This is a genomic window from Spirosoma areae (assembly GCF_054781775.1).
Map to the genome: position 1 here is coordinate 171,123 of NZ_BAAGTT010000036.1, position 115,343 is coordinate 286,465.

Sequence of the window (115,343 nt, forward strand, 5' to 3'; positions counted from 1 at the left end):
GACAGGGCCGTGAGAATGAAAATAACAGCGAAAATCATCAGGCCAAACGTTGGCGTATCGACCGGCAATGTACCCGACGATTCAGGCACGTACTTTTTCCGGGCCAGCAAACCCGCAATGGCCACCGGGCCAATGATGGGAATGAACCGACCCAGGAGCAGCACGATACCCGTCGTGTAGTTCCAGAAGAAGTTGTTATCGCCCAGCCCCTCGAAGCCCGACCCGTTGTTGGCGTTGGCCGACGCGAATTCGTACAGCATCTCCGAGAACCCGTGAAAACCGGGGTTATTAAGCCAGGCCGACGGTTTTACCGCCCAGGCTGCGTCGCCGTAGTTAATGAACAGCCAGGCCGCCAGGGCCGTGCCACCCTTCACAAGCAGGGTGCTGAGCAGGGCCACAATCGACGCGATTTTGATCTCCCGTGCTTCCACTTTCCGACCGAAGAGTTCGGGCGTGCGGCCAACCATCAACCCCGAAATAAACACGGCGATGATGAGAAAGTAGTAGAAATTAAGCAAACCGGCACCCGCTCCGCCGTAGAAGGCATTCACCATCATACCCAGCAGTTGCATCATGCCCGACAGGGCCATCGAGGAGTCGTGCATGGAGTTGACCGACCCGGTTGAGATGATTGTTGTGACGATACTCCAGTAGGCGGAAGCCAGCGGCCCGAAGCGTACTTCTTTGCCTTCCATCGCCCCCGTTGGTTGGGTAACGCCCAGTTGGGCGATGGCCGGATTACCACCCAGTTCGCTGAAAATAGTGGGGATTAACAGCAGGAGCATCCCAACCGTCATAACGCCATAAATCACCCAGGCAAACCGTCGGCGGTTGATGAAAAAACCCAGCGCAAAAATCATGGCGATTGGCACCAGGGCCTGCGCGATCATCTCAACCATATTGGTCAGGTAGTTCGGGTTTTCGAGCGGGTGCGCCGAGTTGGCGCCAAACCAGCCTCCGCCGTTGGTGCCGAGGTGCTTAATGGCAATCATGGCAGCCGCCGGCCCGCGCGAAACATCCACCGTATCGCCTTGCAGGGTGATAATTGTATCCTTCCCGTCGAAACTGGCCGGGGTCCCATTAAACACCAGAACAAGGGCGATAACGAGCGATCCGGGCAACAGTAGGCGCGTGATTGAGCGGGTAAACAGGACGTAGAAGTTACCGACTGTTTCAGACATTTTGGGCATAAATGAGCGGAACAGCAGTACGGCTCCGGCAATGCCTGTTGCGGCCGATGTGAACATGAGAAACATCATGACGGCTAATTGCGTCAAATACGTGGCTCCCGACTCACCCGAGTAGTGTTGCAGGTCGCAGTTGACCATGAAACTGATGGCCGTATTGAAGGCCAGGTCGGCAGTTTGCGAGGGGTTGCCATCGGGGTTGAGCGGCAGGCTTCCCTGAACCAGCAGCAGCACGAACCCAAAGGCCAGCAAGACGGCGTTGAGCGTCAACAGGGCAACCAGGTTCTGTTTCCAGCTTAGGTCGGCGGTTTCGTCGATACCCCCCAATCGATAAATCAGCCGTTCGAGGGGCTTCATAAAGCCAAACGCCGATCCGTCATTAAATACGTTGGCAAGAAACTTGCCCAGCGGAATGGCCAGCAGGACCGTCAGGCCGTACATGACAACAACGCCCATCCATTCGGTAGTCATCGTGTGGTAAAGAATAGTTAGAATTTTTCCGGTTTAATCAGCACGTACAACATGTAGGCAAAAACCAGTAGCGCGATAATAAAGACGATGGTAATCATTGAGTAATGAGTGAAAGCGTGAATGGGCGAACGAGCGAATAGAAACGAGGGAATAGGAAAGAGCAGCTACAATCACTCCGCTCCGGCAGCCCGGTTTCCCTCATTCGCTCTTTCGCCTTTAAATATGTTCAAACCACTCGATGGCTTTGTAGAAGATGACAAAGCAAAGGAGTGCCGAACCGATTAGAAGCAGGAGAGTTCCCATAGTTTGTGAGCAATACTGTTTAGTTTGAACCAGCTATGCCAAAAAGCAGTCCAATCTTAGTACGCACAGCACGCTAATGACACACAAATCTGATTTACAGACAGTTATCTATAGAAGCAAAAAAAAAGTGGAGCCACACTAAGGAAGCCTACCCTACCAAAATGGAAAGGTCGATTCTCATTTTGGCAAGGCAGGCGGGGTAGGCGGTTTTTACTTTGGCAGGCTACCAGCGTAAGGTTCGCTTTTTTGAACAGCCTTAAAAACCTGGAATCAGGTTGGTCTTGAAGAGTTTAATGGCAATCGCCAGCAGAATAATTCCGAAGATTTTACGCAGCACGGCCAGTCCACCCGAGCCGAGCCGGGTTTCGAGCCAACCCGACGATCGCAGAACGGCATAAATCAGGATCAGGTTAAGAATGATCCCGATAATAATATTGAGTGTCTGATACTCAGCCCGGAGGGATATAATGGTTGTGAGGGTGCCCGCCCCGGCAATGAGCGGAAAGGCAATCGGCACAATGTGGGTTGCTCCGCCGGTATCCATCTCCGATTTAAAAATCGTCCGACCCAAAATCATTTCCAGACCAATCAGGAAAATAATCAATGCCCCGGCTACGGCAAACGAAGCTACATCGACCCCAAATAACTGCAGAATCCGCTCGCCCACAAACAAAAACGCAATCATCAGCACACCCGATGCAAACGTAGCCCGTTCGGATTCAATCTTACCCGACTTCCGGCGCAGGTCAATAATTATCGGCAACGACCCAATAACATCAATGACCGAAAAGAGAATCAGGGTAACGGAAACAACTTCTTTTAAGCTGAACATGAGAATGCATTTGTCATACTGACCGCAGAAACTGCATTAAGGTTCCAATCTCTTCGTCAGTAATGGCCGGAAAATTGGCAATCCGAAAGGCGGTGTTCTTCCAGTCGCCATACCCATTACCGAGTGTAATGCCAGCTTGTTGAGCGGCTGTTTTAATCGCTTTTATGGCTGATTCAGACCCCTCTACCGCTATAACCGTATCAGACCGAATAGCCGGATCATTGATGAGACAGTTGAAAGGCGTGGAGACCATTTCCTGCTCAAAAAACGCATACCAGTCTGCCGCCCTCTTTTTCGTGATGGCATTCACAACGGCAATGGGCGGCACCTGCTGCAACACGCGCATGAGCAGATAGATACCCAGGCCGTTAGGCGTGTAGGGCGTCTGGAATTTCGAGAAATTTTCGTGGATGAACAGCAGACTGTTGTAATGAGCATTCTCCCCAATTTCCTCCGCCCGCTTCAGCGCGGCTGGCGAATAGATCAGCACGGCCAGCCCCGCCGGAAGTCCAAAACATTTCTGGACCGACGCAAACCACACATCCGCTAAGGTCCAGTCGAGCCTGATACCGGCCATCGACGACACAGCATCGACGGCAATGATCGACGAAAAATCCCGGCGAAACCCGGCCAGTGTCTCCATGCTGACCTGCGTGCCATTCGATGTTTCATTCTGCACGATGCAGAGCACATCGGCCTCATTCAGGCTGGCAGGTGGGTTGATTCGGTAGGCGTATTCCGCCCATTTTTTGCCGAAAGCCCCACTGTGCGGATGCAAACTGGCCTGGTCCGTTAGCGACTGCGCGACAATTTCCCAGCATTCCGTTGCCGACGAAACCAGTGCGATATGGTAATTAGGTGGAATATCGAGTTTCTCCTGAAGCAACTCAATAACCTCCTTCACAACCTCCGTAAAACCTGTACTGCGGTGGTTCAGGCTTACAATGCCCTCACGCACAGCCTCGGCAGCATACTCAGCCACCTGCGGATACACTTTCGACGGACCAGGGTAGAACGTAATCATGAGTTAATGAATAATGGTTAATGTAAAATGACTAATGACAAAATCACACCGAACACCCATTATACATTGTTCATTAGTCATTTTACATTATCTACTAAATACCGCACCGCCAGTTCGTAGCCCGTCAGGCCCAGGCCAACAATAACGCCTTTGCATTTAGCCGACAGGTAGCTATGGTGCCGGAACGATTCGCGGGCATGAACATTGGAAATATGCACCTCCACCGCCGGGGCCGTCACCGCCGACAGGGCATCGGCAAGGGCAATGGAGGTATGGGTGAATGCACCGGCGTTAATGACGATGCCATCCACGTCGAAACCCAGTTCATGAATTTTATCGAGCAGTTCGCCTTCGTGATTCGACTGAAAATAGCGAAGTTGCACGTCGGGAAACTGCTCTTCCAGCGTTTTCAGGTAGTCGATGAACGAGCGATTACCGTAAATACCCGGTTCGCGCTTACCCAGCAGATTGAGGTTCGGGCCGTTTATGATGAGAATGCTTTTCATGAATGTATAATGGTCAATGAATAATGAATAATGAAACAGTATCGCTATAGAGCCCCCATCATACATTAATCATTATACATTATTCATTTATAGTCTATGTGGCAAAGTTATATAAATGCCTTTAAGAACTACCTTAAACTGGAACGGTCGCTGGCCGAAAATTCGGTGGAGGCTTACCTGCATGATGCCGAAAAACTGCATCAATACATCCTACTCACCGACCCCGCCCTGACGCCCATGCAGGTGACGGAAAAGCAATTGATGAATTTCCTGAAGTATCTGGGTGAGTTGGGCTTAACGGCGCACAGCCAGGCCCGGATACTGTCGGGTCTGAAGTCGTTTTTCAACTACCTGCTGTTCGAAAACCTGATTCAGCACAACCCAACGCAGTTACTCGAAGCGCCCAAACTGGGCCGCAAACTGCCCGACACGCTGAGTTTCCCCGAAATTGAGGCTATTCTCGATGCCATCGACCTGTCGACACCCGGTGGCACCCGCGACCGGGCCATGATTGAGGTCCTGTACAGTTCGGGCCTGCGCGTGTCGGAACTGCTCAACCTGCGCCTGACGAATTGTTATTTCACCGAAGGGTTTGTGCGCGTACTGGGCAAAGGCGATAAGGTTCGGTTGGTACCCATTGGTGAAGATGCCATGCACTACACCCGCATCTACGTTGAGCACGTGCGGAGCCAGTTGGCGGTGCAGAAAGGCGATGAAGATACCATTTTCCTGAACCTTCGCGGTAAGCAGCTCTCTCGCATCTCGGTGTTCACGACCATTAAAAAATTAGCGGCCGAGGTAGGCATCAAAAAAACGATTAGCCCGCACACCTTCCGGCATTCCTTCGCCACGCACCTCATCGAAGGCGGGGCCGACCTGCGGGCCATCCAGCAAATGCTTGGCCATGAGTCCATTACGACCACCGAAATCTACACCCACCTCGACCGCGACTATTTGCAGCAGACGTTACGGGAGTATCATCCGAGGGCAAATAGCAGGGGGCGCGGGGCAGGATAGTACGCCCTGCCCCGCGCCCCCTGCTCCACGCAATTAACAAAAAAGTCCCCGCTGTCGAAGCCGACGGCGGGGAGCCCCCAATCTAACTAACCCAAAACTATATGCAATGTATTAGACTTCCACGCCCGTTTTCTCGCCAACGAACTGCTGATGCGGGTGCCTAAACAGCAGATTGAAGGAGGTCAGGCTGCCGTAAATCCGGGTGATGTATTGCTGAATGTTAATTTTCTCTTCGTCGTCGAGCGGGCTGGCATTGATGCGTTGTTCGAGCACGCGCAAACGGTCGCGCACCAGCACGATTTTGTGAAAGAACGCGTCAATGGGCATTTCCTTCTGCGACAAATCGGCCCGGCCAGGTTTAAGCACTAACTTCCCTCCTTTCCACTTATCGCCCAGCGGCACCAGTTCGGTCTGGTCGACCCACCGCTGAAGCACCCGTGTCAGCGACTGCTCCACGTCGAACAGGCTCACCAGGTCGCCATCGGGTTCGAGGGCTTCGATGATGGTGAAGGGTGCGTCAAATTTGAGTATCTTCACGCCCTGCCCGATGAACGTGATGGTGTAGCCGCTGGCTTTCAGATTGATAACAACGCCTTCGCCGAACTCGTCGTGCCGGATACGCGAACCAATTCCCAATAGGGTAATCATAAAACGGGGATGTTTAAGGCTTTAGACTATCTTAAACAAACCCCGTGCCAGAATAAATTGACCGTTTCGTTTTTTCGTTAATATGCTCGCTGATACGACGCTCCTGCTTCCGCAAACCGACAAATTCACCCTGCCCGACGGCACACATTACCTCAACTGCGCGACCCGGTCGCCCCTGAGCCGGGCCGTTGAGCAAGCCGGTTATGAAGCAATTCGCCGGGATACAAACCCCTTCGGTTTGCGGCCCGATGACTTTTTCAGTGGGGCCATTCGGGTTCGGGCTTTGTTTTCCCAACTCATCAATAACGCCAACACCGACCGGATTGCCGTTATCCCATCGGTATCTTATGGCATGGCCATAGTGGCCCGAAACTTGCACCGCAAACCGGGGATTCGGGCCGGGCAACGGATTGTGCTGATTGGCGATGAATTTCCAAGCGATGTATATGCCTGGGGCCGCGTCTGCACCGACCTGGGGTTGAGCATAACGACCGTTGCAATGCCAGACGAATTCCCCAGAGGCCCCCTCTGGAATGAACGATTGCTGGAGGCTATCGGCCCTGGCACGGCCTTAGTGGTGGTGCCGCCGGTGCATTGGATGTACGGCATTCGATTCGATTTAGAAGCGATTGGGCAGCGGGCGCGGGCCGTTGGCGCGTGGCTGGCTGTTGATGGAACCCAGTCGATTGGGGCGTTACCGTTCGACCTGGCAACCGTTCAGCCCGATGCCGTCATTTGTGCGGGCTATAAGTGGCTGATGGGGCCGTATTCGATAGGGCTGGCGTATTATGGCCCGGCTTTCGACGAGGGCATTCCGCTCGAAGAGGGCTGGATGAACCGGCTCGACAGCAATCAGTTTCACCGGCTCATGGATTACCAGCCCGCCTATCGGCCCAAAGCGTATCGCTACAATGTTGGGGAGCATAGCCATTTTCTCCAGATGCCCATGCTCGAAGCCGCCCTGACGCAACTCCTCGACTGGCAACCGGCCCGCATTCAGGCGTATACGAAAAATCTTATGGCCGATGCCTGGCCCATATTAGAAAACCTCGGTTGCCGGGTTGAACCGAAGAACGGAAACCAGGGTCGAAGCCATCACCTGATTGGGCTGTGGCTGCCTGACCACGCCGACCCGATGGCTGTTCAGCAAGCGTTATTGGCCAAAAACGTTTCCGTATCCGTCCGGGCGCGGGCGTTACGCATCGCCCCACACATGTATAATACGCGTAAAGATGTCGAAGCGCTGGTTGATGTGTTGAGCGAAGTGATTTAAAGCAGGGGGTTGCTGACGCACGGAGGGCTGACGCGTCAGCAACCCCCTGCTCCGCGCTCCATGCTCCCTGCCCCTTCATACAACTCAAGCGGCAGATCATCAGGGTCGGCGAAGAAGGTGAACCGTCGGCCTGTGTGTTCATCGACACGGATGAGTTCGGTTACGACACCCTGTTCGTTCAAATGCGCGATGGCCGCATCGAGGTCGGCAACGGCGAAGGCCAGATGACGCAGCCCGGCAGCTTCGGGCCGGGACGGGCGCTTCGGCGGATTCGGGAACGAAAACAGTTCAATGATATACTGCCCGTTCAGGGCTAAATCTAACTTATAGGACTGCCGTTCGGCGCGGTACTGTTCGCTCAGCACCGAAAAACCCAGAATTTCGGTATAAAACCGCTTAGATGTCTCATAATCTGAGCAGATAATGGCAATATGATGAATAGCAGCCAATTGAAGCATAATTGATTAGGGAGTCAGTAGCGTGTCAGCCGCGAGGGTGTCAACGGCGGTTCCATCCCGTTCGGCGGGCAATGCCCGTTCGACCTCCCGGCGTTTATTCCAGGGGGCCGTTGTCCGGCGACCCATGTCGATAGCCAGTAAGGCAACAATGGTCGTGAAGACAATGAAAACGACGATAAAGATGCGACGGTTGCGGTTCATAGTTTCATCAATGAATAATGAGTAATAGAAGTCGGCTTGTGAACATTCTACATTCTACATTATTCATTAAAAATCTGTTTCGGTCCAATCTGAAACGATAGGTTGCCCGTTCGGCCCGAAACCTGCGCCCAGGTTAGGTTCTCAAACGTTACGGCTACCACGGCCCCTTTGCTCATCGACCCGATGGTTTCGTGCGTCAGAAACTCGGCTAAGTACGACACATCGGGGTTATGCCCCACAATCATTGCCGTTTGCGTGGTCTCAGGCAGGGCGTTGATCGCGGCCAGGTAGGCTTTCGGTCCACCATCGAACAGCCGGTCGTCTAACCGAATCTGTGCTAAGTCAAAGCCGATTTGTTCGGCAATTACCTTCGCCGTGTCTTTGGCACGCGGAGCGGTGCTGCTCATGATGGCATCAGGTAAAATAGCTTTCTGATGCAGATAGCGACCCATTCGGGCAGATGCAATAATGCCGTCGGGTGTGAGTTGGCGGTCGTGGTCAACCATAAACAAGGCCCGGTCTTCGGCTTTGGCATGACGAACGATGTAGAGGGTAATGGACATAATTTATCGTTTCAGGTTTCGGGTTCCAGATTCTCGGTTTGCCCTGCGAAACCTGGAACCTGAAACAAAAATAAGGTGCCGGTTGGTACATACCCGTTTTTAAAGATAAAAATTGGCTATCAGCCTTTCGCGGGACAATCCGTACTTTTGCGGGCAGAACCATTATTCGGTCGTCGATTCAGTATGAGTTATCAATCCATTCAGCAGCTATTAAAAACCAGGCCCGGCGTGGATTCGCCCGTTGGCACCACCGTGACCGTGAAGGGCTGGGTCCGCACCAAGCGCGAAAGCAAAAACGCCATTTTTATTGCCCTTAATGATGGCTCAACCATCAATAATATCCAGGCCGTTGCCGAAGCCGGTCAACTCCCCGACGAAACCCTGAAGCTGATCACGACAGGCGCGTGTCTGGCCGTTACGGGTCAGTTGGTCGAATCGCAGGGAGCCGGGCAGGCCGTTGAAGTGAAACTCACCGATGTAGTCATTTACGGTCCCGCCGACCCCGACAAATACCCATTGCAACCCAAGCGGCACTCGCTGGAGTTTCTGCGCGAGATAGCCCACCTGCGCCCGCGCACCAATACTTTCAGCGCGATTCTGAGGATTCGGCACGCGCTGGCCTTTGCCGTCCATAAGTACTTTAACGACAACGGCTTTTATTACTTAAACACGCCCATCATCACGGCATCGGATGCCGAAGGGGCGGGCGAAATGTTTCGCGTTACGACGCTCTCTGCCACCAAACCACCCCTGACCGACGAAGGCAAAGTCGATTACAGCCAGGATTTCTTTGGCAAGGAAACGAACCTGACCGTGTCGGGGCAGTTGGAAGGCGAACTGGGTGCATTGGCACTGGGCAAGATTTATACCTTCGGGCCAACCTTCCGTGCCGAAAACTCCAACACGACACGCCATCTCGCCGAATTCTGGATGATTGAGCCGGAAATGGCCTTCTACGAGTTGGAAGACAACATGAATCTGGCCGAAGATTTCGTAAAAACCGTCATCCGGTACGCTCTGCAACACTGCGCCGATGACCTGGCGTTTCTGGACAATCGGCTGAAGGAAGAAGAGAGGACAAAAAAGAAAGAAGAACAAAGCGAACTGAGTTTGCTCGAAAAGCTTCAGTTCGTCATCAGCAACGAGTTTGTCCGGCTCACCTACACCGACGCTATTGACATTCTGGTGAACTCGAAACCGGCCAGAAAAGGACAGTTCCAGTACGAAGTCAGTTGGGGTGTCGATTTGCAGTCGGAGCACGAGCGGTATTTAGTCGAGAAGCACTTCAAAAAACCGGTGATTCTGACCAATTACCCCCGCGACATCAAGGCGTTCTACATGAAGCAGGACGATGCACCCGCTATCAATTCCCGTGGTGAGGTTTTCGGCTCAACCGTCCGGGCAATGGACGTTTTGTTCCCCGGCATTGGCGAAATCATTGGCGGTTCGCAGCGCGAAGACGATTTGGACAAACTCACCGCCCGGATGCAGGAAGTTGGCATTGAACCGGAGGCCCTGTGGTGGTATTTAGACACGCGCCGGTTTGGGTCGGCTCCGCACGCGGGTTTTGGTCTGGGCTTTGAGCGACTTGTGCTGTTCGTAACGGGCATGGGCAACATCCGCGACGTCATTCCATTTCCAAGAGCACCGAAAACGGCGGAATTTTAACAGGAATGATGAATGATGAATTATTTTGCCTGTCATCATTTATCATTCTTCATTCATCATTCACATTATGCTCGCTTTACCCATCTTCCTGGCTTTGGCTTCCGGCTTCGTGGTTGTGGGCGTTTACACCGAACGCAAGGTGTCGGCGTTTATGCAGGACCGGCTTGGGCCAATGGAAACGGGTAAATGGGGATTGCTCCAACTCTTCGCCGATTTGCTGAAACTGCTTCAGAAAGAGGACATTGTACCCACTGCTGCCGACCGTACCCTGTTTTTGCTGGCTCCAGCGGTCATTTTTGTCTCGGTGTTTGCGGGCTTCGCCGTGCTGCCCCTCACCCCCGATTTGCAGGGATCGAACGCGGCTGTCGGTGTATTCTACCTCATGGCCATTGTCTCCTTCGACGTAGTTGGGATTCTGATGGCGGGCTGGGGGTCGAACAACAAATATTCGCTGTTTGGCGCCATGCGGTCGGTGGCGCAGATTATTTCTTACGAAATTCCGCTTGGGCTGACGATTTTGTGCGTGGTGATGATTTGCCAGACCCTCAACTTGCAGGCGATCAGTTTCCAGCAGGGCATTTTCTCTCCCGAAACCAATTACCTGTTTGGCCTGAAAGCGTTGGGTATCGACGTAACAACCTGGGGGGGCATCTTTTCCTGGAATATTTTCCGCAATCCGTTTCTGCTGATTGCTTACGTCATCTTTTTCATCTGCACCCTGGCCGAAAGCAACCGAGCGCCCTTCGATCTGCCCGAAGGCGAATCCGAAATCGTTGGCGGTTTTCATACCGAATATTCCGGAATGCGGTTCGCTCTGATCTACCTCTCCGAATACGCCATGATGCTGCTGGTGTCGTTCCTGGGCGCGGTGTTGTTTCTGGGCAGTTGGAACACGCCCCTGCCCAACCTCGGTCCCGTCCGGCTTGCCGACTGGACGAGTGGCGCCCCCGGCACCATCTGGGGGCATCTGACGGGTGGGTTCTGGCTGTTGTCGAAAGTATTTTTGGCCGTACTACTGCAAATGTGGGTGCGCTGGACATTGCCCCGCATTCGGGTTGACCAGATGATGCACCTGTGCTGGAAAGTGCTGACCCCAGCCGGTTTGCTGCTCCTGCTGATTTCAGGAATCTGGCGATTGCTGATGGTGTGAGCTTGAAATAGTCTTGGCTCATTTAAAAGCCCCTTCGTAACTTTGCGGTCTTTTAGCCTCCTCAATGTCTATCCTCACTCCTAATCCAACGGGCGATTTGGTCTGGCAGGTCGCCTGGCAATCGCCGGTGTTTCGCTGGAAATTCTTTATCGGCCTACTCGGCACCCTGGCGCTGCTGTTCACGTTTCCCTGGTTTTTTCAGACCATCGAGCAGCATTCCGGCCCCGTGCTGAACGACTGGGTGCTGGATCAACTCCCTCCGCAAAATGTGTCGCTCTGGATTTTTGTAGCGCTCTGGACTACGGCGCTGCTCCTGATTATCCGTGCCCGGCGCGGGCCTGCCGTTTTTATGATGTTTATGTATGGGTATATCCTCGTCAGCCTGTCGCGGATGCTGAGCATTAACCTTGTGCCGCTCGACCCACCCCCTGGGCTGATTCCCCTCATCGACCCCCTCAGTAACGCCTTCTATGGCAATACCTTCATTACCAAAGACTTGTTCTACTCAGGGCATACGTCGTCTATTTTTCTGATGTTCCTGTGCCTGCGTCGCTGGTGGGACCGCCTGTTTGCTTTTTTGGGTTCGCTGATTGTCGGAGGATTACTACTGGTGCAGCACGTTCATTACACAGTCGATGTGCTGGGGGCATTTGTCTTTACCTACCCGCTCTATTGGCTCGGCAAAAAAATTGCACTCAGCGGCTGGAACAATATCCAACGGGAACTGGAATGAGTCAGCCGATGTATGGCTGATAGATCCGCAGCGAATAAACCAGAACGGATGGACTGGCTGGCTGACCAGCCAGTCCATCCGTTTCAATAGAGCGGTCCACTACGGGTAGAATTAGGGTATTTCAGGTTTTTACTTACAACTTAAGTGCAAACTACGGTGAACATATTCTACCGTTAGATGGGGTCAGAGAGCGATTCGTTTATCTATTAAATGACTGATTAACAGCAAAATCGACCTGTTATCAAGTAAATCAGCCACCGCAACCGGAACAGCCGCTAATAAAATTCGCATTAATTAAATTGCCGTAAAGTAATCCTAAAATTGTAAATTTCGTAGATTTGAGCCATTAATAAACCGTGAAACCTGCGCCCGTCGGTCAGAGCGCGGTTGCTGGTTGGCATCAACGACGGAACTTCCGAATTGTAAACCACCGATATGAGCAAAATAGACTTGCCGCCCTATACGCTGGGCGAAACCATTACCCCCGAACAACGTCAGTTCTTCAACAAAAATGGCGTTATCGTTTTCCGTAACTTCATCAACCCAGAAACAGTCAAACTATTCATTAGTGAAGTTGACCGAATCGAAAAAGAGTGGCTGGCCGATGGCCGGGATAAAGTCAATGGTGTGCCCCTGAAATTTGGTCAGGATGATTCCGGAAACCCCATGATTCAGCGGATGTGCTTTCTGTCGCAGCACAGCACTGTCCTCCACGAATTTTTGCAGGACCCCCGCCTTCAGACTATTGTTGACCTGCTCCAGCCCTACGAAGGGCGCATTGGCGACATTGAAAAAGACGGGCTTATTCTCAACCATTACATCCGCACGCCTAACAGTAAATTTTCGCAGATGGGCTGGCATACCGATAGCCCGCGCGACCTGTTTCTGGGCCAGCGTATCATGCCAATGCTTAATGTGGGCATTCACCTCAACCCGACACCCTACGAGAACGGAGGGTTGCGCGTTATTCCCGGCACCCACAAGCAGGGCCTGCTGGGCATGATGTTCCGCAAAAAGTATTTCGTCGATAATGAACCCGATAAACACGAAATTGGCTTCGACATGAACGCAGGCGATTTATCGGTTCACGACGGTCGGCTCTGGCATCGGGCGCAGCAGTCGCCTTTTGTGGGTGAAGCCAGCCGTCGGCGGGTGATGTACGTGCCGGTCGTCACGGGCAAATACATGCCCAAGCACGAAAACAGCAAAACACCATTCTACCTCCGCTTCATCTCCAAAGTCAATATTTAAAATAGTAGTAAGTGGTAAGTTCGTACGTAATAAGTGGCTGACGCAAATTGTTATTGACGCGTCAGCCACTTATTACGTACGAACTTACCACTTACAAACTTAGCTACTTCATGGCCTACGCCCTCATTACAGGAGCCAGCCGGGGCATTGGTCTGGCCATCGCCCGCGAACTGGCCCGCCGAAAATTCGATCTGCTGCTGGTAGCCCGGTCGGGGTCAGTTTTAGAACAGGCCGCGAAGCAATTGGCGGCTGACCATGGGATCAAGACTGATTTTCTGGCGATTGATTTAGCCGAAGCCGGAGCGGCTCAGCAAGTTCTGGACTGGTGCACGCAAAAACAATATACCGTTCAGCTCCTGGTGAATAACGCAGGCTATGGGTTAAGTGGGCCTTTTGAGAAACATGATCTGGCCGAACATACCGCCATGATGCAGGTGAACATGACGGCCCTTATCGAACTGACCTACCTGTTCCTGCCGCAGCTTCGGCAACAAGCCAAAGCCTACATTCTCAACATTGGCAGTTCGGCGGCCTATCAGGCAGTACCGGGTTTAAGTCTGTATGCGGCCTCCAAATCCTTCGTACTTCAGTTTAGCCGGGGGCTGCATCAGGAGCTAAAACGCTCGCCGGTTTCGGTCACCTGCGTTTGCCCCGGCGCCACCGATACCAACTTCGTTGACCGGGCGCAGATTGGCGAGAAAGGCCGCAAAGCCGCCGAGAAGGTAAACATGACACCCGACGACGTTGCCAAACAAGCCGTTGAGGCCACACTGTCCGGGAAAACCGAAGTTGTCACGGGCCTGTTAAACAAAGCGGGGAAACTCATGGCGTGGCTGCTGCCCAAAGGGCTGGTGGAGCAAACCGCCGGCAGTATTTACGAGTGAAATTCACCTAATTTAGTTTGTTTGGCTTCTATTGATTCTGCCAAGTCACTGCCGCTAATCGCAGCAGTTTAGAAGCCAAAGAACCCATTTTGGAAAAGCGCTGGTTTTTATCCCCAACCCCATGCAAAAAGCTTTGTCCGCAGATGAGCAAAGTCCCCTTCAGGGGGCTGGGGGCTTAATTATAAATTGTATTCCGCTAATAGTTGGCACTTTATTTGTACTGCTGTGGTTGTACATATATAACTTTACAAAGACGTTGGATGCTGGACCAAACTTTATACCCTATTCCACTGCCTGCCGACGTCCAGCCAACACATGCAATTTTCCGATTTATCATTAATTGACCCTATCCTGAAGGCCGTTGCCGAAGAAGGATACACCACCCCAACCCCCATCCAGGAACAAGCCATACCGATTTTGTTGAGCCGCCGGGATTTGCTGGGTTGCGCCCAGACCGGCACTGGTAAAACAGCCGCTTTCGCTATTCCAATCCTGCAACTGCTGGCCGACGAGCGCAGCAAAAATCCGAGCGGTCCCCGACGCATTAAAACACTGGTACTGACCCCCACACGCGAATTAGCTATCCAGATTGCCGAAAGTTTCGGGGCCTACGGTCGCCATCTGCCCCTGCGCCATACCGTTATTTTTGGCGGTGTTTCGCAGCATTCGCAGGTCAATGCGCTTAAAGCCGGTGTCGATGTGCTCATTGCCACACCCGGTCGTCTGCTCGATTTAATGAATCAGCGATTTGTGTCACTTCACGATGTGCAGTTTTTTGTGCTCGACGAAGCCGACCGAATGCTCGACATGGGCTTTATTCACGACGTTAAAAAAGTCATTGCCAAGTTGCCCGAACGTCGGCAAACGCTGTTTTTCTCGGCGACGATGCCGCCCGACGTGGCGAAACTCGCTGATACGATTTTACATAATCCAGCCAAAGTTGAAGTAACGCCCGTTTCATCTACTGCCGATACGATTCAGCAGGCCATGTATTTTGTGGGTCGCGACGACAAGCGTAAACTGCTGGTCCACATCCTGAACGACACCAAAATCAAATCCGCTTTAGTGTTTGCCCGCACCAAGCACGGTGCCGACAAGGTGGTGAAAGACCTGCTGAAAGCAGGCATTGGCGCCGAAGCCATCCATGGCAACAAGTCGCAGAATGCCCGCCAGCGCGCGCTGTCGAATTTCAAAACCCGCGAAACACGCGTGCTTGTGGCTACCGATATTGCCGCACGGGGGATTGATGTCGATGAACTTTCGCACGTTATCAACTACGAACTCCCGAACATTCCCGAAACGTATGTTCACCGCATCGGGCGGACGGGCCGGGCTGGTCACGATGGAATTGCGCTGTCGTTTTGCGATGCCGAAGAAACTGATTTTCTACGGGATATTCACAAATTGATTGGTAAGCGCGTTCCGGTCATTGAAGATCACCCGTATGTGCTCGACATTGCCACCGCAGCCATTTCCCCCGCTCCGGCCCAACGCCAGGGACAGGGTCGCAATGGCGGCAACCGAAATGGTGGTCGCCCAAATGGGTCGTCCAGTCAGGGGTCGTTCCGGAGTAGTGGCACGACAAACAGCCGTCAGACCGACTCATCGCCCAGGGGTGGTCAGCCACGCAGCAACCCATCGCCCTTCCGTCGGGAGGGTGGCAACACCAGTCCAGGCCGGGATACCAATCGCCCTGAACGACCCAGCCGGGGGACCGGTAATAGTCGGTTCAGTGGTTCCGGTTCGGATAAGAATTATTAAAAACCAAACAGCCCCGGACGAAATCCGGGGCTGTTTGGCGTTAAATGCCGGTGTTTTGTTAAGTTTTTGAACCCAATCGTTCCAGTTTGATCGTGTCGGGGCTATTGACAATCAGCGGCACCTGCTCGACTTCAACGTTCTGATGGTCTAACCCATACGCGGCTATGTCGGCCAGGCTAAACTTTTTCAGGAAGAAATACGCATTCAAAACAAATTCATCGAAACTCGACAGTTCGTTTTCATACGATAGAAAGCGGTTGATAACGATGAATTTGAAATCTCCCGCCACCTTCTGCTCCCGCAACGACTTGTAGCGGCTTTCGATAGTGACCTCCTTATTGGCCACCATCTCTTCCACGACTTTTCTGAAGAGTAAATTCAGCCGGGGCTGCACCCGGAAGCCAAGCCTGAACGTCACCCAAACAACGTCTTCGGGCTGGAGTATATCGACCGAATACGCCATTGTGTACGGTTCATCGACCAATTCCACATGAACGAACCAGTAGAGGTCGGCCCGCTTGGGCTGCCGCTCGATAATCGACGTGATGATGTGTTCTTCTATCTTCGATGTCCGGTCAGAAGCCGTCAGAAAAACTAAGTTCGTCGCGTATTTTGCCACATCCATATCGTTGCTGAGCGCTTGTAGAACAGGAAGGTAATCAGGCAGTTGTAAATACGTTGTCAGCCGTCGTTTGATCTGACTTCCCGCATACCAGATCGCCATAATACTCATGATGGTGAGGCCAAGCGCCATGCTTATCCAGCCTCCGTTGGCAAACTTGCGTAGATTAGCCACTAAAAACGCCCCTTCGATGGACAGGTACACGACAAGAAGAAACAGGACGGCAACCACCGGCACCCGGCGGCTGTAGAGATAATACGCCAGCAGTACTGTCGTCATGAGCATGGTGAGGTTAACCGACAATCCGAAAGCAGCTTCCATATTTTTCGACTCGCGGAAGTACAGCACCACAATGAAACAACCGGCCATCAGCAGCCAGTTAGCTGCCGGAATGTATACTTGCCCGCGTATTTCCGACGGAAAAATAATCCGCAGTTTCGGCAGCAGGGTTAGCCGGAATGCTTCGCCGACGAGGGTAAACGTGCCGCTGATGAGCGCCTGACTGGCAATGATGGTGGCCATCGTAGCAAGACCAATGGCGGGTAACAGCAGATTTGGTGGGACCAAGCCAAAAAACGGACTCTGTTCCAGTCGTTCGCCAAGATGGTCCAGCAACCAGGCAGACTGCCCTAAGTAATTCAGAACTAAGCAAATTTTAACGTAGGCCCAGGCAATCTGAATATTACGCCGGCCACAGTGACCCATGTCGGAGTAGAGCGCTTCGGCACCCGTCGAGCACAGAAACACCCCACCCAGCAGCCAGAACCCTTCGGGATACTCGGTTAGCATCCGGTAGCCGTAGTACGGATTCAGCGCGCGAAACACGCCCGGATTTTGCGCCACTGCATACCCACCCAATAGGCCGATAACGGTAAACCAGACAACCATGATTGGCCCAAACGCTTTACCAATTACCTTCGTACCCGCCTGTTGCACGGCAAAAAGCAGAAACAGAATAGCCAGCACAATCGGAATAACGGGCAGATCAGGATAACGTGGCAATAAGCCCTCGATGGCCGAACTCACCGAAATTGGTGGGGTGATGATACTGTCGGCGATTAAAAAACTGCCGCCCGCGATGGCCGGGATAAGCAGCCAGCGGGCATACCGGCGGATGAGCGTATAGAGCGAGAAAATACCCCCTTCGCCATTGTTATCGGCCCGCAGGGTGAGCAGAACGTATTTGATGGTGGTTTGAAAGGTGAGCGTCCAGAACACGCAGGAGGCTCCCCCCAGGGCGAGTATCTCGTTGATGGGTCGTTCTTCAATAATGGCCCGGTACGTATAAAGCGGACTGGTGCCGATATCGCCAAACACAATACCAATGGCAATGAGTAATCCGGCGGAACTTAGCTGGTCAATGGAATTTTTATGAGCAGACACAGGTAATGACTGAATTTTGACCTGAATTACTTACTTTTCTCTCTCTTTTCCTTAACTCTTCCATGAAACGATTGCTTTTGCCGCTCAGCATTCTGTTTACGCTGGCCTTTGGCTGGTCTCAATTTCGCCAAAACCCAACCGATACCAACCCCAACGACTACACCAACTGGGGCGAATACCTCGGCGGCCCCGACCGTAGTCATTTTTCGGCCCTCACCCAGATTACCCCCCAAAACGTTACGAACCTACAAATCGCCTGGACGTATGCTGCGCCCGACAGCGGTCAGATTCAGGCCAACCCGATTATCATAGAGGGCGTGCTGTATGGTGTGACGCCCACCGTACAGGTTTTTGCCCTCGATGCGGCTACGGGCAAAGAGCTTTGGAAATTTGGCAACCCCACTGATTCCCGGCTCAGCACCAGCCGGGGCGTTACGTACTGGAGCCCATCCCCCAGTACGGATCGGGAAGCGCGTATTCTTTGCACTGTCGGGTCGCTGCTGTATGCGCTGGATGCTAAAACGGGAAAACCGATTCTTAGTTTTGGGCAAGCGGGGCACATTGATCTGCACGAGGGCTTAGGCGAGCAGGCGAAAGACAAATTTGTTATCTCCAACACGCCCGGCACCATCTTTGAAGACCTCATTATCATGCCCGTTCGCCTGTCGGAAGGGGCCGATGCCGCGCCGGGTCATGTGCGTGCGTTCAATGTCCGCACGGGCAAACTCGTCTGGACCTTCCATACCATTCCGCAACCCGGCGAATACGGCTACGATACGTGGCCAACGGCTACCTATAAAAATACGGACGTTGGCGGGGCCAATAACTGGTCGGGTATGGCCGTTGACCGTCCACGGGGCATCCTCTACGTACCAACCGGTTCGGCGGCTTTTGATTTTTACGGCGGTAACCGAAACGGGCAGAACCTGTTTGCCAATTGCCTGCTGGCCCTCGATGCCCGCACCGGAAAACGGCTCTGGCATTTTCAGGCCGTTCACCACGACATCTGGGATCGCGACTTTCCGGCTCCGCCCAACCTGCTGACCGTAACGAACAACGGCCCCGACGGTCGGCCCCGACGGATAGACGCGGTGGCGCAGGTAACCAAGTCGGGGCATGTGTTTGTGTTCGACCGGGTATCGGGCAAACCCCTCTTTCCTATTGTTGAAACACCCGTGCCCAAATCTGACGTGCCCGGCGAAGTGAGCTGGCCAACGCAGCCTTTTCCTACCCGACCGGCTCCGTTTGCCCGGCAGAATTTCGAAGAAGCCGATTTAAACCCGCATTCAACTGAACGCGATACCCTGCTGGCCCAGTTTCGGCGCAGTCGCCGGGGTACGTTTCAGCCGCTGAGCCGGCAGGGTACGTTCATTTTCCCCGGTCTCGATGGCGGGGCGGAGTGGGGTGGTGCCGCCACGGACCCTGACGGAATCATGTATGTCAACTCCAGCGAAGCCGCCTGGCTCATCGCCCTGAACGATGTCCCGAAGCAGGATGCACTGGCACACCTCACCCTCGGCAACCGGCTCTACACCGTCAACTGTTCCAACTGCCATGGCCCCGAACGTAAAGGCAGTGCCGCCAGTGGCTTTCCCTCGTTGGTAAACATTGGCAAACGGCGCGACCGGGATTATGTAAACAAGATCATCAGTCAGGGCAAAGGCATGATGCCGGGCTTCACCCAGTTGTCGGCTTCCGAGAAAGTGGCTTTAGTAGGCTTCCTGTTTGATGATGAAAAGATTGAGGCCGTTGCACCCGCCAGACCGGTTGCCAGTGGCGTCCGAAAACCGGCTGTGCCGTACAAGATTTCAGGTTACACGAAGTTCACCGACAGCAAGGGCATGTCGGGCATTGCGCCACCCTGGGGAACGCTCAACGCCATCGACCTCAATACGGGTGAATACCTCTGGAAAATACCGCTCGGCGAAGAACCCGAGTTAGTGAAAAAAGGAATTCGCAACACGGGTACCGAAAACTACGGTGGCCCGGTGGTAACGGCCAGCGGCCTGCTGTTTATTGCTGCCACGAAAGATGAGAAATTCCGGGCTTTCGACCGGAAAACCGGCAAACTGCTTTGGGAAACAGCCTTGCCAGCCGCTGGTTTCGCTACCCCGGCAACCTATCAGATTGGGGAAAAACAATATGTGGTAATTGCCTGTGGCGGGGCCAAACTGGGCGCAAAAAAAGGAAACCAGTATGTAGCTTTCGCACTGCCGTAGAGCCGACCAGCCAATACTGATTTTAAACGAATGAATGACCCATCGTGTTATGGGTGACTACTCGCTGTTTCCTCAATGATCGTCCGCTTAGCCTTCCTGATTGTTTTACTCCCGACTGCCGGATGGAGTCAGCAAAATCGCGTTATCGACCGAAACGCCATTGGGTGGTTTACGTACAACGGCGACCATAAACTGACCGAACGATGGGAGTTGCACACTGAATACCAGTGGCGCCGGGTTGAACTGATTCGCTGCTGGCAACAGTCATTGGCGCGGGTTGGCCTGACGTATAAACTGAGTGACCGGGTGAAACTGGGTGGTGGCTATACGTTTTTCACGACATTTCCCTATGGCGATTATCCCGTTGCCGATGCAGGCGTACCAACCATAGAAAACCGCTTGCATGTAGATAGTCAACTTAGCGACCAGTTTGGAATCCTGGCCTTAACGCAGCGCATCCGGCTTGAGCAGCGGTGGCTCGGCCAGGGTACCGATGCCAACCCGCGCCAAATTGAAGGCTGGGAATACCAGAACCGGATACGGTACCAGTTAGCAGGCAAAATACCGCTCAACGGCCCGTCGGTTGACGACGGCGAATGGTACGTCAACTTTTTCGATGAAGTATTTATTGGCTTTGGCCGAAACGTTGGCAACAATGTCTTTAACCAAAACAGGCTGTCGGGCGGGGTGGGCTACCAGATTCGGCGCGACCTTAAACTGGAACTCAACTACCTCAATCAAATCCTGCAACACGCTGATGCTGACCCGATAACGGGCAAACCCGTTTTTGAGTTGAACAACGGGTTTCGGTTCAACGTGAACTATGACCTTGATTTTAGCGGTCGGTAAACGATGGCCCGGCTAACCCGTTACTTTCCGCCTTCCATCAGCGCTTTTTGCATTTGCTCGGCCACAAACTGATTGCCAGCCTCGTTGAGGTGAACGCGGTCGGTGGTGAGAATGCCCCGGTCTTTGTTGTCAGGATTATTTTTGAGGTCGTACTCCTGAAATGCCTTACGCAGGTCAACCAGCGGCAGTTCCTGCCGTTTAGCGAGGTCACGAATAAACTGACTGTACTGATTCAGGTCGCCATCCTGCTGGTTGGTCATGTCGGTTTTCTCGCCGATGGCCGCCGGGGTGCAGAGTACAACGCGCATATTGGCCGCTTTGAGTTTCTTCACGACAGCTTCGTAGAACTTCACGAACTTGTCGGGGTCGGTACCTGTGCCCGACGTAGCTTTGTGCCAGACATCATTCACGCCCACCCAAATGACCACCACATCGGGCTGTTTGGCCAGCACATCATCGTCCATCCGCAGAAACAGGTCGTAGATTTTGTTCCCGCCGATACCCGCCCCTATGAATTCAAACTGGTCGGCGGGCATTAGTTTTTTCAGCCGGTCGATGTAGCCACCGGGATTAACCCCGGCCTGGGTAATGGAATCGCCAAAAAAGACAACGCGAGTGGGTTTGGCCGCACTCATGGCGAGCAAACCAGCGATAAACAGGCAAGACAGAAGTCGGGAGAGTAGCGTCATACCGACTAAAGCAGGAAGAGGTTGGGCGTTACTTATTGACGCCCCAATTGGCTTGCAGAGGTGTTACCTATACGTTAGGGCAACACCTTGTCAACTATTGCCCAAATTTAGCGGCTTCGGTAAACCCTTTCCAGCTATCGGTACGGAAAGGCACCGCCGGAAAACCCGCCCGGTTGTAGAGATTCACGTCGCCGTTATCGTCGGCCCAGCCGTAACGCACCGCTACCGGGGCCGCTACCGAATCCGACGCCACAACAACGGCATTCCCCTGCATCTCGGCCTTTGCATAATAGAATTTCTGGTCGGCTCCCGCTACTTCAAATCCTTTCACGTAGCCATACCGATCGTTCACCAGCAGCCCGTCGCCCACGTTGCGAAACGTTAGCGTAACCCGCTTTCCCTCGACCGTTAGTTTATCGAACATGGGGCCACGCGACACATCGCCACTACCCTCCGGCTTCGGATACGCCACCCGCAGGGCTTCGGCAGCTAAGCGTTTGCCCACATCCTGTTTGTTTTTTGGGTGAATATCCGTGGGTTCGCCAATATCCGACGTTACGGCCATACCGGTATTGGGCAGTTGAAGGGTCATGGTTTGGGCTTCGCGCAATTCGGCCCAGGGGCTCCCCCGCCGACTGTTGCCGTTGGACGCATTATAGTTGGCCAACTGCACAAACAGAAACGGGAACTCCTGCCCCCAGTGTTGCCGCCAGTCCTGAATCATCAGCGGAAAGGCTTTCCGGTATTGGTAGGCTCGTCCGGCGTTCGACTCGCCCTGATACCAGATGGCGCCTTCGATGGCATACGGAATCAAAGGATTCAGCATGGCATTGAACAGTTGGGTAGCGTAGGTGTTGGGGCCGGGTTTATACGACGACTCATTTACCGACGCCACCCGATACTGCCACTCACCCACTAACGGAATAGTAAGACTTCCGCCCGACAGCCGATAGTGCTCCGGCTCGCCCATCAGTCCGCCCGCGCCCCCATTGTCCTGCACCCGCACGACAATTGTGTTTCGACCCGGTTTTACCAATCCATCTGGCAGCGCGTAAGCTCTGGGTTTAAGGCCAATTGTGCTGCCTACCAACTGCCCATTCACGTAGGTTGAATCGTCGTCGTCGATTGATCCGAAATGGAGGGTCATTTTTTTAGGATCACTGCCTTCAGGAATCATCACCTCGCGCCGAAACCAGACCACCCCATCCAGCGTCGGCAGCCCTTTCCACTCCCAGTCGCCCAGCCCGTTCATGGTTTTCCACTGGCTGGTATTGAATGCCGGGTCTGGCCAGGAACGTGTTTCTGCCGCCGTTGGCAAGCCCCCCTGTTGCGCCTGAATCAGTGCGCGCGTGCGTTCGGCGCCGTTTTTAATCACATCTTCATACGTGGCGGGTATTGTGCTCACCGCTGTTTTTAGTTCATCGTTCTGGTTCAGGGCTTCCCGGCTGGTCCAGGTTTCGGAGTGCGTTCCACCCCATGAGGTGTTTATCAGCCCAATGGGTACGTTCAGTTCGTGCTGGAGTTGCCGGGCGAAAAAATACCCGACCGCCGTGAAGCCCGGCGCCGTTGTAGGGCTGCACACACTCCAGTCGCCTTCCATATCATCTTTGGGCGTGAGACTCATGGCTTTCTGAACCAGCAACTGCCGGATGGTGGGGTAATTGGCAGCCGCAATTTCGGCCGTAGCGTTGTTGGCTGACCGGAGTTGCCATTCCATATTCGACTGACCGGAGCAAATCCACACCTCACCCGCCAGCACGTCCTCAAACGTGATCGTGTTTTTCTTCCCCTGCACAACCATCTGGTACGGCCCGCCCGCTTCCATCGGGTCGAGGGTAACCCGCCACTTCCCGTCTTTGCCTGCTTTACTGGTTTTGACCTGGTTATTCAGCGTGACGGTTACTTTTTCATTCGCATCGGCCCACCCCCAAACGGGCACGGGTTTCCGGCGCTGAATAACCATATGCGACCCAAACACCTTCGGCAGGCGCACATCGGCAAAGACCGCCTGCACACCCAGAACGAACAGGCAGAGAAAACCCCATTTCAAACTTTTCATTCGTATTCCCGATTTAGTTAGAACGTTCAGGCAACGTAAACCGAACGAGTTCTTATAAAAGGCAAAATAGAGCTTTTATCCTCAGTTTATTCCAGAATTTTCATGGCAGATGCAGAACGGATATTGCTAACAGGAGCCAGCGGTAATGTTGGGGCCGAAACGCTGCGTGCCCTGATGATGCTCCCCATTCATGAACAGGTTGAGGTAATTGCCGGACTGCGCGACCCAAACGGTGCACTCCATAAGTTGCCGGTGCAGCCGACGGGCATTGTCGCCTTCGATTTTACCGATGCAACGACCTTCGATGCGGCCCTAAGCGGGGTTAGCCGGGTGTTGCTGGTTCGCCCGCCCCAAATAGCCGATGTGGATAAATTCATTAAACCCTTCGTCGACGCCATGAAACGGGCCGGTGTGCGTCAGGTCGTTTTTTTGTCGTTACAAGGCGTAGAAGACAGCCGAAACATCGGACCGTCCCTAACACCCCATCATAAAATCGAAAAACTCCTTGTTGAATCTGGGTTGCCGTTTACGTTCCTGCGACCCAGTTTCTTCATGCAGAATCTGAGCACAACCCACCAGGATGAAATTCGGTTTCGCAGCGAGATTTTCATCCCGGCGGGTCAGGGCCGCACCAGCTTTGTTGATGTTCGCGACATTGCCGCCGTGGCTACTCTGGCACTGACAAGCCAAACAAATGCCTATGTAAACCGGGGCTTTGAACTGACCGGCTCCGACGCCCTGACGTATACTGAAATCGCGGAAATACTGACGGAGGTACTGGGCCGTAAAATCACCTACCGAAATCCATCCATTGGGCGGTTCATCTGGCAGAAGTGGCAGAAAGAGCGTTTGCCGCTGGGTTTTACGATGATTATGGTAGCCCTCTACACGGTGTCGAAGCTGGGCAAAGCGGATAAAATTACCCGCGAAACCGAGCGACTGCTCAACCGCCCTCCGCTTACGTTCCGGCAGTTTGCTATGGACTATCGGGGAATCTGGATACCGTAGATAAACGACAATTTGCTGACTCAGTTGTCATGAGCAATTCGGAAGCCAACCCAGGAAAGGTCCTGAACGGCCGGGTCGACCGTTGACCGGGTTGTTGTTGATACGGTATAATACAATCCCTTCCAGGAGCCGCCCCGCGATGACCGGCATCCACCTGACCCGCAACCCCACTTATCAGCCCGATCAGGTCCTTTTGGGTTAATTGCAGGGCTAATCTTGTAATAGGCCTTGTTATACCAATCGCTGCAAAACTCCTCAACATTGCCACTCATGTCGTACAGGCCCAGCTCATTTGGCTTGAAGCTACCAACCGGCATCGTCTTTTCCCGATTTATGCCCCCGATGACAAAGCCGGGCTGAATGCTGGAAAATGTCTCGAAATTCACTTCACTGGCCCGTAAAGTATCTTCCCCGTTGCCAAATCGTACCGGTTTCCCCCGTTCGCGGGCGGCAAACTCCCACTCGGCTTCGGTGGGTAAGCGATACTTCATACCAGTATTTTTATTTAGTTTTTGCAGAAACGCCTGAGCGTCATTCCAGGAAACTTTTTCAATCGGGCAATCATCGCAGCCTTTAAAATGAGCCGGGTGAGTTCCCATCACCGATGCCCACTGCTGCTGCGTCACCTCATATTTCCCCAGCCAGAAACTACTGATTTGTACGGTATGTACCGGTAACTCATCTTCCAGGGCTGAAATTTCGGCGTCGGCCGTACCCATCGAAAAACTACCTCCGGCCACATACGCCATGTCGGCAAACGGTAAGTCCAGAAATTTCCGGGTAGCCGGTGCAGGCAAGGTCGATAGGGGCTTAGCCGGTGTGGTTCGGGTTACTTTTGTCGTGACTCCTGCCGAGGGAGCCTGCACCGATTCGGGTTTAGTGGCAGTTGCGATTACGCTAAAGTAGAAGTCATCTTCCAGTGAGGAGTTCTTGAATGGCACCTGCGCCCCGTTGCTTTGCTGCCGCACGTACTGATTTACCCGGTTAAACACCTGATCAATGGTCAGGTTGGGCTGCTTTATCGTCCGTAAAATAGCTTCGGTATAAAGGCCGTTCGCCCGGTTGCCATCAGCGGCTGTGCTGCCGGGCGAAGCCGCAAAGCCCACAAATGTGCCGGTGGGCGCGGTCATGTTGGCCAATCCGCCATCGGTCAGGCTACGGCTCCACGAGCGGCCAAACGGATTATTACGGCAGGCATCCAGCAGCACAATGTTGGTTGTCACACGGGCTTCTTCCATCCAGCCCATCACCAGGTCTACAGGGTGTGCCTGAAATTTCACCTGTGCCTGATTTTGCGGATTGACATCGGTCGGGAAGAGATAGTTTACGCCCCCTACTTCGGCTCCATGCCCGGCATAGTAAAACAGGGCCACGCTGTAGTTTGGTAACGTTTTACCCCAGGCATTAATGGCCCGCTCCATACTCTCCCGGTTGAGGTTGGCATACGGCACGACCGTAAACCCCAGGTCGCGCAGGGCAGCCGTCATGGCCTTCACATCATTGAGCGGGTTTCGCAGAGATCCGGCATTCTGGTAATCGGCATTACCAATGAGCAGGGCCGTTCGTTTACCATTGGCGGTTGAGTGGGTAACAGCCAGTTTCACCCCCCGGTTGGGTTGGGCAGTTGCCAGGTTTATACAGAGCAGAAACCAACCCAGCAGAGGAAGACGCTTCATAGGGCGGGATGGAAGAGCCAATCGTTACCTGACGGTCAACTACATGAGTTAATCTATGGCGGTGCGTGGCACCCCTTACCGAACGCGCTGTTTGCCCTGCACATCCAGTACATTGGGCAACTTACGCCGGATATCAAATGAGTACCGAAGAGTTAGTCCATAGCTCATGCCATTGCCCGTTCCCTGCAACTGTGCCTGTTGCGAGGGGGTGTGCGTAGGCGTGTATGACAGGTCGGTGGTGATTGAACTACCGAGTCCCCAGAATTTACGGACCGAAACCCCCAGTTCGAACGCGCTACCCAGCCGAACGTTGTATTCGGCGCCAACTTCGGCTAAAGTGGTCAGTTGGTTATTGATATGCGTCCGGCTGGTCAGTTGAAAATTTTCGGCGGCTTCCCAATAGCTTCGGCGGGTGCCGGAAAGCGAAAACGTGCCTTCCTGCTGACCATTATTCGGCACAACCCACGCACCCCCGCTGAGCCAGAACCCCGACCGCAGCCAGGGTTTACTGGTCGACAACACGAGTCGTTTGCCACGAAGCATGAATGAATTTCGATTGTTGGCGTAACGAAACTGCAATGGCGAACGCGTGTTACCAATCGACACCTGCGTATGAATGGGCATCCGGGCATAGCCTGCTTCTACAGCCCACCGCTCCCGATAGGCCCAGCCGATAACAGCGCCCCAGCCCGCTTTGCCAACCAAATCGCTTTCGATGAGGCCGTCGAAGGAATTATCGAGATGGGCACGGTCGGTTCTGATGAACCCATCGAGGGCGACATACCAGCGATTCTGAATTGCCGGACCGCCATACCGCGTCAGCAGTCGATTATAGTGTTGCCCTTTTTCGGGGAGCCGGTAATAGTCTGTAACACCCTGACCCCAGGCGGGTAGTACGACTAAGCCGAGCAGTACATACAGCAGGTAGCGTTTCATCATCAGGCATTCGTTAGGTGTTTACGCAAATAACGTGATAAACGTTTGTTTGTTAACTACTTACGGCAAATTAATTCATAAACGGTCAATAAAACCAGCAATCGGTACACACGCTAAATGAGATTTCGTTATAAGTCTACTCAGATCGTGGTTTACGATAGCAAAAAGGCAAGTGGTGCTGGCTTATTCATACCAAAACCCAGCCTATTATGGAGACTGGGTTTTGGCATCGGGTCACGACGGAAGGCGCGAAAATTGTTACCGACTGGCTTAGCCGCCGTGCTTCATCACCGGCACCGAAACGGTCATGTTATCCCAGGCAATCGTCAGGCTGCTGTTGGCGGGGGTAATGACGAGTTTTTCGATGGGCGTTTTATTCATCGAAACCGGCACTTTCACCTGAGCCACATCGGTGGATTTGGTTTTCTCATAATCATAAGCTCCCCACTGCCCCAAAGTACCATTCAGAATCACACTCCATTCTTTTTCGTTCGGAATTGTGAACAGCGTGTACGTACCGGCTTTTACCATTTTACCGCCAAACATCACGTCGTTTTTGAAGGTAATCTCGGTAGCATTGTTAGCGCCCGTGCGCCAGACTTTACCGTATTTTTCCAGACTGGTTGATCCGTCGGCTCCGAAGATGACCCGGCCTTTTTTGGAGGGCTGACCATACACGACCTGAATGGATTTGTCGGGGCTTACGGCGGTTATTTTCGGGCTTGCTACCGGCTTGTTATCCTGCGCCTGAACCAATGACACCATTGCGAACAGAAAAGCGGCTACTGCAACTATGTTTTTCATTTTTTAAAAAGTTGGTTTGATTGATTACCGTATTACTAACGATGCAAAGTAAACGATAGTTTTTTGAGCACTTTATAAACTTTAGGATAAAAGGTAGTATTTTTAGCCTGATAACCGTATGTAAGCATACTATTTCCCCAACCGAATCGCCCGTATGGCAACAACTTATTTCAGCAAACGCAACCTGCATTTTCTCCTGCACGAAGTCTTTAAAGCCGAGGAACTGACTAACTACGAATACTTTAGCGCCCACGACCGCGAAACGTTCAACCTCGTGCTCGACTCGGCCACCTACATTGCCGATACGATCATGCACCCCTACCTGAAGGAGGTCGATAAAAACCAGCCCGAACTCAAAAACGGGCAGGTGACGGTGCATCCGAAGGTCAAAGAGTACTTAAAAGCTATGGGAGATGCGGGTCTGATTGGGGCGGGCTTTTCGTTTGAGCATGGCGGTCAGCAACTGCCCGAAATGATTAATGCCTGCGTGGGCTTTATTCTGATGGCCGCCAATAACGGGATGATGTACACCGGCCTCACATCTGGATCGGCTCACCTCATCACGTCCTTTGGCACGCCCGAACTGAGCGAAACCTACGTGCCTAATATGCTGGCCGGAACCTGGCAGGGAACCATGGCCCTGACGGAACCCCAGGCGGGTTCGTCGCTCTCCGACGTGACGACCTCCGCCACGCCCCTACCCGACGGCAGCTACAAAATCAAGGGCCAAAAGGTGTTTATTTCGGCGGGCGACCATGATGCCGCCGAAAATATCATTCACCTCATGCTGGCCCGCATTGATGGCGCCCCAAAAGGCACAAAAGGCATTTCGCTGTTTGTGGTGCCCAAATACCGAACAGATGAAGCGGGAAATTTTGTCGATAACGACGTAACCTCAACGGGCGTTTACCATAAAATGGGGCAGAAAGGCGTCCCGGCCATGCACCTCACCATGGGGTCGAACGACAACACCGTTGGCTATATCGTTGGCGAACCGCACCAGGGACTCCCCTACATGTTCCAGATGATGAACGAAGCCCGCATTGGGGTCGGCATGACGGCAGCGGCCATTGCTACGGCCGCTTATTATGCAGCCCTGCAATACGCTAAAGAACGGCCGCAAAGTCGGCGTCTGAACGAGAAAAACCAGTTAGATGCTCCGCAAACGGCCATTATCAACCACCCCGATGTGCGCCGGATGCTGCTGTTTCAAAAATCCGTAACGGAAGGTTCGCTGTCGTTGCTGATTGAAGCGGCCCGTCTTTTCGACATTAGTCAGGTAGCCGAAGGCGAAACGAAAGAGAATGCCTTTCTGCTGCTCGATTTGCTGATGCCAGTGGCCAAATCGTACCCGTCTGAAATGGGTGTGCAGTCGGTGAGCCAAAGTGTGCAAACGTTTGGGGGGTATGGGTTTACGGAAGATTTTCCGGTGGAGCAGCTCTACCGCGACATTCGCATCACGCCCATTTATGAAGGCACAACGGGCATTCAGGCGCAGGACTTGCTGGGCCGCAAAATGACCATCAAAGGCGGGAAGGCTCCGCAGTTGCTCTTCGCCGAAATGGGCAAAACCATCGCCGAAGCGGGCACCTTCGCTGATCTGAAACCCTATGCCGACCAGCTAACCGCCGAGATTAAGCGCACGCAGGAGGTTTTGCAGAGCCTGATGCCCCACGCCCAGCAGGGCAACATCGAACGCTACCTATCCGACGCGACGCTTTTTCTGGAGTTGTTCGGCATTGTGGTGGTGGCCTGGCAGTGGCTGAAGCAGGCCATTGTGGCCCGGCAAACGCTGCTGACCCAAAACCCACAGGGCGATGATCTGGCGTTTTATGAAGGCAAGGTTCACACGATGAAATTCTTTTTCCACTACGAAGTTCCGAAAACGCTGGGGCTGGCCGTGCGGCTCAAAGACACCGAAGTGCTGACGATTGTGTCGGAGAAGGAACTGGCGTTGTAAGGGAATGACACCTACTTCGGGGACTACTACCGGGCTAACTGGTCAATCTGTTCAACTACGGATGAACCATCGCCACCCCAGATGGCACTGTACGTTTGATTTTGTGCAGTTTCCATCCGGGCAATGGTTAGTAGTACCCCGGCCACGTCGGCCCGGCTGATTTGGGTCGAAAGCCGAACCGAAATATCCGCCTGCATTAACTGAATCGGTTTTCGGCCAGCCGGTTTGTTTGTCAGTAAGCCCGCCCGGACAATTGTGTAGGTCAATCCGCTCTGCTGAATGGCTCGCTCAGCTTCGAGCCGCCAGTGAATGAGGTTGGGCTTAATGAGATTCAACAGCCGAATCCAAAACGTCCGGTGGTGCAGGCCAATGGTTGTCATATACACAAATCGACCCCGAAACCGGGCTTTTTGAGCAGCATCCAGAGCGGCCACTATGCCCCCGTAATCAACGGTTTGAATTTGTTTTTCGCGGGCGAACCCAGCCGGAACGCCCGCCGTAAATATGATTGTCCCGACACCCTCAAAAGCCCGGTAAAATGCTTCGTTGGGGGCCGTAAGGTCGCTGATGACAACCTCGGCGGGGGTTTGACCGAAGAGTTTCCGGGCTTTTTCCCGATTGCGGGCAATGATCCGGATGGGTTGTCTGGCCGTTAGCAGGCTGCGGGCTACTTCATAACCAGTGCCGGCTGTGGCTCCAATGAGCAGTGTGGGCGTATTCATGTCGTTTTTTACACAAACGTACCAGGTCGTCCGATGCTGTTCATTGATGTACATCAAGAAGCGCGTCGCTGTATCTCTCTGCGGATACGGCTCAGCGCTTCGGGTGTGATGCCTAAGTACGACGCAATCAGGTATTGGGGTACGCGCTGGATAAGCTGTGGCCGCTCACGCAGCAAGTCTTCATAGCGTTTGGTGGCCGCATCAACCAGCAGCGAAACACTCCGGCGAATGAGGTTGATGGCCGACTGATCCGCGAGTTTTTTGCCTAATTTCATAAAGTGAAATGACCCTTCGCACAACTCGTCCATGTCCGACTGGGAAAGCTGAAGAATCAGGCTGTCTTCGAGTGCCTCGATGTAAAACGGACTCGGGGTCTGCGTCAGGAAACTACCAATATCCACGGCAAAGCCGCCTTCAAACAGAAACTGCCGAACATGTTCTTTTCCATCTTTCAGCAAATAGCTTCGGAACAATCCCTGATTAACAAACGAAAGGTAGCGGCAAACCTGTCCTTCCTGGAGGATACGATCCCCCCTGGCAATCTCCACGGATCGGAATAGGGGGCAGGCCCGTTTCCAGTCGGCTTCAGGCAGAGGAACAATGCTGTCGAAAAATAGCCTGAGCTGATTAAGCTGTATATCAAGCATACCGGATTGCCTTCGTAGGCCAGGGTTGTACGGATTCGATTTACGGCCAGCAAAAGTAGTCTGTTTCCGCAGAGTAGGTGAACACCTGAATGCAGGCATACGTTTTTTCTGTTTTGTCAAGCTTCTAAGTAGCGGAACACTTACCTTTGCGGCTTCAATTGCCTTCGTTCGGTAATGCCGCTGATTGCCCCATCTACCTATGAACCACCTGCCCGTTTATGGAACGGGCACCTGCAAACCATCATTCCCTCGCTGTTTCGCAAGGTAACGGCTGCCTATGTCCGCGAACGCATCGACACGCCGGATGATGATTTTCTGGATTTGGATTGGGCGAAAGCAATGGATAATGAAGAATGGATAATGAAGAATGCCGAAAGCTCTACTCATCATTCTTCATTATCCATTCTTCATTGTCCATTAGTTATCCTCTCCCACGGGCTTGAGGGTAGTTCAACGAGTCCGTATTTAGTGGGCATGGTGCGGCACCTGACCCGACACGGCTTCGACTGCTTAGCCTGGCACTACCGCTCCTGTAGTGGCGAAATGAACCGTCAGCAACGTTTTTACCACGTTGGCGAAACCGGTGATCTCAATTTAGTTGTCCAGCACGCGCTCTCGAAAGGTTATCAGACAATTTACCTCATGGGCTTCAGTGCGGGCGGAAACGTCACGCTGAAATACCTCGGCGAGCACGGTCCGTCGCATGGGGGTAAGGAAATTAATCCGGCGATAAAAAAAGCCGTTGTGTTTTCGGTGCCGCTCAATTTGATGGGTTCAGCCCGGCGGCTCGAACAATGGGATAGTCTGGTGTATAACTATCGGTTTAGCCGGACGCTGAAACGGAAAGTACTGCAAAAAGCGGCCCTGATGCCAGGCGTTTTTCCAACCGAAGCCGTGATAAAGGCGCGTAGCGTTCGGGAATTCGATAACCTGTTTACCGCCCCCATGAACGGATTCATTGATGCGAAAGACTATTATACGCGCAGCAGTTCGCTGCAGTTTATCCCGAACATTACGGTTCCAGCGCTGATTGTGAATGCCCAAAACGACCCGTTTCTGTCGCCCGAATGTTTTCCTGCTGATTTAGGGCGGGAACTCCCCAACGTCTGGATGGAGTTTCCTGAGCAGGGCGGTCATTGTGGTTTTGTGGCAAAGACTAATGGACTTCAGGGAACTTACTGGTCGGAAGAGCGGGCGCTGGAGTTTTTGATTAACGCTTCGCTATGACAAAAGAGGAGCATATACAGTTTTGGCAACGGCAGTCAATGGATGATTTGTTAGCCTGATTATGTATCGGACGTTTCCAGGACAATAACTGCATTATTGGTTGAGGAGTACATTAAACAAGTTATTCCGCTAAGAATATGGTTAATCAGCCTGCTGCCGTTGAGTTAATAAAAAAATACGTTCAACTCTGTAATGGACAGAATATCTTTTTCAATAAAGTTATTCTATTTGGTTCAGTGGCAACGGGTACATCAAGACCAGAATCCGATATTGATGTACTCTTGGTTTCCGACCAGTTCACGCATGATTCTATACAGAACTGGCGTATGTTAGCTCCGATTACCGCTCAACTTTTCACTATTGAACCGCATCCATACCCAACAGATTCTTATCTCCGTCGTGACCCATTTATTGACGAAATAGAACGTACAGGCATCGAAATCGCTGCCTAAAATTTTTTGCTTCAATCATGCTAACCAAACCATTAGAACAAACGTATTATATCATTGACTTCGACAGCACCTTCACGAAGGTGGAAGCCCTCGACGTACTGGGCGAACTGTCACTGGCGGGCCGACCAGACCGCGACGACGTGCTGAACGAAATTAAGGTGATTACCGACCGGGGAATGTCGGGCGAGATCTCCTTTACCGATTCGCTTACCCTGCGGCTGAATTTGCTCAAAGCTCACCGCGACCAACTACCCGCGCTGGTTGAAAACCTAATGGGTAAAATATCCGATTCGTTTCAGCGGAATAAGCAGTTCCTGTCGGAGAATGCCGAAACAATTTATATCGTCTCGAATGGCTTTAAAGAGTTCATCGTCCCGATTGTCACCTCGCTGGGTGTCCGGGCTGAAAACGTTTTTGCCAATTCGTTCGTCTACGATGAAAGCGGTGCCATTATTGGGTTCGACCCAACGAACCCGCTATCGGCAAACGGCGGCAAATCGCAGGTGATTCGGAAGCTGAACCTGGATGGCGAAGTGTATGTGATTGGCGATGGCTACACCGACTACGAGATCAGGGCGTCGGGCTTAGCCAATCGGTTCTATGCGTTCACCGAGAACGTGATGCGGCCCCGCGTAGTCGAAAAAGCCGACCACATTGCCCCTTCGCTCGACGAATTCCTCTACCATAATCACCTGAGTCGCAGCCAGTCCTATCCGAAAAGCCGGATTAAAGTGCTATTGCTGGAGAATGTCCATCCGGTAGCTATCCAACTCTTTGAGCAGGAGGGCTTTAACGTCGAAATTCGGAAAGGGGCTTTGGATGAAGACGAACTCATCGAAGCCATCCGCGACGTGTCGATTCTGGGCATTCGCTCTAAAACCCAGGTTACGCAGCGGGTGCTGGAGCACGCCAATAAACTCATGACCGTTGGCGCTTTCTGCATCGGAACGAACCAGATCGACCTCGATGCCTGCACCGAGCGGGGCATTGCGGTGTTTAATGCGCCTTACAGCAACACGCGGTCGGTGGTTGAACTGGCCATTGGCGAAATTATCATGCTGATTCGGAGCATTGTGCCCAAGAGTAATCTGATGCACAAAGGCGGCTGGGACAAATCGGCAAAGAATAGCTTTGAAGTACGCGGCAAAAAACTCGGTCTGGTCGGCTACGGCAACATCGGCACGCAACTATCGGTGGTGGCCGAGGCCCTCGGCATGGAGGTGTATTTCTACGATGTGGTCGATAAACTGGCGCTGGGCAATGCCCGAAAATGCAAAAACTTAGACGAACTGCTGGCCATTGCCGACATTATCAGCCTGCATACCGACGGTCGGAAAGAGAATAAAAACCTAATCAGCTACCGGGAATTTTCGCTGATGAAAAATGGGGTTATCTTCCTCAATCTCTCGCGTGGACATATCGTAGACATTCCCGCACTGGTCGATGCCATCGAGCGGGGCAAGGTTGCCGGGGCGGGTGTCGATGTGTTTCCGCAGGAGCCAAAAACCAACAACGAGGAGTTTATGAGTGCTCTCCGCACGCTGCCCAACGTGATTCTGACCCCACACATTGGCGGCAGCACTGAAGAAGCGCAGGCAAACATCGGTAATTTTGTGCCCGGCAAACTACTCGAATACATCAACAACGGCAGCACCTACGGCAGTGTCAACTTCCCGGAATTGCAACTACCCCTGCTGAAAGGAGCGCACCGGCTGCTGCACATCCACACAAACGTACCGGGCATTCTGGCCAAAATGAACGCTATTTTTGCCAAATACCACATCAACATTCACGGCCAATACCTGAAAACCGTCGACCAAATTGGTTATGTGATTACGGACGTTGCTAAAGAATACGCTGATGAAGTGGTTGAAGAGTTAAAGGGAATCGACAACACAATTAAATTCAGACTACTTTATTAATGAGTGAATAAGTGAATGAGTGAATGAGTGAATAGGGCTGCCGAAGGGTTTTCGCTCATTCACCGCTCCGGCGGCCCGGTCATTCACTCATTCAGTCATTAAATTATGAAACACACCTACTTTACCCCTGGTCCGGCAGAACTCTACCCAACGTTTCACAAACACCTGCAACGGGCGATGGATGAGCAGATTGGCTCGATTTCGCACCGGAGCCAGCGGTTTCGGGACATCTATCAGTTCGCCGACGAACAACTGCGGACGTTGCTGACCATTCCCAAATCGCATGGTATTTTCTTCACCGGCTCAGCCTCCGAAGTATGGGAACGGGTGCTGCTCAACTGCGTTGAACACGAGAGTTTTCACCTCGTGAATGGCTCCTTCTCGCAAAAGTTCTGCGATTACGCCGGGGCGCTTCACAAACACGTCCATATGCTGGAAAAACCGTTTGGCGAGGGCTTCGACGCGGCAGAGATCGAGGTGCCGGAGTATGCCGAGTTGGTGTGTCTGACCCATAATGAGACCTCGTCGGGGGTGCAGATGCGACCCGCCGAAATGCACAAACTCAAGCGCAAATACCCAAAAAAACTGTTTTGTATCGACACGGTTTCGTCGGCCCCCTACCCCGATTTGGACTTTAGCCTGATTGATTCGGCGTTTTTCTCGGTGCAGAAGGCCTTTGGGATGCCCGCCGGACTGGGTGTGTGGATTGCCAGCCAAACCTGTCTGGAAAAGGCCGACCGGCTGCAGCAGTCCGAAACGATGACGATTGGGGCACACAACTCCCTCCCAACGCTCTGGAAACACTACAAAACGTTTGAAACACCCGCAACGCCAAACGTGCTGTTTATTTATTTGCTGGGAAAAATTGCCGAAGAGTTTAACCGAATTGGTATCGACACCCTTCGCAAACAAACCGAGGAAAAAGCCCGAATGCTCTATAAATTTTTAGACACTTCGCCTGACTATGAGGCTTTTGTGAAACAGGAACGCCACCGTTCGCAAACGGTTATCGTGGCCACCACAAAAAAACCGTCAGCCAGCGTCATTGCTTCTGCAAAAGAGGCCGGTATGGTTGTCGGCAGTGGTTATGGTACGTTTAAAGAAATGCAGATTCGGATTGCCAACTTCCCGGCAACATCGGCGGAACAGGTGGCGGCCTTAATCGACCAGCTAAGCCAGTAAGCAGAAAATAGCGCTGCCATTGCAAAAAACGTCTCCCCGCAAAATGAGGAGACGTTTTTTGCTTTCTTCTGTTTATCCATTCCTACACAACAGCAAACCTTATTTGGGCTTCACAGTTAATAAGGTAGTATTTTATGGCTTTAACTCAACGACAATGAAAAAATTACTTACTACGGCAACTTTACTGATCGGCTTATCAGTAGTGGGTCTGGCTCAAAACAGATCGGACACCACAGACGGCTCCAAACCGATCATTAACGAGCGCACAAAACAGGACATTCGTGAGGAAGCGACCCAGGCTGGCGAAAAAATCGAGGAAGAGGTCGATAAATCGCTTAGCTACCAGCAACGGAATCAGTTAAGCTGGTTTGAGCCGAACAACGTGTTTGTGGGCGGTGGTTTGGGCATGGGCGCCAACAATGGACAGGTGTATCTGGCCTTCAATTCGCGCATCGGCTACTTCTTTCAGCCCGGTTTTGCAGGGGGCCTGCGCTACGATACGGACCGGCTTGTGGGCAACAAATACCACTCCCGGCAGATTGGCGCCTTCGTGCGCTATTATCCGTTTCGGACGCGCATCAGTAGTTTTTTGGGAGCCAGCCTGAACAGTGGCCGTGAGTTCTCGGAAAACATTGCTGCCGATGACAAAGCAAAATACACGAGCGTTGGTATTGAAATAGGCATGATGGCCTGGATTCTGCATCGCTTAGGGGCCGAAGTGTCCTACGAAAGCAGTTTTTATAACAAACTTGACCCCACCGTTAGCCGGGGTAAAGGCGGGCGGTTGAAGATTGGGGTAAATTATTTCTTCGGAACCGTCGGGAACCGGGGGCTTCGGCTTGCCCGGTAAGTGGTGCGTGTTCACTACAGGGAGGGTTCCGTATGACATATCTCCAGGATATGTCATACGGAATCCTCCCTGTAGTGAACACGCATCGAGTTAGTCAGAGTTACCTGTACATCTCAGGCAATAGCCTTAAATGATGCTGCGTGTGGATGCTCACAAAGTGCAGCATTTCCCGCACCGACAGCTTGCCCAGAGCCGGGTGTGGGATAACGTATTGAGTCAACTCGTCCTCCGGCCAGTTGTCGACAGCGACGACCAATGCCTGATAAACACTCGTAAATCGCTCGATAACCTCATTTTTTGCTACCTGCACATCCTCGGGCCGGGGCGACATAGTAGCTGGCGCTTTTACGCCCGTTCCAAGCACTTTCTGGTAAATGGCGGCCATCTCCTCATACGTTCTCGCTGGCCCGTCGGGCTTTCCCCACTGCTTTAACACCTCGCGCGTGCCACTCATCAGGCGGGCTACTGGCCGGGCCGACAAATACAGATGCTGCATGACCTCAGCCACCGACCATTTTCCGTCTGGCTGATAGCGAAACTGCTCGTCCGTGAGATGGTTGACTGCCTTAACAAATACCTCACTATCGGTTAGCAATCGGCGCTGTATGCCGGTTTCTGCGATTTCCATAATTGCTTTTTTTGGCAAGATTACAACTTTTTTTACGATTAATCCGTCTGGAGTAACGTGGGCGGACTAACCATTTCTTATAGGTTAGATTTGTTCGTAAAATTCAAACTATTCGCCTGTTAATCAGCAAGTTATTCTATTTTAAACTTATTCTGAAAAGGATTTTTTTGATGCTATACGCTGTTATACCTATGTCGGCAAAAGTGCTCATTTTTTGGCAGTAATTGTCCGATTTTTACGCTCGTTATGTCTTCAGAATCAACTCTGTTAGCCGAAAGTCAAACGGCTGTTTCCCTGGTTAAGTCAATTCGTCTGTGGATGCCAAAGCGCGTCGTTTTCACCGCCGACGCGCTCAACGAACCTTTTGGGCAGGCCATCTATGACCGCATCGCCGGTCTTGGCTTGCCAATAGAGGTGGCGAAAAATAATCGTATTTCGGGCCTGCGCGGAGCCGATGAGCGCGAAACATACCGCCTTGCCAAGAATACACTGGCCGTGGTGAATGCGCCACCGGGTGCATTCCGGCTGCAGCCCATTCCACCCTCAGCCGACTGGCAGATGAACCTTGCCGAAGGGTGCCCGGCTCACTGTCAATATTGCTATCTGGCGGGCAGTCTGGCGGGGCCGCCGGTTGTGCGGGCCTATGCCAATCTACCTCAGCTACTCGACCAGACGGCTGCGTATGAAGGCACATACCCGCCCAACAAAAGCTGGCAGGCGTCCGACCCAAATCGCCCGACAACGTTTGAAGTCAGTTGCTATACCGACGTGCTGGGCATCGAACACCTCACAGGCAGTCTGGCCGAGTGCATCCGGTATTTTGGCCAGCGCGAGGGCGGTCAGCTACGGTTTGTCTCAAAATATAATCAGGTAGACAGCCTGCTCGATTTGCCGCATAACGGCCAGACCCGCGCCCGCTTCAGCCTGAACGCTGAGCCGGCAGCCCGTCGGCTGGAAGGGGGCACGGCATCTATTGAAGCCCGTTTGCAAGCCATGCGCCAGATGGCTTTACCGTGTGAGCGGGGGGGCGGTGGCTACCCAATTGGTGTAGTGCTGGCCCCAATCATGCCCCTTCCCGGCTGGCGCGAACACTACACCAATCTGCTCGACCGCATCAAAGCCGCCCTTGATTTCAATTGCGATGTTAACGTTGAATTCATTACCCACCGCTTCACCCCCGGTTCAAAGGATGTGCTGATGCAGTGGTATCCGAACACATCGCTGGAGATGGATGAAGCGACGCGGGCTGGAAAGCGAAATAAATTCGGGGGAATGAAGTACGTCTACCAACCTGCTGATATGAAGGCACTGAAAGCGTTCTTCTATACGGAGTGGCAGAAACGGTTTCCTGATGCACCCATTCTTTATTGGACGTAGTTTTTCCGTATTTTTGAGCAACAATTGATTAAATCCTGTTTTCATCATGAAAAAACTATTCGTCATTGCGCTGCTCCTGGGCGCGTCGTTCGGCGTTTTCGCCCAAAATGAGGTTAGTTATCACGGCAAAAAAATTACAGCCGCCGATGCCATTCCAGCCACGAAGTTAGCCACGCAAATGGCCAACAAAGACCAGATGCCCGCTAAAGTCGAAGGCACCGTGGAGTCGGTGTGTAAGGTAAAAGGCTGCTGGATGAAGGTAAAAACCGGCGATGGCCAAACCATGCGGGTGACGTTTAAAGACTATGGTTTCTTTGTGCCGAAAGACATCGTCGGCAAAACCGTTGTAGTCGAAGGCACCGCCGAAACCACCACCACGCCCGTCGCCGACCTGCGCCACTATGCCCAGGATGCCGGTAAATCGAAAGAAGAAATTGAGAAAATCACTGAACCCGAAAAAGCGCTGACGTTCGTGGCCGATGGGGTGATTGTAAAAAAATAAGCAACGGTTTCCAACCCTTTTTCTGGTGTCGGCGTCTTTAGTTGAAAATAGAGAAAGGATAACTATGGTACCATTCACAAAAAAGCTTTCTGGTTTACTCATCCTCGGAACAGTCGTCTTTTCAGCCTGTAAATCCCCTGAAACCACGCCAACCGACCGCGTTTCGGTCGGATTAAATCAATCCGCCCGGCTTGGTTCGGATGTAGTAGTTCAGGTCGATTCGATTCAGGATAGCCGATGCCCCGCCAATGTCGTTTGTATCTGGGCGGGCGAAGCTAAAGTTAAGTTAGCCCTGTCGAAAAATAGTGATTCTAAGGTAGTGCGCCTGGTCTTAGGGGCAGACGTAAAAGCGCGTTTAGATTCAACGAACGTTTCGCTGGCGAATCAGTCGTATAAGGTAATTCTGCGCGAAGTAAATCCTTATCCAGGCACATCGGCCGACGGACAACCTCAAATGGCGGTTGTTCAGGTAACGAAGTTATAGTCGTTTCACCTCTTTTCTGTAGTTTAAGGGCCGCAACCAACCGTTGCGGCCTTTTTTTAGACCCAACCAAACTGATTTCATGAAAAAACTATACGTGCTGGCGGGTCTCTCGCTGCTGGCGTCTCCCCTGTTTGCCCAGCGCACGCTGATTCATTGCGGTAATCTGTTCGATGGGGTTCGCAATGACCTTCAGCCACAAATGACGGTCGTTGTTGACGGCAACAAAATCACGGCCGTACAAAAAGGCTATACGGCCCCATCGGGTCAGGACCGGGTGCTGGATATGAAGTCGAAAACGGTGCTGCCCGGCCTGATCGACATGCACGTTCACCTCGAAAGCCAGACGCGCCGGGGCGGAGCCATCGACGCCTTTACCCGCAACGTTCCCGATTTGGCCTACCAGGCCGCCAATCATGCCAAAACAACGTTGCTGGCCGGTTTCACAACCGTGCGGGACCTCGGCGGTTCGGGTGTCAACATTGCGTTGCGGAATGCCGTAAACGCCGGTTTGGTCGATGGTCCCCGCATCCTGACCGTTGGTACGTCGATTGCTACCACTGGCGGTCATGCCGACCCAACCAACGGCTACCGAAAAGAGTTGATGGGCGACCCCGGCCCGGCTCAGGGCGTTATTAACTCCCCCGAAGATGCCCGGAAAGCCGTTCGGCAACGCTACAAAGAAGGGTCCGACCTCATCAAGATTACCGCTACGGGCGGTGTGCTGAGTAATGCCAAAGATGGCTCCGGGCCACAGTTCACGGAAGAAGAAGTGAAAGCGGTTGTCGATGCGGCTAAAGATTACGGCTTTGTGGTGGCGGCCCACGCGCACGGGGCCGAGGGCATGAAGCGGGCCATTCGGGCGGGGGTGCAAACCATTGAACACGGCACGTACATGGACGACGAAGCCATCGAGCTGTTCAAAAAACACGGCACCTATTACGTTCCGACGATTATTGCGGGCAAAACGGTGGCTGATTCGGCCAAACACTTTGGCTACTACACGGCTTTGGTAACTCCCAAAGCCTTAGCCATTGGCCCAAAAATTCAGGCCACGTTTGGCAAAGCGTACAAAGCCGGGGTAAATATCGCGTTTGGCACTGATGCAGGCGTGTATATTCATGGCTATAACGCCAGAGAGTTCGAGTACATGGTGGAGGCTGGTATGCCGCCGGTAGAAGCCATCAAATCGGCCCTGATGACAAACGCGAAACTATTGGGTCTCGAAACGCAGATTGGCTCCATCGAAGCGGGCAAACTGGCCGACATCATCGCCGTAGCCGACAACCCAATTCAAGCCATTAAAACGCTGCAAACCGTTCAGTTCGTCATGAAAGACGGAAAAGTGTATAAGCAGTAAGACGATAGTCAGTAACCCCCAGTGTCAGTAACTAACGACTATTGACTACTGGCTCGATAGCCCCAGCATCAGCCCGCGCAGTTCGGCCAGGCCCCGAAGCCTCCCAATGGCCGTATAGCCGGGGTTCGTTCGCTTGCCCGATGTCAGGTCGTCGAGCATTCGGTGGCCGTGGTCGGGGCGGAAGGGCATCCGCGTATCCTGCCGTCCTTCGGCTTTTCGTCGGTTCTGCTCCGTCAGCAGGGCACGCACGACACCGGGCATTGGCACATCGCCTTCGAGGTGATTGGCTTCCTGAAAGCTGTTGTCGGCGCTGCGCTGGGTGCTGCGTAAATGAATAAAGTGAATTTTTGGTCCCAGCCGTTCGGCCATACCCACCAACTCATTGTCGGCCCGAACGCCATACGAGCCGGTGCAGAAACAAATCCCATTGGCGGGCAACTCGGCAGCGGCCAGCAACGCACGGGCATCGGCTTCGGTGCTGACCACGCGCGGCAAACCCAGAATCGGGTACGGCGGATCGTCGGGGTGAATGGCCAGCCGGACCCCCACCGACTCGGCAACCGGCACAATCTCACGCAGAAACGCGTACAGGTTCTGCCGGAGTTCGGGATCACCAATGTCTTTGTAGGCCGCCAGGGCATCCCGAAATTTCTCAACCGTGTAGCTCTCTTCGGAGCCGGGCAGCCCGGCAATGATGGTGCGCGTCAGTCGTTTCACCTGAGCATCGTTCATGGCGTCGAGTTTTGCCCGCGCCTGCTGTTTCTGCCCGTCGTTATACAGGTATTCGGCGCCGGGCCGCTGCAAAATATACAGTTCGAAAGCGGCAAACTCGGTGGCATCGAACCGCAGACCCGTGGAGCCATCGGGCATCGGAAAATCGAGGTCGGTGCGGGTCCAGTCGAGCACGGGCATGAAATTGTAACAAACCGTGTCGATACCCGCCTTAGCCACATTAACAATGGATTCTTTATAATTTTCAATATAGCGCCGATAGTCGCCGGTTCGGGTCTTAATGCCTTCGTGTACCGGAATACTCTCGACAACTGACCAGGTGAGTTTATTGGACTCAATCAATGTTTTACGGCTTATGACTTCATCGAACGACCAGACTTCGCCGTTGGGAATGTGGTGCAGGGCCGTTACAATACCGGTAGCACCGGCCTGTCGGACATCATTGAGCGATACGGGGTCGTTCGGGCCGAACCATCGCCAGGTTTGTTCAAGCATAATCGTATCCTGGACGGCCACGTCCGGCTAAAAGATTAGTCTGATTTATACCCGGACGTGGCCGTCCAGGATACTACATTAGGTAAAAAAGCACGACCCCCTGCTTTTCTCCCCAAAGCTACTGATACGATTTTGCAAACGCCAACTACTCCTGGCCGCTTTCGCTGGCGCATTGTTGCGTTGTTGTTTCTGGCAACGACCATAAATTATGTTGACCGGCAGGTGTTATCGTTCACAATGACTGATGATCTGTTTCGGAAGGAAATGCTGGATATGGCCCCCGATGCGGTGCTTACCAAAGAAGCGACCGACCGGTTCAAGGTGCTGTATGGCGACGTCGATGCAGCCTTTAAATTTGCGTATGCCATTGGTTTTCTGCTGGTTGGCTGGCTCATCGACCGGATTGGCACGAAGCGGGGCTTCGCGCTGGGAATTATTGTCTGGAGCATTGCCGCCGTGCTGACAGGCTTTGTCAATACCATTGGCGGGCTGCGGTGGGTGCGTGCGCTGCTGGGGTTAGGCGAAGCGGCCAACTTTCCATCATCAATAAAAACCGTAGCCGAGTGGTTTCCCCGACGCGAACGGTCGTTTGCCAACGGCCTCTTCAATGCCGGTGCTAACGTGGGTATTATCCTGACCGCGCTGGTTGTGCCTTATCTGATTCTGCAGTTTGGCTGGCGAAGTTCGTTTATCGTGACGGGCATATTGGGGTTGGCACTCCTGTTTTTCTGGTGGTTTAATTACAGCAAGCCTGAGCAAAACCCTAAACTGTCGGCCGCCGAACTGGCGTACATCCGCAGTGACGACGAAAAGGTGGCCCCGCTAAAGGTTTCCTGGGGCCGGTTGCTGGGCTATAAGCAAACGTGGGCGTTTGCGGTAGGGAAGTTCATGGCCGACCCCATCTGGTGGTTTTATATGTCCTGGCTCCCCGATTTTTTCAACTCAAACGACGCTTTCGACCAAAAACTCGACCTCAAAAGCTTTGGCGTACCCTTCCTGATTATTTACGTCGTTTCGGATGCTGGCAGTGTTTTTTTCGGCTGGCTCAGCACCCAGCTTATGAACCGGGGCTGGTCGGCCAACCGCGCCCGCAAAACAACCATGCTCATTTGCGCGGTATGCGTCGTACCGATTTTCTTCGCGGCTCAAACCAGCAGCCTGACCGTTGCCATTGCCCTGATTGCCTTAGCCACAGCCGCTCACCAGGGCTGGTCGGCCAATATGTACACCTTTGCCTCCGACCTGTTTCCCAAGAGCGTTGTTGCCTCCGTAACGGGCATTGGCGGTATGTTTGGGGCCGTTGGGGGTATTCTGCTGGCCCTGCTGGCCGGGCGCATCATCACGGCGTTTGGCTATCTGCCCATGTTCATCATCGCCAGTTGTTCGTATTTGATTGCGTTAATCATCATTCATCTGGTGCTGCCAAAATTAGAGCCGGTCAGAGCCGAAGAGTTAGAAGAAAGTGGACAGCTAATCTAATGAGTGAATGACTGAATGAGTGAATAGCTGACGCATTACCTATTCACTCATTCAGTCATTCACTCATTCGCTCATTACCTATGAAAATCATCACTTTCGGCGAAGTCATGCTCCGGCTTAGCCCGCCCGACGTGGCACGGTTTGCCCAGACCGATGCCCTGACGATGCACTTCGGCGGCACCGAAGCCAACGTAGCCGTGTCGCTGGCACAGTTTGGCCTGCAGTCGGCCCACGTCACCCGCTTTCCCAACCACGCCCTGGGCCGGGCGGCTGCGGGCTACCTCCGCAAGTACGACGTCAGTACCGAGCACATTCAGTATGGCGATGGGCGGCTGGGGCTTTATTTTCTGGAGACGGGTGCCGGAAGCCGGGCCAGTCAAATCATTTACGACCGGGTCGATTCGGCGTTTTCGCGGATTCGGCCGGGCGAAATCAATTGGGAAACCATTCTAACGGGCACGGCCGGGTCGCCGGTCCGATGGTTTCACTGGACGGGCATTACGCCCGCCCTCTCGCAGGGGGCCGCCGATTGTTTGCTGGCGGGTATCCAAACAGCAAACCGGCTGGGCGTTCCCGTATCGGGCGATATTGTGTACCGGAGTAATTTGTGGCAATATGGCCGCTCTCCGCAGGAAATCATGCCCGCCCTGACCGAAGGCTGCACGCTCGTGCTGGGCAGCAAAGGGTTATTTTCTGAATTGTATGGCGTTGTTGGCAGTACGTTTCAGGAATCGGGGCGTGCTCTGATGAAGCGATTCCCGAATGTTCGGTACGTGACCGATACCAAACGGGTTTCCGTCAGCGCGTCGCACAATCAGTTGTCGGCCAAGCTGTTCGATGGAAACACCGTTTATAAATCGAGACTCTATGACATTAAGCCCATTACTGACCGAATCGGAACGGGCGATGCCTACGTGGCCGGGCTGATTTATGGCTTGCTGACCTTCAACGATTTGCAGCGGGCGGTTGAATTTGGTGCGGCAGCGTCTGTTCTGAAGCACACTATCCCCGGCGACGTGAATTTAGTCACCGTAGCCGAAGTTGAAACCGTAGAGCGGGGCGACAGTTCGGGCAAGTTGAAACGCTGAAAACCGCCTTACACGAAAGATGCCGTCCTAAATCAGGTTTTCGCTAAAATCGGAGTTACGGTTAGCGAAGTAGTTCGTAATATTGCTGAATCATGAACAATCCCGCCTGAGTTCACCATTTAGTTAACAGCCAAGCCAATTCAACTGATGACCGTAGAATCGACTGCCTCTCTTCCAACTATGTCAAAACTGACTCGTTCAATCCATTCTGCTCCTGTTTATCCCGAAAAAATTCTGCAATTCGGCACCGGTGTTCTCCTGCGTGGCCTGCCCGATTATTTAGTGCAGAAAGCCAATGCGGCAGGGCGGTTTGAAGGTTCCATTGTTATTGTGAAATCGACGGATGGGCAAACGGATGAATTTTCGACCCAGGATAACCTCTATACAGTGGCCGTCCGGGGTGTTCAGCAGGGAAAAGACGTGTCAGAAACAACCGTCGTTTCGGCCATAAGCCGGGTATTGGCCGCGCAAACGGAGTGGGCCGAGATTCTGAAGCTGGCCCGCAATCCCAAGCTACAGATTATTATTTCCAACACCACCGAAGTGGGCCTGAACTACGAGGAAGAAAGTATTTTTCAGCACCCACCCCAGTCGTTTCCGGCTAAACTAACGGCGTTTTTATATGAGCGTTTTCGCAGCGTAGGCGGCTCCAAAGCCAAAGGCTTAGTGGTTATTCCAACCGAACTGGTTACCGACAACGGGCTGAAACTTCGCGAAGCCGTTGAGAAATTAGGTCACTTTAATGAGTTGGGCAAGCTGTTTACCAAGTGGCTGAAATTCCACGTCCGGTTCTGCAACTCCTTAGTCGACCGCATTGTCACGCGCCCTACCGACGAAGCCCGGCAGGCACTCCAGAACGAAACCGGCTACGAAGATGCCCTGCTGACCTTCACCGAACCGTATCACCTGTGGGCCATTGAAGGCGACGACCGCGTTCGGCAAACCTTAACCTTTGCCGATGCCAGCACTCCGCAGGTTATCATCGACGAAGACATCAATTTTTATAAAGAACGCAAACTTCGGGTGCTGAACGGCACCCACACCCTGACCATGCCGCTGGGGTATCTGCTGGGTCTGGAAACCGTGGCCGACGAGATGAATCATCCGGCAATGAGCAAATTTGTTGAACGGCTCATGCTCAATGAAATCGTACCGACCGTGCCCGACTATGGCATTCCGGGCATGGACAAAGCGGCCGTTACGCAGTTTGCCCACGACGTGCTCGACCGGTTCCGCAACCCCCACCTCGACCACCTGCTGCTTAGCATTTCCATGCAGGAAACAGCCAAAATGCAGGCGCGCAACGTAGCAACCATTCAGCGCTATTACGAGAAGTTCAATGCCGTGCCGCAACTCACCGCGTTGGGGTTTGCCGCTTATTTGCTCTTTATGAAAGCCGTTCGGGAAGAGAAGGGCCAGTTTTCTGGCGAAATCAACGTTGGCAAAGGAGTGGTCACCTACCCCATTCGTGACGATAAAGCCGGATACTTTTATGGTGACTGGAAGACAGTTAAAGCCAGTGCGCCAGCCACCGTACAGAAGTTCGTGAACAGTGTTCTCTCAGACGTGGCCCTCTGGCAAACCGACCTGACAGCCCTGCCGGGTTTTGCCGATGCCGTTACGGAGAATCTGAACGCCCTCTTAAAGTCAGGTGCCGGAAAAACGTTGGAAACCGCTCTTTTGCCGTAATCCAACGTACAACAAGCCTACTGACTATTCTGGATCAACACTCACAAAAAGGACCGAATCTTCTCCGCCGTCTGGGCTAACTCCGCCTGGCTCAACTTGAGTTTATTGGTAAAATTCATGTCGGCCATCGAATTGAGCGGAATCAGGTGGATGTGCGCGTGGGGCACCTCCAGCCCCACAACGGCCACGCCGATGCGCTTGCAGGGAATGGCGTTTTTGATGGCGGGTGCAATTTTTTTAGCAAACGCCATCAGCCCGGCATACAGGTCATCGTCCAGATCAAAAAGATAATCGACTTCCTTTTTCGGAATAACCAGCGTGTGGCCCTCGGTCATGGGCATCACATCTAAAAAAGCCAGATAGTCGTCAGTTTCGGCGATTTTATGCGCCGGAATGTCACCGGCCACAATGCGGGAGAAGATAGAAGGCATAAACTTCATGATGAATGATGAATGATGAATGTGTACACGTGAGTTTATACTTCATCATTCATCATTGAAATTACCGGGCAATATCGATGACTTCAAATTCAAGCAAACCGGCGGGCACTTTAATTTCGGCAGTGTCGCCAACGTGTTTGCCCAACAGACCTTTTCCAATGGGCGAGCCTACCGAAATACGGCCTGTTTTGAGGTCGGCTTCTTCTTCCGAAACCAGCGTATACGTCATTTCGGCCCCGTTTTTCTTATTCTTGATTTTAACGCGCGAGAGCACCGACACCTGCGATGCATCAATTGTCGATTCATCTAAAATGCGGGCGTTGGAAAGCACTTCTTCAAGTTTCGCTATTTTCAGTTCATGAAGCCCCTGGGCATCTTTAGCTGCGTCGTATTCGGCGTTTTCGCTAAGGTCGCCTTTGTCGCGGGCTTCGGCAATCTGGTGGGCAATGGCAGTCCGGCCTTTGGTTTTTAGCTCAATCAATTCGGCTTTGAGCCGGTTGAGTCCTTCTTCGGTATAATATGAAATTTTTCCCATGATCGTATTGTACTAACCTATTGTTCACATTGGTTTGGGTGGCGCCCTAAAAAACAAAAAAACGGTACACCGACCGTTCTGCAACCAAATTGGTTTTCTTTGCAGTCGTGTCAGCGTCGCCGTCGGATACCCGAAGCGAGCGGTTCAGGAATATAATCAATCGTTCGTCGCATACGCGAAGCCATTTACTGGTGGGTCAAACCCTGACCCGACGTTCTGGTGATACAAAAGTAAAAATACTTCGCGGCTATATCAATACATAGCCAGTTGCTAACTAAAAATCCACCTGACTCACTCATGGCCCAACCTCTTCGTCTTGTGTTTATGGGTACGCCCGATTTTGCCGTTGCGAGTCTACACCGGCTGCTGGGTGGCGGGTGCAACATTGTTGCCGTTGTGACGGCCCCCGACCGACCGTCGGGACGTGGGCTGCAATTGATACCCTCTGCGGTTAAGAAAGCCGCCGAAGCCGCCAACTTACCCGTATTGCAACCCGAAAAACTTCGCGACCCGGCATTTCTGGAGCAATTAGCCAGCTACCAGGCCGATGTGCAGGTCGTGGTTGCCTTTCGGATGTTGCCCGAAGTTGTTTGGAATATGCCCACTATTGGTACATTTAACCTGCACGGGTCGTTGCTGCCCCAGTATCGGGGAGCGGCTCCCATCAACTGGGCCATCATCAATGGCGAAACTGAAACGGGGGCGACTACTTTTTTTATCGAGAAAGAAATTGATACCGGCCAGATGATTTTTCAGGACCATGAACCCATTTACCCCGACGATACCGCCGGAACGCTGCACGACCGACTGATGGAACGCGGGGCCAGTCTGGTACTCAAAACCGTACAGTCCATCGAAGCCGGTACCTATCCGCGTACTCCGCAGCCTACTGCCACCGACCTGAAACCGGCGCCAAAACTTAGCCGCGAAACGACCGAAATCAACTGGAACCAGCCCGCCCTCGTTATTCGGAATTTTGTGCGGGGCCTATCGCCCTACCCAACTGCCTGGACGATGATTAATGGGAAGCTTTTCAAAATTTACGGCGTGTCGCTGGCCAATGAATCTCCGTTTGCGGCTGAGCCGGGACAGGCTTATACCGACAACAAAAAAACGATTCTGGTGCGGGCTTCCGATGGCTGGCTCCAGGTTGACGCGCTCCAGGCCGAAGGCAAACGGCGCATGACCGCCGAGGAGTTTTTGCGGGGGAATAAATTATGAGCGCAAATTGTTGTAATTTGACTACTGAATGAACGAAGCCATGACACCTGAAGAACTGCTCAAAGCCGAAAACACTTTCATCCGCTTGCACAATCAGGGGGTATCGGTAGAGGAGATTGCTGAGAAGTTGGGATTGAACACCGATATAGTACAGAGTTGGAAAGCTAAGATGGAAGAAGTTTTATCAGTTAGGTTGAAAAACACACCGAAAGATGCTGTACTTGAAGTCTTGGGGAAGAAGAATAATGAATTGTATATAGGTAGAACTATATTTAATCAGGCTACACACAAAATTGAAGAAATACGTGAAATTATTTCTTTGATCGCTAACAGAAATGAGGGTGATGAGCCGGATAGCCCTATGACACAAACAATTCGTCAAGCTAAATCATATCTGAAACTCATAAATGAAGATCTTATATATCTAAGCATTATTACATCGAACGGTAAAGTAGTTGAATATAATTATGAACTAGCACATGAGTCTTCAGAAGAGAAATTAGAGATCTTCGTAAATTTTTACAATTCGCTGATTGCAACCGCCAGCTCTATTTCAACTGAATCAATACTTATTAAAAAGCCCTCTGAAGACATTTTTGATAATGTTTTGCAAACCTTACCCTTTTGCATAAAACAAATTAGCATTGTTAATTATCAAGATATTCGCCAATGCGAATTAAAAGCATTACCTATTGACTCAAAATGGATTTTTATCTTGGGAGAAAATGGTTACGGAAAAACTACTTTTCTCCGCTCTATAATTCTTGGCTTATTTGGATGGAAAGACGGCGATAAGAGTTTATTGGAAGATACCTTTATCAAAGTAGGAGTTGAATTTATTAATGACCACATCAATATTATTAATAATCTTTGGACACCGGACTTTCGACCTCTCGAACATTTAGCCTGTTATGGTCCTTCACGCTTGCAAATTCAGGCTAAAATGAGTCAGAACGAAGAGGCTGAGAAAAGCACAACTACCTATGGACTATTTAATCCCGATGGCATTTTATTAAACATTGAAAGCAAGTTAATTGAATGGCATTTGGAGAAAAACGACCGTTTAGAACAGGTTAAGAGTTTATTCCGGGACGTGATTCCCTATCTGGCAGATATTATCATTCAGAAGAATAAACAGGATGACTACGAAGTATTGTACGTGGAGCGGGCTGAAGACGACGAAGCAACTACGTTCGACCCGGTTCCATTTAATCAGTTGGCGGCCGGCTTCCGAAGCATTATCGGTCTGATTGGGGATTTACTTATTCGGTTTATACGGAAACAACCGGATGTTACAAAACTATCTGACCTGGCCGGTATTGTGCTCATTGACGAGTTGGAAAACCACCTGCATCCAAAATGGCAGTATCAGTTGCCTACGTTATTGTCGAAGGTCTTTCCCAATATCCAATTTATTGCCGCCACGCACAGTGTAATTCCCATTCTCGGCGCACCGAAAAACTCGATTTTTCTAAAATTAAACCGTTCCAAAGAGAAAGGTATTACAGTCGAACGGATAGATATAGACGTAGCGAACCTGCTACCCAACTCCATTCTGACCTCACCCATTTTTGACATGGACACGATCCGCCCAATCGCGAATGAAGACGTGGGACAGTTAAGAACGGAAGATACCTATAACGAAGTTGTAGCCAATAACGACATAGATAAACAACTTCGCGAACTCGATAACGACCCGTCACAATACCCCGCTCTTCTTCAGGAATAGGCCGCATGATTCGCGTACACAAAGATTTCGACAATCCACCAGGGGGACTTGTCAGTGATTCGTGTCAGGCACAGCGACAACAAGCACTTGCTGAAAAAGCCAAACACAACTTTAGCGGTTATTACTACCGTGACAGCACGATTGACGCTTTAAGGAAAATATACAAATACAAATGTGGTTATTGTGAAACACACGAATCGGCAGGAGCTTCGTTGCGTGTGGACCATTACCGTCCCAAAGCTGGCGTTAAAGATGCGCCTACTCATACGGGTTATTATTGGCTGGCTTATGAATGGAGCAACCTTGTTTTGAGTTGTGAAAAGTGTAACAGAAAAAAGTGGGATCATTTCCCAATTCAAGATGAGGCCAATCGTGTTTTGATACCTACGCTCGGAGCAGATGGTCTTCCTGCTCATGACTCTTGCCGGGCTGACAAAATTACATTACTTAATGAGCATCCATTGTTACTAAATCCTGAGATAGATGATCCTGATCAGCATTTAACTTTCCTGCGTGATGGAACCGTTGAGGCAAAAACAGCGAATGGGACAAAATCAATTGAATTGTACTTCCTACAGCGAGACGAACTCATCAAGAACCGTAAAACCATGACTGATGACGTACTGGAGAAGCTTAAAAAGCATCTATTAAAATACCTTAAGCGGGAAATTGATGAAGAAACGTACCGCTATTCCATGCAGGATGTCTACGAAGAAGCCGCTTTAAACCGGCAGACGGACAAAGCTTACTCTCGTGTAGCTAACGCCCTGTTCGATGATTTTGAAAACTTCGTAGTATCGCAGTTTCCAACTGGACAGCAGGCATTTATCAGGCAAAGTTTTCAGCTTTATCAACAAGGGAAACTATGGCCTCTATCATAATAAACTTATTGATAGCTACTCATAAACCTGATTGTCGCATGTTACGTTGCTTACAACTACTATCGTTAATGACTTGGGGAATGGTCTTACCGGGAAACGCTCAAACCCAAACCTATGCCGAAAAATTAGGCTTTCCGAAAGGCAAAAAAGTAGTGATTTTTCACGTCGATGACGCGGGCATGAGCTACGAGTCCAACCTGGGCGCGATGAACGCCTTAGACAAAGGCATTGCCAACTCAACCAGTGTCATGATGCCCTGCGGCTGGGTACCGCAGTTTTTTGATTACCTCAAAAAACACCCGGCGGTCGATGCGGGTGTGCATCTGACGCTGACCTCGGAGTGGGACAACTACCGATGGTCGCCGTTGGCAGGCCGGGAAAAAGCGCCCGGTTTATACGATGAGCAGGGCGCGTTCTGGCACTCGGTGGCGCAGGTTGTTGAACATGCCTCTGCCGATGAAGTAGACGCCGAAATCCGGGCACAACTGGCCCGGTATCGGTCGTTTGGCATTCAGCCTACGCACATGGATTCACACATGGGCACGCTCTTCGACCCCAAGTTCATCATGCGCTATGCCAAACTGGCTATGGACGAAAAAATCCCCATTTTATTTCCAGGTGGCCACGCATCCCTGATTTTTAAAGCGAACAATGTACCCGCTTCCCTACAGCAATTAGCCCAACAGGTAGGCAAACAGCTTTGGGACGCGGGCCTGCCCGTTCTGGACGACCTCGACGGTACCAGCTACGGCTGGAATCTACCCGCTGGCCAACCGGCAACCGACGAGAATTCACAGAAATACAAAACTCAGAAATTCATTGAATTGCTTAACTCCGCCAAACCGGGTCTGACGTACATTATCATGCACTGCACGTCGCCGACGCCCACTTTCGACCAGATTTCCAACTCTGGCCCATCCCGCAAAGGCGACATGCTGGCCATGATAGACCCCGCTCTGAAAGCGTTCGTTGAGAAAGAAGGCATTATCATGACGACCTGGCGCGAGTTGATGGAACGACGCAAGAATGTTAAATAAGTTTCAGGTTCCAGGTTAAAGTGCACAGTGGAACCTGAAACCTGAAACTTGAAACCTGAAACAAAATTGAAACTAAGTCTCATCGCTGCCGTTGCTGAAAACGGCGTTATTGGTCGCCAGAACGATTTGCCCTGGCATTTGCCCGATGACTTTGCGTTTTTCAAACGGAAAACCAATCATCACCCCATTATTATGGGCCGCAAGTCGCTGGTATCGCTTGGAAAGCCCCTCCCCAACCGCACAAACATCGTTATCACCCGTAACCGGGACTTTGCCGCAGAAGGAGTAACCGTTGTGCATACGCTCGATGAGGCCCTCGCCGTAGCGAAAAAGGCCGACCGCCAAACTGATGAAATTTTCGTGATTGGCGGGGCCGAGATTTACAAGATGGCCTTACCTGTTGCCACCACGCTCTACCTGACTGAAATCCACCAGGCCTATGAGGGCGATGCGTATTTCCCGGCTTTCGACAAAAGCCAGTGGCAGGAAGTTAGCCGACGGCCCCATCCCACCGATGAACGGCACGCGGTGGCGTTTGATTTTGTGGAGTATGAACGAAAAATCAGCCATTAACTTAACGAAACAGCATCGGCACGTACTCGTTGAGGTACTGCCGCCAGTTGGTCCAGGTATGTCCGCCCGAGGTTTCTTTGTATTGGTATTTAATCTGGTGCTTGTCGAGCAGGGCCAGCGTTTTTTTGTTGGCGTCCATCACGAAATCGTCCTTGCCGATGCCAATCCAGAACAATTTTTTGCCTTTGTTAAACGCCGGATCGTTCAGGGCGGCTGCATATTTGGTATCGGCTTCATCAATCGACGGGCCGAAGAAACCGGAGCTGAACACGCCCACATAATTGAACAGTTCGGGGCGGCTCAGCGTTACATCGAGGGTTTGAAATCCGCCCATACTCAGGCCCGCTATGGCCCGGTTTTCGCGGTTGGGCAGCGTCCGATACGTTTTTTCGACATACGGCATGATGTCGTTGAGCAACTCTTTGGCAAACATCGACCGCAGGTTATTCATAGCCTGGGGGTTGGGCATTCCGCTCGACGGCGGCATGGGCATACTGCCGTTGGGCATCACGACCACCATAGGCTTAGCCTGCCCGGCGGCAATCAGGTTGTCCAGAATGAACCCCGCCCGACCGATGCTGTTCCAGCCCGAATCATCGTCGCCACCGCCGTGCAGCAGGTAAAATACGGGGTATTTATTGTTGCCTTTTTCGTAGCCGGGTGGCGTGTAGACGTGCATCCGGCGCATCATGTTCAGCGAATTCGACGAATACCAGACGTCCCGGACTTCGCCATGCGGCACCGCCCGATTGTCCTGAAAAGCTGTTTCGGCACCCGGCACCAGCATCACGTTTTCGAGACTACTGATGCCCTGTTTGATGACCGGATTTTTCGGGTCCATTGTCCGTACCCCATCTACCATCAGGGTATACGTATAGTAGTCGGGCCGGAGCGGGCCGAGCATCGCCGACCAGACGCCCTGCTCATTTTTGGTTAGCGCAACGGGTTTATTACCCGATTGAAAATCGCCCGATACGGTCACCTCAGTAGCTTTGGGCGCATAAATCTGAACGGCTACCCGTTTGTCGGCCAGCACGTTAGGCGATTTCAGGGTATCGTTGGGAGTTGGCTGGCGCTGGGGTGTCTGGGCTAGTGCCCAGGTTGCCATCAGGCAGGTGCAGAGGGCCAGAAAAAAGGGACGCGACCAGGTTACAGGTCGATGCTGGAGGATGTTCATAAGCCGGAAAAGGAGTACGAATAAAGACAAATCTGTGAAGTAATGAAGGCAACACCGGGTTAAATTTACTTGCGTCAACGACTCGATGCTTTGGGTTCGTTACGGCGTTACGGCTATCGTTGCCAGGCTGTGCCCAACCAGCGTTGATACCCGAACGATGAGCCGGGTCGGAATTTTGATGGGACCCGGTGGCGTCAGTTTTTGTTTACCCTCAATCAGGTTAATCAATTGCTCGGCGGCCACCTGACCAATCTCCAGCGCGGGCTGCTCAACGGTGCTCATGGGCGGAGCCAGCAAATCAGCCACGGTAATATTCGTGAAACCGATAAGCGAAACGGCTTTTGGAATGGCGATATTCCGCCTGTTGAGTGCAGACAGACACGCTAATGCCAGCCGGTCGCTGGCAGCAAAAAAAGCGTCGGGGGCTACCTTCAGCAGGTCGTCGATAATGGGGTCTATTTCATGCTGGCCGAATTCGGCATACCGCACTAACCCCTCATCATAGCGCAGGCCATATTTTTCGAGAGCCGCCCGGTAGCCCGCCAGACGTTCCTGCGTAATGGAAATATGGGGCGGGATGGTCACATGAGCAATTCGCCGACGGCCCGACTGAATCAGGTGCTCGGTAGCGGCAAATGCCCCGCCAAAATTATCGGCGGTAACGCAGAGCGTATCAAGGTCCTTCGAGACCCGGTCGAACTGAACAATGGGCAATTTCTTTTCCTGTAACCCGCGCAGATAGGAAACATCGGACGTGCTGCTCGACAAGGAAATAAGTAAACCATCGGCTTTGCGGGCAACCGCCTGCTGCACCGTGGCCAGTTCGCGCTCAAAGGATTCGTGGCTTTGAAAAATGATGACGTGGTAGCCCCGGTTATAGGCAGTGGCCTCGATGCCATTTATCGTCTGCGAAAAAAAGTGGTTGGCAATCTGGGGAACAATCACGCCGATGACCCGGCTGCGGTTTTCCTTTAAACTGAGGGCAATTGGATTGGGGTGATAGTTAAGCCGCTCGGCATATTCGATGACTAAACGCTTGGTTTCAGCATTAATCTCGTAGCTGTCACGCAACGCCCGCGATACGGTTGACGTTGATAGATTTAAGGCGCGGGCAATATCTTTTATGGTGATGGCGTCCACAGCGCTTCCTGGTAAAGTACAACATACACTGAATGACTAAGCGGGTATTCGTAGAAGCAGCCGTGAACCGGCAACTACTCATAATCCTGGGTATCCGTGAATTTCAGGAAAACCGGCAACGTTCCCGACAACGTTTGCATGAATAAATAGGGGTCAACCTGTCTATATACTTACTTATCGGGTTAACCTTAGGGTAGCTTCTGGTTACTGAACTGAACCACTAATCGGGTCAGGGTCTGCAAAAAAGACAATTTTAACGTCTCTTTCCGAAGCAGTTCAACCTTCCCTAACCGAAGCGTCGGCCCGGTTGGGCAGGGTTGAACTGATGGCAGTCATTAGAAATCCGGTTGTTTGAGTGGTTAAAATTCAGCTCAATACCGCTTTACCCACATGATGCCTGAACAAATTGACCATACGAGGACCGCAACATAACAAACGGCGCGCAAACCACTCACCTCCCGGTACCAACCGTTCACTTACTCCTGATGACCATGAAAAAGGCCTTTTTGACCGATGATTTTTTACTGCAAACCGACACAGCCCGGCAACTTTACCATGATTTTGCCAAACAGATGCCAATTATTGACTACCATTGTCACCTGCCCGCCGACCAGATTGCGGATGACCGACAGTTCGACAATCTAACGCAAATCTGGCTCTATGGCGATCATTACAAATGGCGGGCCATGCGCTCCAATGGCGTTGATGAACGATACTGCACCGGCCATGCCGACGATTTCAGCAAGTTTCAGAAGTGGGCCGAAACCGTGCCGTATACCCTGCGGAATCCGCTCTATCACTGGACACATCTGGAATTGCAGCGGTATTTTGGGATTACGGAGCCGCTCAATGGGCAAAATGCCCGCCGGGTGTATGAGGACTGCACCAGCCAATTGCAATCGCCCGATTTTTCGGTTAGAAATCTGCTTCGGCGAATGAACGTCGAAACCGTTTGCACCACTGATGATCCAATCGATTCGCTGGAACACCACCAAAGACTGGTCGATACTGGGTTTGAGATTAGCGTGCTGCCAACCTTCCGGCCCGATAAAGCGATGGCCGTCGAAGACGTTATGACCTTTAACCACTACCTGAATCGGCTCGAGGCCGCCAGCAATGTGGCCATCAGCACGTTCGACAACTTTATAGCCGCCATGCGCCAGCGACACGACTATTTTGCGGCTATGGGCTGTAAACTTTCCGATCACGGGCTGGAACAGATTTACGCCGACGACTATACCGAGACCGACATCCACGACATTTTTCACAAGATTCGCTCCGGGCATTCATTGGATGGGTCGGAGGTGTTGCGGTTCAAGTCGGCAATGCTGGTTTATTTGGCCGAGATGGATTGGGAAAAAGGCTGGACCCAGCAATTTCACATTGGGGCGCTGCGGAACAACAACAGCCGCAAACTTCGGCAGCTTGGCCCCGATACGGGTTGGGACAGCATCGGCGATTTTTCGCAGGCCCGGTCGATGTCCCGCTTCCTCGACCGATTAGATACGAACGACAAATTAGCCAAAACTATCCTCTACAACCTGAACCCCAACGATAACGAATTGATAGCCACCATGATTGGTAATTTCAATGACGGTTCGGTGGCCGGAAAAGTGCAGTTTGGATCGGGCTGGTGGTTTCTGGATCAGAAAGATGGCATGGAACGCCAGATGAACGCCCTCTCGAACATGGGATTGCTGAGCCGGTTTGTGGGTATGATAACCGATTCGCGGAGCTTTCTGTCGTACCCCCGTCACGAGTATTTCCGCCGGATTCTGTGCAACCTGTTCGGTACTGACATCGAACAGGGTGAACTCCCCGACGACATGCCGTGGACTGGTCAGGTCGTTCAGAACATCTGCTACGGCAATGCCAAAACGTATTTCGGCTTCAGCAGCAAGCCCATGCCCCTGGCGGTTTGAGGAATAAGACTCTTTTAGATTCTATAGATGCTGTAGATTCTGTTAGTTTTGGAAATCAATAGAATCTAAAGCTTCAATAGAATCAATAGAATCTAATTTTCCCATATACATGACAAAAGTTTGCTGCTTTGGTGAGTTATTATTACGGTTTTCACCCGTTGCCAACGGCGGATGGATTCGGCAGGCCACCATGCCCGTGTTCGTAGGCGGGGCCGAGTTGAACGTAGCCACCGCACTGGCTACCTGGGGCGTTCCGGTCAGCTACAGCACCGTTCTGCCCGACAATTCGCTGGCCGACGACATCATCGCGTTTATCGCGAGCAAAGGCATTCACGCATCAGGCATTGTTCGGTTTGGGCAGCGTGTGGGTAGCTACTATCTGCCGCAGGGCACCGATCTGAAAAACGCGGGCGTCATCTACGACCGGGCACATTCGGCCTTTTCAGAACTAACCGCTGGCAAAGTCGACTGGAACGCCGTATTAGCCAATACGGGCTGGCTGCATGTGAGCGCCATCAGCCCGGCGCTGAGCGCGGAAGTTGCCGCAGCGTGCCGGGAGTTGCTGGCCGCAGCGTCTGCCAGAAAAATCACTATTTCGATGGATTTAAACCACCGGGCGCGGCTGTGGCAATACGGCAAATCGCCGGTTGAAGTTATGCCGGATTTGGTGCAATACTGCGATGTGGTGATGGGAAACATCTGGGCGGCCCATGCGCTGCTGGGTATTCCGGTCGATGAGCATATTCATGCCAAAGGCCAACAGGCCGATTACGTTGCTCACGCCCGCGCTACGGCAGAAGCCATTCAGGAGCGTTTTCCGCGCTGTAGGGTGGTTGCCAACACGTTCCGCTTCGACAGGCCGCCAACGGGTCTGCGGTATTACACGACCCTGTATGTCGATGGTCAGGAATATGTTTCGCCCGAACTGCTGACCGATTCGGTCGTTGACCGGGTGGGCAGTGGCGACTGTTTTATGGCTGGATTGATTTACGGTCTTTACCACCAGCATCCACCCCAAACCGTTCTCGATTTTGCTGCGAATGCCGCGTTTGGTAAATTACAGGAATTAGGCGATGCGACCGCGCAAACCGTCGATGATATAACAAAACGACTATCAACTGTAACAGTTTAATGTTTGAGGTTTCAGATTCCAGGTTGGGGACTCGTGATATGGAACTTGAAACCTGAAACATTAAACTAATTTTAACCAAACCATGCCCCAATTCTCGTCCAGTACACTACTTCAGTTGGTTAGCAATCATCCGATTGTGCCGGTGTTCTACCATCCCGATGCCAGCCATGCCCAGTCCATCCTGCAAGCCTGCTACGAGGGCGGCCTTCGCGTGTTCGAGTTCACCAATCGGGGCGACAAGGCCCTGTCGGTTTTTGCCCATCTGGTAACGTACGTGCGAACCAACTGTCCCGAAATGGCTCTCGGTATCGGCACGATTCTAACCCCCGACGACGCGGAGCGATTCATTGCCGCCGGGGCCGACTTCGTGGTGCAGCCCATTACGACAGCGGCTGTCGGCGATGTTTGTCGGAAACATGGTATTCCCTGGATGCCCGCCGGTTCGACTTTAAATGAAATCTATCAGGCAACGCTGCTGGGCGCCGATTTAGTAAAAGTGTTTCCGGGCAACGTTGTGGGGCCAGGGTTCATCAAAGCCATAAAAGGCCCCATGCCTTCCTTAAAACTGATGGTGACGGGTGGCGTTGAACCCAACGCCGACAGCCTGAATGCCTGGTTCAAGGCGGGCGTTACGGCGGTGGGTATCGGTTCGCAGTTGTTTTCGGGTGATGGCGCTGACCCCGCAGCCCTGCGGGAACGAATTGCCAGCTTAGTGCAACTTGTTTCGCCGTTTATTCCGCAGCCCGCCTAAGCACATTCTCATTCTCCGATACACTATATAGCCTAAATCCTAAAAGAAAATCTACTACGTGTTCATCAGCTATACATAGCCACCTCTCCGATCAAAAGATCATTTGCCGTATGGAAATCACGACCTCACATCCACTGGCCTTACCCGTTGGCGTAACCCTCGACCGCTACATTATGCACCGGCAAACGGCTTTCCCATATGCAACGGGCGAACTATCGCAATTGCTGCGTGATATTGCCCTGGCCGGAAAAATCATTCACCGGGAAGTCAACCGGGCCGGTTTAATCGACCTCACCGGCGGGATGGGTGTGCAGAACGTGCAGGGCGAAAGCCAGCAGAAATTAGATATGATTGCCAATATCCGGTTTTGCCGCGCCCTCAAAAATGGCGGAGAAGCCTGCGCCATCATCTCGGAAGAAGACGAAGGTATTATTTATACGGGCAACAACAGTGGCAAATACGTGGTGGCTATCGACCCGCTGGACGGGTCGTCCAACATCGACGTCAACGTGTCGATTGGAACGATTTTTTCCATTTATCGGCGCATAACGCCCATTGGCTCCGAACCAACGCTGGCCGATTTTCTCCAGAGTGGCCGTCGGCAGGTGGCGGCTGGCTATATTCTCTACGGCTCCTCAACCATTATGGTCTATACCACCGGCCACAGCGTCAATGGGTTTACGTATGATGCGTCGCTGGGCGAGTTTATCCTATCGCATCCCGACATCCACAGCCCGGCCAATGGCCAGATTTATTCCTGCAACGATGGTCATGTAGCGAGTTTCGAGGAGGGCGTGCAGCAGTATTTGACAGACTGCCGCCAAAAGCAGTACACCGCCCGTTACATTGGTTCGTTGGTAGCCGATTTTCACCGCAACCTGCTCAAGGGAGGCATTTATCTGTATCCGCCCACGAAAAAGACACCCGATGGCAAGCTGCGTTTATTATACGAAGCCTTCCCCCTGGCGTTTCTGGCCGAAAAAGCGGGTTGTTTAGCCACATCGGGGCAGCGGGCCATTTTAGACATTCTCCCCACGAGCCTGCACCAGCGGACGCCCCTCTACATTGGTGCACCCATGATGGTTGAGAAACTGATGAGTTTATTATAGGCAGCCCCTTTAAAACTCTCTACCCTTATGGAAACCAACAGCGGCTCCCCCCCCAAACCATACCAGGATTCCACGAATTTTATAGGCGAACCAATACTTCCTACATCTAAAAAAGATAAGAAAAAGAAGACGAGCCGGGGTGTTGAAACCTTGTTTCGTACCACGCTGGCCAATCACCTGAAACTAAGTGAAATGGCCGATCAGAAGGCGAACCTGATGATTTCGATCAACGCTATCCTGATCTCCATCACGATTTCATCGTATGTCGGCAGGTTCGAAGGGAATACCGATCTGCTCATTCCCCGGCTGCTATTGCTGTTCGTTTGCTTAGTGACCATTATCGTTGCCCTGGTTGCTACCAACCCGATGATTAAGCCAACGCCAACTTCAGGATCAGATGGCCCGAAAACGGACCTGTTGTTTTTCGGCGATTATACGAACCTGACCGCCGACGACTACCGGAAGGGCGTCCGGGAGCTACTCGCTAATGACGAGATGCTTTACAATAGCCTGATTGACAACGTTTATGCTCAAGGCCGGGTACTCGCCCGAAAATACCGGCTACTGAAGTTTACCTACCGATTTTTTATGATTGGCTTTTCGGTCGTGGTGGTCAGCTACACGGTTGCGCTCTTTTTTTCTCATTGAACAATCAGTACTCATTTTAATCCTTTGATCACAATGCCTGAGCGGTCACCCCGCAGAAACTCGGCCCGCACCAAAGCCGGTTTGTTAATTACCGCGTAAAACTCATCCAGGAACTTCAGCGTTCGCTTCACATAGCCCGGACTCAACCGGGTTTCGCTGGCATACAAAGCATACAATTGGGGCTTTATCTGATTAAATCGGTCAAAGACTTTCTGGAAGGTGGTTAGGGAATACGGAAGCCCCCGGTATAGCCGCTCCCGCACCGATTGAATAGCGAGTTGTTCGGCGGGTAGTGCATACTGCGCGTCGACAATGCCCGCGTGGTCGAAGTCATACGCCACCGCCAGGCGGTCTCCGTTATCAGTCACCGACAGGAGCCTGATGTTGTGCAGATAACTCACCGACCAGTCGGTGTTGCCGATCATGTATTCAAATATTGCCACCGTTGCCATGTTCAACGAATCTAAGTAGCCCATGTTCGTTTGCTTCAGGTTATTGATTGTGGCCCCGTTCCGTTTAGCCAGTGCGGCTTCGTCTTCCAGTAGAAATGCCCAGTGCGTTTCAGGGGCACGTTTTCCCATCGAGTCGGTGTAGGTTACGCGGGCCAGTCGCGCCCGAAAACTTACGTCGGTCAGCAGGTTGTAGAGTTTGTAGACCAGATATTCCCGAACGACGTATTCTTCGGTTTGGCAGTGGGTAACTAATTTCAGTTTATTCTGACCTTCAAATAATGTGTTGCGGGTTTTCTTCTTCGGAAAATCGAGGAGCAGAGGAGGATAGGTGCAGTTCGACGATTTACGTCGAAAATTGCCGCGCGTTTTCACCGTCAGGGGCAGCGCAACGGGCTGCTGCCGGACATCAGAATAGGTGAGCATCACCGAATGGCTGGCGGGCGAATCGCCCCGGTCTTTTAGCAGATTTCGGAGCGAGCAGGTCATTGTAAACTCCAGCACGTCGTCTCTGGCGAAGATGGGGACATCGTCGGCAACGACCGTATGGGTGGTAGCAACGGATTTGGCAGAATCCAGTGCGGGCGCGGTTTGCGCGGTTGCGTCCGCCGGGAAAGCAATCCCAATGGCAATCGCCAGGCGCATGAGAAAAGTGTCGTGGTGTTTCATGAAGCCAATTGAGTTAGGGGTAAGCAAACAACAAACTCGGTGAACTCCCCTGGTTTACTTTCCACGGTGAGCGTACCACCATGTCCCTTTGTTAGTATGTCGTAACTCAGTGAGAGGCCCAGTCCCGTGCCCTCGCCCGTGGGCTTCGTCGTGAAGAACGGCTGAAAAATCTTGGTCTTCACCGATTCAGGGATGCCCGTACCATTGTCGCGCACAGAGATTTCGACGTATTCCAGGCCTGCCGTGCGATGGGCCAGCCCGTTGGACGGGGTTGGTGATATGGCCCTTTCAGGGCGGTTCGACGGGTCGACCTGCTGGCCGATAAACCGGGTGCCAACTGTTACCGTAGGCTGATAGTCAGCCAGGGCCGTTTTCTGTTTTTGCTGAACCGCATAAAAGGCATTGTTGAACAGATTCAGCAACACCCGCCCAATCTCCTGAGGCACCACGTCAATTTCACCTAAGTTGGCATCAAAGTCGGTTTTCAAGTCGCAGTTGAAGCTTTTGTCTTTGGCCGGGACGCCGGACCGCCGAAAGCCCTGATAGGCTAAGCGCAGGTATTCATCAACCAGCGCGTTGAGGTCAGTGGGCTGGCATTCGCCCGTGCTGGTGCGGCTGTGTTCGAGCATACCTTTGACGATGCTGCTGGCTCGCTGGCCATGCAGGGTAATTTTCTGGAGGTTCTGCTTTAAATCGCCCAGCAGTTCGGCTTCGAGGCCGGCATCCCGGTCGGGTTTCTGCTGCTCCTCTTCGAGTTCGGTAACCAGTTCGGTCGAAACCTCTGAGAAGTTGTTGACGAAGTTGAGGGGGTTCTGAATTTCGTGGGCGATACCGGCGGTCAATTCGCCCAGGCTGGCCATTTTTTCGCGCTGGACGAGTTGGTTTTGAGTAGCCTTTAATTCATCGAGCGCTTTTTCGGCTTTATTCCGTTGATTGTCTATCTCTTCTTTTTGCCTAAGTAATACTATATTGGCCTTTAGTTTGTGTTGGTTATTTCGATAAAGTATGGACGTTACAACAATGGTCGAAAACAAAGCCGCAGCTATACTAAACAACCACCAGCGTTGATTTTGATTTTCATTTTCCTTCAGTAATTTTTCTTTTTCTAAAAGCGCTTTTTCCTGTTCACTTTTTTGAATTATTCCCTCTACTTCCAAATTTGCCGAGAGACTCACTATATCCTGTTCTTCTTTTTCTTTTACGATGGTGCGATATTTTTTAAGGTACGTATATGCCGTTAAGGGCTGCCCTAATTCTTCATAAACCTCGGCAAGCAGTAAACATATTTTTTTTAGTAACCCCTGGTCTCCATAATTCAGGGCCGACTTATAACTTTTTTCTCCGTAGTCTCTACTCTCTTTTAAATTACCTATCTTTTGATGGCATTGGGCTATATACAGATTTACATAACCATTACCATCTTTCTCGCCAAGGGATTCAATAGAAATTTTTTGGGCCTGATAAAACGTGGTTAAGGCATCAGTATACTGGCCCTGACCCAATAATATTTGACCCATAGCATCCGTGTACCGAAATAGATCGCCCCTTTGCATTAGTTGATTGGTACTCTTGTCGGATAAATTCTTTGCTTTTAAAAAAAACTGCTTCGCTTCATTATACTTCTTCAGGGCAACCAGTTCGAATCCAAGATTGAAATAAATCCGTATGGCATCTTCATAATCCTGTACCTGATCCCTTAACGAAACCGCTTTTTTATAATAATCAACGGCTTTTGTTGACATGGATAAAAAAGCAAAATTTAATCCCAGATTTTCAAAAACCAGAATTCGCAAATTCTTTTCGTCTGTTTTTTCAAGTTCGTTGTTTGCTCTTAAGGCATACTCAATTGCCAGGTTGCTTTTACTTTGATAGGTATAGCGAAGGCTAACGTGATAAATAAGAAGTGCTTTTTCTTTTGGATTATTGATTTTCTCAATGGCGGCATTTGCTATCGTATTCGATTCTTTTGCTTCGTTTATTTTTCCGGCCTCCTCCAGAAATATCGGTTTGAGTAGTAGCGCAAAAGCAGCGGGCGTGTTCAAACCAATCTCGCTGAATAGGTTCCGGGCTTTTTCTGCATAGACAATAGCTTCATTATCCTTCTTCAAGTTAAAATGATAAATACTGATCAAATAAAAAATATTGGCAAGTATTTCTTTATCCTGCTCATTTTCAAAGAATGTCAGCGCCTTCTTGATCTGAATAATTGCTTTTTTATAGTCAGTTCTGGAAGGAGCTATACCAGCGTTACGAATTTCTTCCCGCTGGTGTATGTCGTTATAAAACCATTTTGTTTGTAAATCGTAGTAAACAGGCAGATCCGTATTCCTATGAAAAACAAACCATGTACGCAGATAGAGGCCTTCTCCAGGTTGGTAGCCGAGCTTTTTAGCTAATTGACGGGCCTGTTTGGCAGCAGTAAGCCCTCGTGTGAATTGTAAGTCATAAAAGCAGATACGAGCTAAATCATTAAGCTGTTTTATCCTATTTGTGTCCTCATCTGGTTGTGCATCTAACCGTTTTTGAACGCTGTCGATCTTAGCTGTATTGGGATTTATAGTCTCCTGAGCTAAGGAGAAGTTCAGGCTTGAAACCGTGGTCAGAAGAGCAAGAATAATAGGTTTCAATTTCGAAAAATGCTTAGAGGTACTAAAAACGCAACAGCAGCTACGGGGCGGAGACCTGTTTACTCCCTAAAGTAGGCATTAATGAAACGCTATTTGCAACCGGTTAATAAATCGTTGCCTTATACCAAACAAAAAGGGAGCACATGGCTCCCTTTTTGTTTGGCTGTGAACGTACTGCTCTTTAGTACTCCAGCATACGGGGCAGATTTTTAGCCTGCTCCACAAAATCACCAATCTGTTCAACCGACGGTGGGCGTTGGGTAAACTGCCGGACACTGTTTATTTCAATCAGTTTGGCGTGTAAGTTCGCAGGAGCACGCTGCGCCAGTTCTTTTACGGTATCAACGCCCGCTTCTTCCATCAAATCGCTATATACCCGGCCAATCCCCTTAATTCGGGCTAAGTCGGCCCGGTTTGCCAATTCAAGAATCGCATTGGCATTAACGCCGGTTATGGATGATAGCGCTTTCCGGTCGCCTGGGGTTTTGGTGGCGTCAAGCAGCATTTCGCTGTCGCTGATACCCTGTGCTTTCAAGGCGTTCAGAATAGAATCTGTAATGCCACGCAGTTCTCCTAATGTGAGGCTCATGTAGAGGGAAAGTTGAATTTTACGTAAATGCGACCCGACCTTCAGGCCGTTCGATACCTATTCAACGAACAAGGTACTTTCTTCGGGTGTCATTTAAAAGAAATTTCTTTTGTGCGGTAAAACTTTCTGGATGTTGCTCCGCAAACTCCTGTTGCCAGGCTACATACCGGGCGGGTTCGGCCTGGAGAAACCGATTTGCGTCAATCTTTTTTTGTTCTAAATACTCCTCGAACGTCATACCGTATTTCTGCCAATTTAACCGACTTTACCTCTACTGAATGTAACTAAACGCACCTGTAAAGCCAAAACCCAAAGAAGAACGACAAAATGGCCGAAAAAAGTAAGTCCTGCGCCCAGGAAAGCACATTGGAACAAATCGTGAAGACGGTTTTACCGCAAGTAATCAACTCAAACGCATGAACACGCAGTTTATAACTTTTTCAGACCGTGTTTCGCAGCCGGGCAAAGCGGCTGAACAGGATGCTCCTTTGCTGGATGCCTATTCGAACACGGTGGTAAATGTAGCTAAAAAAGTCAGCCCATCGGTGGTGCAGATCAAAGTCCGCAACCAGCCCTCCACGGCTCTGTCGACACAACGAAATCCGGCCCCGCCCCAGCGCCGGTCGCCGGGGCGGGGCGAAGGCGAGGGCGGAACAGGGTCTGGATTTATCATCTCCAGCGATGGCTACATCATTACCAACAATCACGTCGTTACGGGCAGCGGAGCCATTAAAAACCCCGAAATCAGGGTGTTGCTGCCCGACTCGCGCGAGTACGAAGCCACGCTCGTTGGCCGCGACCCCGACACCGACATTGCCGTGCTGAAAATCTACGCCGATGGGCTGAAAGCCATTCGCTTTGCCGACTCAAAACAGGTTCAGGTTGGGCAGATTGCCATTGCCATCGGCAATCCGTATGGTTTTCAATACTCGCTCACGGCGGGGGTCGTGAGTGCGCTGGGCCGGACGCTGCGGGCCGAATCGGGCCGGTTGATCGACGACGTTATTCAGACCGATGCGGCTCTGAATCCCGGCAACTCGGGCGGCCCTTTAGTTGACTCCAATGCCGATGTGATTGGTGTCAATACGGCGGTGATTTTACCGGCACAGGGAATTTGTTTTGCCGTTTCATCGAGCCTTGCTGCGCTGGTCGCCGGAAAACTCATCATGAATGGGCGGGTTCGGCGGGGGTATCTGGGCATTGCCGGGCAACTCATCAACCTCACCGAGCGCATTATGCAGTACAATCAACTGTCGGCCAAAACAGGGGTGATGGTGGTGAGTGTGGAGCCGGATGGTATTGCCGGGAACAGTGAGCTATTGGCAGGCGACATTATCGTGGGCTTTAACAGTCAGCCCGTTACGTCGGTCGATGACCTGCACCGGCTCCTGACCGATGACACCATTGGTCGGCAAAGTCAATTGACGGTCCTGCGCGAAAACCGCAAAAAAGGCATTCTGGTGACACCGGGGGAATTGACGTAATTCGACTGCAAACAGAAATTTCCCCAGGAGAAGAGCCGACGTACTTTCGGCTCTTCTCCTGGGGAAATTTTTCCATCATCTGGATTTCCTAAAATTTAGCAGGGCATCTCCAAACAATTAAGTGTACTTAGGAGTCAATTACACATACGTTTGCTTACGTTTTTTATTTAACCATTCTTCCCTACAACTTATGAAACGCATTTTTCTATTGTTTTTCGCCTTTGCGGCCTTCACAGCAACCGCGCAGGACTACAAGCCCTTTAAAGTTAACCTCTCCATTGGGTATGCCAAAGCCTTAGGCGAGGGGCTATCGGGCGGTGCTTTGATTTCCCTCGAGCCTAAATACGGTGTCAGTGATAATCTTGATGTGGGCCTACGGTTGGAGTCGGCGTTTATCGCACGCGGTGTTGTTGTCAATGGAAATACGGCAACGGGCGATGTGGCCGCCTTTGGCTCTTACCTGCTAACGGGCACGTATCTGTTTGGGGAGAGTGGTGTCCGACCGTTTTTGGGTTTAGGAGCCGGTTTATACAGCATTGCCTCAGGCGGCACCATTACGGTGGTTGATGGGCAAAGTCCACAGGATGTGACCTTCGTAGGTGAAACCAAGTTTGGCGCCATGCTCCGGGCAGGTATTAAAGCTGGCCATTTCGTGGCGGGTGTCGAATACAACGCCGTTCCGACAACCTCCAATAAATTAAGAAACACCACCATCGACAGCAAGAATGCCTACTTAGGCATTAAAATCGGCTTCGACATTGGCGGGGGACGGAAGTAGGTAATGAATATTGAATAATGTAAAATGAAGAATGAAAGGCTTACCATTCTTCATTTTACATTATTCAATATTCATTACCTATTTTCACTCTTTCGGCAGCAATAGCGGATGAAAGCGAAGGCCCTTCGCGCGGTTGAACTCCAGCGATGGAGCCGGAATTTTGAAAAATTGGGCTGTGCCGATAAACCGTTGCAGAGAAGGCTCAACGGTGCCGATGCGCGACAAATCGGCATCGGGTGAGATAAAGAACTGGCGGTACCGTTCAAATTTCACTTCCCGACCATTCTGGTCAACTACGGGCGGATTTTCATGGCCGCCAATCATACCGCTTCCGCTATAACCCACATCGACATTCAGCCAGCGCGGAAAGCGAGGGCCAACGGGCAACACCGATGCCAGATTGACCGATAGCCAATACTGCTGCCCATTGTAATCTTTCAGCATCTGCACGCCGGTTGTTTTCCCCAGCACATTGGGCCGGTAAGGCGGAAAAATCGTTTTCCGAAAGCCATATTTCATACTGACCACCTGCTGCCCGGCCCCGTATTGTTGCCCCACAAAGAGCGCCGTTCCGGCAACGTTGGCCAGCATGTCGCCTTTGGAAAAACCCCAGCCTTCGGCGTGTCCGTCGTAGACTTCGAGCGTTGTTTGAAAGAGCAATGCCAGCAAACCACCCGTCAGAATACTCGTCTGTTCGTTCACGCCACTCCAGCGCATGAGTTCATACCCCCCCCGGCTCATGCAATAGGCCGTTGCGGCATGGCCAACTTTATCCATCTGCAGCCACTCGCCGTTGTCGTTAAAACTATGGAAAGGCACTTTTTTCTTATACCACTGCTTGCGGAGCATCAGCAGCGTGATGGTGTAAAAAGCCGCCGTTCCGATGACAACCCCAATAAATCGGCCCTGGTTGATTCCCGCCTGGTCGGGTATGGGCGTAATCGGCTGGGGTTGCCCCCGAACAGATTGAACCAGCAGAACGACGCATAGTCCAATAAGCCATCCTGTCCGAATCTGGTTTTTCATTCGCCAAAAGTACCCAACACGGTTTATTTTTCGACAGGATTACAGGATTAACAGGATTTGTTTGCCTGAAAATCCTGTTAATCCTGTAATCCTGTCGAAAAATAAACTTGTCCTGCACCCGTTTGCCTGTGCCAATTCTGTATGGTGTAATTTTGGCCCAAAATTACGTTTTCTCCACTGTTCATGAATTTCGTTCCATCTCCTCCCCTAACCCGCGCTCAGGAATCGCGCGTTGCCATTGAGCGGCTCTACATTACCATGCGGCATTTGTTTAACCGGGGGTTCTATAAACCGTCGGGCGTGTCGGGCGAAGAGATACGGCGGGCGCTGCTCACCCTCCAGCCCGAAATTTATGGGCTGGTCGGCGACCCGCAACGGGTTGAATTAGACGGCCTTGTTTATGTGATGGACCGGCTTCCCAAAGGCATTGAAGCGTGTCGGGTTATTTCATTAGCCTCGCGGGAAGGATTTGAAAATGCCCATTTTCCGGCGCTGGTGCCCGCCAAACGCCGACGTAACTGCTACCGCATCGACAATGAACAAATGGTGATTGAAGTGACGAATGGCCGTAGTGAAATCTACGACATCCTGACACACCTGACGTTTATGTTTATGGAAGCCGACAAAATCCATCGCAACGCCTTTCAGGAGAAGGGTGCCCGAATCCGCGAATGGGAAAAGCTGGAGGCCATTATCCAGTCGGGCGGGACCGTGAATGACGACGAGCGGGAACTGGCGCTTATGTACCTAAGTTCGATTCTGGGCCGGACATTCGAAGAAACCCAGCAGGCGTATCAGCGTTTTGCCGAAACAGCAGGCACAAACAGCGGGCTGTTTCAGATTGTTTATGGCTTAGGCAGCGTGTCGATGCGCGAGGTTCGGGAGTCGAAAACGGCCCGCGAAATCAATTTTACGCCCATGCTTCGCGAGCGCATCGGACAGCACCTGTACGGCGAACGCTGGGCCACGCGCCTGAAACAATACATCTGGGAACATAACCTTCAGGAGCGCCCTATTCATATCATCAGCGCCAACCCGCACTCGGTCATGAATTGCCTGTATGCGCCCGCTGCCCTGGCCGACTCAACAACCTGGGACAATTTGTACGATCTGGCCCTGACATTAAGCCAGTCTGCCCGAAAAGAACTCCGTCAGCAGGTAATCGACTATGCAATGAATCATGGGATGCACCTACTGGAAGACCTCGGCGGAACCAGTCTGCTGGTTCAGTTGGTCGATACAGCCCAGGTAGACATCACGCACCTGTCGCCGGAAATAGCCCATGATCCGGACTACATCCGGGCGACGCAACCACTTTTGTTAGTGATGGATTACGCCTTTGGCGAACAGGCCTTCGAAGCAATGGACGAACTGCTGAAACCGTATGACGGCAACAATGAACCGGTTTCGCTCAACGTGGCGTCGATTTCGATTATTGGCAAAGCGGGTATCCTGACCGGTGGCAAAGGCGACCTGATGATTCCAACGGCGCATATCTTTGAAGGCACGGCCGATAATTACCCGTTGGCCAATGATTTCAGCAAAGAAGACTTTGAGGGCAATGGACTGGCCGTGTATGAAGGCGCCATGATTACCGTGCTGGGCACGTCTCTGCAAAACAAAGATGTGCTGAGTTATTTCCGCAACTCTTCCTGGAACGCCATTGGCTTAGAAATGGAAGGCGCTCACTATCAGAAGGCAATCCAGGCGCAATCGAAAATCAGGGGGAGTGTTTCGCCCAATATAAAGGTCCGTTACGCCTATTATGCCTCAGATAACCCCCTGCTCACCGGCGCTACGCTGGCATCGGGCAGTCTCGGTACATTGGGCGTGAAACCCACGTATCTGATTACAATGAAATGTTTAGAGAAGATTTTTCAGGCCAATTAGCCGAACAGGATTGTTGCTGACGCCACCTTTATCTGAAAATCCCGGAACAACCAACCGGCTAATTTTGTAGCTATAAACGAAACATACCGGCCTACTTCAATCATGGCGAACCACAAGAAAACTACCCAAAAAGGGCCTGACGTCGTACTCATCGGCGCGGGTATTATGAGTGCTACCCTGGGTGTGCTGCTCAAAGAGCTGCAACCCGACATTACCATCGAAATTTACGAACGACTCGACAGTGCCGCTGCCGAAAGCTCGGATGCCTGGAACAACGCCGGCACGGGCCACTCGGCATTCTGCGAACTGAACTATACCCCCGAACAGGAAGACGGCTCCATCGACCCATCGAAGGCCATAAAAATTGCCGAATCCTTCGAGCAGTCGAAGCAGTTCTGGTCTTACCTGGTCGAAGAAGGTTTTCTGCACGATGCGCCCAACTTTATCCGCTCCATTCCGCACATGAGTTTCGTGTGGGGCGAAGAGAACGTGGCCTACCTGCGCAAACGCTACGATGCGCTTCAGCAGAACTACCTGTTTCATGGGATGCAGTACTCGGAAGACCAGCGGCAGTTGACCGACTGGATGCCGTTGGTGATGGAAGACCGCAACCCCGAACAACCCGTTGCTGCTACCCGCATGGACATTGGCACCGACGTAAATTTTGGTGCCCTCACCCGTGCCATGTTCCGGCGGTTGAGCGATATGCCGGGTGTGCGGATATATTTCGCCCACGACGTGCGCGACATCTGGCGGTCGAAAACCCTCGGCGGCTGGAAAATTCGCGTCGAAAACGTAACCACTAATCACGAACGCGACATACAAACCCAGTTTCTGTTTATTGGCGCCGGGGGCGGCTCGCTGCGGCTGCTCGAAAAGTCCGACATTCCCGAAAGCCGCGGGTTTGGCGGGTTCCCCGTGAGTGGACAATGGCTCAAATGCGTCAACCGGGAAGTTATTGAGCGCCATCAGGCCAAAGTATACGGCAAAGCGTCGGTGGGTGCTCCGCCCATGTCGGTGCCGCACTTAGATACGCGCATGATTGACGGTAAGCGCGAACTGCTCTTCGGCCCGTATGCCGGTTTCTCGACCAAATTTCTCAAAAGCGGCTCCTACATGGACCTGCCCAAATCCATTCAGTTGAGCAACATGGCCCCCATGCTGATGGCTGGACTACACAATATTCCGCTAACAAAGTACCTCATTCAGCAGGTGATGCAGTCGCCCGAAGACCGCTTAGATGCCCTGCGGGAATATTACCCCGATGCTCAGTTGGACGACTGGGAGCTGGAACTTGCCGGTCAGCGGGTGCAGGTCATTAAGAAAGACGACGAAGAGGGCGGAGTGCTCGAATTTGGCACGGAAGTCGTGAGTGCCGCCGATGGCAGCATTGCGGCCCTGCTGGGCGCATCGCCGGGAGCCTCAACCGCCGTGTCGATCATGCTCGACCTGCTGAAACGCTGCTTCCCGGAGCAACTTGCCACCGAAGCTTGGCAGCAGAAGCTGAAAGAGATGATTCCGAGCTACGGGCAAGTGCTGGCTGACAACCCACAACTTGGGCAGGCACTCCGCAAGCATACGAGTGAGGTGCTGGGGTTGGGCGTGTATGAATTTACGGTGAGTGAAAAGTAGGGGTTTTTGGTATAGTATAGTCGTAGAGGTAGTGATGACATCGTTGCTAATTAATTTGCTTCCTGGGGAAATTAATTAGCAACGATGTCATCACTGGCAACAGAAACAGACCAACCGTGAAGATTGAAATAAACAAATCGGCCTGTTCGCTTTCAAGAAATGTGCACAAAGTAGTCTGACCATAAAAATGGCAGTAAAGTGAGGCTGATAGTTTTAAGCCCAATACACCGATAACCAGAAATGCTACTGTCTCCAGAAAAGGGAACCGCTCCATAAGTCCAACAAAACCCTGAGCTACGAAACGCATAGCCAGAATGCCAATAAATACCCCAAGGCAGATGAGAACAATTTTATCCGTAAAAGCTACAGCCGCAAACACATTATCAACCGAAAATGCCAAATCCATAACCTCCACCAGCGCAACCGTTGCCCAGAATTGGCCCAATGTTCCCAGTGTAGCTTTATAGACTCGATTTTCACTCTTGTTCAGCGTATCATCATCGGTTTCAGGTGTCGCTTTACTTTTAAAATAGTCATAGGTTAGATAAAGCAGATAGAAACCACCAATCGGCTTCAGCCACCAGATATTGACCAACCAGGCGGCAAAAACCAGGCATAAGCCCCGAAAGACGTAAGCCCCAATTATCCCGTATTTCAACGCTTTGCTACGCTGCTTCTCAGGTAGATCCATGACCATTGTGGCCAGAACTGCCGCATTATCAACGGATAATAAACTTTCAATAACGATTAGATTGAGAATAATCAATCCAGCCGCCTGTAGGTCGTCGCCTAACAATTGGTGTAGATATTGCATATTTACTGGTGGGAAACAAATAAAAACGGGTACTAAGCTATTCTGCTTAGTACCCGTTGTGAGAGGTTTACAGAAATTGCTGAACAACAGTCCGAACCGTGTCTTGCAGGGTACGGTCGCGGGTAGGCTCACCGATGGATTCAAACTTCCATTGACCGTTACGCTTGTAGAGTTTAGCCATAATCATGGAAACATGACCGGAAAACTTGGGGTCTTTGGCTATATCAAATTTGGCGAAGACCGACTGTACCTGGTCAGGTGTGCCTTCGTACAGGCGAATGTGGGCAAAAGGTACAATAGCAAAATCATGCCCCCGGTAGCTGTTAAGAATAAAAACAATCTTTTCAATTCCCGGATGCAGTCGAGTCAGGTCAACCGAAATGATCTCATTGTCTAATCCGTCGTCGCCATCAGTATCGCCAACTAAATCATCACCACTGTGTCGTATTGCTCCATCGGTTGACATGAGCTGCTCGAAATAAACAACCTCAACAGGCTGATTATTAGCCGCAAATAGAGCCGCGCTGGCATCCAGATCAACCGGTTCTTTTGTTGTACCAAAGCCAAACAGTCCCGACTTTACAATGGCCCCCCAGTTCAGCCCAACACAAAAATTAGTTAGTTGTGACCCATCGCGTTTCAGGAGGTCGAGTTTATCCCCTTTTGTTAGATTCAGCATGGCATGGAGAAAATCTTATCGCTTATACTTGTTGATAATGTCTTCCAGACCATTGGCTGAGGTACCAACAATATCGCCTAACGTGGTGAACCGCCAGTCACCATCTTTCCGATAAATACGGGCCATTTCAACGGCTGTACCCCGCGACGCATCTTCGCTTAAGTCGAATTGATAAAGAGCCTGATTCGTGTCGGCATTGTAGAGTCGAACAGACGCATTCTTGACTCGTCCAAACGTTACCGGCGAAATTTGTCCGACACCGTAAATAGTGATGACAGCCGTTACTATCTGTACATCGTTAGGAAGACGGCCTAAGTCAATGGTAATCGTTTCGTCGTCTCCATCGGCGGCACCGGTGCGCTCGTCTCCTGAATGCTTAATCGCTCCACCGTAGGCTTCCAGTTTGTTGTAGAAGACTACGCTGTCTTCAGTCAACATTTTTTCGTTTTGATCGAGGATCAAAACAGACGCGTCTAAATCAGCAGTTACGCCTTCTTTAACATCCCAGCTAAGGCCAATTTTGAGTTTTTTCAGACCAGCCTGCTCTTTCGACAGGTTGATGCGGTCACCAGCTTTGACTAATTGTAAGGCCATGATGGAGGAAAGTCTTTTCGTTTTTAGTACCCACAAACATAGAGACTCCCCATTTTTCGTTACCTTTTCAGACCTTTACATTTAGTTGGCTTAAACAATACACCTTGCAGACCGTATGCATACTGGAGAAAAAATCAGAGCAATTCGTACATTGAAAGGTCTTTCCCAGGATAACATGGCCGACATGATAGGGCTGTCGAGACTGGCCTACGGCGATATTGAGCGGGGTAAAACTGACGTAACCGATTCTCGCTTGAAGCAAATAGCCGACGTGCTGGGTATATCGGTTATGGATATCTTCAGTTTCTCGGAGAAAATGGCTAATTTTTTTGACCAGTGTACTGGTGTAGTTGCTCTGAATAACGGCACTCAGACTAATAACTACGACCAGCGCGAACTGCAACACCAGTTAGATAAGGCCAAATTAGAAATCGAGAAACTGCAACTGGAAGTAGAAAAGTATAAAGCTGAACGCGACAGGGCTGAATTGGAAGCCCGCTATTGGCGGGATAAAAAGGAGGAATAATTTGTTTAGCCGTACAAAACCCGCTGTTTTTCAGTTGTGCCTATAGTTATATAAAAACCCAAATAAGCATGACAACTCCGTCAACTCATACGAAACTAAGTGCTATTCAACTGCACTTGTTGCGATTCTTCAGTGAGCGGCCTGTCTCCGATAGTGAAACCGCCGAACTTCAACGCATCATCACTGATTACTATGCTCAAAAAGCCGACCAGCGAATGGACGATTTATGGGAACAGCGGGAGTACACAGAAAAAACGATGGATGAAATTCTGGACGCTTCCCTACGAAAACCCGCTGATGCGTCTGGTCATTGACACAAATTGCCTGTTAGCATCCGTACCCCGTCGGTCTCAGTACAGGTGGTTATACGATGCGGTTTTGGTCGGCAATGTGGAGTTAGCCGTAACCACGGAAATCTTGTTGGAATATGAGGAACAACTTGGTTTATTCTACGCCCCCGACTATGCCGGGTACGTTCTATCAACACTGGTCAATTTATCCAATATAATTCACATAAACCCCCTTCATTTTAACTGGCTATTAGTTGAGAACAACCCTGACGACCGTAACGACGGACCGCAACAAATTCGTTGATACCGCTATTGCCTCAAATGCGGATTACATTATCACAAATGACCGGCACTTTCAGCTATTACAAATAGTCCCATTTCCTTCTGTAATGGTTGTACGTTTGGCTGACTTTCAGCCCATTTTGGCTGCCTATCTGGATTCACGCTCCAAAAGTGGATTTTAGTAGCCGATATATATCGGCTATATCGAAGAAGTTTAAGCAAAAAACGAATAGCTCTATAGCTATCCATTCGCAACTTGGGCAGGCACTCCGCAAGCATACGAGTGAGGTGCTGGGGCTGGGCGTTTATGAATTCACACCCGACGTAACACGATAGTTCGCTTAGGAAACAGTTGTTGGGGCGAGATATAAACCAGACCTCAACAACTGTTTCCTAACAAGGCGTCATTGCCAGGTCGTGGTCACTTTGCGGATGCAGTGGCTGTACTGATCGACGTAAAACACGTCGCCTTTTTTGTTGACCGCTACTCCAAAGTAGCCGTGCGTCGCATCGGCTGCCGGGCTATTATCCGCGAAATCGCTTTTGACAATGTACCGGCTAAGGTGGTAGAAATAATCATCGGGCGTTACCACTTTCAGCGTATTGCCGGTTCCGTCTACGATAAACAACTGCCTGCTGTTTGCGTCAAAATGGATTCGGTATGGCTGAATAACAGCCGCACTACTGCGGGGCGCATCGGGGTTGTAGCCAACACCCGATTTGATATAGGTCGAAACGATGCCGTCGGGCGTAACCTTGCGAACGCAGCGGTTGCCCCAGTCGGGTATGTAGATGTTGCCCGCTTCATCGAGGGTCAGGTCCTCGAACATGCAAAACTGAGCCGCACTGCCCTTGCCATCGGCGTATTTACAAACCGATGTATTTTCCAATGGCTTACCCGCCAGCGTAGTCACTATGTTGGTGTTAAGGTCGATTTTACGCAGGCAATAGTTCAACGCGTCGGCAACGTAGAGGTTGCCCGACTTATCCATCGCGATACCCCTGGGGAAATTAAACTTGGCAGTGGCCAGCGGGCCATCGCGGTATCCCCACGAGTAGCCGCCTTCCGGGTCAGGGCCACCACTCAGGCGGGTCACCTGCCCGTTACTGCTGATTCGGAAGATGCCGTTGGCAACACCATTCGCGTCGCCACTTTCGATGGCGTAGAGCGTTATCCCGTCGCGCGGGTCTACACAAATGTCGGTGACGGAAAACAACCCCTTCGCAAAGGTCGTTACGTTGCCCGCCGGGTCGACCTTCCGAATAACGCTGCCCCCGGTATAGCTGTATTTCTGGTCGATGACGTACAGATTCTCGTTTTTGTCCATGGTCATCTGAGCGGGGTAGCTGAACATAGCCGCTGTGCCTTTGCCGTCAGCGAAACCTTTCTGGGCATCGGTGCCTGCGATGGTCGTGATCGTGACCGACGGCTTTTTGGTGCCGCCGGGCGAGGTTCCGGGGGTTGTTCCGCCCGGCGTAATGGCTTCGGGTTGGGGAGTTGTGCAGGCCAGGGTTGTTGCCAGCATAAGCAGCGATAACAGGATCTTTTTCATTGGTTTGTCGTTTACCTGATTTAAAGGTACCAGCCCCTTTCAAGGCGTGGAAGTGCCGATGGGATGAACCGGAAAAAGCCGCTGGCGAAGCGGCTCAATCCGGTAATCTGGCAAATGAATTTGGGCTGACTAATCAGGACCTGGTTGTTGATACGAACTGGGTTATTTGTCAGGCAGGCTTTTTTCAGGCACAGCCAGTTCGGCAACCAACCGTTCGCTGGTTTCCCACAAATCGCGGGCTTTGGCAAGGTCGTATGATTCCGGCGATGAGGGTTTTTCGCGCCTGTCGTTGGCGTGGTAAAAGTAAAAGTATTTACCCGTCACATCGGCGAAGGCCGGATCGCTAACCAACTGCGCCAGCAACGGCCCGGAGGTCTGAACACTACCAACATTGGGAAACAAACGTAAGATGGGGAATACGTTTCGCCAGGCCCATTGCGCCAACGCTCCCGCCTGACGCGCCAGGCCAGAGCCGGGCATCAAACCCGGATCGTAGGCGTTGACGGTCAAATCCGTTCGTCCCTGCTTCTGCATCCGACGAATCAGTTCATAGGCAAACAGCAGGTTGCAGAGTTTCGAGGTCGCGTACCGCTCAGCACCAACCTGTTGCGGCTTTTCAGTTGTAGGTTCTGGGTGCGCTAATGCTTCGGCTGCTGTGTAGGCCGGTGGCGGCACACCCAGCGCCCTCGCAAAGGGTTCGTCAGGGTAATGGGTTCCACTGCTAACAACCACGATGCGGCCATTCCGGGCGAAGTGCGGCAGCAGCAGATTCGTCAATAAAAAATGGCCGAGGTGATTGACGCCAAACGTCATTTCGATGCCGTCGTTTGTGTATTCGGCTGGACCAATAATCTGCAAACCGGCGTTGTTAACCAAACCGAACAAGGGCGGAAAATCAGTACGTGCCGTTAAATCCTGGACGAACTGACGCACGGATGTCAGCGACGCCAGGTCGAGCATCATGGCATGAACCTTCTGGTTATTTGTCACCTGACGGATAGCGTCGGCGGCTGCCTTATTCCTGGTCTGACTACGGCCCGCCATCACGACGGTATAGTTTTGCCGGGCCAGTGTTTGGGCGGCATAGTAACCAAGCCCCTGGGTGGCACCGGTAATAATAATTGTTTGAGAAGCCATTCGTTTCGTTGCTGAGTTGATTCAGCAAACGTCCGGCTTTCCCATCTCCCGTTTTTTACCAAATGGCAAAAAATCAGGATGCCTGCGGTATTTCATACGCCATATCTTGGAGATATGGCGTATGAAATACCGCAGGCATCCTGAAAAATCAGGCGTGTTCTACGGATAGTTGCTTTCGCAGTCGGCTTAACGACGGGAGGGTAATGCCCAGATACGAAGCAATCACGCCTAAGGGTACTTGCTGCGCCACGTCGGGCTGTTCGATCAGCAAACGCTGGTAGCGTGTTTTAGCATCTTCATAGAGCAATCGACTGCGCTTATGGACTTTTTCCAGCAACGCCCTCTCGGTAATGCGCTGAATGGTCGGGTTCCAGAGCGGAATTTGCCCGGCTAACTGATGAAACCCGTCATAACTGACTGCCCGCACCTGGCAATCGGTCACGGCCTGAATGTTGCCAGTCGTAGGCAGTCGTTGATTGAAACTCTCGATATCGGCCACCAACTGCCCCGAACTCATAAAGTAAAACGTATGCTCAACTCCGCCTTCCGTTTCCTCAAAAACGCGCACAATACCGCGTTCGATAAACCAGATATAGCGGTCAGTTTGCCCGGCCTGTAGTAAAAACTCGCCTTTTCGGTACGTTTTCGACACAAACGCAGCGTCAATCCGTTGCCACTCATCAGCGGAGAAGGGTTGGGTGACGGTGAAGTAGTTGCGGAGTTGAGACATGGGGTTAATTTTCACTCGCCAAAGTAGTCATTGTCTATACGCTTGATGTCATACATAGAGTCATTAGTAAAAACCAAACAAAAAGGTGCCGGACGTTTTCTCCCGACACCATATCTATAACAAAACCGATTTATTCAAACCGATGTGGCTACTACCTCTAACCGATAAGCCTTTAGCGTCTGATTCATTTTACTGATAAAATCCGTTTTCATGTACTCATACTGAGTAATCATTGACGAGTCGTTGGAATGCTGCTGATGAAACTCAATCATCTCATTTAACGACTTGATTTGCTTCAATAAGTCATTTAGGCGAACGTCTAAGGTCATCTCCTCCGATTCCATAATCACTCAGGATTGTAAATTAGTTGGACAAATCCTTTTCTAAAACGTTTACCGAAACGGTTTGGCTTGGTTTGCGTAAACCAGTTATACCAATAAGCTAAGTCATATTCGGTAATATAATACTTCCGACTTTCCGCCCGATAACAACGAACAGTGTACACATCCAAACCCGGAAACAATCGTTTGGCTCCAGCTAACCGAAAACTATCATCAATCACCGATTGTCTGGTATCATATAGTGAATCATCAACCAAAACAACGATGTCAATATCATTGGGATTCAGTTTATTCGTAACAAAGCTGCCATCTATCCAGTGTGTAAACGTACTACAAACTTGATCGGAAAACTGTTCAGTAAACTGTCGATAACTGGCAAATATGGGCCGCCGAGTTGCTGAATCAGGAAATGCATTGACAAATAACTCCTCAAACCCGACAGCAGTCAGCGAGACCATATTTGCTGGAGTTAATAACCCTCTCTCGTCAAATGTCATAAACTCTATAATCGCTTATATCAACGCCCGACCCGTCACCTCCCGAATCGTCGGTGGTGCGGCATCCCGACCGCCCACCATATCTTCCGGCTTCACCCACTCGTTGAACTCCTCCTCCGTCAGATAACCGAGTTTGAGAGCGGTTTCTTTGAGCGTGGAGCCAGTTTTGTGGGCAGTCTGGGCAATTTCGGCGGCTTTGTAGTAGCCGATTTTGGTGTTCAGGGCCGTTACCAGCATCAGCGACGAATCGACGTGTTTTTTGATGTTGGCTTCGATGGGTTCAATACCTTCGGCGCATTTGTCGTTGAACGACACACACACATCGCCGATGAGCCGGGCCGAGTGCAGAAAGTTGTAAATCATGACCGGCTTAAACACGTTCAGTTCAAAATGGCCGTTCATGCCGCCGATGTTGATGGCGACGTCGTTGCCCATCACCTGCGCGGCCACCATTGTCATGGCTTCGCACTGCGTGGGGTTCACCTTGCCCGGCATTATGCTCGAACCCGGCTCATTATCAGGAATATGCAGTTCGCCGATGCCCGCGCGGGGACCGCTCGACAGCATCCGGATGTCGTTTCCAATTTTCATCAGGCTGGCCGCAACGGTTTTCAGAGCGCCGTGCGCTTCCACAATGGCATCGTGCGCGGCTAAGGCTTCAAACTTATTTTCGGCGGTGATGAACGGCAGACCCGTTACGCTGGTAATGTGTTTGGCCACGTTTTCGGAGTAGTTCGGCGGGGTGTTGATGCCCGTCCCAACCGCCGTGCCACCAAGCGCCAGTTCGCTGAGGTGCGCCAGCGAGTTGTTGATGGCCCGAAGCCCATGATCGAGTTGGGAAACATAGCCCGAAAACTCCTGCCCAACGGTCAACGGGGTAGCATCCATGAAGTGCGTCCGGCCAATTTTGACGACGTGCATAAACTGTTTCGACTTGGCCGCCAGCGTGTCGCGCAGTTTGGTAATACCCGGAATGGTCACGTCGAGCAGGATTTTGTAGGCCGCAATGTGCATGGCCGTTGGGAAGGTGTCGTTGCTCGACTGCGATTTATTGACATCATCGTTGGGGTGCATAAACTTTTTCTCGTCACCCAGTTGGCCGCCCTGCAGGACGTGAGCGCGGTAGGCAATCACCTCATTCACGTTCATGTTCGACTGCGTACCCGAACCCGTTTGCCAGACGACAAGCGGAAACTGGTCGTCTAATTTCCCATCCAGAATTTCGTCGCAGGCCTGCCCAATGAGGTCGCTTTTGGCCTGGGGCAACACGCCCGCATCGAGGTTGGTGAGAGCGGCTGCTTTTTTGAGGTAGGCAAACGCCCGGATAATCTCGCGGGGCATTTTGTTGATGTCCTGAGCGATTTTGAAATTTTCGATAGAGCGCTGGGTTTGTGCGCCCCAATACACATTGGCGGGCACCTGCACCGGGCCCATGGTGTCTTTTTCGATACGGTATTCCATGAATTAACGAGTGAAAGAGTGAACGAGCGATTTAAGCAGGCGACGGGTTTTCGCTGGAACGCCAGCCCGGTCATTCGCTCATTAAGTTTATTGGCAAAGGTAGGCGGGGGCTTGTGTTTTACCATACACCCTGGCAGTTTTGGTGCCGTATGATTTGCATGGGTATGAGAACGCACAACACGCGTTCTGCAACGACACCGCGCCAACCCGCACCAACGAAGCAGCCGCCAAATTAGCCTGGAGCCAAACGCTGACGTTTCTGAAGGCCAGGCTGGCATAGGCGGTCATTTACTAAAAAAACAAAACAATTTATTCCCCTATCTGATTGTCTATCAGAAGGCTATTCAGTTTTACCGACTGATAAAGATAGATTCTTCGGCCTGATTAGAAAAACATAGAATCCTGTGGGTTACTTTTCCGGCTTTGGCGCATTAATCATTAACTCCAATCTCTATAACGGCTTCAATTCATGACAAACACGGCAAAATCTGCATTTTTCGCGCTCTCGATGCTGGCTTTAGCAACTGGCTGCTCCAGCACCAAGACTGAATCGACCGGTTCAACAACAACAGTAACTGATACAACTTCAGCCATGAGCAGCTCGTCGATGAGCACATCGGACTCAACCAGTATGATGAGCGATTCGACCAGAATGATGAGTGACACGACGAAGAAAGATTCGATTAAATAATCAGGAACCGGCCATTAATAAAAAAAGGCCCGCAACAGTGCGGGCCTTTTTTTATTCGTAAGAGCAGCTCAGGGCATCGTTTTTCTAACTAACTCAGCCGCTTTCTCATCAACCAGCCATAGCAACTCACCATTCAGGGGCTTAATAACCTGCGACGGATAGTTATCGGGGTCATAGACGCCTTCCAGCACTTCCCGCAACGGTTCGGCTTTTTTCGGGCCAGCCACCAGAAACAACACGCAGGCCGCCCGGTTCACGACGGGGGCGGTCAGGGTCAGGCGGTACATGTTTTGCTGCGTTAGAAAATAGGCCTTCGTCCAGGCTGTTTGTTCGTGAACAACTTCGGTGCCAGGAAAAAGCGAGAGCGTATGGCCGTCATCGCCCATGCCCAGCAACACTAAATCGAACGTCGGGCCGGATGACGCTTCGCCCGAACCGAAATAGTCGTGTAAAATACGGTCATAGTCGGCGGCAGCGGCAGCGGGTTCGAGGTCGGTGCGCCACACATGAATCTGGCTTTCGGGGGTGTATACATGCCCAAGCAGCGTGTCGTAGGCCATCCCGGCATTACTCTGCTCGTCGTCGATAGGCACGTAGCGCTCATCGCCCCAGAAAATGTGCAGTTGCATCCAGGGAATCTGCTCAACGTAAGGCGATTTAGCCAGCAGTTCGTGCAGGGCTTTGGGCGTGCTCCCACCCGACAGGGCAATCGTAAACCGCTCCTGTTTTTCGAGTGTATCCTTAATGCGTTTGGCAATAAAATCAGCCGCCGTTTTGGCCAGTTCAGCCGGGTTCTTTTTGACGATGAGTTGCATGAGAAAAGGTTTGACCTTGAACCATTACTTCGCCATCCACTGGAAGCCGTCTTTTTCAACGAGTTGCCTGGCGGCTTCGGGTCCCCACGAACCAGGTCCGTAGTTGGGAAAGTCGGGTGTTTCGGCTTCCCAGGCTTCCAGAATTGGCGTGACAACCTTCCAGGCGGCTTCAACCTGGTCGGCCCGCATAAACAGCGTGGCATCGCCGGTCATCACGTCGAGCAGTAGTGTTTCGTAGGCTTCCGGCTCCTGCCCGGCATAGGCATCGCGGTAACTGAACACCATCTCAACCGGGTCGATGGCGAGCGTCTGGCCGGGCCGCTTCGCCTGAAACCGCAGCCGGATGTCCATAGCGGGCTGAATGCCGATGGTCAGCCGGTTGGATTGCCAGTTCTGCGTCGCTTCGTCGGGGAAGGCATAATAGGGAGCGGGCTTAAACTGAATGGTGATAACGGTTGCTTTTTCGGGCAGCGACTTACCCGTTCGCAGGTAAAACGGCACATCTTCCCACCGCCAGTTATCGACGAAAAGTTTTATGGCCGCAAAGGTCTCCGTGGTTGAATCGGGCTTCACGCCCTCCTCCTGCCGGTAGCCGGGAACGACCTCGTCCCCTTTTGTTCCGGGTCCGTATTGCCCGCGCACGGCCATGTCCTTCACCTGTTCGGGCTTAATCCGGCGAATGGCGTTCAGCACATCCACTTTCTTATTCCGAACCTCGTTGGCATCAAACGAAATAGGAGCTTCCGTCGCCACCATACACAGCATCTGGAGCAGGTGGTTCTGAATCATGTCGCGCAGGGCGCCGGACCCTTCGTAGTAGCCTCCGCGTCCTTCCAGCCCCACCGTTTCGGAGGCCGTAATCTGCACATAATCAATGTAGCGCCGATTCCAGATGGGTTCAAACAGTGAGTTGGCGAACCGAAGGGCCAGAATATTCTGAACGGTTTCTTTGCCCAGATAATGGTCGATGCGGTAAATCTGCTCTTCGGCAAACAGGCCACCCAGCAGGGTATTCAGTTCCTGCGCCGTTTTGAGATCACGGCCAAAGGGTTTTTCAACCACAATCCTGACCCGCCCTTTATCGCCACAGAGCGATAGTTTGCCAAGATTAGTGGCAATGCCCGGCACCAACTGGGGCGCAACAGCGAGGTAAAACACAACATTGGCCTGCACGCTCCATTCGGCTTCTTTGGTGACTACGAAATCGGCCAGCTTCGAGTAGGTAGTGGCATCACCGGCGTCCATCTGCAGGTACGACACGGCAGGTGCAAACGACTGCCAGGTATCATCGGGGCCATTTTTTCGGCGCGAGAATGACTGCACGCCCTCCAGCAACCGCTCCCGGAAGGACTCATCCGTATACGGGCTTCGGCCCAACCCAACAACGGCAAAGCGGTCGGACAGGTAGTTGTCGAGATACAGGTTGTAGAGGGCGGGGGTGAGCTTACGGAGATTCAGGTCGCCACTGCCGCCAAAGATGAACAAAATGGTGGCGGCTGGGCGCTGATTGGTTGCTGGAATCATAGATCGGGTCGGTTGGCGGGTGCAAATTACTGATGAGCCACCGACTGACCAAATTTACGGGATTACCATTTGGCAATTGGTTTGTCGGGAATGCTGCTTTCCTGGCCCAAAAACCATTCCTGCGAACTTTTTTGGTCAGTCTGCCTGATGTTATTTCGTAGAGGACTTATCTTTATCGGTTAAAACTAAGTTTATCTCTGCCCGCTTCAGGAAAATTCTATGGAACAGGTAATCGAATTTTTTCGCCGTCTTACCGATACCAGCGATTGGCCACCGCGCTGGTTTTGTGGGCGCTGGACCGATTTTCACGGATGGCTTTACATCACGTCAGACCTGCTGATCTGGCTGGCCTACATGGTTATTCCCCTGGTTCTGATTCGCTATCTGTTCGTGAAAAAGGGCGTACCGCTGCCGGGCGTTTTCTGGCTTTTCGGCGCCTTTATTTTACTCTGCGGTCTCACCCACCTCCTTGATGCGGTGATCTTCTGGGTGCCCGTTTACCGCATCAGCGCCCTGATTCGTTTTCTGACGGGGGTGGTCTCGATTGCCACCGTCGTGGCTCTTTTCCGGTATTTCGACGAAGCCGTCGGCTTACGCACCTCTAAGGAATTTGAGCACGAACTGTCGTTCCGCCAGCAGGCTGTGCAGGAACTGACCCGGTCCAACGAAGAGTTGCAGCAGTTTGCTTATGTAGCCTCCCACGACCTCCAGTCGCCCCTGAAAACCATTTCCAATTACCTCACGCTGTTGCAGGGCAAATATACCGATCAACTGCCCCACGAAGCTCACAAACTCATTACGACCTCCACGAAGGCGGCCGAGCGAATGCGAATGTTGATTGGCGACCTGCTCGATTTTTCGCGCGTGGGCAGCGATGTCGCTTTCACGCAGGTGAACCTGAACCAGTTGGTTGCCGAAATTCTGGAAGAACAACAGACCGAGATCCGAACCAGTGGAGCCACCATCGACGCTGGCTCCCTGCCCACCATGACGGCTCATTACACGGACCTGAAACAAGTATTTCAGAACCTGATTGCCAACGGTCTTAAATACCGACGGCCAGCGGTGCCCCCGCATATCGTTATCCGGGCGGTCGAAGAACCCCATCAGGTTCGCTTTTCCGTTGGCGATAACGGCATTGGCATCGAGCGGCAGTACTTCGAGCGGGTGTTCCAGATTTTTCAGCGACTTCACGGACGGAATGAGTACTCGGGCACGGGCATCGGCCTGGCGACCTGCAAAAAAGTTGTCGATATTTACGGCGGCCAAATCTGGGTGGAGAGCACCGTTGGCGAAGGCACCACGTTCTATTTCACCATTCCCAAACACATTAAAACCTTACACCATTATGCTCAGACCCATTCGCTGCATTCTGCTGATTGACGACGACCCGGACGATAACTTTCTGCATCAGCTCGTTATCGACGATTCGGGCTTGTGCGATCAGGTTCGGGTAGCCCAAACAGGCCGGGATGCACTGCGGTATCTGAGCGACCCGAACCACCCCGAATATATCCGCCCGGATTTGATTCTGACGGATATAAAATTGCCGGGCATGACGGGTTTCGAGTTCCTGGAGCAGTACCGTCAATTCGATGACCAGCTTAAAAGCCGGTTTGGCGTATTGGTGCTGACAACGGCACTCACCCCCCGCGACGCGCAACAGGCTCCGTTGCTGCCCGACGTGAATGGCTACTTTATCAAACCGCTGACGACCGATATGCTCCAGACCATTGTCGATCAGTATGGCTTGGCGTTGACTAATTGAGCAACGTTTGACCCCTGCAGGGCGGTCTGCCGGTGCGGTCAGATAACTGCTGTAAACTAACTTTACCTTAGTCACTATACGTTTCTGTTTAATTCAATCTTCGACATGAAAATTGCCATTGGCTCCGACCACGCCGGTTTCCGCTACAAAGAAGCCATCAAACAGTTCCTCATCAGCCTCGGGCACGAGGTCATCGACAAAGGCACCTATGCCGAAAGTCCATCGGTCGATTACCCGGTTTATATCCGGCCCGTTGCCGAAGCCGTTGCCGCCGGTGCGGTGGAGCGGGGGGTGGTGCTGGGGGGGTCGGGCAACGGCGAAGCCATTGCGGCCAACCGCGTGAGGGGCGTTCGGTGTGGGCTATGCTGGAATGAAGAATCGGCCCGGCTGTGCCGGCAGCACAACGACGCCAACGTGATCTCGATTGGCGAACGGATGATGTCGGAAGAAACCGCCCTGAAACTAATTCAAATCTGGCTCGATACGCCCTTTGAGGGTGGTCGCCACCTCACCCGCATTCAGCAGTTGGACACGTATTAATGGATAATGGATAATGAATAATACGAAACGCATACGCTACCATCGATCAATTCATTATCCATAGTCATTATCCATTACGCTTATGCCCATTCTCTGGAACTACCTGAAACCTTATCGCTGGCTGGCTGTACTGGCGCTGTTGCTGGCGGGTGTTGCCCAGATTCTGGCCCTGGTAGACCCTATCATTTTCGGGAAACTTATCGACGAATACGCCACCAATCCGGGTCAGAAAACCGAAACTGAAAAAGTCAGAGGGGTTCTGTATCTGCTGGCCATTGCCGTTGGCGTAGCCATTTTAGCAAACGTGACCAAAGCGTTTCAGGAATACGCAACGCGGCTGGTTGTTCAGAAGTTTGGCACCGACATCTTCAACGACGGGCTGAAACAAACCCTGCGGCTTTCCTACCAGGAATTTGGCGATCAGAGCAGTGGCGCCACGCTGTCCATTCTGCAAAAGGTCCGTACCGACACCGAGAAGTTCATCAACTCCTTCGTGAATGTACTGTTTTCGTCCGTCGTGGGCATGGGGTTTTTGATCTGGTATGCCGTTACCAAACACTGGGCCCTGGTGCCGGTGTTTCTGATTGGTGTGTTGCTGCTGGGGGGCCTGACGGGTCTGCTCAGTAAACAAATCAAAACAACTCAACGGTCCATCAACCGCGAAACGGCCCTGCTGTCGGGGGTGATCACCGAATCGCTGCGGAACATTGAGCTGATCAAAAGTTTAGGCCTGACGTTCCCGGAAATCCGGCGGTTGAAGGAGCAAACGGGTCGTATTTTTGAGCTGGAGATGTTCAAAGTCCGGCGCGTTCGGCTGCTGTCGTTCTGGCAAAGCACAACCCTGAACGTGCTGAAACAGTCCGTTCTCTTTACGCTGCTGTGGCTGATTTTCCGCCATGTGCTGAGTACCGGTGAGCTTATTTCGATGCAGTTTATATCGGTCGCTATTTTTAATCCCCTCCAGGAATTAGGCAACATTATTCTGGCCTACCGGGAAGCCGAAGCGGGCCTGAGCAGCTTCGGAAAATTGATGGAGAGGCCCATCGAGCGGAATCCGGATTCGCCCATAGAGATTGGCCCATTGGAGCGGCTTCGGTTCGACGATGTCGTCTTTCGGCACAACGGGGCGGGTCAGAATGCGATTGATGGTGTCTCGTTCGACGCGGCTCTGGGCGACACCATCGCGTTTGTTGGCCCTTCAGGTTCGGGCAAATCCACCATGGTCAAGTTGCTGGTTGGGCTGTACCGGCCCGTGGGTGGCGAAATTTATTACAACGACATTTCCACAAAAGACATTCGGTTTAACCCGATGCGCCGGCAAATCGGCTTCGTCACCCAGGACACGCATTTGTTTTCGGGAAGCATCCGCGAAAACCTGCTGTTCGCCAAACCCGACGCCACCGAAGCTGAGATGCTCGATGCCTTAGACAAAGCAGCCTGCGATCATCTGCTGGCCCGCTCCGAAAAAGGGCTTGACACTCAAATTGGCGAAGGGGGGCTTAAAATGTCGGGCGGGGAAAAACAACGGCTCTCCATTGCGCGCGCCTTAGTCCGGCACCCACGGCTGCTGATCTTCGACGAAGCGACCTCGGCCCTCGATTCACTCACGGAAGAAGAAATTACCGCCACCGTTCGGCAGGTATCGGCCCTGAACGAGCAGATTACGATTTTGATTGCCCATCGGCTTTCCACGATTTTACACGCCAACACGATTTTTGTGCTCGAAAAAGGGAAGATTGTTGAAACGGGCAGTCATGATGCGCTGCTTGTGCAAAAAGGGCTTTATTATGCCATGTGGCGGCAACAGATTGGCGAACGCAAACCGGAACCGGTTCGGGGTGTTAATCCAAACGTTCCGGTATGACCAATCGCACCCGGCAAATCAGCTATTTTCTGTCGAGCCAGTATTTCTCCGACGGGTTTCGTATCACGCTGTCAATCCTGCTGCCGTCGTTGCTGCTGGCGCAGGTTGGTCAGTTGCCAGTTGGCATGGCAATGTCGCTGGGGGCGCTCACGGCCAGTCTTAGCGATGCCCCCGGTCCGGTCATGCACCGGCGCAACGGCATGGTTATCACGGTGCTCATTACGTTTCTGGTGACGCTCATTACGGGTTTTGTTCGGACGAACGCCTACCTGCTCGGGCTGGAAATTCTGCTGTTTGGGTTTCTCTTCTCTATGTTCGCCATTTGGGGAAACCGGGCCACATCAATCGGCACGGCGGCTCTGCTCATTATGATTCTGATGCTCGACCGCCCGCTCGATGCGGCTGGCGTGGTGCGCGAAAGCAGCCTGGTGCTGGCCGGGGGCGTTTGGTACACGGCCATCAGCCTGCTGGTATCACAACTGCAACCCTACCGACTGGCTCAGCAGGCCCTGGGTCAGTGCATTCATGAAATCGCCAGGCTGATGGCGATTAAAGCCGATTTCTATACGTTGTCTACATCGCTGGATGACAATTACCGGCGGCTGATTGCCCAGCAGGTGGTGGTGAGCGAAAAACAGGATGCTGTGCGCGAGGTGCTCTACAAAAGTCGGCAAATCGTAACCGAGTCAACCCGAACGGGCCAGTTATTACTGCTGACGTTCTCGGATGTGGTCGACCTGTATGAGCAGATCATCGCCATGTATTATGACTATGCCGCTATCCGCGCGCGGTTCGACCAGACCGACGTTCTCGACACCATTGCCCAACTGATTCGCCGGCTGTCGGGCGAACTTGACCATATGGGCCTGGCCATCCAGTCGCCGGTGCCGTTTCATCAACCTGTTGATCTGACCCCCCGCTTAGAGGTGCTCAAACGCCAGATCGACGCCCTGGGCGACCAGGAAGGCAATACCTTAGTGCTCAAAAAAATAGTAGTGAATCTGCGTACACTGAATCAGCGAATGGCGACCCTCCAAAACAACCTGACGCAGACCATTGTCAATCCGGGACGGAGCCAGACTATGGAGTTTGGCCGGTTCGTATCGCACCTGGAAATTGACCTGAAATCCCTGCAGGATAATCTAACCTTCGACTCATCGGTGTTTCGGCATTCGATCCGGGTAGCCATAGCCATGCTGCTTGGGTTTATCCTGACCAAAGCCATCGACTATGGACATCATAGTTACTGGGTTTTGCTGACCATTGCGGTTATTCTGAAACCGGCTTTCAGCCTGACCCGACAGCGCAATACGGAACGAATTGCGGGAACACTGGCCGGGGGTATTGCAGGCCTACTGATTCTGACGTTTATTCCTAACAAAACCGTGCATTTCGCCTTCATGGTTCTGTTTATGCTGGGCACCTATAGTGCGCTGCGAATCAACTACATCGTGATGGTTCTTTGCGTAACTCCGTTTGTCCTGATTCTATTCAGCTTTCTGGGCGTCAGCTACGTAGGGGTGGCCGAAGAACGACTGCTGGATACCCTGCTGGGCGGTTTTATTGCGCTGGTAGCGGGGTATCTGCTCTTTCCGCAGTGGGAGTCGGGACAATTGGCCAAACCTATGACCGATGTGCTGAAAGCCAACCTGCGCTATGTACAGGTGCTGTTTGAGAGCCTGTCGGGTAAGCCAATACAGGTTGTCGATTACAAACTCGCCCGTAAAGAAGTGTATGTCTCCTCGGCCAACATGGCGGCTGCCTTCGAGCGGATGGTGTCGGAGCCTAAACACAAGCAGCGCAACGAGAAACTGATTTATGAATTTGTCGTCCTGAACCACATTCTGTCGGCTAACGTGGCGACGATTATTTCGGCCCGGCTGGCAAGCGAACCGCAAGCCTGCCCCACCCCACTGCTGCGCCCTGTTAAACGGGCGTTGTTCGCGCTGACCGAAAGTCTGGGTCGGTTGGGTGACACAACGAATAAAGTTACTGGTGAGCCGGTCAGCTCAGGTATGGCCATGCCGAATCTACCCGATGATCCACTGCTAACCGACCAGTTGGCATTTATTCAGCAGGTTAGCAGCGATATTGGAAAGTTAGTGGAACGGATAAACAAAAAATCCCCGGCACCTTCCGGTACCAGGGATTAAAAGCAGACACACAGGTAAAACGCATAATGTATGCGAAAGATTGCACGGTTGAAAAATTAGTCAATAGTTTTTCAACAAATTAACAAAATTTACTTAGTGTGACCCATCATAACCCATTAAAAACTTTTCATCTAATGCCCTATTTAGTACTTGACCTCGAGATGACCGGTCCGGAGCCGGATTACAACGAAATTATTCAGATAGGAGCCGTGCTGTTCGATGAGGCCTGGGTCGAAAAAGGCCGTTACCTGACCAATGTGTATCCAGAGAATAAGGAAGCCTTTTCGTCATCGTCCGAAAAAATTCATAACCTGTCGCTGGCCGATCTGGAGGATGCCCCCATGATGTATGACGTGCTGCCCGAACTGGAAGAGTGGATTTGTACCGAATTGGGGTTGCGGGTGCCGAAGGGTCAGTTGGACCGAACTCCGTTTTTGCGGGATGTAATTATCTGCGGGCAAAGCGTCATCAATGACATCAACTTTCTGAAGGAAGCCTATCGCTACGAGAAGCTCAAATGGCCCTATTCCCGCGTCTTGCTCGACTTGCATACGCTGGCTTATTTCACCTTTCGGGTGCTGAAAGCCAATGGCCGCAAGGTTCCCGACCGGCTAAGCCTGACAGCCATAGCCAGTTATTTTGGTTTTGCCCGCGAAGACGGGTTTCATAATGCGCTGGAAGATGCCGTACTCACAGCTCAGTGTTTGAAAGAAGTGTTTACGCTGAGCGACGGTTTCAGACTTAACGAGTGAAATCGGACCGCCGAAGCGGAGCGAAGACCATCCAGCACGGCTTTCACTCTTTCGCTCGTTAATTTATCCTAACAAAAACGGGCGCGGGCTGAAACACAGTACAAACACAATCAACGCAATCCAGCCCAGCACCTGACGCTTCAGATCTAAGCGTTCTTCCAGTTCAGTTGGGGGGTGGTAAACACCCAGGAATCGCCCTAATACGAAGGCAAATACCAGAAAACCAGAGTAGCCCTCAACCTGTGGCTGCCACCAGGATACCACCAATTGGGCAGCTACAACACTCAGAGTGACGAGCAGCGATGTCATCCGGGTTTCACTGATTCGCGAAAACGTCAGGAATAAAAAGGCGACGTACAGCGCAAAATAGCCTAACTCCGTAAAAAATGCTTCGTCGGAGGGCACCGCAAAATCGGCAGGCTTATAAATTCCCAGCCCGGCATAGAAAACAAACCCGATAAACAAAACCGGGGCTACCCACCGGAATCGCTTAGGCCCAATCAGCCCGTAGAGAATATGTCCGCCATCCAACTGCCCAATAGGAATCAGGTTAAGGGAGGTAAAAAACAAGGCCAGATACCCCGCCAGCAGGTAGGGGTAATGAACCATCTCGTAAGGATGCGGCACACGGGCTGGGTCAGCTACGTAGGTTTTGAAGAAGGAAAACAACAGATTGTCGCCCAGACCAAAGGCCCCACCCGGTGGCAGATTCTGATAGGCATACCTGCCATAGTCGAGGCCCCACTTTTGGTAGTCGGGGTGAATGGTAAAAATAAATTCCGGGGGCGGCAGGTGCGTAAAGCCGTACCAGAGCACAACCAACGCCAGGACAAACCCGGCCAACGGCCCGGCAATGCCAATGTCGAAGTATTTCCGGCGGCTACTGATAAAATCCTGAATACGGATAAACGCGCCTAAGGTGCCGATACTCTGCCCAATACCAAACCACAGTGGAATATAATAGGGCAGCGTAACCCGAACCCGGTTCGCCTTCGCCGTGAGGTAATGGCCAAATTCATGCACGGTCAGGATCGCCAGAAACGGCACCGAAAACTGAAACCCGGCCACAAACTCCGCCCAGCCGAGCGGTTCCATGCCTTCAAACGGAATAAATAACCGCCCAAACATCCATTCAGCGCCAGACAGGGTAGTTGTGATGAGGGTAATCAAAAAAAGACCTCCATGCAGGAGGTACGTGCGAGTGCGTGGGGTCATAATGAATAATGGATAATGAATACTGTAAAATGGATAATGCCTACACAGTACAGGCACCCATTTTTACAGTATCCATTATACATTTTCTAAATAATTCAGAATTGTCATAGGTGGCTGCACATGTACGGCCTGAATACCTAACTCGGCAGCGGCCCGGATGTTCGCGGCATTGTCATCGAAAAAGGCCGTTTCTTCGGCAACCAGACCGGCTTCGGTCAGCACATACTGATAAATTTCGAGAGAAGGTTTTTTCAGTCGAACCTCGTAGGAATAGAAAACGCGCTCGAAGAGTTCCTCCAGAGTGGGCTGGTTCATGGCCGTCAGCACCTGGTTGACTCTACGGATATGAATCGGGCTGGTATTACTTAGCAGGAACAGGCGGTGGGTCTGTTTCAACTCCGTAAGCCGCTCTACCCGCTCAACGGGCAAGTCGAGCAAAACCGTATTCCAGGCGGTGTCGATCACTTCATCGGCCCAGCGGTCCGACCGGGCTGCCAATGTGGTTTCGCTATCCGATCCGTCGTACTGGTTGTGCAGCACCCGCCGGATGTGATTCCGAAAAGCATCATCGTCGATCAGGCCCGTTTCGTAATGATTGAAAATGTCGTGCTGCTGCCAGATGGCCCGAACTTCCTCTTCGGACAGGTTCGCCAGCATCGCGAAATTACGGACGGGGGCGGTCAGGTCAATCGGGATAATGACATCGCCGAGGTCGAAAATGAGGTTTTTAAGCGGTAATTTGTTGGATATGGACTCCATGTGTGGGGGAGGTTCGAGCCTTATAGGAACCGGGAGCCAAAGATAAGGTTAGATTCGCAGACAAACGGGAAAGGCACTGGCAAAGTTGACAGCGAAGAACGTCGGCCTGATTCTGGAGACCGACGTATGGGTCAAAACAACGGTATTCACGGCCCGCAGGGTACGAAAAAAATGCCCTCTCCAGGCAACCTGGAGAGGGCATTCTGTAATATATGTGTGAACTCGACCTGCGTAAAATCAGAATCTATCAATTCTACTGCCTCTGGTTCATATGGTCGAAATCCAGAAAAAGCAATCTCATCCTAACTTAAACTTTCGGCTCCCAGCCTTTTTCGTAATCGCGCCCCCAGAGTTTTTGAGCCTCTTTATCGTCGATGATATGGCCGTTTTGGGGATCAACCTTTAAGTCCCGGCCAACGCGCCAGGCAATATTCCCCAATTGCATGGCGACCACGCTCTTGTAGCCCAGTTCAACATCGCAGTTAGGACGGCGGTTGTTTTTGAGGGCGTCCAGAAAGTCCGCTACGTGGAGGCTATCCATCCCTAAGCTGGGACTGGCCGTGTTTCGCCCCTGCATATCGCTTTCCGCCACCGGGGGCTTCACATCCTTAACCAGCTTACCATCCAGGTCATACACCTTGTAACTGTCGCCACCCGTGTCCAGGCTGCCGTTTTCGCCGTAGAAAATAATGCCTCGGTCCAGCCCTTCAATTTTCCGGCCGTTTGAGCTTCTGCTTTCCCACATCAGCGACACCCGACCCGGATAATCCATGATAACAACCTGCGTATCGGGCGTTTCCCAGTCGTCTTTAAATTCATACCGGCCACCAACAGAACTGACCCGCGTCGGAAAATCGACTCCAAGTCCCCAGCGGGCTACATCAACCTCGTGGGTGCCGTTGTTGAGGGCTTCGCCGGTGCCCCAATGCCAGAACCAATGCCAGTCGTAGTGAATCAGCCCTTCTTTGTAGGGCATTCGGGGTGCCGGCCCCTGCCATAACTCATAATCCAGCCAGGAAGGCACCGTGCCGGGTTTCAGGTTCGTTGCTTTGCGCTTGTTGGTGTACCAGGTTTTGGCCAGGTACACCCGCCCAATGATGCCTTTATGCAATTCCTCGATGCCCTGCGTCAGGGTAGGAGCCGACCGCCGTTGCGCCCCCATCTGCACCACCCTGTTGTACTTACGGGCGGCTGCAATGGCCATCTCGCCTTCGCGGGGATTGTGACTCAACGGTTTCTCGACGTAGACGTGTTTGCCCGCCTGACAGCCCATAATCGCCAGCGGAGCGTGCCAGTGGTCGGGCGTAGCGATGTAGATGGCGTCGATGGATTTATCCTCCAGCACCTTCCGGCAGTCTTTTTCAGACTTGGGCGTCAGCGTCTGTTTGGTTTTCAGAATGGTTTGAACGGCTCTTGGAATGGCCCGCTCGTCGACATCGCAGACGGTGCCCACCTCGGCATTTTTCTGACCGGCAAACGTGCCGCTCATGCTGTTTCCCCGGCTGTTGACCCCAATGGTCGCTACCCGAACCAGTTCGTTGGCGCCAATAATCCGGTTGTAACTTTTGGCACTGAATCCAAAAGTGGACCCGCCCATCGCCATACCCACCGAACCGGCGGCTACTTTCTTCATAAAATCGCGTCTGTCTTGCATGAAATTGACCTTATAAGGCTTTGATTTTAATGTTTCTGAACGAGACCTCGTGGCCGTGTTCCTGCAACAGGATATGGCCTTTTTCGACCGTTCCGAAGGCAGGCATTACCTTGTTGAATTTGCTTCCGGCAACCGCTTCGGTAAACGATTGCGCCCCCCGCGTAAATTCCAGAATTTTTACCCCGTTGAGCCAGTGTTCAACCTTGTTGTCTTTGGCCATAATGCGTACTGTGTTCCATTGGCCTGGCTCATTCACCTTTTTCAGCGACGCATCAGGCGGTATTGCATCATAAAAAGAACCCGTCAGGTGATTGGCCTTCTTGTTGTCCTCTGCTAATTTGTCGTCCAGAATCTGGTATTCCATACCCAGATTGCCACCCGTTTCGTACTTCGTGTAGAAATACTTGACGCCACTATTACCCGCCGGTTCCAGGTTATAGTCGAGCATCAAATCAAAATCAGCGTATTGGTTTACACTGATAATATCACCGCCTTTAGCCCCTTTCTTCGCGGTGAGCGTTCTGTTTTGAATCACCCAGCCAGCGGGAACCGGCTTGCCGCCGGAGGTTGTCCAGCCGGTAGTGCTGCTGCCATCGAACAGAAGCACCCAACCGTCTTTTTTCTCGTTGGGAGTCAACGTGTTCATCTGTTGAGAAAACACGGCGGCTGGCAGCATTAGCCAGGCCAGCAAAAAATGTGAACGTAAACGCACTGTGGGTAATTTCATGAGAAGCTGTCTAAAAATAGTGTACAACCGGCCCGAAAATACCCGCTGAACGGGGCTTAGTCTGAGGGTGAGCAAAGCCCCCTTCAGGGGGGTATTTTCAGCTAATTTATGTGCGTTAATAACCAGGATTTTGCTTGATTTTTTCGGGATTAGACTGAATCACCTGCAACGGAATCGGGAACAGGAGCATGTTGTCGCTCCAGGCCGAGGGATTGAATCCGGTTTGTTCTTTCTGCTCCTGAATCATTACTTCTTTGGCCCGCTCGGTTCGGACCAAGTCGAACCAGCGGTGGTTTTCAAAGGCCAGTTCAACGCGCCGTTCTTTTTCGATAGCCAGCAAAAACGGAGCGCCTGAACTAAAAGGCGCGTAATCAGGCAATATACCCGGCGCGGCACCCGTGCTGTTTCTGGCCCGCTGCCGAATTTTGTTGAGATACGTTAGGGCAACATCCGGCTGTTTGGCCTGCCGCACCAGCGCTTCGGCGTAGAGTAGATAAATGTCAGCTAAGCGCAGTTCAATCCAGTTGTTGTCGTTATCGGAACCCGCGAACGACACATCGTAATATTTCTTCACGTATTTCTCGTTGACGGCTTTGTTGCCCGGTATGGCCACGTAGCCATCACTCATGGAAATGGCCTTGCGGGGGTCGCCGGGTTCATAGGCGCTGGAGATGCTCGGTGTTGGGGCGTTGAACCCACCCTTATCGCCCACCAGAACAACTTCTTTGTTGGAGAAACGGGGGGCAAAATCATTGTTCCAGGGGCTGCCCGTGCTGGTTCCGCCTTTCTTGTACTGCACTTCAAACAACGACTCGCTGCTGTTTTTCTTAGTAACGTCGAACAGCGTTTTGTAATCGGGAACGAGCGAGTATTGTGGCGTATTGATAACCTCCAGGGCTTTGGCTTCAGCCAGCGCATAATAAGGCGCTCCCTTTTTGAGCGGATAACCGGCCATTGTTATGTATACTTTTGCCAGCAGCCCTTTGGCCCCGCCAAGCGTCACCCGTCCTTTGTCGACTGTTGCGTAGCTGGCGGGGAGATTCGCTTCCGCAAATTTCAGGTCGTCAACGATATAATCATAAATCTCCGGCGCTGGCGCCCTGCCCAGTGTGTACGCTTCGCTAACGGATACCTGCTTCTCGACCTTCGGCACATCGCCATAAACCCGTACTAACCAGAAATACATCAGCGCCCGGATGAATTTTGCCTCGGCTTTGTACTGCTCTTTGAGTTTAGGGTCTTTGAACGGAACGGCGTCGATTTTGTCCAGCACGATATTCGACCGAAGAATTGTATTGTAGGCGTTGTTCCAGACCGTGAGCACAAAGCCGTTATCTGACAGCAGCACATCCCCGAAGTTGTCGATGGACGTCATGTCTTTGGAGTTGCCCGGCACCCACGAAAAGGTCGTATTATCCGAACGAACTTCGCCCATGTAAATAAACACCTGGTTGTACAGTGCCCGCAGGGATGCGTAGGGCGACATCACCGCCTGATTCATATCCTGCTCGGTTTTGTAGAAGGTGCCAGCGTTCATTTCCGAAATGGGCTGGAGGTCAATAAATTCTTTTCCGCAGGAGAAAGAGGCCAACGTGAGTATAGCCAGTATAAGTAATCGTTTCATGTTCTGGAGAGTTCAGTAAATGATAATGAATAATGAATAATGAATAATGAATAATGAATAATGAATAATGGCTGGTAATCAGAAGTAGTTCATTGTCCATTATTCATTATTCATTTAGTTAAAACGTTACGTTAAGACCCGCAATGAGGGTGCGGGCCGAAGGGTAGCCTAAGTAATCACCACCGCGCGATAAACCGCCCCCTTCGCTGCTCGTTTCGGGGTCGTAACCCGGATATTTCGTGAAAGTGTACAGATTCTGGCCCGTAACATAAATTCGTAACCCTTTGACCCGCAGGTATTTCGCAATGCCGCTATCGAAAGAGTACCCCAGCGATACGTTTCGGATACGCATAAACGAACCATCTTCCACCCAGTAGCTCGACGGCTCTTTTTGTAGGCCTTTAGGGTCGCGGTTGGCCCGGAGAATATCGCCCGACCCCAGCTCCGTTTCAGAACGCCAGCGGTTGTTTAATTTGACAAGCCCGTTGCGGTCGCCATGATAGATGCCGACCATCCGGTTAAAGAAACTAAACAGTTTGGCCCCCTGCGACCCGGTCAACTGAATGTTGAGATCGAAGCCTTTGTAGGAGAAATCATTGCTGAAGCCAAAGATAAAGTTAGGCTGATTGTTGCCGAGGAACGTTTTGTCATCCGCCGTGATTTTTCCATCTTTATTGACATCCACGTAGCGGGGGTCGCCGGGGAAGTCGTTGGCTAAATGCGGAGCCGCATCCAGTTCGGCCTGATTTCTAAAGACACCGTCGTACTGGTAGCCGTAAAATGTCGCGATGGGCTGACCAATGGTCGTGATAAACGTATTGCCCGCGCTGGGCGCGCCCGCGTAAATAGGCCGCTGGTCGGGGCCGAGGGCCAGCACTGTGTTTTTATTAAAAGAACTAGTAAAATCGGTCGACCATTTAAAGGCGCCGACTGTATTGCGCGTCCTGAGCAGGTATTCCATGCCTTTGTTCTCAATCTGGCCGATGTTCTGAAGCTGGGTGCCGTAGCCCGTCAGGGTCGGCACGGGCACGTTGAGCAGTAAATCGACCGAGCGGCTGTTGTAGAAGTCGGCCTCAACCCGAATCCGTTCGTTCAGCAGGCCCAGGTCGAAGCCAATGTTCCACTGCCGGGTTTTTTCCCAGCCCAGGTCAGGATTCGGGTAATTAATCGGGCTAACGGCATTGACCAGCCCATTATTGAGGACATTATAGCCGGTGCTGGTGCGGGCAATGGCATCATAATCCCCAATTCGGTTGTTGCCCACTAAGCCCCAACTGCCCCGTAGTTTCAGGTCGCTAATCGGGCGAACGTTTCGCATAAACGATTCGCTGCTGACCCGCCAGCCCGCCGAAACGGAGGGGAATGTACCCCATTTATTGTTGGCCCCAAACCGAGACGACCCATCGGTTCGGATACTGGCCGTAAACAGGTATTTGTCGTCGTAGGCATAATTAAACCGGCCTAAATACGAAATCAGGGAGTACTGGTTTTCTGTGTTGGTGCCACCCACAATCTGCCCCGCGCTCAAGGTACGAACCACATCGTTCGGAAAGTTCTGGGCATTTACCCGGGCAAATTCACCATATGATTTTTGGGTCGTATAGCCCGCCAGCAGGTTGATTGTGTGTTTGGTAAACAGAGTTTTGCTGTAATTCAGCGTCTGCTCCACGAGCCAGTCCCGGGCCATCGTCGTTTCGTTGCGGGCATCGGCGGTTTTAGGCGCGCGGGAGCCATCAGTATCCACAAACGAAGGCCGGTAGTATTTAAGCCGCTGATTTTCGAGCGAGCCGTTCAGACTTATTTTGTAGGTCAGGCCATCCAGGAGTTCGTACTGAGCATAGCCCGAAGCGATAAGACCGTTTCGGGAGGTGTAGTTGGTAATGTTTTCAGCAATGCCGACCGGATTGGCCACGTCGCCCGCCCAGATTTCGGAATTACGCACCTGCGAACCGTAGGTGCCATCGGCGTTTCGGAGCGGGTAGATAGGAGGCAAATAAAGTGAGTAGGCCAGGGGGCTGTCTTTTCCGTTATCAACACTGTTGTTTTCGGAGTAATAGCCACTGATGGTCACACCGACCTCCAGTTTTTTACTCAGGTTCGAGGTGATACTCGACCGCAGGTTGTAGCGTTTGTAATCGCTGTTGATCTGAATACCCTGCTGGTTCGTATAGCTGCCCGAAACCGCATACCGTGTTTTGTCGACGCCCCCCGTTACGGACAGTTCATGGCGCTGGGTAGGGGCCGTTCTGAAAATTTGATCCTGCCAGTTATTATCCGGGAAATTGTTGGGGTCATTAAAATTTTCGGGGATGACGTAGAAACTGGAGTTGGTGTATTTTTCCCGGATGGCGTTGGGGTCATTGATCGTGTGCGGAGCATCGCCGGGCAGCGCTGCACGGTCTAACCAGGCCTGGTTATGCCCATCTTTGAAAAACTGAAGGTACTCGCGGGTGTTCATGACGGCTATTTTTTTGGCCACCTGCTGCACCCCATAAAACGTGTTGAAGGAAATGGCAGGAGCGCCAATTTTGCCTTTTTTGGTCGTCACGATAACGACCCCATTGGCCCCGCGCGAACCATAAATCGCCGTCGACGAGGCATCTTTCAATACCTGAATACTTTCAATATCAGACGGGTTGACAAGCGAAAAGGCGCTGCCATCAATCGGATAGCCGTCGATGACATAGAGCGGATTACTGCCTGCAGCAATAGACCCCGTGCCCCGTACCCGGATGGTTAAGCCTTCGCCCCCGGGGGCGCCATTGGTTTGCTGCACCTGCACACCCGCCATTTGCCCCACTAAGGCTTCTCCGTAGGATACAGCAGCACGGCTCCTGAGTTTATCCGCCGAGATGGTGGCAATAGCGCCCGTCAGGTCGGCTTTCTTTTGAGTACCGTAGCCCACAACAACCACCTCGTTCAGCGATTTGTTGTCCGTTTTCAGGGAAATGGTAAAAACCGTCTGGTTGTTGACCGCAATCTCCTGCGGCTCATAGCCAACGTAGGAAAACACCAGCACCGATTTCAGGTCGGGCACGGAAAGCCGGAACATGCCGGCGGCATCGGTCGACGTTCCCCGGCTCGTTCCTTTTACGACCACACTCACCCCCGGCAGCGCCTGACCAGCTTCATCGGAAACAGTACCGGTAACGGGCTGGTCGGCAACACTGAATAAGATTCCCTGCCCACTCAGCAGACGCAGGGAAGCCTCCGGCTCAGCCGGTTGCGGAATCGGGCTGATGATTATCTGCCGGCCCACGACCTCATAACGGAGCCGGAGTGGCTTGACCATCTTATTCAGTACATCGCCCAGGGCTTCGTTCGAAGCAATGATAGTCGTTTTGTGGTCATATGGAATGAGCCGGGGCCGAAAGGCAAAGCGGATGTTGGTTTGATTTTCGATTTCTTTGAACACCCTGCGTAAGCCCTGATTTTCAAGCCGGAAGCTTATCCGCTTCGTCAGGATTTCCTGGGCTGTGGCATCGAAAGCCAGCGAAACGCCCGAGAAAATCAGGGTTAGAAGTGCCTGTACCAGCGTGAGTTTCATGAGGTAAAAGAGGGTTTGACCTGGTATTGGTTTTTTCATTAGCTTTAAGTGTTTTTGTTAATTTTTAGACAAAAAAGCCCCTGCGTCCAGAATGGGATGATTCACTGACCAAAAGCATGGGGGTGTTGGCATCAGTCGTGTTACGAGCACGGCTGGTGCTTTTTTCAGGAATACTCCTTAGCGGCTCGGCATATCAGATCGTTGGTTGTTAGAGAGTTAGAAGCAATTAATTCCCGGTAAGGCACCCTTTGCTGTAGATGACAATCTGGGCATCAATGAGTTTATACTGCGCGTCAAGTACTTTGCAGATGACGTTTAATTTCTGAAAAAGGTCTTCGTCGTTAAGACTCAGGGTCAATGTACAGTGCTGCATCACTTCTTCGTCAAAAATGACATCGACGCCATAGGCCCGCTCAATGGCCCCAAACACGCGGGCTACGGGGGCATCATCAAAGACAAACAATTGCAGTTCTTTTTTAGGAATGAGCAGGCTGGGGCTTTCAACCAATAGCTTGTCGAGTGTGGCGGCATCGCGGTGAAAAACGGCTTTCTGGTTGGGTGTCAGCACCATCCCTTTCGATTCGGGGTCATGTACCCGGCTGGGTTGGTTGGGGTAGACCGAAACCCGCCCAGTCTTCACATCCACCGTCACCGTCGACGCATCGGTCGGTGCATTAATCCGAAAACTTGTTCCCAATACTTTGGTCACTAAGCCATTGGCATACACCACAAAGGGCTTCTTTGGGTTCTTTTTAACGCAAAAGAAAGCATCTCCTGTCAGATAGACTTCCCGCTGAGCACCCGCCAGCTCCGTCCGGTAGCGCAGCCGCGCCCCCCGCTGCAGGTTAACCCGGCTGCCATCAGCCAGTTGAATCTGCATGATCTGATTCGCTTCGTTGAGGGTTTCGGTCCACTCACTACCGGCCTGAGTCAGCACTTTTCTGGGCGTCTGGCTGCTCTTTAGTTGCTGCCTCCCCAACCACCCGGCCCCCAGAAGTAGAAGCACGACGGCTACCGCCTGCCAGCCCCGCTGCCCCGTCAGCCAGCGCACAACCGGAACCGGGCGTGACTGCTCCAGGGTGTGTTCGATTTTATGCCAGATGGTTTCGACCCTGTGTGCCTGTCCGGGTTGCGGCTGAATTTCCCGAAGTCCGGTTATCAATTGCCGGGCTTCCTCCACCTGGTAATACCGCTCAGGGTACTCGTTTAAGAACTGCGTCCAGAAGTCTTCTGTATCGGACGTAGGCGTGCAGACCCACTCCTTAAAATAATCGTCGGCCGCCAGGTCTTCTGCGTTGAATTGATAATAGTTCATAGTGTTGTATCCTTAAAAACCAGCCAATCCTACCCACAACAGACCCACCGATACAATCCGAACGACTTCGCGGAGCGTTTTGAGGGCTGCGTAAATGAACCGGCAGGCAGACTGGTAGTTGACGCCCATAATCTGGGCGATTTCCTCGTTGGTGAAGTGTTGATAAAAACGCAGGTTCAGGGCCTCCTGCTGGCGGGAAGTCAGCAGCGCAAAACTCTTGCGAAGCTGCTGGTGCATGCGTTGGGTCTCCTCTCCTTCGATGAGATTATTCTCGATAATAAAATCATCGACCGGCATGGGCACGGCGTTAATGTCTGATGCCTGGAAGAATAAATCCCGGCTGCGAGTTTTGGTAATTTTATTCCGCAGCGACCGGAACAGGTAAAACCGGATTGAGTCGGTATCGCTCAGGTTGGCCCGACTTTGCCACAACTCGATAAACAGATCGTGGATACTATCCTCGATGAGAGGCACATCATTCGTTACTTTATAGCCGTAGTTCAGCAAATCGCGGGCGTATAATCGATAAATCTGCTGAAAGGCCATCTGGTCTCCCTGACGAAAAGCGTACCACAGGTCAGTATGGATCAGGGCGGACGGCACAGCGTATATTGGATTAATTAGAATAGACACGCCTGATTGTATCCAGTCAGAAGTTGGCTGGCCCAACCAAAGCGCACGTATATACTAATGGCACTTTTGATCGTTTTTAATCCTTTTTTTCTAAAAATAGTTGAAAAAGCACCTCCACTTCCTCCATAAGCCAACGCTGAGCCGGGTTTAGCTGCAATTCCGGTCAGGTGAAGCAGGTTGTCTACATAAGAAAAGCCGCTAAGCAGAACTCAGCGGCTTTTTTTGCCCCGAACAGGAAACCCCACCGGCGGCCCGGTTGAAACAACTTTATTCCAGCACAATACCCATGTCGCAAAACTTCTCAATGCGCTGGTCAATGCGTTTCTGCGGGTCGAGGGCGCTTAGCTCGGCAATTGTGTTGAGAATGACCGTTTTCAGGTGATTAGCCATTTGCTGATGGTCATTATGAGCGCCACCGAGCGGTTCCTCGACGATTTCGTCTACCAGTTTGTTCCGCTTCATATCGCGGGCGGTCAGCTTCATGGCTTCGGCGGCCTGTTCTTTAAAATCCCAGCTTCGCCAGAGAATTGTGGAGCAGTTTTCGGGCGAGATAACCGAATACCAGGTATTTTCGAGCATCAGTACTTTATCGCCAATGGCAATGCCCAGCGCACCGCCCGATGCGCCTTCGCCGATGATGATGCAGATGACCGGCACCGTCAGCATGAACATCTCTTTCAGGTTGCGGGCAATGGCTTCGCCCTGCCCGCGCTCTTCGGCTTCCAGACCCGGATAGGCGCCCGGCGTGTCGATCATAGTGATGATGGGCTTATTAAATTTCTCGGCTAATTTCATCAGCCGCAGCGCCTTACGATAGCCTTCGGGGTTGGGCATCCCGAAGTTGCGGTACTGTCGCTGCTTGGTGTTGCGGCCTTTTTGCTGCCCAATAATCATCACCGTCTGGCCGTCTAATTCGCAAAAACCGCCCACCATTGCCGGGTCATCGCGAACGGTGCGGTCGCCATGCAGTTCGATGAACTGGTCGCACATGAGCGAAATGTAATCGAGCGTATAGGGCCGGTCGGGATGGCGTGATAGCTGAACCCGCTGCCAGCGCGTGAGGTTCTGGAAAATCTCCCGGCGCAGTTTATCGATGCTCTGCTCCAGAATCAAAACGGCTTCGCTCACATCAACCTTGCTGGTTTGGGCCAACCGTTTGGTTTCTTCCAGCCGCGCTTCGAGGTCGGCAATGGGTTTCTCAAAATCGAGGTATGTTCTCATTCAATGATGAATTATGAATTATGAATTATGAATGACTCACTACAAGACATTACTCATAACTCATCATTCATAATTCATAATTCATCATTTATAAGTCAAAGCGTTCGCCTTTTTTCGGGATAATCACTTGCGGGTAACCATCTTCGGCCAGAGTCGCCTTGAAGGATTCCATGCTCTCATATTCGCCATGCACTAAGTAAACGCATTTGAGCGTTTCGGGCGATTGCATCCCCACAAAATTAAGCAGGTCATTGCGGTCGCCGTGCCCGCTAAACACGTCAATCTTTTCGATATTGGCCAGTACCTGATGGTCTTGCCCCTTAATACTCAGGGTTTGCTGTCCATTCAGCAGCCGCCAGCCAAGCGTTCCTTCGGCACAATAACCGATAATGAGGATGGTGGCGTAGGGATTGCTGATGTTTTCGGCAACGTGGTACTCCACCCGACCGCCCTGTACCATACCCGACGAGGAGATGATGATGCACGGTTCGCCGTAGTTCGAAACAGCTTTACTGGCTTTCGACGATTCCAGAAACTGGAAATTCTGAAAATCGAACAGTGTTTCGTTTTCCTTATAAAACTCTTTGGCTTCGCCACTCAGCATTTTTACGTGCTGCAGGTAAATCTTGGAACTCTCAAACGCCATCGGGCTATCCGAAAAGACCCGGATTGGTGGAAAATCGCGCTCGGTATAGAGCCGGTTAAGGGTGTACAGCAGCGCCTGAGTTCGGCCAACGCTGAACGACGGAATAATGAGCCGCCCCGGAATGTCAATGCACGTCCGCTGAATAATATCGGCCAGAGCATCTTCGGGCGACATATGGTGTTCGTGAAGCCGGTTACCATACGTGCTTTCGCAGATTAAGTAATCGACCGGTGGCACGGGCGCGGGGTCGACTAAGAGCGGGTAATTTTTCCGGCCAATATCGCCCGAAAAGCAGATGCTTTTGCGCTCGCCATTTTCCATCACGTTAATCACGATGTGCGCTGCGCCCAGCAAATGCCCCGCCGGAATAAACGTGACATCGACGCCATCGGCCACCCTGAACTTTCGGTTGAAGGCAATGGGCACCACGTTTTCCATCGCATCGCGGACCTGTTTATCCAGAAACAAATCTTTCTGCATCTGCGACTGCCGTTCTTTCACCCGCAACTTCTTGCTGGCATTCAGTTCGTTGATGCGTTTTTGGTTCAGCGAAGCGGCATCTTTGAGCAGCACATTGGTGAGTGCGAAGGTGGGTTCGGTGCACAGAATCTGCCCCTCGTAGCCTTCGCGAAACAGATTGGGCAAGTTGCCCGAATGGTCAATGTGGGCGTGGGTCAGCAACACCAGATTGATGGCTGAAGCCTCAAACGGAAAAAATCCCGGATGAGTAACGACGGGGGCCGTCTGACCGTTCGAACTGGAGCGCTCCAGATCGGAACCACAGTCAATCAGGATGCGGTAATCATCCTCCAGCTCCAGCAGATACATACTACCGGTTACCTGCCGGGCCGCCCCCAGAAATGATAATTTCATGCGTACAACGTTAACTATTCAGTGTCGTGTATTTGATGTCTTGAGATGGATGGACAACGCAGATCGGGTGGCGCCAATTTCGTAAGTTTGCAAAAGTACGAAATACCGCCCGAATCGCCTAACTGTTTCCAAATGCACTTTATACCCCGTTTTTCAGCCTGTTTAGGCCTCAGTCTACTTACCAGTTTGTGGGCCTGTCTGGTTTCGTTAAGCGCTTATTCGCAGGAGCAGCGACCGCCCGACTCGCTGGCTACCCAGCATTTGATCAACCTGGTCGAAGCGTTTCAGGCTGGCCCGGCGGTCCGCTTTGGCACGGTCGCCCTGTCGGTTCGGCGGGTACGCGACGGGGAAGAACTCATTGGCTATAACGCCCGAATGAGCCTGCCCTCGGCCTCGACGCTGAAACTTATTACAACGGCAACGGCATTGGTCGTGCTCGGCAGCAACTATACCTACACCACAACCCTGGAGTATGATGGAACTATTCAGGACAGTGTGCTCACGGGTAACCTCTACATTCGCGGCACAGGCGACCCTTCGCTGGGTAGCTGGCGTTTTGCGAATTACGATGATTTACCTGCGCTGATCAAAAGCTGGTCGGAGGCCGTTCGGGCAGCCGGCATCCGCCGAATTCAGGGCATGGTCGTGGGCGATGCCAGTCTGTACGACGACCTAACAACCCCCGATTCCTGGCCATTCAGCGATTTGGGCAATTATTACGGCGCCAGCCTGAGCGCGCTGAATATCAATGAGAACCTGTACCGTATTTTCTTCAGACCGGGCAAATCGGTTGGCACAGCCGCTACTGTCCTGCGGACTGATCCGCTCCTGCCCTACCTGACGTTTCGCAATACGGTTACAACCGACGCGGCCAACACCGGCGATCAGGTGAACATTTATGGGGCGCCCTTTATGAACCAGCAATGGCTGACGGGGAAAGTGCCGCTTGGCGAACCAGCCAATGAATTCAGCGTGAAAGGTGCCCTGCCCGACCCGGCTTATTTTGCGGCCAACGCCCTCCAGAATCAACTCATTCAGGCGAATGTAACCATCAGCGGCCCGCCCGTTTCGGTGGGTGGCGGTTCATCGACAAGCGTAGTGTCAGCGGGTAAACGAACCGTATTAAATCAGAACAAGTCCGCAACGTTGATTGACTTAGTGCAGCAAACAAACTTTCAGAGCATTAACCTGTACGCTGAAGCCCTGCTCCGGACAACGGCACTGGCCCTGAATAAAAGCGTCCGGTCGACGGAAGCCAGTTTAACCGTGCTCACTGACTTCTGGAAGAATAAGGGGGCCAATGTAGAGGGCTTTCGAATTCGGGATGGCAGCGGCTTATCAACCGTGGGCGCGCTCACCGCCGACAACATGACCGGTATATTGAGTGCGATGGGCCGGGAAAACGCATTTCCGTTATTCTACGAAACAATTCCGGTGGTAGGCCAGACCGGTACGGTGCGAAGCCTGGCACGGGGAACCCCCGCAGCGGGCAATATTCGAGCCAAGAGCGGCTCCATTGAGGGCGTTAGGGCCTATGCGGGCTACTTCACCGCTTCCGATGGCGAACCAATGAGCTTCTGCCTATTGGTCAACAAATTCACCCCCGGCCAGAACCGGGTCGTCACGAGCGGGCTGGAAAAGATTTTTGTGGGACTGGTGGGGTTGCAGGGCAAGAGCGAAAGAGTGAAAGAGTGAAGGGCTAATGCCGGTAATTCACTCTTTCACTATTCTTCCGGGTGTTCACAGACCGTGACGACATTGAACCAGTATTGTCCGATAGCTTTTGTGACCTCGCTTAGCCGCTGGAAGGTTGGCGGTTTGGTAATGAAACTATTTGCCCCATTGAAATAAGACGTTTCAATATCGTCTTTTGCATCGGAGGTCGTCAGCACCACAATGGGGATGTGACGAAAATGGTCGTTCGCTTTAATCTCACGCAGGGCCTCACGGCCGTCTTTGCGGGGCATATTAAGGTCCAGCAAAATCAGTTCGGGCAATGGATGCGCTGCCCCCTGGTACCGCCCTTCGTACCGCAGAAAATCCAGTAACTCCTCACCATCCTCAGCAAATGAAATGCGGCTGGATGGGTAATGCTGCTGAAAAGCTTCACGAGTCAGGTAGCGGTCGTCCTCGTCGTCGTCAACCAGCAGGATATGAATGGGCTTCTGTTGAGGTTGGTCGGTCATAGTGTTGTACTAATTGGCTTTCTGGTAAAACAACGACGAACGTTGTGCCCTGATTGGGCTGGCTATGTGCCGTGATGTATCCGTGGTGCGACATAACAACCCGCTTGCAGATGGCCAGTCCGATACCGGTCCCTTCAAAGGTGCTTTTGCCATGTAATCGTTGAAAAACTTTAAAGATATGTTCTGTATATTTTTCGTCAAACCCAATGCCATTGTCCTCCACCCTAATTTCAGCATACGATTGACTGGCGTTTAATCCACCATACCGACTGCCATCTACCATCTGTGCCTGAATACGCAACAGTGGCTGAACGCCAGGCCGTGTGAACTTGAGGGCATTGGAAATCAGGTTGGTAAACAGATGGTCCATCTGGCTGGCAACAGCTTCGATGGCGGGCATACTACCCACCTCTACCTGCACATCAAGCCCTTTGATCCGCAGCTCCTGATCGTCCAGAATACGGCGAATAATGCCACCCAACTCAACCAGTTTAAAGCTTTCCCGATGGCTGGAAATACGCGAAAAATTCAGCAGGTCTTTGATGAGCTTGGACATTCGCTCGGCGGAACCTGATATTTTACCCATGAACATGGTGCTGTCGGCATCGAACAGATTGCCATACCGGTCGGTAATCAGGTTGGCAAACGACTGTATCTTCCGCAAGGGCTCCTGTAAATCGTGACTCGCCACGAAGGCAAACCGCTCCAGTTCTTCGTTGGAACTTTCGAGTTGCCGAATCTGGCTTTTAAGCTGATCTTCATACGAACGAAGCTGATCTTCCGTTTGTTGGCGTCGGGCCAGTTCCTGCTCCAGGAGTCGGTAGGAAACGGCAAGCGCCAGAAAGGTGAGTAACGAGAGGGAAAAAATAATAACAAGGGTGTATCTAAAGGAGTGGTTGGCCTGCCGATTCCTGACTTCCATCAATACGCGCTCCGTGTCAACCATGAGGGCTACCTGCTTCCGCAAGAGGTCCATTCGGCGCTGACTTTCCGCACTAACGGTATTGCTTCGCTGGTCGAAAACACCAACGTCGATGCGGGCTTCGGTTATCGCTAATTTATCGCTGATAAGTTTTTCCAGTAAAACCTGCCGTTGAACCTGTTTTTTATTATCGGTAATCAGAATACGAAGTTGGTCGATTTGGGCGGGCAACTGGAGCAGAGCCGCTTTATAAGGCTCCAGATAAGCCTTATCGTTGGTGATAACATACCCTCGCGAACTGGCTTCAACATCTTTCACCATCGACAGTGTCCGTTCGAGTGCGCCAATCACTTCGTAGGTATGCTTAACCCGCTCCGTATCGTCGCGATACCGGCTGTAACTATAAAACGAGATGGCAAAGCCTGACGCAATCAACACCATCGCAATAACAAATCCGAGCGCAATACGCCGGTTCATTAGTTTAGGAGTGAACTGAGCTGAAATGTTCATAACGTCGGGTTACTTACCTTAGCAAAGGTAGAAAACGGCTTCTTTTCTATAACGTTTCTACGACTAAATTATGGTTCGTATAGATACAGACATCGGCGGCAATGTGCAGACTTTCCCGAACCATATCTTCGGCAGTCAACTCAGCCGCGTGTTTTTTCAGGGCGATGGCCGCCGACTGAGCATACATGCCACCGGAGCCAATAGCTGCAATGTCATGATCGGGTTCGATCACATCGCCCGTACCCGATACGATGAGCAGATCATCTTTCGAGGCAACAATCAGCATGGCTTCCAGCTTACGCAGGTAACGGTCTGTCCGCCAGTCTTTTGCCAGTTCAATGGCGGCTCGTTTCAGGTTACCGCCATAGGCATTAAGTTTTTCTTCAAAGCGTTCGATGAGCGTGAAAGCATCGGCGGTTGACCCGGCAAAACCAGCCAGTATTTTGCCGCCCATCAGGACGCGCACCTTCCGAACATTGCTCTTGGCAACGGTATTTCCCATCGTAGCCTGGCCATCGGCTCCCAGGGCTACCTGTCCCTTGTGCCGAATACCGACCACCGTCGTTGCGTGAATTTTAGGTTGCATGTGTTTTGAGTTGTTGGGGGGTATAACGCGCCGGAAGTGGTTTAGGGTTCAAACGGGCACGGAGCAGGGAGCACGGGGCCGGGGAGCACGGGGCTGGGAGCATGGAGCATGGGTTTCTGCGTTTGTATTCCATGCTCCGTGCTCCCTGCTCCATGCTCTTAACCTTCCGCAAACGGAATGGGGCGGTTGACGCTCTCTTCGAGGGAAATAAACGTTTCGGTTCGCTGAATACCGCTCACCTTCTGGATTTTATCGTGCAGCACTTCGCGCAGGTGCTGGGTGTCGCGACAGACAATTTTGGCAAAGATGCTGTAGATACCCGTCGTATAATGTACGTTGACCACTTCGGGGATTTTCTCAAGCTGTTGGGAGACTTCCTCGTATAACGAGCTTTTGTCTAAATAGATACCCAGAAACGCGCTGATGTCCCATCCTAATTTGGCGTGGTCGATAACCAGTTGCGACCCGCGCACAATGCCCATTTGTTTGAGTTTGTTCATTCGGACATGCACGGTACCACCCGACACAAAAATGCGTTTACCGATTTCGGTGTAGGCCATGTTGGCATCCTGCATGAGCAGACTCAGGATTTTCAGATCAGTATTATCAATTTCTAAATTTTTTTCGCTCATTTCTTAGCTATTTTTGATGAGTCTCAACAAAACTATGTAAATTTTAAATGAATTATAAATTTTAAGATTTTTTTATGAGAAATTTGCAACAAATATCAACAACAGCCTATCTTTGTCCTGTTAAGTTGATCGAGCGGGGTCACACGCCGATCTTCTTGACAATTTTCCTCACACTGTAGGATGTCGAAATTGGCAGACGTGCCCTCCTGTCTCGGGGGTGGTGATAAAGGATAAACGCAGCATAATGCCGCCTTTAAGGCGACTGGGGTTGACCACCAGAGTTGTACTGTAGCTAACTGCACCGTGGGCGGTTCGAGTCCCCCTCCTACAGCTTTTGGTCGCTCCGGCGTTCCGGCAAATTGACCAATATTGATTTTAGTTTGTTGATGAAGTGTAATTGAACACGCCGGCTCCCCGATGAGTCCGGCGTTTGTTTTTTTATGCCTATTTTTGCACCTTATTAAGGTTGTTTCAGGTTCAACGTTGCATGTTCCAGTTGCTTGTTGACACTTGAAACCTGCAACCTTGAACCTGGAACTATACGAATTCCCCTCTGTGAAACATATCCGTAATTTTTGCATTATCGCTCATATCGACCACGGCAAGAGCACCTTAGCTGACCGGTTATTAGAATTTACCAAGACTGTTGGCGCCCGCGACATGCAGGCCCAGCTATTGGACGACATGGACCTGGAACGGGAGCGCGGCATCACCATCAAGAGCCACGCCATCCAGATGAATTACACCCACAAAGGCGAAATCTACACGCTCAACTTAATCGACACGCCGGGCCACGTTGACTTTTCCTACGAAGTGTCCCGCTCAATTGCGGCCTGCGAGGGTGCACTCTTGCTGGTAGATGCCGCACAGGGCATTGAAGCACAGACCATTTCGAACCTGTATCTGGCCATGAACAGCGACCTGGTCATTATTCCGGTGCTGAACAAAATTGACCTGCCCGGCGCCATGCCCGAAGAAGTCAAAGACGAAATGGTGGACCTGCTCGGCTGTAATCGGGACGATATTATTCCGGCCAGTGGCAAAGAGGGTATTGGCGTTCCCGAAATTCTGGCGGCCATTGTGGAGCGGATACCGGCCCCCAAAGGCGATCCCAACGGTGAATTGCAGGCTCTGATTTTCGATTCGCATTTTAACTCCTACCGGGGCATTGAAGTTATTTTCCGGGTGAAGAACGGCCGCATCCGCAAAGGCGACCGGGTCAAATTTATGAACACCGGCAAAGAATATACCGCCGATGAGGTCGGTACACTGGGACTGGTGCAGGTGCCCCGAAGCGTAATCGAGTGTGGCGACGTGGGTTATCTGATTTCGGGCATTAAAGTAGCGAAGGAAGTTAAAGTTGGCGATACCATTACTGAACTCGACCGCCCGGCCAGCGAAGCCATTCAGGGGTTTTCGGAGGTAAAGCCCATGGTCTTTGCAGGCATCTACCCCGTCGAAACGAGTGAGTTCGAGGATTTGCGCGATGCCATGGAAAAACTCCAGCTCAACGACGCAGCCCTCGTGTGGGAACCCGAAACGTCAGCCGCTTTGGGTTTCGGGTTCCGATGCGGCTTTTTGGGAATGCTGCACATGGAAATCGTGCAGGAACGCTTAGAACGCGAATTCGACATGACTGTTATCACGACGGTTCCCTCGGTGCGGTTTGAGGTGATGACAACCAAAGGCAAAAATCTGCAGGTGTCGGCCCCCGCCGAGATGCCTGACCCCAGCACCATCGACTGGATTGAGGAGCCGTTTATTAAAGCCCAAATCATTACCAAGTCCGACTATGTCGGCCCCATCATTGGCCTGTGCATGGACAAACGCAGCCTGCTCAAGAACCAGGTTTATCTGACTCAGGACCGCGTAGAATTGCAGTTCGAGATGCCGCTGGCCGAAGTAGTGTTTGACTTCTTCGATAAGCTCAAAACCATTTCGCGCGGGTATGCCTCCCTGGATTACGAGTTCATTGATAACCGCGAGTCTAACATGGTGAAGTTAGATGTCATGCTCAACGGCGAACCGGTGGATGCTCTTTCGGCCATTGTTCACCGCGACAAAGCGTATGAATGGGGCAAGAAACTCTGCGAAAAACTCCGCGAGTTAATCCCCCGGCAACAGTTTGAAATCGCGATTCAGGCAGCCATTGGCCAGAAAATTATTGCTCGGGAAACCTTGAGTGCCCTCCGCAAAGACGTGTTGGCCAAGTGCTATGGCGGTGATATTTCCCGCAAGCGCAAACTGCTGGATAAACAGAAAAAAGGAAAAAAACGGATGCGGCAAGTCGGCAACGTCGAGATTCCCCAGGAAGCGTTTATGGCTGTGTTGAAGATTAATTAATTCAGGTTGTATATCACACGTTTGTTTGGAGAGCCTACTCTATTTTGGTGAAGCATTAGTGCTGCGTCGCTGTGTCGGCAAATGAATTTATTCATACTTGGCATCGGCCTCCTGTTGTTGACAGGCTCTATCCTGCACTTTTCCAGACACAGCCAGAGCGGGTAATTAATGTTTTTGCACTGCAAGGGCGGCCCGGCTCAACGCTATGTCTTTTTTGCGTTTCTATCAACCAGTTTCCCATACGGCTTAGCTTAATCAGCCCTTTTCCGATAAGCGATTCGTTTGTTTTCTAAACTCGAAGGGCGTTTGATGGCGTTGCTTTTTGAACGCCTGGATGAAGTGCGAAACATTCTCAAAGCCGACCTGATAGCAAACCTGCGTTACGGAATCTTCGCCTTTGCTCAGCAAGTCGCAGGCATACTGAATACGCAGGTCGGTGAGGTATTGGGTGAGTGTTTTGCCGGTTTGGGCCTTAAAATACCGGCAGAAAGCCGCTTCATTCATATTGGCCAGTTCAGCCACCCGATTCAGTGAAACGGGGTCGGTGAAGTGTTCGATTAGATGCGTAATGACCTTGCTAAGTCGTTCGTTTTGTTTGATAAGCAATTGACTTGGCACGTAGTTTGGCGAGATAATTTCGCAGTCGTCAGGATGGGTAGCCATTTCATAGAGTATGTTCAGAAAGGCCATTAACTGGACAAAGCCTTCTTTTTCAGTGAGCTGGTATAACTGGTCGGCAATACGGCTGTAAAGCGGTTTTTTGAGTTTCAGACCACAGGAAGCTTTGTCAAAAAGCCGCTGGATAGTACGAGTCTCGGAAAGAGTGAAAAAGTCTTTCCCCAAAAAATCGTCATTGAACCGGGCTACAATGGCTTCGGCAGGCTGAGGACTTTCTCCCTTATAATAAGCAGCCTCGTTCCGCCAGTAGTGCGGCAGATTTTTCCCCAGCAGCACGATTTCCCCGCTGTCAAATTGCTCGACACTTTGCCCAATGAACCGCGTTCCGGCACTGGCAACCACGAAGTTAAGTTCAAGTTCGGGGTGGAAATGCCAGGGATTGGTGAAATACGCCACCTGCTCATGCCGCAAATCGAACGAGCGGGTTTCATTCTGTGGAACCGTCAGTAAGTTCGGGCGCATAGAGCTGAATTAGGAGCTAAGTGTTTCATAGTTTGCAATTACCAGATAAAAATAACACTACCTGCAAATTAAACAATATTTTCTGCAAAAAGTCTATTAGAATCATACAGGAACTTATTTGAATTTTGCAAGAAACAATCTGGTATGTGCTGGTACTGCGGAATTCTGATTTTCATCGCCCAATTCTCAATGGCTCAATCGGCTAATCAGTTGAGTGCTGCCGAACAAAAAGCGGGCTGGCAACTCTTGTTCGATGGCAAAACGACGAATGGCTGGCGCGGTGCCTACATAAATAGCTTCCCCAAAACAGGCTGGAAAGTAGTCAACGGCGAACTGCGCGGAGAACTAAGTAATGGGGCCGAATCGGGCGACGCCGGTGATATTGTGACGGTCGATACCTACCAAAGTTTTGAGTTGGTATTCGACTGGAAACTGGGCAAGGGTGGCAACAGTGGCGTTAAATATTTCATTGAAGAGCGTCAACCAAAACCTGCTGGTTCGCAGGCGGGGTATGAATACCAGCTTATCGACGATGCGGACTACATCTACAACGGCAAACATCTGCCGCAGGACTTAAAAACCGGGTCGATTTATGACGTGATTCCTGCTGAAAAGCCCGATGTCCGGGTGGAGGTATGGCATACGTCGCGGATAATCGTCCATAAAAACCGGATTGAACACTGGTTAGACGGCCAGCGGGTTTTAGCGACTGACCGGGACTCAGAAGCCTTCAAAAAGGGCGTTATCGACAGCAAGTTTAACGACTATCAGGGGTTTGGTCAGATTCCCGAAGGCCACATTTTACTCCAGGACCACGGCCACAGTGTGGCGTTCAAGACTATCAAAATCAGAAAAACAAAATGATTTCGGATTTGGGATTTCTGATTTCGGATTGACCTCCGGTGACAGCAATTCCGAAATCAGAAATCCCAAATCCCAAATTATACCATGGACCGCAGAAAATTCCTCCAAAACAGCACATTAGCCGTTACCACGGTGGCCGCTGGTACGCTTGGTATGCCAACGATAGTACCCGCTTCGGTGTTTGGCAAAAATGCGCCGTCAAACCGCATTACAGTCGGTATGATTGGTACCGGCCGACAGGGATACGGCCAGAATCTTCAGGGCGCAAAAGGGATTACCAACGTACCGGGCTTACTCGACCTGCCCGATGCCCAGGTGGTGGCCGTCTGCGATGTGGATTCGTGGCGGATGGAACAAGCCCGGAAATTAGTGGATGGCCGCTATGCGAAAGATTCCCCATCTGGCAAGTACAAAGGCTGCTCGACCCATCTCGATTTTCGGGAAATCCTTAACCGCAAAGACATTGACGCGGTGATGATTTCAACCCCCGACCATTGGCACGTACCGATGGGCATTATGGCGGCTAAG

The 115,343-nt window shown here is 51.8% G+C and carries 105 protein-coding genes (2 of these 105 cut by a window edge); 51 read left to right on the forward strand and 54 right to left on the reverse strand.

Annotated elements, in window-relative coordinates; translation table 11 throughout:
• The 5 genes from kdpA to aroQ all read right to left on the reverse strand — a co-directional run.
• A protein-coding gene (kdpA, locus tag ACYVI1_RS21670; protein ID WP_460912901.1) for a potassium-transporting ATPase subunit KdpA crosses the window boundary here: on the reverse strand, positions 1-1,658 show its 5' portion. It extends 55 nt beyond the left edge of the window; only the first 1,658 of its 1,713 coding nucleotides appear in the window; its start codon is at positions 1,656-1,658; its stop codon lies off the left edge, out of view.
• Positions 1,659-1,675: 17 nt separating this feature from the next.
• Positions 1,676-1,756: a potassium-transporting ATPase subunit F gene (locus ACYVI1_RS21675; RefSeq protein ID WP_460913062.1), complete on the reverse strand. Its 81-nt coding sequence runs from the start codon at positions 1,754-1,756 to the stop codon at positions 1,676-1,678.
• A gap of 461 nt (positions 1,757-2,217) precedes the next feature.
• The gene (locus tag ACYVI1_RS21680) at positions 2,218-2,793 is read right to left on the reverse strand and encodes a MarC family protein (RefSeq protein WP_460912902.1); all 576 of its coding nucleotides are present in this window, start codon (positions 2,791-2,793) and stop codon (positions 2,218-2,220) included.
• 13 nt (positions 2,794-2,806) lie between these two features.
• Complete coding sequence (locus ACYVI1_RS21685) at positions 2,807-3,817, reverse strand: aminotransferase class V-fold PLP-dependent enzyme (RefSeq protein ID WP_460912903.1); 1,011 nt, start codon at positions 3,815-3,817, stop codon at positions 2,807-2,809.
• A 77-nt stretch (positions 3,818-3,894) separates the two neighbouring features.
• Positions 3,895-4,323 carry a type II 3-dehydroquinate dehydratase gene (gene aroQ, locus ACYVI1_RS21690; protein ID WP_460912904.1) on the reverse strand — a complete coding sequence of 143 codons (429 nt, stop codon included), beginning with the start codon at positions 4,321-4,323 and terminating at the stop codon, positions 3,895-3,897.
• A gap of 96 nt (positions 4,324-4,419) precedes the next feature.
• Between aroQ and xerD the strand changes: the two genes are divergently transcribed.
• Positions 4,420-5,340, forward strand: coding sequence for a site-specific tyrosine recombinase XerD (gene xerD, locus ACYVI1_RS21695; protein WP_460912905.1), 921 nt, complete (start codon positions 4,420-4,422; stop codon positions 5,338-5,340).
• A 111-nt stretch (positions 5,341-5,451) separates the two neighbouring features.
• Here xerD and ACYVI1_RS21700 read toward each other — a convergent pair whose 3' ends face one another.
• Positions 5,452-5,988: a hypothetical protein gene (locus ACYVI1_RS21700; protein WP_460912906.1), complete on the reverse strand. Its 537-nt coding sequence runs from the start codon at positions 5,986-5,988 to the stop codon at positions 5,452-5,454.
• An 82-nt stretch (positions 5,989-6,070) separates the two neighbouring features.
• Here ACYVI1_RS21700 and ACYVI1_RS21705 point away from each other — a divergent pair, with 82 nt between their 5' ends.
• A complete protein-coding gene (locus ACYVI1_RS21705) occupies positions 6,071-7,261 on the forward strand; it encodes an aminotransferase class V-fold PLP-dependent enzyme (protein WP_460912908.1) in 1,191 nt (396 codons plus the stop codon).
• 35 nt (positions 7,262-7,296) lie between these two features.
• On the opposite strand, the gene gloA2 is transcribed toward ACYVI1_RS21705, so the two are convergent.
• The 3 genes from gloA2 to ACYVI1_RS21720 are packed head-to-tail and all read right to left on the reverse strand — an operon-like array spanning position 7,297 to position 8,483.
• On the reverse strand, positions 7,297-7,719 hold the full coding sequence (gene gloA2, locus ACYVI1_RS21710; RefSeq protein ID WP_460912909.1) for an SMU1112c/YaeR family gloxylase I-like metalloprotein: 423 nt from the start codon (positions 7,717-7,719) through the stop codon (positions 7,297-7,299).
• Positions 7,720-7,725: 6 nt separating this feature from the next.
• Positions 7,726-7,920: a hypothetical protein gene (locus tag ACYVI1_RS21715; RefSeq protein ID WP_460912910.1), complete on the reverse strand. Its 195-nt coding sequence runs from the start codon at positions 7,918-7,920 to the stop codon at positions 7,726-7,728.
• A gap of 59 nt (positions 7,921-7,979) precedes the next feature.
• On the reverse strand, positions 7,980-8,483 hold the full coding sequence (locus tag ACYVI1_RS21720) for a SixA phosphatase family protein (protein ID WP_460912911.1): 504 nt from the start codon (positions 8,481-8,483) through the stop codon (positions 7,980-7,982).
• Positions 8,484-8,666: 183 nt separating this feature from the next.
• Between ACYVI1_RS21720 and asnS the strand changes: the two genes are divergently transcribed.
• From asnS to ACYVI1_RS21750, 6 genes are all read left to right on the forward strand, one after another.
• The gene (gene asnS / locus ACYVI1_RS21725; protein ID WP_460912912.1) at positions 8,667-10,151 is read left to right on the forward strand and encodes an asparagine--tRNA ligase; all 1,485 of its coding nucleotides are present in this window, start codon (positions 8,667-8,669) and stop codon (positions 10,149-10,151) included.
• Between the two features lie 67 nt (positions 10,152-10,218).
• Positions 10,219-11,301 carry a complex I subunit 1/NuoH family protein gene (locus ACYVI1_RS21730; protein ID WP_460912913.1) on the forward strand — a complete coding sequence of 361 codons (1,083 nt, stop codon included), beginning with the start codon at positions 10,219-10,221 and terminating at the stop codon, positions 11,299-11,301.
• 64 nt (positions 11,302-11,365) lie between these two features.
• Positions 11,366-12,034, forward strand: a complete 669-nt coding sequence (locus tag ACYVI1_RS21735) for a phosphatase PAP2-related protein (RefSeq protein WP_460912914.1) — start codon at positions 11,366-11,368, stop codon at positions 12,032-12,034.
• Positions 12,035-12,469: 435 nt separating this feature from the next.
• Positions 12,470-13,285: a phytanoyl-CoA dioxygenase family protein gene (locus ACYVI1_RS21740; RefSeq protein ID WP_460912915.1), complete on the forward strand. Its 816-nt coding sequence runs from the start codon at positions 12,470-12,472 to the stop codon at positions 13,283-13,285.
• Between the two features lie 110 nt (positions 13,286-13,395).
• Positions 13,396-14,169, forward strand: coding sequence for an SDR family NAD(P)-dependent oxidoreductase (locus ACYVI1_RS21745; protein WP_460912916.1), 774 nt, complete (start codon positions 13,396-13,398; stop codon positions 14,167-14,169).
• A gap of 315 nt (positions 14,170-14,484) precedes the next feature.
• Entirely contained in the window at positions 14,485-15,930 is a 1,446-nt protein-coding gene (locus tag ACYVI1_RS21750; protein ID WP_460912917.1) for a DEAD/DEAH box helicase, read from the forward strand.
• 58 nt (positions 15,931-15,988) lie between these two features.
• Here the strand turns inward: ACYVI1_RS21750 and ACYVI1_RS21755 are convergent, their stop codons facing one another.
• Complete coding sequence (locus ACYVI1_RS21755; RefSeq protein WP_460912918.1) at positions 15,989-17,935, reverse strand: KUP/HAK/KT family potassium transporter; 1,947 nt, start codon at positions 17,933-17,935, stop codon at positions 15,989-15,991.
• A gap of 62 nt (positions 17,936-17,997) precedes the next feature.
• Here ACYVI1_RS21755 and ACYVI1_RS21760 point away from each other — a divergent pair, with 62 nt between their 5' ends.
• Positions 17,998-20,154, forward strand: coding sequence for an outer membrane protein assembly factor BamB family protein (locus ACYVI1_RS21760; protein ID WP_460912919.1), 2,157 nt, complete (start codon positions 17,998-18,000; stop codon positions 20,152-20,154).
• A gap of 75 nt (positions 20,155-20,229) precedes the next feature.
• The gene (locus ACYVI1_RS21765; RefSeq protein WP_460912920.1) at positions 20,230-21,003 is read left to right on the forward strand and encodes a DUF2490 domain-containing protein; all 774 of its coding nucleotides are present in this window, start codon (positions 20,230-20,232) and stop codon (positions 21,001-21,003) included.
• A 20-nt stretch (positions 21,004-21,023) separates the two neighbouring features.
• Here the strand turns inward: ACYVI1_RS21765 and ACYVI1_RS21770 are convergent, their stop codons facing one another.
• Entirely contained in the window at positions 21,024-21,692 is a 669-nt protein-coding gene (locus tag ACYVI1_RS21770; protein ID WP_460912921.1) for an SGNH/GDSL hydrolase family protein, read from the reverse strand.
• Between the two features lie 94 nt (positions 21,693-21,786).
• Complete coding sequence (locus ACYVI1_RS21775; RefSeq protein ID WP_460912922.1) at positions 21,787-23,751, reverse strand: sialate O-acetylesterase; 1,965 nt, start codon at positions 23,749-23,751, stop codon at positions 21,787-21,789.
• 102 nt (positions 23,752-23,853) lie between these two features.
• Between ACYVI1_RS21775 and ACYVI1_RS21780 the strand changes: the two genes are divergently transcribed.
• Complete coding sequence (locus ACYVI1_RS21780) at positions 23,854-24,759, forward strand: SDR family oxidoreductase (protein WP_460912923.1); 906 nt, start codon at positions 23,854-23,856, stop codon at positions 24,757-24,759.
• Positions 24,760-24,779: 20 nt separating this feature from the next.
• Here the strand turns inward: ACYVI1_RS21780 and ACYVI1_RS21785 are convergent, their stop codons facing one another.
• The 3 genes from ACYVI1_RS21785 to ACYVI1_RS21795 form a co-directional block, all read right to left on the reverse strand.
• Positions 24,780-26,435: an SUMF1/EgtB/PvdO family nonheme iron enzyme gene (locus ACYVI1_RS21785; protein WP_460912924.1), complete on the reverse strand. Its 1,656-nt coding sequence runs from the start codon at positions 26,433-26,435 to the stop codon at positions 24,780-24,782.
• A 75-nt stretch (positions 26,436-26,510) separates the two neighbouring features.
• On the reverse strand, positions 26,511-27,374 hold the full coding sequence (locus tag ACYVI1_RS21790) for a hypothetical protein (protein ID WP_460912926.1): 864 nt from the start codon (positions 27,372-27,374) through the stop codon (positions 26,511-26,513).
• A 267-nt stretch (positions 27,375-27,641) separates the two neighbouring features.
• On the reverse strand, positions 27,642-28,175 hold the full coding sequence (locus tag ACYVI1_RS21795; RefSeq protein WP_460912927.1) for a DUF2911 domain-containing protein: 534 nt from the start codon (positions 28,173-28,175) through the stop codon (positions 27,642-27,644).
• 154 nt (positions 28,176-28,329) lie between these two features.
• On the opposite strand from ACYVI1_RS21795, the gene ACYVI1_RS21800 reads away from it, so the two are divergent.
• Entirely contained in the window at positions 28,330-30,135 is a 1,806-nt protein-coding gene (locus ACYVI1_RS21800; protein WP_460912928.1) for an acyl-CoA dehydrogenase, read from the forward strand.
• Positions 30,136-30,161: 26 nt separating this feature from the next.
• On the opposite strand, the gene ACYVI1_RS21805 is transcribed toward ACYVI1_RS21800, so the two are convergent.
• On the reverse strand, positions 30,162-30,857 hold the full coding sequence (locus ACYVI1_RS21805) for an NAD(P)H-binding protein (RefSeq protein WP_460912929.1): 696 nt from the start codon (positions 30,855-30,857) through the stop codon (positions 30,162-30,164).
• A 53-nt stretch (positions 30,858-30,910) separates the two neighbouring features.
• Positions 30,911-31,504, reverse strand: a complete 594-nt coding sequence (locus tag ACYVI1_RS21810) for a Crp/Fnr family transcriptional regulator (protein ID WP_460912930.1) — start codon at positions 31,502-31,504, stop codon at positions 30,911-30,913.
• Positions 31,505-31,678: 174 nt separating this feature from the next.
• Here ACYVI1_RS21810 and ACYVI1_RS21815 point away from each other — a divergent pair, with 174 nt between their 5' ends.
• From ACYVI1_RS21815 to ACYVI1_RS21835, 5 genes are all read left to right on the forward strand, one after another.
• Positions 31,679-32,731, forward strand: coding sequence for a YheT family hydrolase (locus ACYVI1_RS21815; protein ID WP_460912931.1), 1,053 nt, complete (start codon positions 31,679-31,681; stop codon positions 32,729-32,731).
• Positions 32,732-32,868: 137 nt separating this feature from the next.
• Positions 32,869-33,183 (forward strand): nucleotidyltransferase domain-containing protein, encoded by a 315-nt coding sequence (locus ACYVI1_RS21820; protein ID WP_460912932.1) that lies wholly within the window; start codon positions 32,869-32,871, stop codon positions 33,181-33,183.
• 17 nt (positions 33,184-33,200) lie between these two features.
• A complete protein-coding gene (serA, locus tag ACYVI1_RS21825) occupies positions 33,201-35,105 on the forward strand; it encodes a phosphoglycerate dehydrogenase (RefSeq protein WP_460912933.1) in 1,905 nt (634 codons plus the stop codon).
• A 105-nt stretch (positions 35,106-35,210) separates the two neighbouring features.
• Positions 35,211-36,287 carry an aminotransferase class V-fold PLP-dependent enzyme gene (locus ACYVI1_RS21830; RefSeq protein ID WP_460912934.1) on the forward strand — a complete coding sequence of 359 codons (1,077 nt, stop codon included), beginning with the start codon at positions 35,211-35,213 and terminating at the stop codon, positions 36,285-36,287.
• A 154-nt stretch (positions 36,288-36,441) separates the two neighbouring features.
• On the forward strand, positions 36,442-37,137 hold the full coding sequence (locus ACYVI1_RS21835) for a hypothetical protein (RefSeq protein WP_460912935.1): 696 nt from the start codon (positions 36,442-36,444) through the stop codon (positions 37,135-37,137).
• 100 nt (positions 37,138-37,237) lie between these two features.
• Here the strand turns inward: ACYVI1_RS21835 and ACYVI1_RS21840 are convergent, their stop codons facing one another.
• Positions 37,238-37,765 carry a DinB family protein gene (locus tag ACYVI1_RS21840; protein ID WP_460912936.1) on the reverse strand — a complete coding sequence of 176 codons (528 nt, stop codon included), beginning with the start codon at positions 37,763-37,765 and terminating at the stop codon, positions 37,238-37,240.
• A 246-nt stretch (positions 37,766-38,011) separates the two neighbouring features.
• Between ACYVI1_RS21840 and ACYVI1_RS21845 the strand changes: the two genes are divergently transcribed.
• The 4 genes from ACYVI1_RS21845 (at position 38,012) to ACYVI1_RS21860 (ending at position 41,485) form a co-directional block, all read left to right on the forward strand.
• Positions 38,012-39,142, forward strand: coding sequence for a spore photoproduct lyase family protein (locus ACYVI1_RS21845; RefSeq protein ID WP_460912937.1), 1,131 nt, complete (start codon positions 38,012-38,014; stop codon positions 39,140-39,142).
• Positions 39,143-39,188: 46 nt separating this feature from the next.
• The gene (locus tag ACYVI1_RS21850) at positions 39,189-39,644 is read left to right on the forward strand and encodes a DUF4920 domain-containing protein (RefSeq protein ID WP_460912938.1); all 456 of its coding nucleotides are present in this window, start codon (positions 39,189-39,191) and stop codon (positions 39,642-39,644) included.
• A 64-nt stretch (positions 39,645-39,708) separates the two neighbouring features.
• Positions 39,709-40,128, forward strand: a complete 420-nt coding sequence (locus ACYVI1_RS21855; protein ID WP_460912939.1) for a hypothetical protein — start codon at positions 39,709-39,711, stop codon at positions 40,126-40,128.
• A gap of 79 nt (positions 40,129-40,207) precedes the next feature.
• Complete coding sequence (locus ACYVI1_RS21860) at positions 40,208-41,485, forward strand: metal-dependent hydrolase family protein (RefSeq protein ID WP_460912940.1); 1,278 nt, start codon at positions 40,208-40,210, stop codon at positions 41,483-41,485.
• A gap of 45 nt (positions 41,486-41,530) precedes the next feature.
• On the opposite strand, the gene uxuA is transcribed toward ACYVI1_RS21860, so the two are convergent.
• A complete protein-coding gene (uxuA, locus tag ACYVI1_RS21865) occupies positions 41,531-42,712 on the reverse strand; it encodes a mannonate dehydratase (protein WP_460912941.1) in 1,182 nt (393 codons plus the stop codon).
• A gap of 132 nt (positions 42,713-42,844) precedes the next feature.
• Here uxuA and ACYVI1_RS21870 point away from each other — a divergent pair, with 132 nt between their 5' ends.
• From ACYVI1_RS21870 to ACYVI1_RS21880, 3 genes are all read left to right on the forward strand, one after another.
• Positions 42,845-44,191 (forward strand): MFS transporter, encoded by a 1,347-nt coding sequence (locus ACYVI1_RS21870; RefSeq protein ID WP_460913063.1) that lies wholly within the window; start codon positions 42,845-42,847, stop codon positions 44,189-44,191.
• A gap of 80 nt (positions 44,192-44,271) precedes the next feature.
• Positions 44,272-45,279: a sugar kinase gene (locus ACYVI1_RS21875; RefSeq protein WP_460912942.1), complete on the forward strand. Its 1,008-nt coding sequence runs from the start codon at positions 44,272-44,274 to the stop codon at positions 45,277-45,279.
• Positions 45,280-45,459: 180 nt separating this feature from the next.
• On the forward strand, positions 45,460-46,968 hold the full coding sequence (locus tag ACYVI1_RS21880) for a tagaturonate reductase (RefSeq protein ID WP_460912943.1): 1,509 nt from the start codon (positions 45,460-45,462) through the stop codon (positions 46,966-46,968).
• 41 nt (positions 46,969-47,009) lie between these two features.
• Here the strand turns inward: ACYVI1_RS21880 and ACYVI1_RS21885 are convergent, their stop codons facing one another.
• Positions 47,010-47,399 (reverse strand): HIT family protein, encoded by a 390-nt coding sequence (locus ACYVI1_RS21885; protein WP_460912944.1) that lies wholly within the window; start codon positions 47,397-47,399, stop codon positions 47,010-47,012.
• 70 nt (positions 47,400-47,469) lie between these two features.
• Positions 47,470-47,943 (reverse strand): transcription elongation factor GreA, encoded by a 474-nt coding sequence (gene greA, locus ACYVI1_RS21890; RefSeq protein WP_460912945.1) that lies wholly within the window; start codon positions 47,941-47,943, stop codon positions 47,470-47,472.
• Positions 47,944-48,240: 297 nt separating this feature from the next.
• Here greA and fmt point away from each other — a divergent pair, with 297 nt between their 5' ends.
• The 5 genes from fmt to ACYVI1_RS21915 all read left to right on the forward strand — a co-directional run bounded on the left by fmt (position 48,241) and on the right by ACYVI1_RS21915 (position 53,384).
• Positions 48,241-49,164 (forward strand): methionyl-tRNA formyltransferase, encoded by a 924-nt coding sequence (fmt, locus tag ACYVI1_RS21895; RefSeq protein WP_460912946.1) that lies wholly within the window; start codon positions 48,241-48,243, stop codon positions 49,162-49,164.
• Positions 49,165-49,192: 28 nt separating this feature from the next.
• Positions 49,193-50,893 carry an AAA family ATPase gene (locus ACYVI1_RS21900; protein ID WP_460912947.1) on the forward strand — a complete coding sequence of 567 codons (1,701 nt, stop codon included), beginning with the start codon at positions 49,193-49,195 and terminating at the stop codon, positions 50,891-50,893.
• 5 nt (positions 50,894-50,898) lie between these two features.
• Positions 50,899-51,774: an HNH endonuclease gene (locus tag ACYVI1_RS21905; RefSeq protein ID WP_460912948.1), complete on the forward strand. Its 876-nt coding sequence runs from the start codon at positions 50,899-50,901 to the stop codon at positions 51,772-51,774.
• A gap of 68 nt (positions 51,775-51,842) precedes the next feature.
• Positions 51,843-52,811, forward strand: a complete 969-nt coding sequence (locus tag ACYVI1_RS21910) for a polysaccharide deacetylase family protein (protein ID WP_460912949.1) — start codon at positions 51,843-51,845, stop codon at positions 52,809-52,811.
• Between the two features lie 66 nt (positions 52,812-52,877).
• Positions 52,878-53,384 carry a dihydrofolate reductase gene (locus ACYVI1_RS21915; protein WP_460912950.1) on the forward strand — a complete coding sequence of 169 codons (507 nt, stop codon included), beginning with the start codon at positions 52,878-52,880 and terminating at the stop codon, positions 53,382-53,384.
• 1 nt (position 53,385) lies between these two features.
• Here ACYVI1_RS21915 and ACYVI1_RS21920 read toward each other — a convergent pair whose 3' ends face one another.
• Positions 53,386-54,492: an esterase gene (locus tag ACYVI1_RS21920; protein WP_460913064.1), complete on the reverse strand. Its 1,107-nt coding sequence runs from the start codon at positions 54,490-54,492 to the stop codon at positions 53,386-53,388.
• A 168-nt stretch (positions 54,493-54,660) separates the two neighbouring features.
• On the reverse strand, positions 54,661-55,701 hold the full coding sequence (locus ACYVI1_RS21925) for a LacI family DNA-binding transcriptional regulator (protein ID WP_460912951.1): 1,041 nt from the start codon (positions 55,699-55,701) through the stop codon (positions 54,661-54,663).
• A 491-nt stretch (positions 55,702-56,192) separates the two neighbouring features.
• Here ACYVI1_RS21925 and uxaC point away from each other — a divergent pair, with 491 nt between their 5' ends.
• The 5 genes from uxaC (at position 56,193) to ACYVI1_RS21950 (ending at position 61,263) form a co-directional block, all read left to right on the forward strand.
• The gene (gene uxaC / locus ACYVI1_RS21930; RefSeq protein ID WP_460912952.1) at positions 56,193-57,623 is read left to right on the forward strand and encodes a glucuronate isomerase; all 1,431 of its coding nucleotides are present in this window, start codon (positions 56,193-56,195) and stop codon (positions 57,621-57,623) included.
• Between the two features lie 109 nt (positions 57,624-57,732).
• Complete coding sequence (locus ACYVI1_RS21935) at positions 57,733-58,755, forward strand: sugar kinase (RefSeq protein WP_460912953.1); 1,023 nt, start codon at positions 57,733-57,735, stop codon at positions 58,753-58,755.
• Positions 58,756-58,837: 82 nt separating this feature from the next.
• The gene (locus ACYVI1_RS21940) at positions 58,838-59,506 is read left to right on the forward strand and encodes a beta/alpha barrel domain-containing protein (protein ID WP_460912954.1); all 669 of its coding nucleotides are present in this window, start codon (positions 58,838-58,840) and stop codon (positions 59,504-59,506) included.
• Between the two features lie 110 nt (positions 59,507-59,616).
• On the forward strand, positions 59,617-60,615 hold the full coding sequence (gene fbp / locus ACYVI1_RS21945; protein WP_460912955.1) for a class 1 fructose-bisphosphatase: 999 nt from the start codon (positions 59,617-59,619) through the stop codon (positions 60,613-60,615).
• Between the two features lie 27 nt (positions 60,616-60,642).
• Positions 60,643-61,263, forward strand: coding sequence for a Pycsar system effector family protein (locus ACYVI1_RS21950; protein ID WP_460912956.1), 621 nt, complete (start codon positions 60,643-60,645; stop codon positions 61,261-61,263).
• 11 nt (positions 61,264-61,274) lie between these two features.
• Here ACYVI1_RS21950 and ACYVI1_RS21955 read toward each other — a convergent pair whose 3' ends face one another.
• From ACYVI1_RS21955 to ACYVI1_RS21965, 3 genes are all read right to left on the reverse strand, one after another.
• Entirely contained in the window at positions 61,275-62,381 is a 1,107-nt protein-coding gene (locus ACYVI1_RS21955; protein ID WP_460912957.1) for a hypothetical protein, read from the reverse strand.
• Complete coding sequence (locus ACYVI1_RS21960; protein ID WP_460912958.1) at positions 62,378-64,489, reverse strand: tetratricopeptide repeat-containing sensor histidine kinase; 2,112 nt, start codon at positions 64,487-64,489, stop codon at positions 62,378-62,380. Before ACYVI1_RS21960 ends, ACYVI1_RS21955 begins: the two co-directional genes overlap by 4 nt.
• A 700-nt stretch (positions 64,490-65,189) precedes the next feature.
• Positions 65,190-65,597 carry a DUF4332 domain-containing protein gene (locus ACYVI1_RS21965; protein WP_460912959.1) on the reverse strand — a complete coding sequence of 136 codons (408 nt, stop codon included), beginning with the start codon at positions 65,595-65,597 and terminating at the stop codon, positions 65,190-65,192.
• A 416-nt stretch (positions 65,598-66,013) separates the two neighbouring features.
• Between ACYVI1_RS21965 and ACYVI1_RS21970 the strand changes: the two genes are divergently transcribed.
• Together ACYVI1_RS21970 and ACYVI1_RS21975 are read left to right on the forward strand one after the other, a co-directional pair.
• A complete protein-coding gene (locus ACYVI1_RS21970) occupies positions 66,014-67,081 on the forward strand; it encodes a S1C family serine protease (RefSeq protein ID WP_460912960.1) in 1,068 nt (355 codons plus the stop codon).
• Positions 67,082-67,271: 190 nt separating this feature from the next.
• Positions 67,272-67,859: a hypothetical protein gene (locus ACYVI1_RS21975; protein WP_460912961.1), complete on the forward strand. Its 588-nt coding sequence runs from the start codon at positions 67,272-67,274 to the stop codon at positions 67,857-67,859.
• 84 nt (positions 67,860-67,943) lie between these two features.
• On the opposite strand, the gene ACYVI1_RS21980 is transcribed toward ACYVI1_RS21975, so the two are convergent.
• The gene (locus tag ACYVI1_RS21980; protein ID WP_460912962.1) at positions 67,944-68,885 is read right to left on the reverse strand and encodes a DUF2279 domain-containing protein; all 942 of its coding nucleotides are present in this window, start codon (positions 68,883-68,885) and stop codon (positions 67,944-67,946) included.
• Positions 68,886-69,068: 183 nt separating this feature from the next.
• Here ACYVI1_RS21980 and ACYVI1_RS21985 point away from each other — a divergent pair, with 183 nt between their 5' ends.
• Together ACYVI1_RS21985 and ACYVI1_RS21990 are read left to right on the forward strand one after the other, a co-directional pair.
• Positions 69,069-70,775 (forward strand): DUF6909 family protein, encoded by a 1,707-nt coding sequence (locus tag ACYVI1_RS21985; RefSeq protein WP_460912963.1) that lies wholly within the window; start codon positions 69,069-69,071, stop codon positions 70,773-70,775.
• A 102-nt stretch (positions 70,776-70,877) separates the two neighbouring features.
• On the forward strand, positions 70,878-72,407 hold the full coding sequence (locus ACYVI1_RS21990) for a malate:quinone oxidoreductase (protein ID WP_460912964.1): 1,530 nt from the start codon (positions 70,878-70,880) through the stop codon (positions 72,405-72,407).
• 46 nt (positions 72,408-72,453) lie between these two features.
• On the opposite strand, the gene ACYVI1_RS21995 is transcribed toward ACYVI1_RS21990, so the two are convergent.
• The 3 genes from ACYVI1_RS21995 to ACYVI1_RS22005 all read right to left on the reverse strand — a co-directional run bounded on the left by ACYVI1_RS21995 (position 72,454) and on the right by ACYVI1_RS22005 (position 74,494).
• The gene (locus tag ACYVI1_RS21995) at positions 72,454-73,173 is read right to left on the reverse strand and encodes a TerC family protein (protein WP_460912965.1); all 720 of its coding nucleotides are present in this window, start codon (positions 73,171-73,173) and stop codon (positions 72,454-72,456) included.
• Between the two features lie 115 nt (positions 73,174-73,288).
• Entirely contained in the window at positions 73,289-73,900 is a 612-nt protein-coding gene (locus ACYVI1_RS22000) for a TerD family protein (protein ID WP_460912966.1), read from the reverse strand.
• Between the two features lie 15 nt (positions 73,901-73,915).
• Positions 73,916-74,494 (reverse strand): TerD family protein, encoded by a 579-nt coding sequence (locus tag ACYVI1_RS22005; RefSeq protein ID WP_460912967.1) that lies wholly within the window; start codon positions 74,492-74,494, stop codon positions 73,916-73,918.
• Between the two features lie 115 nt (positions 74,495-74,609).
• Between ACYVI1_RS22005 and ACYVI1_RS22010 the strand changes: the two genes are divergently transcribed.
• Both ACYVI1_RS22010 and ACYVI1_RS22015 read left to right on the forward strand, forming a co-directional pair.
• The gene (locus ACYVI1_RS22010) at positions 74,610-75,020 is read left to right on the forward strand and encodes a helix-turn-helix transcriptional regulator (protein WP_460912968.1); all 411 of its coding nucleotides are present in this window, start codon (positions 74,610-74,612) and stop codon (positions 75,018-75,020) included.
• 68 nt (positions 75,021-75,088) lie between these two features.
• A complete protein-coding gene (locus tag ACYVI1_RS22015) occupies positions 75,089-75,334 on the forward strand; it encodes a hypothetical protein (protein WP_460912969.1) in 246 nt (81 codons plus the stop codon).
• 662 nt (positions 75,335-75,996) lie between these two features.
• On the opposite strand, the gene ACYVI1_RS22020 is transcribed toward ACYVI1_RS22015, so the two are convergent.
• The 6 genes from ACYVI1_RS22020 to fumC all read right to left on the reverse strand — a co-directional run bounded on the left by ACYVI1_RS22020 (position 75,997) and on the right by fumC (position 81,311).
• Positions 75,997-77,145, reverse strand: coding sequence for an NHL repeat-containing protein (locus ACYVI1_RS22020; RefSeq protein ID WP_460912971.1), 1,149 nt, complete (start codon positions 77,143-77,145; stop codon positions 75,997-75,999).
• Positions 77,146-77,307: 162 nt separating this feature from the next.
• On the reverse strand, positions 77,308-78,282 hold the full coding sequence (locus ACYVI1_RS22025) for an SDR family NAD(P)-dependent oxidoreductase (RefSeq protein WP_460912972.1): 975 nt from the start codon (positions 78,280-78,282) through the stop codon (positions 77,308-77,310).
• 148 nt (positions 78,283-78,430) lie between these two features.
• Positions 78,431-79,012 carry a Crp/Fnr family transcriptional regulator gene (locus ACYVI1_RS22030; RefSeq protein ID WP_460912973.1) on the reverse strand — a complete coding sequence of 194 codons (582 nt, stop codon included), beginning with the start codon at positions 79,010-79,012 and terminating at the stop codon, positions 78,431-78,433.
• A gap of 134 nt (positions 79,013-79,146) precedes the next feature.
• Positions 79,147-79,356, reverse strand: coding sequence for a hypothetical protein (locus ACYVI1_RS22035; RefSeq protein ID WP_460912974.1), 210 nt, complete (start codon positions 79,354-79,356; stop codon positions 79,147-79,149).
• 2 nt (positions 79,357-79,358) lie between these two features.
• Positions 79,359-79,850, reverse strand: coding sequence for a DUF6932 family protein (locus tag ACYVI1_RS22040; RefSeq protein ID WP_460912975.1), 492 nt, complete (start codon positions 79,848-79,850; stop codon positions 79,359-79,361).
• Positions 79,851-79,865: 15 nt separating this feature from the next.
• On the reverse strand, positions 79,866-81,311 hold the full coding sequence (fumC, locus tag ACYVI1_RS22045) for a class II fumarate hydratase (protein WP_460912976.1): 1,446 nt from the start codon (positions 81,309-81,311) through the stop codon (positions 79,866-79,868).
• Positions 81,312-81,453: 142 nt separating this feature from the next.
• On the opposite strand from fumC, the gene ACYVI1_RS22050 reads away from it, so the two are divergent.
• The gene (locus ACYVI1_RS22050; RefSeq protein ID WP_460913065.1) at positions 81,454-81,591 is read left to right on the forward strand and encodes a dienelactone hydrolase family protein; all 138 of its coding nucleotides are present in this window, start codon (positions 81,454-81,456) and stop codon (positions 81,589-81,591) included.
• 182 nt (positions 81,592-81,773) lie between these two features.
• Here the strand turns inward: ACYVI1_RS22050 and ACYVI1_RS22055 are convergent, their stop codons facing one another.
• The 3 genes from ACYVI1_RS22055 to zwf all read right to left on the reverse strand — a co-directional run bounded on the left by ACYVI1_RS22055 (position 81,774) and on the right by zwf (position 84,341).
• Positions 81,774-81,977 carry a hypothetical protein gene (locus ACYVI1_RS22055; RefSeq protein ID WP_460912977.1) on the reverse strand — a complete coding sequence of 68 codons (204 nt, stop codon included), beginning with the start codon at positions 81,975-81,977 and terminating at the stop codon, positions 81,774-81,776.
• 93 nt (positions 81,978-82,070) lie between these two features.
• Positions 82,071-82,817 carry a 6-phosphogluconolactonase gene (gene pgl / locus ACYVI1_RS22060; protein ID WP_460912978.1) on the reverse strand — a complete coding sequence of 249 codons (747 nt, stop codon included), beginning with the start codon at positions 82,815-82,817 and terminating at the stop codon, positions 82,071-82,073.
• Positions 82,818-82,841: 24 nt separating this feature from the next.
• Entirely contained in the window at positions 82,842-84,341 is a 1,500-nt protein-coding gene (gene zwf / locus ACYVI1_RS22065) for a glucose-6-phosphate dehydrogenase (protein ID WP_460912979.1), read from the reverse strand.
• A 219-nt stretch (positions 84,342-84,560) separates the two neighbouring features.
• Between zwf and ACYVI1_RS22070 the strand changes: the two genes are divergently transcribed.
• The 6 genes from ACYVI1_RS22070 (at position 84,561) to ACYVI1_RS22095 (ending at position 91,418) form a co-directional block, all read left to right on the forward strand.
• Positions 84,561-85,724: a sensor histidine kinase gene (locus ACYVI1_RS22070; RefSeq protein ID WP_460912980.1), complete on the forward strand. Its 1,164-nt coding sequence runs from the start codon at positions 84,561-84,563 to the stop codon at positions 85,722-85,724.
• Positions 85,690-86,109, forward strand: coding sequence for a response regulator (locus tag ACYVI1_RS22075; protein ID WP_460912981.1), 420 nt, complete (start codon positions 85,690-85,692; stop codon positions 86,107-86,109). Before ACYVI1_RS22070 ends, ACYVI1_RS22075 begins: the two co-directional genes overlap by 35 nt.
• A 105-nt stretch (positions 86,110-86,214) precedes the next feature.
• Positions 86,215-86,649 (forward strand): ribose 5-phosphate isomerase B, encoded by a 435-nt coding sequence (rpiB, locus tag ACYVI1_RS22080; protein WP_460912982.1) that lies wholly within the window; start codon positions 86,215-86,217, stop codon positions 86,647-86,649.
• Between the two features lie 82 nt (positions 86,650-86,731).
• The gene (locus tag ACYVI1_RS22085) at positions 86,732-88,513 is read left to right on the forward strand and encodes an ABC transporter ATP-binding protein (protein WP_460912983.1); all 1,782 of its coding nucleotides are present in this window, start codon (positions 86,732-86,734) and stop codon (positions 88,511-88,513) included.
• Positions 88,510-90,666: an FUSC family protein gene (locus ACYVI1_RS22090; protein ID WP_460912984.1), complete on the forward strand. Its 2,157-nt coding sequence runs from the start codon at positions 88,510-88,512 to the stop codon at positions 90,664-90,666. Before ACYVI1_RS22085 ends, ACYVI1_RS22090 begins: the two co-directional genes overlap by 4 nt.
• Positions 90,667-90,800: 134 nt before the next feature.
• The gene (locus ACYVI1_RS22095; protein WP_460912985.1) at positions 90,801-91,418 is read left to right on the forward strand and encodes a 3'-5' exonuclease; all 618 of its coding nucleotides are present in this window, start codon (positions 90,801-90,803) and stop codon (positions 91,416-91,418) included.
• Positions 91,419-91,481: 63 nt separating this feature from the next.
• Here ACYVI1_RS22095 and ACYVI1_RS22100 read toward each other — a convergent pair whose 3' ends face one another.
• The 10 genes from ACYVI1_RS22100 to ACYVI1_RS22145 all read right to left on the reverse strand — a co-directional run bounded on the left by ACYVI1_RS22100 (position 91,482) and on the right by ACYVI1_RS22145 (position 105,632).
• Entirely contained in the window at positions 91,482-92,633 is a 1,152-nt protein-coding gene (locus tag ACYVI1_RS22100) for a site-2 protease family protein (protein ID WP_460912987.1), read from the reverse strand.
• A 75-nt stretch (positions 92,634-92,708) separates the two neighbouring features.
• Entirely contained in the window at positions 92,709-93,392 is a 684-nt protein-coding gene (locus ACYVI1_RS22105; protein WP_460912988.1) for an HAD family hydrolase, read from the reverse strand.
• A 307-nt stretch (positions 93,393-93,699) separates the two neighbouring features.
• Positions 93,700-95,046, reverse strand: a complete 1,347-nt coding sequence (locus tag ACYVI1_RS22110) for a Gfo/Idh/MocA family protein (protein ID WP_460912989.1) — start codon at positions 95,044-95,046, stop codon at positions 93,700-93,702.
• Positions 95,047-95,056: 10 nt separating this feature from the next.
• Positions 95,057-95,773: a 3-keto-disaccharide hydrolase gene (locus tag ACYVI1_RS22115; RefSeq protein WP_460912990.1), complete on the reverse strand. Its 717-nt coding sequence runs from the start codon at positions 95,771-95,773 to the stop codon at positions 95,057-95,059.
• Positions 95,774-95,888: 115 nt separating this feature from the next.
• Entirely contained in the window at positions 95,889-97,397 is a 1,509-nt protein-coding gene (locus ACYVI1_RS22120) for a RagB/SusD family nutrient uptake outer membrane protein (protein ID WP_460912991.1), read from the reverse strand.
• A 118-nt stretch (positions 97,398-97,515) separates the two neighbouring features.
• Positions 97,516-100,944, reverse strand: a complete 3,429-nt coding sequence (locus ACYVI1_RS22125; RefSeq protein WP_460912992.1) for a SusC/RagA family TonB-linked outer membrane protein — start codon at positions 100,942-100,944, stop codon at positions 97,516-97,518.
• Between the two features lie 226 nt (positions 100,945-101,170).
• The gene (locus ACYVI1_RS22130) at positions 101,171-102,259 is read right to left on the reverse strand and encodes a FecR family protein (RefSeq protein WP_460912993.1); all 1,089 of its coding nucleotides are present in this window, start codon (positions 102,257-102,259) and stop codon (positions 101,171-101,173) included.
• A gap of 12 nt (positions 102,260-102,271) precedes the next feature.
• Entirely contained in the window at positions 102,272-102,862 is a 591-nt protein-coding gene (locus ACYVI1_RS22135) for an RNA polymerase sigma factor (protein WP_460912994.1), read from the reverse strand.
• Between the two features lie 297 nt (positions 102,863-103,159).
• Positions 103,160-104,113 (reverse strand): acetyl-CoA carboxylase carboxyltransferase subunit alpha, encoded by a 954-nt coding sequence (locus ACYVI1_RS22140; protein ID WP_460912995.1) that lies wholly within the window; start codon positions 104,111-104,113, stop codon positions 103,160-103,162.
• Positions 104,114-104,201: 88 nt separating this feature from the next.
• On the reverse strand, positions 104,202-105,632 hold the full coding sequence (locus ACYVI1_RS22145; protein WP_460912996.1) for an MBL fold metallo-hydrolase: 1,431 nt from the start codon (positions 105,630-105,632) through the stop codon (positions 104,202-104,204).
• 132 nt (positions 105,633-105,764) lie between these two features.
• Between ACYVI1_RS22145 and dacB the strand changes: the two genes are divergently transcribed.
• Complete coding sequence (dacB, locus tag ACYVI1_RS22150; protein ID WP_460912997.1) at positions 105,765-107,327, forward strand: D-alanyl-D-alanine carboxypeptidase/D-alanyl-D-alanine endopeptidase; 1,563 nt, start codon at positions 105,765-105,767, stop codon at positions 107,325-107,327.
• A 29-nt stretch (positions 107,328-107,356) separates the two neighbouring features.
• Here dacB and ACYVI1_RS22155 read toward each other — a convergent pair whose 3' ends face one another.
• The 4 genes from ACYVI1_RS22155 to ACYVI1_RS22170 all read right to left on the reverse strand — a co-directional run bounded on the left by ACYVI1_RS22155 (position 107,357) and on the right by ACYVI1_RS22170 (position 110,468).
• Positions 107,357-107,818 (reverse strand): response regulator, encoded by a 462-nt coding sequence (locus ACYVI1_RS22155; protein WP_460912998.1) that lies wholly within the window; start codon positions 107,816-107,818, stop codon positions 107,357-107,359.
• Positions 107,772-109,250, reverse strand: coding sequence for a sensor histidine kinase (locus ACYVI1_RS22160; protein WP_460912999.1), 1,479 nt, complete (start codon positions 109,248-109,250; stop codon positions 107,772-107,774). The genes ACYVI1_RS22155 and ACYVI1_RS22160 overlap by 47 nt, the downstream gene beginning before the upstream one ends.
• Before the next feature lie 46 nt (positions 109,251-109,296).
• A complete protein-coding gene (gene hslV / locus ACYVI1_RS22165; RefSeq protein ID WP_460913000.1) occupies positions 109,297-109,836 on the reverse strand; it encodes an ATP-dependent protease subunit HslV in 540 nt (179 codons plus the stop codon).
• Positions 109,837-109,994: 158 nt separating this feature from the next.
• Positions 109,995-110,468 carry an Lrp/AsnC ligand binding domain-containing protein gene (locus ACYVI1_RS22170; protein ID WP_460913002.1) on the reverse strand — a complete coding sequence of 158 codons (474 nt, stop codon included), beginning with the start codon at positions 110,466-110,468 and terminating at the stop codon, positions 109,995-109,997.
• A 555-nt stretch (positions 110,469-111,023) separates the two neighbouring features.
• On the opposite strand from ACYVI1_RS22170, the gene lepA reads away from it, so the two are divergent.
• A complete protein-coding gene (gene lepA, locus ACYVI1_RS22175; RefSeq protein ID WP_460913003.1) occupies positions 111,024-112,811 on the forward strand; it encodes a translation elongation factor 4 in 1,788 nt (595 codons plus the stop codon).
• Positions 112,812-113,066: 255 nt separating this feature from the next.
• Here the strand turns inward: lepA and ACYVI1_RS22180 are convergent, their stop codons facing one another.
• Positions 113,067-113,951: an AraC family transcriptional regulator gene (locus ACYVI1_RS22180; protein ID WP_460913004.1), complete on the reverse strand. Its 885-nt coding sequence runs from the start codon at positions 113,949-113,951 to the stop codon at positions 113,067-113,069.
• Positions 113,952-114,095: 144 nt separating this feature from the next.
• On the opposite strand from ACYVI1_RS22180, the gene ACYVI1_RS22185 reads away from it, so the two are divergent.
• Positions 114,096-114,815: a 3-keto-disaccharide hydrolase gene (locus tag ACYVI1_RS22185; RefSeq protein ID WP_460913005.1), complete on the forward strand. Its 720-nt coding sequence runs from the start codon at positions 114,096-114,098 to the stop codon at positions 114,813-114,815.
• Positions 114,816-114,899: 84 nt separating this feature from the next.
• Positions 114,900-115,343: the 5' end (the start) of a Gfo/Idh/MocA family protein gene (locus ACYVI1_RS22190; protein ID WP_460913006.1), read on the forward strand. 924 nt of this gene lie beyond the right edge of the window; only the first 444 of its 1,368 coding nucleotides appear in the window; it begins with the start codon at positions 114,900-114,902; its stop codon lies off the right edge, out of view.

Coding starts and splice junctions, on each gene's coding strand:
- ACYVI1_RS21800 (WP_460912928.1), top strand. CDS start 28,330: ATGGCAACAACTTATTTCAGCAAACGCAACCTGCATTTTCTCCTGCAC.
- gloA2 (WP_460912909.1), bottom strand. CDS start 7,719: ATGCTTCAATTGGCTGCTATTCATCATATTGCCATTATCTGCTCAGAT.
- ACYVI1_RS21860 (WP_460912940.1), top strand. CDS start 40,208: ATGAAAAAACTATACGTGCTGGCGGGTCTCTCGCTGCTGGCGTCTCCC.
- ACYVI1_RS22160 (WP_460912999.1), bottom strand. CDS start 109,250: ATGAACATTTCAGCTCAGTTCACTCCTAAACTAATGAACCGGCGTATT.
- ACYVI1_RS21880 (WP_460912943.1), top strand. CDS start 45,460: ATGTCAAAACTGACTCGTTCAATCCATTCTGCTCCTGTTTATCCCGAA.
- ACYVI1_RS21740 (WP_460912915.1), top strand. CDS start 12,470: ATGAGCAAAATAGACTTGCCGCCCTATACGCTGGGCGAAACCATTACC.
- ACYVI1_RS21795 (WP_460912927.1), bottom strand. CDS start 28,175: ATGAAAAACATAGTTGCAGTAGCCGCTTTTCTGTTCGCAATGGTGTCA.
- ACYVI1_RS22095 (WP_460912985.1), top strand. CDS start 90,801: ATGCCCTATTTAGTACTTGACCTCGAGATGACCGGTCCGGAGCCGGAT.
- fumC (WP_460912976.1), bottom strand. CDS start 81,311: ATGGAATACCGTATCGAAAAAGACACCATGGGCCCGGTGCAGGTGCCC.
- ACYVI1_RS22015 (WP_460912969.1), top strand. CDS start 75,089: ATGACAACTCCGTCAACTCATACGAAACTAAGTGCTATTCAACTGCAC.
- ACYVI1_RS22120 (WP_460912991.1), bottom strand. CDS start 97,397: ATGAAACGATTACTTATACTGGCTATACTCACGTTGGCCTCTTTCTCC.
- rpiB (WP_460912982.1), top strand. CDS start 86,215: ATGAAAATTGCCATTGGCTCCGACCACGCCGGTTTCCGCTACAAAGAA.
- ACYVI1_RS21940 (WP_460912954.1), top strand. CDS start 58,838: ATGCCCCAATTCTCGTCCAGTACACTACTTCAGTTGGTTAGCAATCAT.
- ACYVI1_RS21675 (WP_460913062.1), bottom strand. CDS start 1,756: ATGATTACCATCGTCTTTATTATCGCGCTACTGGTTTTTGCCTACATG.
- ACYVI1_RS22025 (WP_460912972.1), bottom strand. CDS start 78,282: ATGGCTTCTCAAACAATTATTATTACCGGTGCCACCCAGGGGCTTGGT.
- ACYVI1_RS21700 (WP_460912906.1), bottom strand. CDS start 5,988: ATGATTACCCTATTGGGAATTGGTTCGCGTATCCGGCACGACGAGTTC.
- ACYVI1_RS22155 (WP_460912998.1), bottom strand. CDS start 107,818: ATGACCGACCAACCTCAACAGAAGCCCATTCATATCCTGCTGGTTGAC.
- ACYVI1_RS22090 (WP_460912984.1), top strand. CDS start 88,510: ATGACCAATCGCACCCGGCAAATCAGCTATTTTCTGTCGAGCCAGTAT.
- ACYVI1_RS22110 (WP_460912989.1), bottom strand. CDS start 95,046: ATGCAAGACAGACGCGATTTTATGAAGAAAGTAGCCGCCGGTTCGGTG.
- ACYVI1_RS21810 (WP_460912930.1), bottom strand. CDS start 31,504: ATGCTTGATATACAGCTTAATCAGCTCAGGCTATTTTTCGACAGCATT.
- ACYVI1_RS21730 (WP_460912913.1), top strand. CDS start 10,219: ATGCTCGCTTTACCCATCTTCCTGGCTTTGGCTTCCGGCTTCGTGGTT.
- ACYVI1_RS21820 (WP_460912932.1), top strand. CDS start 32,869: ATGGTTAATCAGCCTGCTGCCGTTGAGTTAATAAAAAAATACGTTCAA.
- ACYVI1_RS22040 (WP_460912975.1), bottom strand. CDS start 79,850: ATGACATTTGACGAGAGAGGGTTATTAACTCCAGCAAATATGGTCTCG.
- ACYVI1_RS21855 (WP_460912939.1), top strand. CDS start 39,709: ATGGTACCATTCACAAAAAAGCTTTCTGGTTTACTCATCCTCGGAACA.
- hslV (WP_460913000.1), bottom strand. CDS start 109,836: ATGCAACCTAAAATTCACGCAACGACGGTGGTCGGTATTCGGCACAAG.
- ACYVI1_RS21970 (WP_460912960.1), top strand. CDS start 66,014: ATGAACACGCAGTTTATAACTTTTTCAGACCGTGTTTCGCAGCCGGGC.
- ACYVI1_RS21745 (WP_460912916.1), top strand. CDS start 13,396: ATGGCCTACGCCCTCATTACAGGAGCCAGCCGGGGCATTGGTCTGGCC.
- ACYVI1_RS21935 (WP_460912953.1), top strand. CDS start 57,733: ATGACAAAAGTTTGCTGCTTTGGTGAGTTATTATTACGGTTTTCACCC.
- ACYVI1_RS22035 (WP_460912974.1), bottom strand. CDS start 79,356: ATGGAATCGGAGGAGATGACCTTAGACGTTCGCCTAAATGACTTATTG.
- ACYVI1_RS22115 (WP_460912990.1), bottom strand. CDS start 95,773: ATGAAATTACCCACAGTGCGTTTACGTTCACATTTTTTGCTGGCCTGG.
- ACYVI1_RS21805 (WP_460912929.1), bottom strand. CDS start 30,857: ATGAATACGCCCACACTGCTCATTGGAGCCACAGCCGGCACTGGTTAT.
- ACYVI1_RS21920 (WP_460913064.1), bottom strand. CDS start 54,492: ATGGCAACCTGGGCACTAGCCCAGACACCCCAGCGCCAGCCAACTCCC.
- ACYVI1_RS21875 (WP_460912942.1), top strand. CDS start 44,272: ATGAAAATCATCACTTTCGGCGAAGTCATGCTCCGGCTTAGCCCGCCC.
- asnS (WP_460912912.1), top strand. CDS start 8,667: ATGAGTTATCAATCCATTCAGCAGCTATTAAAAACCAGGCCCGGCGTG.
- ACYVI1_RS21750 (WP_460912917.1), top strand. CDS start 14,485: ATGCAATTTTCCGATTTATCATTAATTGACCCTATCCTGAAGGCCGTT.
- xerD (WP_460912905.1), top strand. CDS start 4,420: ATGTGGCAAAGTTATATAAATGCCTTTAAGAACTACCTTAAACTGGAA.
- ACYVI1_RS21980 (WP_460912962.1), bottom strand. CDS start 68,885: ATGAAAAACCAGATTCGGACAGGATGGCTTATTGGACTATGCGTCGTT.
- serA (WP_460912933.1), top strand. CDS start 33,201: ATGCTAACCAAACCATTAGAACAAACGTATTATATCATTGACTTCGAC.
- ACYVI1_RS21885 (WP_460912944.1), bottom strand. CDS start 47,399: ATGCCTTCTATCTTCTCCCGCATTGTGGCCGGTGACATTCCGGCGCAT.
- ACYVI1_RS21785 (WP_460912924.1), bottom strand. CDS start 26,435: ATGAAGCGTCTTCCTCTGCTGGGTTGGTTTCTGCTCTGTATAAACCTG.
- ACYVI1_RS22020 (WP_460912971.1), bottom strand. CDS start 77,145: ATGAAAAAGATCCTGTTATCGCTGCTTATGCTGGCAACAACCCTGGCC.
- ACYVI1_RS21850 (WP_460912938.1), top strand. CDS start 39,189: ATGAAAAAACTATTCGTCATTGCGCTGCTCCTGGGCGCGTCGTTCGGC.
- ACYVI1_RS22010 (WP_460912968.1), top strand. CDS start 74,610: ATGCATACTGGAGAAAAAATCAGAGCAATTCGTACATTGAAAGGTCTT.
- ACYVI1_RS22085 (WP_460912983.1), top strand. CDS start 86,732: ATGCCCATTCTCTGGAACTACCTGAAACCTTATCGCTGGCTGGCTGTA.
- fmt (WP_460912946.1), top strand. CDS start 48,241: ATGGCCCAACCTCTTCGTCTTGTGTTTATGGGTACGCCCGATTTTGCC.
- ACYVI1_RS21775 (WP_460912922.1), bottom strand. CDS start 23,751: ATGAAAAGTTTGAAATGGGGTTTTCTCTGCCTGTTCGTTCTGGGTGTG.
- ACYVI1_RS21830 (WP_460912934.1), top strand. CDS start 35,211: ATGAAACACACCTACTTTACCCCTGGTCCGGCAGAACTCTACCCAACG.
- uxuA (WP_460912941.1), bottom strand. CDS start 42,712: ATGCTTGAACAAACCTGGCGATGGTTCGGCCCGAACGACCCCGTATCG.
- ACYVI1_RS21975 (WP_460912961.1), top strand. CDS start 67,272: ATGAAACGCATTTTTCTATTGTTTTTCGCCTTTGCGGCCTTCACAGCA.
- ACYVI1_RS21770 (WP_460912921.1), bottom strand. CDS start 21,692: ATGACGCTACTCTCCCGACTTCTGTCTTGCCTGTTTATCGCTGGTTTG.
- ACYVI1_RS21715 (WP_460912910.1), bottom strand. CDS start 7,920: ATGAACCGCAACCGTCGCATCTTTATCGTCGTTTTCATTGTCTTCACG.
- ACYVI1_RS21760 (WP_460912919.1), top strand. CDS start 17,998: ATGAAACGATTGCTTTTGCCGCTCAGCATTCTGTTTACGCTGGCCTTT.
- ACYVI1_RS22130 (WP_460912993.1), bottom strand. CDS start 102,259: ATGAACTATTATCAATTCAACGCAGAAGACCTGGCGGCCGACGATTAT.
- ACYVI1_RS21950 (WP_460912956.1), top strand. CDS start 60,643: ATGGAAACCAACAGCGGCTCCCCCCCCAAACCATACCAGGATTCCACG.
- ACYVI1_RS21685 (WP_460912903.1), bottom strand. CDS start 3,817: ATGATTACGTTCTACCCTGGTCCGTCGAAAGTGTATCCGCAGGTGGCT.
- ACYVI1_RS21990 (WP_460912964.1), top strand. CDS start 70,878: ATGGCGAACCACAAGAAAACTACCCAAAAAGGGCCTGACGTCGTACTC.
- ACYVI1_RS22140 (WP_460912995.1), bottom strand. CDS start 104,113: ATGAGAACATACCTCGATTTTGAGAAACCCATTGCCGACCTCGAAGCG.
- ACYVI1_RS22145 (WP_460912996.1), bottom strand. CDS start 105,632: ATGAAATTATCATTTCTGGGGGCGGCCCGGCAGGTAACCGGTAGTATG.
- ACYVI1_RS21845 (WP_460912937.1), top strand. CDS start 38,012: ATGTCTTCAGAATCAACTCTGTTAGCCGAAAGTCAAACGGCTGTTTCC.
- ACYVI1_RS22005 (WP_460912967.1), bottom strand. CDS start 74,494: ATGGCCTTACAATTAGTCAAAGCTGGTGACCGCATCAACCTGTCGAAA.
- ACYVI1_RS21965 (WP_460912959.1), bottom strand. CDS start 65,597: ATGAGCCTCACATTAGGAGAACTGCGTGGCATTACAGATTCTATTCTG.
- ACYVI1_RS22180 (WP_460913004.1), bottom strand. CDS start 113,951: ATGCGCCCGAACTTACTGACGGTTCCACAGAATGAAACCCGCTCGTTC.
- fbp (WP_460912955.1), top strand. CDS start 59,617: ATGGAAATCACGACCTCACATCCACTGGCCTTACCCGTTGGCGTAACC.
- ACYVI1_RS22170 (WP_460913002.1), bottom strand. CDS start 110,468: ATGAGCGAAAAAAATTTAGAAATTGATAATACTGATCTGAAAATCCTG.
- ACYVI1_RS21835 (WP_460912935.1), top strand. CDS start 36,442: ATGAAAAAATTACTTACTACGGCAACTTTACTGATCGGCTTATCAGTA.
- ACYVI1_RS21790 (WP_460912926.1), bottom strand. CDS start 27,374: ATGATGAAACGCTACCTGCTGTATGTACTGCTCGGCTTAGTCGTACTA.
- aroQ (WP_460912904.1), bottom strand. CDS start 4,323: ATGAAAAGCATTCTCATCATAAACGGCCCGAACCTCAATCTGCTGGGT.
- ACYVI1_RS21780 (WP_460912923.1), top strand. CDS start 23,854: ATGGCAGATGCAGAACGGATATTGCTAACAGGAGCCAGCGGTAATGTT.
- ACYVI1_RS22125 (WP_460912992.1), bottom strand. CDS start 100,944: ATGAAACTCACGCTGGTACAGGCACTTCTAACCCTGATTTTCTCGGGC.
- ACYVI1_RS21680 (WP_460912902.1), bottom strand. CDS start 2,793: ATGTTCAGCTTAAAAGAAGTTGTTTCCGTTACCCTGATTCTCTTTTCG.
- ACYVI1_RS21985 (WP_460912963.1), top strand. CDS start 69,069: ATGAATTTCGTTCCATCTCCTCCCCTAACCCGCGCTCAGGAATCGCGC.
- zwf (WP_460912979.1), bottom strand. CDS start 84,341: ATGATTCCAGCAACCAATCAGCGCCCAGCCGCCACCATTTTGTTCATC.
- ACYVI1_RS21815 (WP_460912931.1), top strand. CDS start 31,679: ATGCCGCTGATTGCCCCATCTACCTATGAACCACCTGCCCGTTTATGG.
- ACYVI1_RS21905 (WP_460912948.1), top strand. CDS start 50,899: ATGATTCGCGTACACAAAGATTTCGACAATCCACCAGGGGGACTTGTC.
- ACYVI1_RS22070 (WP_460912980.1), top strand. CDS start 84,561: ATGGAACAGGTAATCGAATTTTTTCGCCGTCTTACCGATACCAGCGAT.
- ACYVI1_RS21765 (WP_460912920.1), top strand. CDS start 20,230: ATGATCGTCCGCTTAGCCTTCCTGATTGTTTTACTCCCGACTGCCGGA.
- ACYVI1_RS21735 (WP_460912914.1), top strand. CDS start 11,366: ATGTCTATCCTCACTCCTAATCCAACGGGCGATTTGGTCTGGCAGGTC.
- ACYVI1_RS22100 (WP_460912987.1), bottom strand. CDS start 92,633: ATGACCCCACGCACTCGCACGTACCTCCTGCATGGAGGTCTTTTTTTG.
- dacB (WP_460912997.1), top strand. CDS start 105,765: ATGCACTTTATACCCCGTTTTTCAGCCTGTTTAGGCCTCAGTCTACTT.
- ACYVI1_RS21840 (WP_460912936.1), bottom strand. CDS start 37,765: ATGGAAATCGCAGAAACCGGCATACAGCGCCGATTGCTAACCGATAGT.
- ACYVI1_RS22075 (WP_460912981.1), top strand. CDS start 85,690: ATGCTCAGACCCATTCGCTGCATTCTGCTGATTGACGACGACCCGGAC.
- ACYVI1_RS21910 (WP_460912949.1), top strand. CDS start 51,843: ATGACTTGGGGAATGGTCTTACCGGGAAACGCTCAAACCCAAACCTAT.
- ACYVI1_RS22185 (WP_460913005.1), top strand. CDS start 114,096: ATGTGCTGGTACTGCGGAATTCTGATTTTCATCGCCCAATTCTCAATG.
- ACYVI1_RS22000 (WP_460912966.1), bottom strand. CDS start 73,900: ATGCTGAATCTAACAAAAGGGGATAAACTCGACCTCCTGAAACGCGAT.
- ACYVI1_RS22105 (WP_460912988.1), bottom strand. CDS start 93,392: ATGGAGTCCATATCCAACAAATTACCGCTTAAAAACCTCATTTTCGAC.
- uxaC (WP_460912952.1), top strand. CDS start 56,193: ATGAAAAAGGCCTTTTTGACCGATGATTTTTTACTGCAAACCGACACA.
- ACYVI1_RS21955 (WP_460912957.1), bottom strand. CDS start 62,381: ATGAAACACCACGACACTTTTCTCATGCGCCTGGCGATTGCCATTGGG.
- ACYVI1_RS21900 (WP_460912947.1), top strand. CDS start 49,193: ATGAACGAAGCCATGACACCTGAAGAACTGCTCAAAGCCGAAAACACT.
- ACYVI1_RS21705 (WP_460912908.1), top strand. CDS start 6,071: ATGCTCGCTGATACGACGCTCCTGCTTCCGCAAACCGACAAATTCACC.
- greA (WP_460912945.1), bottom strand. CDS start 47,943: ATGGGAAAAATTTCATATTATACCGAAGAAGGACTCAACCGGCTCAAA.
- ACYVI1_RS21720 (WP_460912911.1), bottom strand. CDS start 8,483: ATGTCCATTACCCTCTACATCGTTCGTCATGCCAAAGCCGAAGACCGG.
- pgl (WP_460912978.1), bottom strand. CDS start 82,817: ATGCAACTCATCGTCAAAAAGAACCCGGCTGAACTGGCCAAAACGGCG.
- ACYVI1_RS22030 (WP_460912973.1), bottom strand. CDS start 79,012: ATGTCTCAACTCCGCAACTACTTCACCGTCACCCAACCCTTCTCCGCT.